Below are 86,162 nucleotides of genomic sequence, written 5' to 3'. Positions count from 1 at the left end.
GATATCCACCAACGTGTAAGAAAAGTAAAAAATTGCCAAGAGCGTAGTGACCACGTTCAGCGAGTATAGACGTTCGTCGTGCCGATCTACGTCGTACTTTTTCCGAACTGTTGTGCCATTAATTTGTTGGGAAAGCTGCTTAAAGTAAGGAAGTTGATACACGACGCTCCCCTTGGCCCGGTAGAGCTGGCATTACGCGATCTTTACAGGGGTAAGATCTTAAAACCAGTCGTTTTAGCAGGGCAGGCCATAGCGTAAGGTGAAATTTATTTAAAACCGACATGGCATCATCGGCCATTTTTGTTGAAAGGGTAGGTATACCACAACATAACGAATGTTTAGACTTCTTTAGGTATCGCCTTTGTCAGTTAGTCTCGGCTTGGCGGCTAGCGCCAAAAAAACTGCTGTAAAAGCGGTCTAGACAAAAAAAACCAAGTTAAACCACTTCGCTTTCAAAAACACTTCGTGCGTCTTCTCCCTTACGCTAGGCACATCGAAAGGATCGGCCAAAAGCCGGTCTTTTCAATCGTCAACGTGCAACGGTTTGTCGCCGGTTAATGGCTTCAACCAGGGGAGGTGCCCATGACCACACTATCGACCACGCTGGTGAAACGGCTAGAAGATCCGCGCCTGTTTCGCCAGTACGCTTATGTGAATGGCAAGTGGACGCATGGGGAAGGTGGCCGTGAAGAAGCGGTGTATGACCCAGCAACCAACGAAGCGATCGGGCATATCCCTCTGCTTGAAGCCGAGCAGATTACCGCGGCGGTGGATGCCGCTGAGGCAGCCTTTGTTCACTGGCGCGCACTGCGTGTCGATGAACGCTGCGAGCGCTTGCTGGCTTGGTACGATTTGATTCAGGCCAACCGCGAAGACCTGGCGACCATCATGACCCTGGAGCAGGGCAAACCGCTGCCCGATGCACGGGGCGAAGTAGAGTACGGAGCAAGTTTCGTGCGCTGGTTTGCGGAAGAGGGTAAGCGCACTTACGGGGAAACGATCCCCAGCCATATTCCTAATGCCTCGCTGGGCACTATTAAAGAGCCTGTTGGTATTGCCGCGATGATTACGCCGTGGAATTTTCCGCTGGCAATGATTACCCGTAAAGCGGCGGCCGCGCTGGCTGCTGGCTGCCCGGTGATTGTGAAACCGGCCAATGAAACGCCTTTTTCAGCGCTGGCGCTGGCAGAATTAGCCGAGCGGGCAGGCATACCGGACGGTATCTTTAACGTTGTCTTGGGTGAGCCTGCCGAGGTTTCTAAAATACTGTGCAGCGAGCCACGCATCCGGGCGCTATCGTTTACCGGCTCCACCCGCGTTGGCCGCCTGTTAATGGAGCAAAGTGCGGGAACCGTTAAGCGCCTTTCACTGGAGTTGGGCGGTAATGCGCCGTTTATCGTTGGGCCGGATATGGACCCCAAAGAGGCGGCTTACGCGGCGGTAGACGCCAAGTTTCAAACGGCGGGGCAGGACTGTTTGGCGGCCAACCGGATTCTGGTGCACGAATCCATTCATGACGCCTTTGTTGAACAGTTTACCGAGCGCATGGCGGCATTAACCGTCGGCAATGGTTTGCAGGGCGAGATCGATCTTGGCCCGCTGATTCACCGCCAGGCGGTAGAGAAGGCCGCCTCGATTGTCGATGACGCGATTTCTCGGGGCGCCACGCTGGTGATGGGAGACCAGAACCAAGCGCCGGGCGAAAACTTCTTTATGCCGGTGCTATTAACAGGCGTAACGCCACAAATGAAAGTCTGGCGGGAAGAGAACTTTGCCCCCGTGGCCGGGATTACCGCTTATTCGAGCGACGAAGAAGTTATTGAGCTTGCCAATGATACTGAGTATGGCTTGGCGGCCTATGTGTATACCCATGATATCCGCCGGATCTGGAAGCTGATGCGTGCGCTGGAGTACGGCATGGTCAGTGTAAACTCCGTCAAGATGACCGGCCCACCGGTACCCTTTGGCGGCGTGAAGCAGTCTGGCCTTGGCCGTGAGGGCGGCGCCACCGGTATCGACGAGTACCTCGAAACCAAGTATTACTGCTTAGGCGCGCTGGGGTCGGTTTCGGGAAGCTAGCTGCGCTGATGGTATAAAAATTTACGTTGTTACTAATTTTAAAAAAAATCTTCCTGACTGTAGGAAGGTTTATTGTACAGAGAGAACGTTATGAGCCAACATCAGGACCTGATCGAACGCGACCGCAAAGTCACTTTTCACGCCTCTACCCACCTGCGTGACTTCGCCCATGGCGATGCGCCGGGCCGTGTGATTACCGGCGGTAAAGGCATCAATATCGTGGATAAGGATGGCCGCGAATTTATCGACGGCTTTGCCGGGCTTTACTGCGTTAATATCGGTTATGGTCGCACGGAAATTGCCGAAGCCATTTACAAGCAGGCGATGGAGCTCTCTTACTACCACACCTATGTCGGCCACTCGAACGAGCCGCAGATCGCGCTTTCTGAGCGTATTCTGAAAATCGCTGGCATGAACATGTCCAAGGTCTACTACGGCATGTCGGGCAGTGACGCTAATGAAACCCAGTTGAAAATTGTGCGTTACTACAATAACGTACTTGGCCGCCCGCAGAAGAAAAAAGTTATCTCGCGTATGCGCGGCTACCACGGTTCGGGCATTGCTTCTGGTTCCTTGACCGGTCTTAAGGCGTTTCATGACCACTTTGACCTGCCGATTGATACCATTCGGCATACTGAAGCGCCGCACTACTACCTGCGTGCCGCCGAGCAGCATGGCATGACGGAGCTTGAGTTTTCCTCCTTCTGTGCCGACAAGCTGGAAGCGATGATCCTCGAAGAAGGCCCGGATACGGTGGCGGCGTTTATCGGCGAGCCGGTATTGGGCACAGGCGGTATCGTACCGCCGCCCGAAGGTTACTGGGATGCGATTCAGGCGGTATTGGCCAAGTACGATGTACTGTTGATTGCCGATGAAGTGGTATGTGGCTTTGGGCGTACCGGCTCTGATTTTGGTAGCCACCACTACAACATGAAGCCGGACCTAGTCACGATTGCCAAAGGCCTGACCAGCGCCTATCAGCCGCTTTCTGGCGTGATTGTGGGTGAAAAAGTATGGCAAGTGCTTGAGCAGGGCACGGGGGAGTTTGGCCCAATCGGTCACGGTTGGACCTACTCTGGCCACGCGCTGGGCTGTGCCGCCGGTATTGCCAACCTGGATATCATCGAGCGTGAAAACCTGGTGGGCAACGCGGCTGAAACCGGTGCGTACTTCCAGGCGCAGCTTAAGGCCACGTTTGAAGGCCATCCGCTCTTGGGGGATGTACGCGGTGTTGGCTTAATGGCCGCGCTTGAGTTCTCACCGGATGCCAAGCAGCGCCTGCACTTTGACCCTGCCCTCAAAGTAGGACCGCGAGTGGCCGCCGCCGCCATGGAAGAGAACCTGATTGCTCGCGCCATGCCCCAAGGCGACATTTTAGGTTTTGCGCCTCCGCTGACCATTAACCGCTCAGAAGTTGATGACGTGATTGGCCGTGCCAAGCGCGCCATTGACCGGGTAACCGATGAACTTACCCGCTCAGGCGATTTAAAAGCGGGCCATCAGGAAGCTGCGTTGACGATTTAATGAAAAGACGCTGATCTGGTAACGCCGCTGCTTACTTATGCAGCGGCGTTTTTGTTTTTGGGGTGGGAAGCTATGCTACTAAATACAGTGACGGTGAACGGATACGTTAGGAGTGGCTATGCAACCGGTATTGGCTTTCGATGTATATGGCACGCTGATTGATACCCAAGGCGTTACGGCGGAACTCGAACGGCGACTTAACGATGCCTCCAACGCAGAAGAATTTGCCAAGCGCTGGTGGGAAAAGCAGCTTGAGTACAGCTTTCGGCATGCCTTAATGGGCGCTTATGTGCCTTTTCCAGAATGCACGAGAGAAGCTCTGGTGTTTACCAGCCGCGCGCTGCAAGCAGGTCTTTCTGACAATGACCACGACCACCTCATGGATGTATATGCAGAGCTTCCCGCCTTCCCGGATGTGGTGGATGCGCTTGATCAGTTGCGTGACGCGGGCATTCGTTGCGTGGCGTTTTCCAATGGCACGACGGAGGCGGTAACTCAGTTACTGGTACGTGCCGGTGTAGAAAGCCACATGGATGCGGTGATCAGCGTGGATGATATCAAGCGCTTTAAGCCAGACCCGGCGGTATATAGCTATCTTCGCTCACAGCTGGAAGCGCGCCCTGAGCATACCTGGTTAATTTCAAGCAACGCCTTTGATGTGATTGGTGCAACCCATGCCGGGCTGCGAAGTGCCTGGGTGCGGCGTCATTCCGATGCGCCCTTTGATCCCTGGGGCATTGAACCTGATATGACGGTGCCTGACTTGGAGGCCTTGGCCGAGCGTATTATTTGCCAGGTTGTTAACCGATAAGAACAAGCCGCATAATGACGTACGATTCATATATCAGGACACGATCATGTCAGAGAAAATTTACTGTATTGCTGGCTTCAAACCCAAACCAGGCAAAGAGGAAACGGTGTTTAAAGCGCTTCAGTCGCTGGAGCCAAACACACACCGGGAAGATGCCTGCATTCACTACACGGTGACCCGCCAGATCGATAATCCCTTCGCTCAAGGCACCAGCTATCCGATTGTATTCCATGAAATCTGGGCGAGCCGTGAAGAGTTTGAAGCACATTGTCAGCGTAAAGAGATCCAGGACTTCTTTGCCAAGCACGTTGAATCACCGGATGGCGATATCGAAGATGCCAACGTATGCGTGTATACCGATGAACCGTGGAATTTTGATGCCCCCAAGGTATAACCCCAGCGTGTAGAATGGGTCCACGACACCGATAAACGCGGAGCAACCATGACCGAAACGAAAATGAACGTTGAAAGCTTTAACCTGGACCATACCAAGGTTAAAGCGCCTTATGTACGTCTTGCTGATATCAAACAGGGCCAGAACGGCGACCAGATTCATAAATATGATCTGCGTATCTGCCAGCCGAACAAAGAGCACATGGAGATGCCTGCGCTGCATTCTCTTGAGCACTTGATGGCTGAACTATCGCGTAATCATACCGATAAAGTGGTCGATATCAGCCCGATGGGCTGCCAAACCGGCTTTTATATCGCGATGATCAATCACGATAACTACGACGACGTGTTAACCATCATTGAGCAAACGCTGAACGACGTTCTGGTGGCCACTGAAGTGCCTGCCTGTAACGAAATGCAGTGCGGCTGGGCCGCGAGCCACAGCCTGGAAGGCGCCCAGAAGCTTGCTCGTGACCTGCTTGCCAAGCGTGGCGAATGGACGCAAGTGTTTGCATAAAACGGCCTTTTCAAACCGTTTTTAAGACCGTTCGTTTGACGCCGCTGCAGAGAAAACAAGAACGCCTTCTTCACGGAGGCGTTTTTGTTTGAGCGTTTCTTATAACCGCGTATCAGCGGCCAGTTGCTCAATAGAGCGGGCGACGTCCTGAGCGTCGTGGAGAATCTTGTTCACAATCGCATCAATTTCGCTAACCCTGGATTGCCCGGCTTTGCTTTGTTGAATGACCTGTTGCATGGCTTCGGTGGTGCGTTCGACAAGGTTACTGTTGTCTTTTAGCACTTGGGAAATTTGTGCCACGGCTTCGCTGGACCCTTTAGCCAGTTGGCGTACCTCGTTAGCCACCACGGCAAAGCCGCGCCCTTGTTCACCGGCGCGGGCGGCTTCAACCGCGGCGTTAAGAGAAAGCAGGTTGGTTTGGCTGGCTATTTTGGCAATAGAGGCCGTAATCGCATGAATACTTTGCGACTGTTTATGCAGGGCCTCTACCAGCTCTTGTGCCTGGGCCAGCGTTTGAGCGGCTTGCTCTGAGCCCTTTACCATCTCATCCAAGTGGTCGAGGCTATCTTTGGCGGTACGCTCAATTTGTGACGTGCTGGTTTGGGCGGAGCCAATTGTTCCCGTTGTCGCGTTGGCTTTGTCGACCAGTTGGGTGATGTCCGCTGCGAATTTTACGACCTCGGTCACATTGCCATCTTCATCTTTAACAGGGTTGTAGGTGGCTTCTAGCCAGATGCTTTGGCCATTTTTAGTGATGCGCTCAAAGCGGCCTTTGGTAAAGTCCCCTTGGGCCAAGCGCTCCCAAAAATCAGGATTGTTACGATAGAAGTCAGGTGGGCAAAACATACGGTGGTGTTGACCAATAATATCTTTTTGTTGATACCCCATCGCGGCTTCAAAGTTTTTATTGGCTTCGAGTATTTCCCCTTGAGGGGTAAACTCAATGACGGCCATTGAGTCATTGAGCGCCTTTAGCACGGCCTTTTGCCGTTGAGATTCTTGATGACGCTGGGTGACATCATTCGCTACTTTCAGGATTTCCGTCACATGGCCTCGAAAATTTCGTATAGGCACATACGTCGCCTCTAACCAGACTTCTTCACCGTTGGCACGTACGCGACAAAAACGACCCTGACGGCTATCCCCTGCCGCTAATGAGTGCCAAAACTGCTGATACTCGGTACTGCTGACTTCCTGCTCATCACAAAATATGCGGTGATGCTTACCCTTTATATCGTCTAGTTGATAGCCCATCGCCTCAAGAAAAGGCGGGCTGGCATCCTTAATAATGCCCTGAGGCGTAAATCGAATACACGACGTATGGCGTTTTAAGGCGAGGTAGAGAGGGGCATTAAAAAAGCTTATACGCATTTTTTTGCCTTCTATATTAGGAAGCAGCTAAAAAAGAAGTAGCCAAATAGGAAGGAGCAGGAGCGCTTTAACTATAGTTGACTTTTTGCAATATAAAACTGCGTAACGAAGATGACAAGTACCAGCTATAGAGAGGAGGAAATTGAGCCAGCAGGGAGCGCTATCCATGCCTGAAAAGGCGTACAGAGGTCTATTGACAGACATCTAGATTGCTCCTATAAACACTTATACTCACCACCTCAGGTTCTCATGTTCCTTCTCATCACGATTGCCACGCTTTCCATCGCACTGTCTTTTTTGTGTTCTATTCTTGAAGCGGCTTTACTCTCTATTACGCCCAGCTATATTGCCAGGCTAAAAGAAGAGAAACCCAAGCTGCATGCCTCGCTTAATCAGCTTAAGACCAGCATTGACCGGCCCTTGGCGGCGATACTGACGCTTAATACAATTGCGCATACCGTTGGTGCAACGGCAGTGGGCGCGCAAGCGGCAGTGGTATTCGGCGAAGCCTCCATCGCCATTGTGTCTGCTGTCATGACAATGCTGATTCTGGTGCTGTCTGAAATTATCCCCAAGACGATTGGCGCCACTTATTGGCGCGGGCTGGCACCACTTTTGCCGCGTTTACTAAAGCCGATGATAGTGGGGTTACTGCCCTTTATCTGGATGTCGGAGCAGATTACGCGTCGGCTGGGTACGTCAGAGCATGATGTTGATCTACGTGATGAGATCAAAGTGCTGGCGCGCGTAGGGCTTGAGGAAAAGGTGTTGGATGCCGACGAGTCGCGCACCATCATCAATATGCTTAACTTGCATGACATTGCCGTAAGCCAGGCTATGACGCCAAGAACGGTATGCGTGACAGTGCCCCCTAATATGGACGTCAAAACATTTGATCAGCAGTACGGGAAGACATCCTTTACGCGCTTTCCCGTTATGGATAACGGTGAAATGGCCTTTGGCTATGTGCATAAATCCGATATGTATCACGCCGATGACGCCAAGACCATGCGCGAGCTTATGCACCCCATTGGCAGTGTCGATATTGCGCACAATGTAGAGCAGGTTTTTGCTTCAATGCTCAAGGACCATCTGCACATGCGCGTTGTGTATGACGAGCATGGCACCTTTGTAGGCCTGATTACGCTTGAAGATATTATTGAAACCATCCTGGGTCAGGACATCATTGATGAGACTGACAGCGTGGCTAATTTAAGGCATCACGCCAAGCAGCGCTGGCTGACACGTGTAAAGCATAAAGACCCCAAGGCTAGCGCTTAGGCTAGCCGTGCGAAAGGGTACTTCAAAAGTGACGGGAGCTGACCTTTGAACGTCAGCCAATAGCACGGGTGAATATTCGCTTTCTTAGCACTAAATGTTCTATAGTGGATTGCTTAAAGGTGGTTTAAGGTATTAAAAGCAGTAATCACCCGCGAAGGAGGCACAATGTCATTACGTATTAATGCGGTCGTTCCCGATTTTGAAGCACAAACTAGCCAAGGGCCTATCCAGTTCCACGAGTGGATTGGTGATAGCTGGGCTATTTTATTTTCACACCCCAAGGACTTTACGCCGGTTTGCACCACGGAGTTTGGTGCTGTAGCCACGCTAAGCGCCGAGTGGAAAAAGCGCGGTACTAAAGTGATTGGTGTGTCGGTTGATGGCGTTGAGGATCACAAACGCTGGGCCGACGATATCACCCGGTATAGCGGCAGCGACGTTGATTTTCCGATCATCGCCGATGAAGGCCTTAAGGTTTCCAAACTGTTTGATATGCTGCCCGAAGATGCCTATCTGCCGGATGGCCGTACGCCAGCCGACAGCGCCACGGTACGCTCGGTGTTTATCATTGGGCCGGATAAGCAGCTAAAGCTATCCATGACCTATCCCATGACGGTAGGGCGTAATTTCGCTGAAATTCTACGTGCTCTGGATGCCCTGCAGGCAACCGTTAAACACGGTGTGGCGACTCCCGCTGATTGGACAGTTGGCCAGGATGTTATTATTCCGCCAAGCGTTTCAGATGACGATGCCAAGCAAAAATTTGGTGAGTTTGACGCGGTGCTGCCTTACCTGCGTAAAACATCACTAAAATAAGCGCGCAGTCATAGCGTTCTTACTAAAGCCCCAGGGTTATTAACGCCTTGGGGCTTTTTTAATGGCGCCTGATAACCCATGACGATGTTGCTAACACACGTTGTTTAACCGCGGTTGATACGCTGATCTGTTAGTTGAAGGTTTTGGTTAGCCGCTGAGCTTCCGCAATGGTTTGGGCGGTCTGGCCTGTATTGCGCATAACGCGGTGTAAGTGTTTAGGTCATTTCGCCCTCTTCAACACGCTGTGTGATTGTTGGTTGGCTAGCAGTGGGCAAGCAGGGCTCGTAACCAAAAGCGCCCTTGATGAAAGGGCGCAGATAGCTAACGAAACGTATTCAAGCTGAATATTTAGGCGTGGACGTACTCAACCAGCGCTTGTGCAAAGGTATCGGTGTTGCCCGTGCCACCCATATCGGGCGTGACCATGTCACGGCGGGTCTCTAACACCGAGCGAATGCCGTGGCGGATAGTTTCGCCTTTGTCTGCCATGCCCAGGTGATCAAGCAGCTGTGCTGCAGCCAACAATAGAGCGCAGGGATTGGCGAGCTTTTTACCCGCAATGTCAGGGGCTGAGCCGTGTACCGCTTCAAAAATCGCCGCTCTTTCACCAATATTAGCGCCAGGTGCCAAGCCCAGCCCGCCCACCAGGCCTGCACACAGGTCTGAGAGAATATCGCCAAACAGGTTCGTGGTAACCACTACATCAAACTGATGCGGGTTCATCACCAGCTGCATGCAGGCGTTATCGACAATCATCTCTTGAAACTCAATGTCGGGATATTCGCTTGCGATCTCACGCGCCACATCCAAAAACAGCCCAGAGCTGGTCTTGATAATATTGGCTTTATGCACTGCAGTGACCTTTTTCCGGCCACTGCTTTTGGCCAGCTCAAACGCATAACGCACAATACGCTCGGAGCCTTTACGGGTTACCTTGATCACCGAAATGCCGGTGTTACCGTCGTCGATCATCTCCTGGCCGTCAGACAAATACGCACCTTCGGTATTTTCGCGTACGGTGATCATATCGATATCTTCAAAGCGCGAACGAGTGCCAGGAAAGCTGATCGCCGGGCGTACGTTGGCATAAAGATCAAAGTGACGGCGTAGCTGTACGTTAATGGAGGAGAAGCCCTTGCCAATGGGCGTGGTCAGCGGGCCTTTCAACGCAATGCCGTGTTTCTCTATAGCATCAAGCGATGCCTGCGGGATCAACGTTCCATGATTTTCCAGCGCTGACAGGCCTGCATCTACAAACTCGTACTCAAAGCCGCACTCTAGCGCATCGAGCACGCGCAGGGTGGCATCCATAATTTCAGGCCCAATGCCATCGCCTTTAATCACCGCAATTGAATGGCTCATGTGCTACTCCTCTGGAAGATGGGAACGCGTTGGTCGAAATGTTGACCAGGTTCAATGATGGCGCCTTACGCGCTTGATACCCATGGTAAGCGATGGTGACGCCGAAGCGCATCCTGCGTTGGCTATTTACAGCCAGGCCTCAAGTGCGCCGGGGTGCAGAAGAGGTAGGTTGCTGGTAAACTCTGCGCCGGTTCTGCCGCTTAACCTTCAGTGGCAGGGTAACTTCGTAAAATATCTCGGCAAGGCATCTGCGCAGTGAAACGTTCATTGGCAACATCTGTAGTACTTACCACTGGGTTGATGACTCCACCCTAGGTATTCCCTCTTTCGAAAACGCCATGGCGCGAAAGCGCTTCCACGGCGTTACGGCATTCTATTGCCGTTATTTGGCTACTGACGCTCCTGGCGTCTTCATCCTGCAGCCTGACTCATACAATCTGGTTTTGAATGACGTGACATCTGGCCCTGTGGGGCGGAGTTAGCGCGTCTTGTTTAATCAATAACGATGGACTCCCTGAATGGCACTTTTCAGCAAGCATGAGTGGTTTTCCAATATTAAAGGCGACACTCTTTCGGGCCTGGTCGTCGCGCTGGCGCTGATTCCCGAAGCGATCGCGTTCTCGATTATCGCAGGCGTCGACCCGAAAGTAGGTCTTTATGCCTCGTTCTGTATTGCGGTGATTATCGCCTTTACCGGTGGGCGGCCGGGGATGATCTCTGCGGCCACTGGCGCCATGGCGCTATTGATGGTCACGCTGGTGCGCGAGCATGGCCTTGAGTACTTGCTGGCGGCAACACTTCTAACCGGGGTGTTTCAGATTATTGCCGGGTATTTAAAACTCGCTGAGCTAATGCGCTTTGTGTCGCGCTCGGTCGTTACTGGCTTTGTGAATGCGTTGGCCATTTTGATCTTTATGGCCCAGTTACCTGAGCTAACCAATGTCACTTGGCATGTGTATGTCATGACCCTGGCCGGTTTAGGCATTATCTATTTATTCCCTTATCTGCCGGTGATCGGTAAAACGCTACCCTCGCCACTGGTGTGCATCGTGGTGTTAACCATTGTGTATATGGTGAGCGGTATGGATATTCGCACGGTGGGTGATATGGGCGAACTTCCCGATACGCTGCCGATTTTCCTGTGGCCGAATGTCCCGCTTAACCTTGAAACCTTGATGATTATTCTGCCTTACGCCTTGATGCTGTGTGTGGTGGGTCTGCTGGAATCGATGATGACAGCGACCATTGTGGACGATCTAACTGACACCTCGAGTGATAAAAACCGCGAGTGCAAAGGCCAGGGTGTTGCCAATATTGGTGCCGGGTTGCTGGGTGGTATGGCAGGTTGTGCCATGATTGGTCAGTCGGTGATCAATATTAAATCCGGTGGCCGTACGCGGCTATCCACATTGATTGCGGGCGTTGTACTGCTGCTGTTGGTCGTGTTTCTCGCCGACTGGGTCTCACAAATCCCCATGGCCGCGCTGGTAGCTGTCATGATCATGGTGTCGATAGGCACCTTTAGCTGGGCGTCGATTCGGGATATTAAAAAGCATCCTCTCAGTACCAATATTGTTATGTTGGCGACGGTCGCTGTGACCGTAAGTACCCATAACCTGGCGATCGGGGTCTTTGTTGGCGTGCTGCTGGCGGCGCTGTTTTTTGCCAATAAAGTTGGCAATATCATGTACATCGGCTCTACTGAGATAGAGGCGGGCCGGGAGCGTGAGTATCAGGTCGTTGGGCAGGTCTTCTTCGCCTCTTCCGAGCGCTTTATGGCGGCGTTTGATTTCAAGGAGAGCCTGGACAAGGTAACGATCAATGTATCCAACGCGCACTTCTGGGATGTTACCGCTGTACAGGCACTTGATCGGGTCGTTATCAAGTTCCGCCGTGAAGGCACTGACGTCGTGTTGGTTGGGATGAGCGAAGCCAGCGCCACGGTGGTTGACCGCTACGCGATGCACAACGATCCAAAGGCGGTCGAAAAACTGATGGATGGCCACTAAGCATCTAATAAAGGAGAGCAGCATGCCGGAACATGTAGTTGCCGCAATTGATGGTTCCCGGTTTTCGCAAGGCGTTTGCGATTACGCTTCTTGGGCAAGCCTTGCGCTGGGCGCGCCGCTAACCTTTGTGCATGTGGCCGATAACCATTCAGAAGTGCCAGGCGAGCCGGATCTTTCGGGCCAGCTGTTTTTTGGCGCCCGCGAGCGCTTGCTGGAGGAGTTGATGGGCCTTGATGAGAAGCGTGCCAAGGTCAACCGCGAACAGGGCAGGTTGATGCTGGAAGCAGCCCAAGCGCGCGCCGTTGAAGAGGGCGTTAGCAACGCCGTTACTCGCCAACTGAACGGTACTTTGGTGGAAACACTGGTCGGGCTTGAAAATGAAATGCGCCTGCTGGTGATGGGTAAGCGCGGCGAGACGGCTCATCAAGCCAGCGAGCATCTTGGCTCCAACCTTGAGCGGGTGGTGCGTGAAATGCATCGCCCTATTTTGATGGTGCCCGCCACGTTCAAGCAGCCTGAAAAAGTATTGATTGCGTATGATGGCAGCAAAACGGCTCGCAAAGGTGTGGAAATGCTAGCCCGTTCGCCACTGTTTTCAGGCAGCGAGTGCCATGTACTACTGGTGGATACGGACAATGCAGAGAATCGCCTGGAGCTTGGTTGGGCGCTAGGCACCCTACGTGAAGCAGGCCACAAGGCAGAAGGCGCTATCCGCAACGGCAATGTAGATGATGTGCTGCAAACCTACGAACAAGAGCACGCCATTGACCTCTTGGTCATGGGCGCTTATGGGCACTCGCGCATCCGCCACTTGTTGGTTGGCAGCACGACGACAGCGATGCTGCGTAGCAGCCGTATCCCCGTTCTTATTTTGCGCTAAGTCTCTTTTGTGTTCCTACGGTAAGTCGCTTTGCTACGGGTTAGTAGAGCGACTTTTTAACAATGAAAAAGGGAAAAATTAAAATCTGCAAATGCTGAAATGAGCTTCTATGTTTATTTAAGAGTGTCTTGAACTATTCATCTCTTGAGTAGCGTAAGGAGCCTGACGTGAATCTACCCACGCTTGAACGAACATCACAGCCGTTTAATCCCACCTCTTCCTCTCATCGCTTTGCAGCCAGCCTAATGGCCCAGGCTGATATACAGTTCAACGGCGATCGCCCTTGGGATATGCAGCTTAAAGCGCCTGGTGTGATCGAAAATGCACTAGCGCGTGGCAATCTGGGCTTAGGTGAAAGCTATATGCAGGGGGACTGGGACTGCGATCGGTTGGACGTATTTTTTACCCGCTTGCTGCGCGCGCAATTGCATCAACGTATTAAGCCCACGCAATTGATTTATCACGCGTTGCGTACTCGGTTGTTAAACCGACAAAGCGTTAAGCGGGCTTGGGAAGTGGGCGAGAAGCACTACGATCTTGGCAATGAGTTTTATGCGGCCATGCTTGACCAGCGTATGACGTATACCTGCGGTTATTGGAAAGACGCGTGCACGCTAGATGAAGCACAAGAGGCGAAGCTGGACTTAATTTGCCGAAAGCTGCAGTTAGCACCGGGTATGCGCGTACTTGATATCGGCTGTGGGTGGGGGAGCTTTATGGCTTATGCGGCCGAGCATTATGGCGTTGAGTGTGTCGGCCTGACCATCTCCAAAGAGCAGGCGGATTTTGGTAAACGATTGATCAAAAAAGGCTTGCCGGTAGAGTTCCGTTTACAGGATTACCGCGATGAAACTGAAAGATTTGATCGTATTGTTAGTATTGGCATGTTCGAACATGTGGGCCGTAAAAACTATCGCGCCTATATGGAAGTGGTCAGTCGCTGCCTAAAGGATGAAGGCCTTTTCTTGCTTCATACGATTGGCAAAAACCTTGGTACGACGATGTCCGACCCCTGGATTGATAAATACATTTTTCCGAATGGCGAGTTGCCTACCTTAAGCCATATTACCGATGCGGCTGAAACGCTTTTTGTGGTGGAAGATATACATAACTTTGGAGCTGACTACGATAAAACGCTGATGGCCTGGTATCACAATAGCGAAGCCAATTGGCCCCAGTTTAAAGGTCAGTTTAATCCAACGTTTTATCGTATGTGGCGCTACTACCTGTTGAGTTGTGCGGGAGCCTTTAGAGCACGTGAGATTCAGCTGTGGCAACTGGTGTTCAGCAAACAGGGTGTAGCGGGAGGATACGCGCGGGTTAGCTAGTTGCCTCGCTCACGGTCAGGCAGCAATTTACCGGGTACCCAGCGTAGATAGAAGATCATTCCAAAAAGCTCTACCAGTGACTGAAAAATAATCACTACGACTGCGGGTTGCCATGCGCCAGGCAGAGCCAAGGCGATGGGCAGCATGACAAACGAGTTGCGTGTGCCAAAGCTAAAAGCCAGCGTGCGGGCACTGGCGGTTGGCAAACGGAACAGCCTGCCCAGCGCACGACCCAGCCAGCCCGCAAACACTAAAAAAACCATGAAGATCAACATGACCTGAGTCATCACATGATACAGCCCGCCCAGATGGTTGACCTGTGACGCTGCAATAATAAAGACCACAAAGGCAAGCAGTGGCACGGGCAGTATGCCCAGGTGATAGATGGCGCGCTTGGTGCGCCTATGCCGAGTAGCAGCAAATTCCGTTAGCCCGGCAAGCGCCAAGGGAAACAGGATAAGGCCCGCAAAGGCAACGATTAGTGAGGTGGAGAGTGCCAGATGAAACCACTCCGATCCCAGAAAGAGCCAGAGATAAATAGGTAGAGCGACCATCTGCACCAGTAGCAGCAGCGGAGCGGCCGCGACAGCGCGGGGCGCATCTCCCTTGCCCAAGTGAGTAAAACTGATAAACCAGTCGGTGCAGGGCACCAGCAGTACCAGCAAGACGCCGGCCAATACCGCAGGTGAGAGCGGCAGCCAAGCGACCACCAGCCCCAGAAAGGCCGGAATGGCGATAAAGTTGCCCACTAGCAGCGCCGTCATAAAGCGGCCGTCGGTAAGGCCGCGCGCCACGCTAAGCAAAGGAATCTGGCTAAAGGTGGTGTACATCAAAAGGCCTAACAGCGGCCACAGTAACTGCTCCAGCACATCGGCCAGCGCCGGTGACACAACGCCCAAGGCCAGCCCTAGGCCAATGCAGACCAGGTAAATCCAGCACTGGTGTTTTTCCATCTGCTCGCGCATTGGTTTTCCCTGAGTGATTTTTCTTGAGTATTTATTGGCGGCGAAGTGCCAAGCGCTCGCCTGCCATGGCGGCCAATAGCCATAGCGGCAGGCTCACCAGCACGTACGAAAGCCCCCACCAGCCTTGGCCATGGTTAAGGAAATGCAGCGTTTCCAGGCTAAACAGTGAAAAGGTCGTAAAGCCGCCGCAAAAACCTGCCACGAGCAGCGGGTGCCAGTAGGTCAGTTTGCTATGGGGTGCACGTAGCGCGGTGGCGGCTATCCAGCCGATCAAACCCGACCCCAGTACGTTGACGATCAGCGTGCCCCACGGGAAATAGCTACCCAAGGCCGCTTGGGAGACAAGCGATACGGCGTAGCGCAGTGCGCTGCCCAGGCCGCTACCAACCCCGACGGCAAGGTAGCATTTCCAAGTCCTCATACGCGGCACCCTGCCAGCACCCAGCCCAACGCTGCCATACCAATGCCCAGCACCAGTGTGCCGCCCATGTTGAGTGCCGCACGGCCCGATTGACCGCCTTGCCAAAGTTCAAGAGTTTGCAGGCTAAACGATGAGACCGTGGTATAGCCGCCGAGTAGGCCAGTTACGCTAAACAGCCAGAACGCCGTTGGTGTGTCAGGCAGGCCTTGGCGGCCCAATAGCCAGCCTGCGGCCAGCGCGCCGGTCGCGTTAACAACGAGCGTGCCCCAGGGAAACGCCTTGCCCAGCCAGCGCGCTAACAGGTTGGAAAGAGCAAACCTGGCCATTCCCCCGAGTGCGCCGCCCAGCGCGATAAGCAGTACGCTTGCGATGCCTGGACCCATGTTTTCTCCACTGACTAACAAAAGGGGGTCTTCGATAAGCGGCCAATTCTAACATGCGTTTTCAAGGCGCAGAAAAATGCCTTGCGTGGGTAGCCGCGCAAGGCATTAGTGTATTACTTATAGATCGTTAGGCTGGCAGGACGCTGCCCTGATGGCTTGGCGCTGCCTCCGCGTGTGTAGTGGCGACGCGGTTGATGCCCGAGATCAGGGCTTTCAAAGAAGCGCTCACCGTGTCGCTATCTTCGGCAACGGCGCAAATGCGCTGGCCATCAATGCTCAACTGTACAAAGGCAATGGCGTTGGCTTCGCTACCACCGCCCAACGAGTGCTCACTGTAGTCGATAATCGTCACGTTAACACCGGAGTGCTTCTGCCAGGCAGCGGTAAAGGCCGACATGGCACCGTTGCCGGAACCAGACAGGCGCAGGGTTTCGCTACCTTGCCACAAGGTCACTTCAAGCCCTTCGTGCTGGCCCTTGGAAAGCTGATAGTCCGCTAGCGACAGTGGCGTTTCCTGGGTGAAGTTATCGAACATCACTTGGCGGATCATCTCGCTTGAGAGTTCGCTGGCGCGCTCTTCGCTCTCTTTTTGTACATAGGGGGCCAAGGCCAGCATCATCCAGCGTGGCAGGTTGATGCCGTAGTCGCGCTCAAGCAAAAAGGCCATGCCGCCCTTGCCGGACTGGCTGTTGACTCGAATCACGGCCTGGTAGTCGCGGCCAATGTCGTGGGGATCAATCGGCAGGTAAGCCACTTGCCACGGTTCGTCGGGCTTCTGGTGCTTGAGGGATTTACGAATCGCATCCTGATGGCTACCAGAGAAGGCGGTATACACCATTTCACCTACCCAAGGGTGGCGTGGGTGCATGGTAATGCCGGTGCACTCGTGAACGACCTGAATGATTTCATCCGGGTTGGAAAGATCAAGGTTAGGATCAATCCCTTGGCTGTAGAGGTTCATGGCCAGCGTGATGATGTCCATGTTGCCGGTACGCTCGCCATTACCCAGCAGCGTGCCTTCCACACGGTCGGCACCGGCAAGCAAGGCAAGTTCGGCTGAGGCTACTGCACCGCCTCGGTCGTTGTGGGTATGCACCGAGATAATCACGCTATCGCGACGACTGATGTGCTGGCAGAAGTATTCGATCTGGTCGGCATGGTGGTGAGGGCCAGCCACTTCGACGGTCGTCGGCAGGTTGAGAATGCACTTGTTCTCAGGCGTTGGCTGCCAAACGTCCATCACCGCTTCACAAATCGCCAGCGAGAAGTCGATTTCGGTGCTGGAGAAGCTCTCCGGTGAATACTGAAAACGCCAGGCAACGTCTGGATAGCGCTCGGCATACTGTTTAACCCAGGTAGCGCCCTGAACGGCAATATCGGTAATACCGTCGCGGTCCATCTCAAACACGCGCTCGCGCTGAATGGTCGAGGTCGAGTTATACAGGTGGATAATAGCGCGCTTGGCACCCACTAAAGCTTCAAAGGTTTTTTCAATCAAATGCTCGCGACACTGCACCAGCACCGCGATAGTGACATCCTCAGGAATCTGATCTTCTTCAATTAACCAGCGCACAAAATCAAAGTCGGGTTGGCTGGCGGAAGGGAACCCCACCATGACTTCTTTAATGCCCACCTTGACGATCTGGTGCCAGAAGCGCTTTTTCTGCTCAACGGTCATCGGCTCTAGCAGCGCCTGGTTACCATCACGTAGGTCCTCACTTACCCAGATCGGCGCACGATCAAGGTCACGGTCAGGCCATTGACGGTTAAACGCAGGAACGCGCGGTGCTGGGCGATATTTACGATGATCGAAAGCAGACATGATGAGATTCCTAAGGGGTTAATGACTTGGAAAACTGGCCGCTTGTAGGTAGGCCTTTGTTCATCGGTGCAGACTCATGATGCAGAGTATGGCACACAACCGTTAACTGCTTTTGGCAGTGAGGATAGTGTAACGGGTTTATAGCGCTAGGTTGTTGCTAAAAATGAATAAAAATGGCATTAATTGGCAGTATGTTTTAATAATTTATAATTTCTTAGCAGAGGCTGCTGTTTATGTCGGTGACGCCATTGACGCTTGACCGTTTTGACCGCCAGATTTTGACGATTCTGCAGCAAGAAGGGCGGATCAGTAACCAGGAATTGGCTGATCGAATTGGCCTTTCGGCATCGCCCTGTTTACGCCGGGTGCGTGCGCTGGAAGAGCACGGCTTGATTATGCAGTATCGCGCTGAGGTAGATGCTCGCCAGTTGGGCTACCAACTGATGGTACTGCTGCATATTGCCATGGACCAGCATACCTCCGAGCGGTTTGAGAACTTTGAACGCCACATCCGAAAAATTCCCAACGTGATCGAATGTCTGATCATTACCGGGCAGGCTGCCGACTTTCAGCTAAAGATTTTAGTCCAGGATATGGATGATTATCAGCATTTACTGCTGCACGTTATTAACCGTATTGAAGGTGTCACAGGGGCGCATACCAGCTTTGTGTTACGCCGGGTTTTTGAACATCGGCCGGTACCCACACAGCGCTGAACAGGAAAGCGTGGTCAGTCACTGAGTCGCCGTTTACACTGTTTTTTTCCCATTTTTTAGGAGAGTGTTCTATGACGATCGAACGTCACGATACCAAGGCCCGCATGAGTCGCGCCGTTATCCACCAAGGGGTTGCTTATTTGTGTGGTCAGGTTGCCGGGCCTGAGGCGCGTCATGGCGATATTAAGGCGCAGACAGAAAGCATGCTGGCGCGTGTCGATGCGCTGTTAAAAGAGATCGGCTCAAGCCGTGAGCAGCTATTAAGCGCCACGATTTATCTCAAGGACGGCAGCGATGTCGTCGCCATGAATGAGGTGTGGGATGCCTGGGTACCCGAAGGCTACGCGCCAGCGCGCACCTGCGTATGTGCCCCGATGCCTGCCGACGAGTTAAAAGTAGAAATAACCGTGACCACCGCCGTATAGAACGGAAGACTTTCTAGCTGGTTGAGCTAGTCCAGCGGAAAGCGGGTGTCGCGCAGGCTGTCCTTGATTTTTTTCAAGTGCGGTAAGAAGTCTTCGCCACGCCGTAGTGTGACGCCGGTGGCCAGAGCGTCAATCAAGGTAAGCTGAATCACCCTTGACGTCATGGGCATGTAGTGGTCGGTGTCTTCAGGGGTTGCCACGTTAAGCGTGGCGCTGCACTCGTTGGCAAGCGGTGACGCGGGGGCTGTAATACCCAGCACAACAGCGCCAGATTCGCGCGCTACACGGGCGATATCTACCAGCTCACGGGTGCGTCCGGTGTAGGAAATAATCACCACCACATCGCCCGTATGGCAGGACGCCGCCACCATGCGCTGCATCAATACATCGGCGTAGGCCATGACCGGTAGATTGAACCGAAAAAACTTATGCTGGGCATCCTGAGCGACGGCACCTGATGCGCCTAACCCAAAAAAGTGAATCTGCTTTGCCTGGGTTAGGTAGTCGACCATTCGTTCAATGGCCGCCATATCAATATCACGCTGGGCTTCATCCAGCGCGGCAATGGTGGCGCCAAAAATTTTCTGCGTGTATTGGGCCGCCGTATCGCCGGGCTCAACGGCGCGGGTCACGTAGGGTGTCCCACCCGCCAGGCTTTGCGCGAGCTTGATTTTAAAGTCGGGATATCCCTTGGCGCCAAAATTGCGGCAAAACCGGTTAACGGTCGGCTCGCTGACACTGGCGGCTTGGGCCAGGCTTGCGATGCTTAAGCTGGTAGCGGCTGTCGGATCGTCCAGGATCACGTTAGCAACTTTACGCTCGGAGCGGTTTAATTCTTCTAAGCGTTCGCGTAAGCGGTCAAGCAAGTCATGCGCCATTAAGCAGGCTCCAAAGCAGTGTGGGGCGGAAGTTGTGATGTCTAATCTTTACACCAGGCAACAAACACATTGGCTGGCAGTGGTCGAGCATAATAGTCCCCTTGCGCTGCTTCGCAACCGATAGAGTGTAAATCGGCGGCGTGTTCGGCGGTTCCAATCCCTTCTGCCACAATATCACAACCCACCGCGTAGGCTAATTGGGTAATCATAACGGCAAGTTGGCGATCAACTGCGTTTTTATTAGGGGCGGCATAGCACCACTGTTATAGCCTTTATCAGCCACTAGCGCCGCGCCAGAAGGTAACTCGGCAATCAGTGCCGGAGCCTCTACTCTGCGGGTTTGCTCTTATCCTGCCAATATCTCTGCAATGAAACGCCAACAGCTCCTAATGAATAAGCTTTAACGTAAACGAAGCAGTTTCATAAGCCAGCGCCGGTAGGGCGGCTGCAAAATTCTGCTGGTAGCGTGTTTTGTTTGATAAAACACACCACGTAAATGGCTAAAGCGCTCAAAACCGTGGCGCCCATGATAAGCCCCCATGCCACTTTCACCGATACCGCCAAACGGTAAGGTGGGGACCGCGTGATGGAGCAGTGTTTCATTAAAAACAAGCGCACCGGAACGAGTCTGTTGCAGTAACCGCGTTTGAAGCGTTTTATCATTAGTAAACGTATATACCACTAGAGCGTGCGGACGTGCATTCACAAACCCAATCGCCGCCTCCATATTTTTAACACCGATAACGGGGAGCGCGCGGCCAAAAATCTCTTCGTGCATCACAGAAAGTGTTTGGGTGGGGTCGATAACCAGCGCAGGGGCATGGTTGCCGTGATCGATGACTCGGCAGCCGTGGTTACGGGCTTCTGTCAGCAGGCCCTCTACGCGTGCGCGATGGGCATCATTGATCGGGCTGGTTGCTTCTCTGCTATCAGGGCGCTGCTGGACAATAGCACGGCTTAGTGCGCTAACCAGGGACTCAAGATGGCGGCTTTCTACAAGAACGTAGTCGGGTGCCAAACACGTTTGCCCACCGTTAAGCCCCTTGCCGAATATAATGGCCGTGGCCGCTTTATCCATGTCGGCATCACCTGCCACCAGCGCGGGGGATTTACCGCCTAGCTCCAGGGTCACTGGCGTAAGGTTGGCTGCCGCAGCACTAGCCACGTGACGTCCAATGCTGGTCGAACCGGTAAACACCAGGTGATCAAAGGGAAGCTTGCTAAATGCCTGAGCGGTCGATGCATCTCCTTGAATGACGACGAGTTCATCCTGGGTAAAATATTGGCAAGCCAAGCGAGCGAGCAAGGTGCTGGTGTGAGGTGTTAGCTCACTGGGCTTTAGCATGACAACATTACCGGCGGCAAAGGCGTCAATAACGGGCAGTAGCGCAAGACTCCACGGGTAATTCCAGGGGGAAATAACCCCAACGATGCCCAATGGCTGCGGGGCTATGCGTGCTTGTGCCGGTAACAGGCGCCAAGGCACACCGACGCGCCAGGGGCGCATCCAGCGCCAGAGGTGACGGCGCGCATAACGTATGGCCTGTAGCACGGCACTAATTTCCGCCAAGTGGATTTCTGTGTCGCTACGCTGGCCAAAGTCCGTTTGAATAGCCCGCACAATCTCATGCTGATGACGCTTGGTCATTTGCGCTAAACGTGCCAATCGTGCGCGACGAACACTTAGCGTTGGAAAAGGCGTTTGATCAACAGCGTGTCGTTGGGCATTAAAGATACCTGTTAAATCGTGCTGCATAACCGCTCCTTATCTTCCGTACCTGGATGTCTTGGGGCGCAATAGTGGCTTGTAAGCGCTACGTTAATGTTCGTGTCGTAAGGCTAAGACGGTAGTTAAGACGATAGTAAGGGTAACGCTGCGTTAATGATAAAGTAAGACGGGATAACAGGGCGCCAACGCTTTGCTCTTGGGAGATATCATGTCTGCGTGCTCGTTAGAACTCTCTACTCTATCCGCCATGGAAAACATTGAGGCAAGCCAGTGGGATGCCTTGGTCGGCCACGATCAGCCTTTTCTGCGCCATGCATTTTTGTATGCGCTGGAGGCGAGTGGCTCGGTGAGTCGTGAGACAGGATGGGAGCCCTGCCATGCCTGCGTTTGGCGTGCAGGCCAATTGGTAGGCGCACTGCCCATGTACCGTAAACATCACTCTTACGGTGAGTATGTATTTGATTGGGGATGGGCGGAAGCGTTCGAGAGAGCCGGTGGCACCTATTACCCTAAAGCGCTCAGCGCTATCCCGTTTACTCCCGTCCCGGGGGTGCGCACGCTACTTGCTAGCCATCTAAATGCTGAGGCTATCCGTGCTCTGTTAGCGTCAGCCTGGCAAACGCTTTGTCACCAGGAGGCGCTCTCCAGCTGGCATTTATTGTTTGCCGATGAGCATGACGTGACGGCCTGGCAGGCGCAGTTTCCCCAATTAACGGTCCGCGAAGGGCTTCAATTCCAGTGGCAAGACGCAGGTTTTGGCGACTTTGATGGTTTCCTGGCAAGCCTGACATCCAAACGGCGAAAAATGATCAAGCGTGAACGGCGCTTGGTGGCCGAACAGGGGCTAAATGTGGTGCGCCTGGAGGGCCAGGAGATCACCCAGGAAACAATGACGCACTTCTATCGCTGTTATTCAATGACGTATCTGGAGCGCGGTCGTTCGCCCTATTTAAATCATGCCTTTTTTGAACGGTTACGCCAGACCATGCCCGAAACATTGATGCTGGTGCAGGCGCAGTTGAATGGCCAACCGGTTGCGTCGGCGCTCTATTTTCGTGGTGAGCACACGCTGTATGGCCGCTACTGGGGGAGTGAAGTGGAGGCCGATTGTCTGCATTTTGAAGCCTGCTATTACCAAGGCATTGAGTACTGTTTGCAGAATGGGCTGACGCGCTTTGACCCAGGTACCCAGGGGGAACATAAGTTAGTACGCGGTTTCGCCCCTCAACGTGTTCGTTCCCTGCACTATATGAACCATCCTGGCTTGGCGGCGGGTGTTGCCCAATTTTGCCAAGCGGAGGGCGCCCAAGTGAGCGCGTATCGTGAGGCGGCTTTTCAAGCGCTGCCTTTTAAAGTGCCTGCGGCTCGCTGATGGTTCTGCATAGTGGCATAATGCGCGCCGTTACTGCCTTGGGAGATCGGTGATGCACAAATGGGTTGTGGTAGCGTTACTTGTCGTACTGGGTTTGCTCCAGTACACGCTTTGGTTAGGTAATGGCGGCTGGCGTGACCTGCAAATAGTCGAGCAGCGCGTTACTGCACAGGAAGAGGCCAACTTGCCCATGCGCGAGCGAAACGCACGCTTAGCGGCCGAGGTCACCGATCTTAAAACCGGGCTGGACGCTATTGAAGAGCGGGCCCGAAGTGATATGGGCATGGTGCGTAGCGATGAACAGTTTTTCTGGGTGCCGGGTGTCGCCATAACGACCGAGTTGATAGGTATTAACGCAGGCCTGGTGGTCCAACCACGACTAGACCGTGAGCAATCGGCACAGTGAGTAAACGAACAGAGAATATGTCAGGTAAGCGGCTGTGAAAAAGACGCTTTGGCTGATCGTGCCTGCCGCCGGGCAAGGGCGTCGTATGGGAGCCGATAAACCCAAACAGTACCTGATGTTAGGTGAGCGCCCAATACTGGTGCACACTCTGGCGCGACTTTACGAGGCGTTTCCCAAGGCGTCGTTAGTGCTCTGCCTGGACAGCGATGATCAGTGGTTTCAGGCTGAATGGGTGCCTTTTGCGGCCTGGCAGCGCGTAACGGGCGGCATCGAACGCATGGATAGCGTACTCAATGCGCTACATGCCATACCCGCACAGGATGACGATATTGTGATGGTGCACGATGTGGCTCGCCCGTGTATTACCACGGACGACCTGCATGCCCTGTATCAGGCGGTGACTCATCACACCGGCGGGGCGCTATTAGCGATGCCGGTGGCAGATACCATGAAACGGGCCAACGCCGAACAACAAAGTACCTGTACAGAACCCCGGGAAGGGCTTTGGCATGCGCTGACACCCCAGGGGTTTCATTACGGGCTATTGCGCCAGGCACTTGAGAGTGCCCGGCATCAAAAACGCATGGTGACCGATGAGGCGTCAGCGGTCGAGGCGCTGGGTAGGCAGCCACAACTGGTTAGCGGGCGGCGCGATAATTTAAAAGTGACGCATCCGGATGACCTTGCCCTCGCCGCCGCCATTTTGTCAGCACAATCAGATACGTTTACTCAGGAGGCTTAATGCGAATTGGTCATGGCTTTGATGTTCATCGGTTCGGCCCCGGCGACCACTTAATGATTGGTGGCGTTAAACTGCCGTTTTCACAGGGCTTTGTCGCACACTCCGATGGCGATGTGCTGCTTCATGCGGTCAGCGATGCGCTGTTAGGCGCCTGCGCGCTGGGCGATATTGGCCATCACTTTCCCGATACCGACCCCGAATGGAAAGGCGCTGATAGCCGTATGCTGCTGCGCCATGTGATGAGCCTGGTTCGGGCGGAAGGTTATGAAGTTGTAAACCTGGACGCGACCCTGATGGCTCAAGCGCCCAAAATGGCGCCGCATATTGCGACAATGCGTCAAACCATTGCTGACACCTTGAGTGTTTCCTTGGGCCAGGTAAACGTTAAGGCCACCACGACGGAACGGCTAGGGTTTACCGGGCGCGGGGAAGGCATTGCTGCTGAAACGGTGGTTTTACTCGGCCAGCCTGAGGCGTTGAATGAGTAAGCTGCCTCAGTGGGCACGCTCTTTGGATGCTGCGTTTGGGCCGCCCAAGCCGGGGCATTATCGGGCCCAACCTGAGGATTTTTTGGTTGACGAGCAGCTGGACTTCACGCCCGAATCGCATGGTGAGCATCTTTGGCTGCGGATTGAAAAACGCAATCAGACCACGCTGGATGTGGTGAAAAGTGTCAGCCGATTATGCGGTGTGACCCCGCGAGATATTGGCTATTCAGGCATGAAGGACCGAATAGCCGTGACGCGCCAATGGTTAAGCATTCACTTGCCAGGGCGTGACGCGCCTGCTGACTTGATATCAGCACTGGGTGGGTTGGGCATCACGGTGCTTGAAAGCGTGCGTCACCCACGCAAACTAAAACGTGGCGTTCATCGCACTAACGCGTTTACGTTACGATTGAGTGGCGACGCGATCACGGCGGATGATTTCGTTCATCGCTGGCAGGCGCTTTGCCAGTTCGGGGCGCCCAACTATTTTGGCCCTCAGCGTTTCGGCCCTGAGGCGCGTAATTTACAGCGTGCCGAGGCACTACTCGCACGGGGGTGGCGCAAACGTGACGACCGTCAAGGAATGCTGCTCTCTACTGCGCGAAGCTTTCTATTTAATGAGCTGCTAAGCGCTCGCTTGGCGGACGGCAACTGGCATCAGCCTATCCCAGGCGATACCGTGATGCTTGACGGCACCCAAAGCGTATTCGGCGTCGACACGGTGGACGAGTCGTTGATAACGCGTGCTGCTGAGCTGGACGTGCATCCAACCGCGGCGCTTTGGGGCATTGGTGAAAACGCCGTTGATGACGCAGGGCGCTACGAGGCGCAGCTAGCCCGTCAGCATCCTGAGTTGTGTAAAGGTTTGGAAGCCAGCGGTGTGAAACGCTCCCATAGGGCACTGCGTATGCGATTAACGGCGCCCCAGCTCACTTGGGAATCTGATGCCGTGCTACTCTCGTTTGCACTACCCCGAGGCAGTTTTGCTACCGCCGTTATCGGTGAGCTCATTCATCACCCGGATATGGCGTAAGCCGCCAGATTACGCTGATCAACAAGGAGGCATCAATGCGGCGACTGCTGCTCTCTAACGACGACGGTGTTTACGCCCCAGGGCTGAAAGCGCTACATGATGCGCTGGAGGCTCATGCCAAGCTGCGTGTCGTTGCCCCGGACCGTGACCGTAGCGGGGCAAGTAACTCGCTGACATTATCGCGCCCGCTCTCATTAACCGCGCTGGAAAATGGTTTCTATAGCGTGGATGGTACGCCCGCTGACTGCGTTTACTTGGGCGTAAATGGCGTGTGGGATGAGCGGCCTGATCTGGTTATTTCAGGGATTAACCACGGTGGCAATTTAGGCGATGACGTGCTCTATTCAGGCACGGTGGCCGCGGCCATGGAAGGGCGCAACCTGGGCATGATCGCGATTGCCATGTCGCTATGCGGTGATCGTTATTTTGACACCGCGGCGAAAGTGGCATCCAGTCTGATTGGTGCCGCCGATCAACTCTCCTTGCCGCCCAGAACGCTGCTCAACGTTAACGTTCCAGATGTGCCGTGGGAAGCCATCAAAGGCGTTAAGGTAACCCGGCTTGGATATCGTGGCCCGGCTGAAAAACCGCTTGCGATCGAAGACCCACGTGGGCGGACGCGCTATTGGATTGCGCCGGTTGCTGCCAATGCGGATGACGGTGAAGATACCGATTTTGCAGCGATCGAGGCAGGTTATGTATCGATTACGCCGCTGCAAACCGACTTGACGCGCCACCCTGCGTGCCGTGACGTACAGGATTGGTTGGATGCCTTTGCCTGATATTTCGCCCATTGAGCGGCGCGGGCGGGGAATGACCTCTCAGCGTACCCGGGATCGCATGATTGATCGGTTGATCGAACAGGGAATTCGACATCCGGATGTGCTTGATGTGATGGCTGGCGAGCCCAGGCATCTGTTTGTTGACGAGGCTTTGGCGCATCGTGCCTATGAAGATACGGCGCTGCCTATCGGCTTTGGGCAGACGTTATCACAGCCGCTTACCGTGGCGCGGATGACAGAACTGGTTGTGAAAGCCGAGCCACGCCGTGTGTTGGAAGTGGGCACCGGCTCTGGGTATCAAACGCTGATTTTGTCGCGCTTAGTGAAGGAGCTTTACTCCATTGAGCGTATTTACGCCTTGCATGAGCGAGCGAGTGATCGCCTTTGGCGCCTGGGCGCAGAGGTAACGCTAACCGTTGCCGATGGCGGCGAGGGTTGGTCAACGGCAGCACCGTTCGATGTTATTTTATTGACGGCTTGTGCGCAGACACTGCCTGAAATATTGCTTGAGCAACTAAGTCGCGATGGGGTGTTGATTGCGCCGTTGGAAGCGCCTGATGGCAGCCAATGGCTTACCCAGATAAAGCGCATTGGGAATGCTTTTGAGAAGCGGCGGCTTGAGCCCGTTCGTTTTGTACCTTTATTGCAAGGAGTAGTGGATTGAAGCGTAAATCCTTGGGGATTTTTTTTAAAGGTGCCGGGATGGGGGCCGCAGATGCCATACCCGGAGTTTCGGGGGGCACGATTGCCTTTGTTACCGGCATTTATGAAGAGCTGATCAATACCATTAAGCAGTTTGGTCCTGGCGCGTTGGTGGTTTGGCAGCGTGATGGGTGGCGTGCCCTCGTTAAGCACTTGAACCTGGCCTTTTTGATTCCTTTGCTGGCCGGTGTCGGCATCAGCCTGGTCAGCGTGGCGCACTTGGCGCTATGGCTGATGGAAGAGCACCCTCTGCTGCTTGATGGCTTCTTTTTCGGGCTGGTTGCCGCCTCTGGAATGGTGGTCGCTCAAGCGGGAGACCGCTGGAAATTTTGGTATTTATTTCCGTTGTTGGCCGGTTTGCTGTTAGCCAGAATGTTACCGAGCTTGATGCCCTTGGTGCTATTGCTCGGTAATGAGGCCACGATTGTGATGGTGGCGGGGTGTATTGCGATTAGCGCCATGTTGTTGCCAGGCGTGTCGGGCAGTTTTTTGTTGCTCACGATGGGGCTCTACGGCACGATAATGGGGGCTATTCGCAGTTTCGACATCACTATTATTATGCTGTTTGGTGTGGGATGTGTGATAGGCCTTGCGCTGTTTTCGCGGCTATTATCCTGGCTGTTAAGACGTCATCATGGCTTTACGATGCAATTGCTTTTAGGGTTTATTATTGGCTCGTTGCCGGTTCTGTGGCCATGGCGCGAGCTGTTGCGTTATCAGGTTGGTCCAAGCGGGCAAATGATACCCTTGGAGTACCGTTATTTGCTGCCCAGTGATTATGCCGCGTTGACCGGCGCTTCCGCGCAGATTATCGGCGTGGTGCTGCTGATGGTCGTTGGTATATTGCTGGTCATGCTATTGAACCGTCGGGCAGGGAAGTCGACCACGTTAGATTCAACTAATACGGCTCAGCGCTGAAAAGGAGTAGGGTTTGCATGCGTAAAGTCTTCATGATGTCAGCCTTGGTGTTGGCAATTAGCGGGTGTGCCAATCAGCAGCACAATACCCCGCAAGTACGTGACTTGAGTGAAGCGAGTCGCGTGGTGGAAAACTCGCCTCAATATACCGTCAAACCAGGCGATACCCTGTATGGCATCGCTTGGCAGCATAATCTGGATTACCGCCAGCTAGCTACTATCAACAATATTGATGCGCCCTACCAAATTCACCCCGGACAGATGATTGCATTGCGTGAAGGGGCAGGGGCTGGCAATAATTCCCAGCCCGCAAATCAGGCGCAAAACACGCCGAGTGAATCGCGCGGCGTTGTCGCAACCGGGCTCAACCCGCAGGCGACAGCAGTAGCCAGTAACGACCAGGAACTTGATTGGCTACTGCCTGATGAGTCGGCGATTGAACGCGCTCAGCGTTTAAACGCTGAGCGCCCTGAACAACAAGCCGTTGAAAGTGCTCAGCAGGTAGCGTCAACTAACAGTGCGCCGCAAGAATCTCCCTCTCAACCCGAGGTGGCTGCTACCGAGCCAAGGCCTGAGCCAGAAGCGGTCCCAGCATCGGAGCCTGAGGAGCAGGTGGTTGCTCAATCCGAAACACCTGCGGCTGCTCCAGTGGAACGTTCGGACCGCTCATCGCGTACGTTCACGCCCGCAGAGACGATCAACTGGCAATGGCCGACAGATGGGCAAGTCACGGGCAACTTCGGCGAAGGTGATTCGATTACCGCCGGGATTGATATCGCCGGACAAAAGGGGCAACCTGTCAAAGCCGCAGGCCCTGGTATTGTCGTTTATGCGGGTAGTGGTGTACGTGGGTACGGTAATCTTATTCTTCTTAAACACAACGATCAGTTCCTAAGTGCCTATGCGCATAACGACAGCTTAAACGTTAGTGAAAATGACGTGGTTGAAGCAGGCGAAGTGATCGCCACCATGGGAAACAGTGATGCAGAAAGCGTTAGGCTGCACTTTGAGGTGCGCCGTGATGGTCAGCCTCAGGATCCTATGGAGTTTTTACCTGCACGCTAATCAGTGGAGTACCCGATAAGCGAGTAGCGGCAAGGTTTTGTTGAGCCAGCCCCTTACGAGCTGGCCCACATAAAAATAATAACACCAGTAACGCACACGTAAGCGTGGTTACCTTTAAATATTAAAAGGCGGGCAGGCGATACTACGGGGGTAAGGCCATGAGTATGCTGGAGAAGGACCTACAGGAGGTTGACCTGGATGCTGCCGAAGAAGCGTTGGAAAACGCTGACGATGATGTCGCAGCGGAAGAGGAAGCTTTTGAGAAAGCACTAGGACGTGAGGACCGGCAATCGACTCAAAGCCTGGATGCGACGCAAATTTACCTCAATGAAATAGGATTTTCGCCGCTCTTAACGCCAGAAGAAGAGGTCTATTATGGCCGCCTGGCGCGAAAGGGGGATCCGCTTGGTCGTTCTCGAATGATCGAGTCTAACCTGCGGTTGGTGGTTAAAATTGCCCGGCGCTATCTAAACCGTGGGCTGACGCTGCTGGATCTCATTGAAGAGGGTAATTTAGGGCTTATTCGTGCCGTTGAAAAGTTTGACCCTGAGCGTGGGTTTCGCTTTTCAACCTATGCAACATGGTGGATTCGACAGACCATTGAACGCGCGCTAATGAACCAAACGCGCACCATTCGTCTGCCGATACATGTGGTGAAAGAGCTTAATATTTATCTGCGTGCCGCGCGTGAGCTGACACAAAAACTTGACCATGAAGCGACCGCTGAAGAGATTGCTGAGCATCTCGACAAACCGGTTGATACGGTCAAGAAAATGCTTGGCCTCAATGAGCGTGTCTCCTCGGTAGACTACCCCATGGGTGGAGAGAGTGATAAACCGCTGATTGATACCTTGGCCGATGATGATGTTCAAGGCCCAGAAGGTTGCCTGGTAGATGGTGATGTGCGTGAACACGTGGATCTTTGGCTTGATGAGCTAAGTGATAAACAGCGTGAAGTGGTCGTGCGTCGTTTTGGTTTGCGCGGTCATGAGGCGGCCACCCTGGAAGAGGTCGGCGCTGAAATTGGCCTGACACGCGAGCGTGTACGACAGATTCAAGTCGAGGCATTAAAGAAGCTACGCCGTACGCTTGAAAAGCAAGGCCTGTCGCTAGAGGCGATTTTCGAAAGCTAGCCAAGACAGCGTGGCTACGTAGGCACGGCCTCAACGCACCGAGTTTATACTCGGTGCGTTGTTGTTAGAGGGGCTATTTTTGATGACTTATTATGTATAAGCGAGATACGCAATGCGCCCGCTAGCGGCCCATATCGATTTGGATGCTCTGCGTCACAACTATCAGTTGGCGTGCCGCTGCGCGCCACAAAGCCGCTCGGTGGCGGTTATCAAAGCGGATGCCTATGGTCACGGCGCTGTAGCGTGTGCTCACGCGCTGGAAAGCCACGTCCCGGCGTTTGCGGTGGCGTGTATCGAAGAAGCGATTGCGCTACGTAACAGCGGCATCAGCAAACCTATTGTGTTGTTAGAAGGTATCTTTAGCGCCGATGAGTTACCGCTGGTGGAGCGCTACGCACTGTGGACCGCCATTCATAGCGCATGGCAGGTAGACGCGCTGCTGGCATTTTCGCCAAGCCAACCCATTCCCGTTTGGTTAAAAGTCGATTCGGGTATGCATCGGCTGGGGTTTGGCCTCGCGGAGGCGGAAGCGGTCTGGCAGCGCCTGGCCAATGCACCACAGGTCACGGCGCTGCATTTAATGAGCCATTTTGCGACCGCTGATGCCAGCGACGGCCACTATTTTAATCAGCAGCTGTTGAGTTTAAAGGCCTTGGCCAAGGCGCTTGATGCGCCTTTGTGTTTAGCTAATTCACCGGCGACGCTTGCCTGGCCTGACGCCCATGGTGACTGGAACCGACCAGGCATCATGCTCTATGGCAGTGACCCATTGGAAGTGGCCACCCCAACCACGCAGCAATTACGTCCGGTCATGAGTCTGCGTTCGGAAATTATCGGTTTGCGAGAGATTAACGAAGGTGAACCCGTCGGCTACGGAGGGCGCTGGCGCGCCCCGCGCCGGTCACGTATTGCGGTGGTGGCCGCAGGTTACGGCGATGGTTATGACCGCCATGCGGTGGATGGTACGCCGGTACTGGTCAATGGGCAGCGGTGTGCTATTGCCGGCAAAGTGTCGATGGATATGTTGACCGTTGATGTGACCGATATACAAGATGCTGCCATTGGCAGCGAGGTGGTGCTCTGGGGAACGGCCAGCAATGGGGCAGTGTTAGCCGTCGATGAGGTTGCACGCTACTGCGATACGATCAGCTATACCCTGCTTACCGGGGTGTTGCCACGCGTACCCAGACGTTATCAAGAGTCTTCAGTTTAGGTGGTACGTATGTCGAAAAAAGAGTATCCAGCGTCGTTTGCTCACCCACGCTACTGGGGAACCTGGCTTGCCATCGGTGCGATGTATATCGCGGCTTGGTTACCTTGGAGTATTAAGCTTTGGGTAGGCAAGGTCATTGGGCTATTGGCATGGTGCTTTGCCAAACGGCGGCGGGACATTACGGCCACCAACCTGGCGCTTTGCTTCCCGGAAAAGAGTGCCGATGAACAACGAAAGTTGGTGAGAGATACCTTTATTGCTAACGGTATTGGCTTAGTGGAAACCGCGACTGGCTGGTGTCGGGAGGCAGAAGGATTTCGTCATCGAGTGGCGTACCATGGTCAGGAGCACTTGGCGCATGCCAAAGCCCAAGGCAAGGGGGTGTTGGTCGTCGGGATCCACTTCTCAACGCTTGATTTGGGGGGCGCGCTGCATTCGCTGTTCTTTCCGGCGGATGTCGTATATCGCCCGCATAATAACCCGCTTTTCGAGCGCTTTATGACGCGTGCTCGTTCACGTATTTTCGGCCAGGCGATAGATCGACACGATCTGCGCGGCGTGGTGCGACGTATCAAGGCAGGGCATATTGTCTGGTATTCACCCGACCAGGACTTTGGGCCGGATGTCAGTGTATTTGCCCCCTTGTTTGGTCAGCAGGCGGCCACCATTCGGCTAACGTCTAAAATCGCTCGTATGACGGGCGCGCCGGTGGTGCCGCTGATGTTTCATCGCAACCCGGATAACCGCACCTATACGATTGAGTGCCTACCTGCGTTTGAAAACTTTCCCAGTAACGATGAAGTTAACGACGCAACGCGGGTTAATCAGTTTATTGAGCGTGCCATTCGCAAGCACCCCGAGCAGTACCTGTGGCTGCATCGGCGCTTTAAAACGCGCCCTGAAGGGGATGATGAAGGTTTCTATTAGATACGGTTTTTTTAGATACAAAGAAGCCGGCGCGATGCCGGCTTCTTTGTGGCTGTTGTTAGCTACTCAGGCATTAATCCAGGTTACGTGAGTAGAAGATTTCCAGCATCTCTTTGCGCAGGCGGCTTTCGATATCGCGGGCTTCTTCAAACGTAATGTCGCGACGCGACTTGCCGAACAGGTAATTGTCGAGCTCGAAGTCTTTCAGCAGCATCTTGGTATGGAACATGTTGTCCTGATACACGTTCACGTCCATCATCTGATACGCCTGCTTGGTATCTTCCGCCAGGTAATCCTGGATCGAGGCGATCTCGTGATCGATGAACAGCTTTTTACCGTCGACGTCCCGGGTGAAGCCGCGCACACGGTAATCCATGGTGACGATATCAGAATCAAAGCTGTGAATCAGATAGTTCAGCGCTTTCAGCGGGCTGATATGCCCACACGTTGATACGTCGATATCCAGACGGAAGGTGCTGATGCCGTTGTCAGGATGCGATTCCGGGTAGCTATGTACGGTGACATGGCTCTTATCCAGATGGGCAACCACGGTTTCAGGCAGCGGACCAGGGCCTGGTTCTGTGTTTTCAGGGTTGGCTTCATCAAGCTCATGTTCAGCAATGAGAATGGTGACGCTTGCCCCGTGAGGTTCATAATCTTGACGGGCAATATTCAACACATGCGCACCGATAATATTGGTGACATCCTTCAAAATTTGCGTCAGCCGTTCGGCGTTGTACAGCTCATCGATATAGTCGATATAAGCGGTACGTTGCTCTTCGGTCTTGGCATAGCAGATGTCGTAAATATTAAAGCTCAGCGAGCTGGTCAGGTTATTGAACCCGTGGAGTCGGAGACTATCTGTCATGTCCGAACCTCCCTATGGCTGATGAAGACACCCCGACGAGCCAGCGCCGGAACCGAGAAAAACCTAATGCCATACGTGGTGCGCATGTTCTAAAAGCACTTGCAGGGCAGTCAGGGGGAATACAAGGAGGCGTATTATGCCCGGCCGGGGCAGGGGATGCATCCGGGCAGGGCATTTTTTTTCGCTGTGCTGCATCGTAGGCCGAAGGAGCGAGCGTCGTCGCTCTGCCTCAAGCCTCTACAATTTCAAAGGAGTGCGTAATTTCAACACCGCCTTTGACAAGCATAATGGACGCACTGCAGTACTTTTCGGCGGAAAGCTCTACGGCACGTGCAACTTGCTTCTCTTTTAGCGCTCGGCCTGTGACCACGAAGTGAACATGAATTTTGGTGAATACGGCAGGCACTTCATCGGCGCGCTCAGCATCCAATTCGGCAACACAGTCGGTCACATCGGCACGGGCTTTATCGAGAATATTCAGGATATCAAACGCCGTGCAACTGCCCATGCCCATCAGCAGCATTTCCATGGGACGAGGCCCGGTATTGCGGCCGCCGTGGTCGGGTGGGCCATCGATCACAACGCTGTGCCCACTGCCCGACTCGGCGATAAATTGACGGCCATCCGTCCATTTTACCCTTGCTTTCACGTGGCTCTCCTTATCTTGGCGACGACAGGTAAGTCGCGCAGCATAACATTTCTTTGCCTGGGCGCACTGTTTGAATCCCCACTCTGGGCCTTCTTATAACGGGGGATTTATTGGCTTAAAAAGTGCTCCAGGGCGGCAAGGCGTTCGGGTGTTCCTACATCAACCCAGTGTCCTGCGAAGTGTTCCCCTGACACCTGCTGTGCATTCATCGCATTTTTTAATAGTGGCGCGAGCGCAAACGCCTCGGTGGGCTGGCCAGCCAACAGCCTGGGATGAATAATGCTGACACCGGCATAGGTATAGCGCTGTGCGCCTTGATTAAGAACGCGCCCCTTATCCAGGGCAAAGTCGCCTTCAGGATGATGGTCAGGGTTATTCACCAGTATCAGGTGCGCCAGATCGCCCCTTTTTAGCTGAGTGTTGGCGGGCAGGTAGTCACACCACACATCACCATTGACCAGCAGAAAGGGTTCCTCGCCCAGCAGCGGTAGCGCCTTTTGAATGCCTCCGCCCGTTTCAAGCGGCGTGGCCTCATGGCTCCACTGAATATTGACACCGTAGGCCCGGCCATCGCCTATCGCTTGAATGATTTGCTCGGCGCGATAGCTGACATTAATAATGACGTCTTCAATACCTGCCCGCTGAAGCCGCTCCAGGTGATGAACGATCAGCGGCTTCCCCGCGACCGGGAGCAAGGGCTTGGGGCAGTGGTCGGTTAACGGGCGCATCCGCTTGCCTAAACCGGCCGCTAATATCATCGCTTTCATGGATGCTCTTCCGCCAGGCGTTGCAGAATGGCTGGGCGCAGCGTGAGCCTTACCCAGTTGGCAAAGGCGACGTGTTCGGGCAGGCCATTCAGGCTATCTTCAAGGTGATCCAGGAAGTGGGGTAAGCGTGCCAGGTAGCCCTGTTTGTGGTCACGTAGCGTTAACCGACAAAAAATCCCCAACACTTTTAACGAACGCTGAGCGGCCATGGCGTGGCACTGGGTAATAAAGTCGGCCTCTGTTAGTACACTGGACAGGCGCCCATCGCTGCGGGCCTGGCGATAGAACAGGGTGGCCAGCTCGGCGAATTGGGCCGCACTAAAGCGCCAATAGCGGCCTCGCAGCAAGGAAATAACGTCGTAGCTAATCGGCCCTGCCACGGCGTCCTGAAAGTCGATCATATATAAGCGGTCATGGTTGATCATGATGTTCATGGCATCAAAATCACGGTGAACGCTAACCGTCGGCTGTTGAAGCGCCCGGTGAATAAGGTCTGTGCGCAGTGCCTCCCAGCTGGATGGGCAAGGTAGCCTCAGCCACTTATCCATGCACCACTCAGGGAACAGGTCGAGTTCACGAGCCAATAGCGCAGCATCATAGTCGGGAAGTGCGGTTGGGCTGGCCCTGTTTTGCAGCTCGGCAATCAAGCCCAGAGCTTTTTCATGATACTGAATCGCCGCGGCACTATCGGTAAACCGGTCCTGCATGGGGGTACTGCCTAAATCGTCCAGCAGTAAAAAACCGTCGTCTAAATTCGCGGCATAAATTTTGGGAACGGGTAAGCCCGCCGCGTACCAACGGTGGCCAATGGTAACAAAAGGGGCTGAATCCTCTTGAGCAGGCGGTGCATCCATGACTATTTGGGTGTCGCCATTAGGTAGTGTTAGACGAAAATAGCCCCGAAAGCTGGCGTCGCCGCCCGCTGGTGAGAGGGTAATCAACGCCGGATTTAGGCTGTTTTGTTCTGCGGCCCATCGGGTGAGGGCATCAATCCGTAAAGAGGACATGCAAGCTCCTTGCTGGTCGGGCATCATGCGGGCTGTATAATACCTATTCTGGATGCCAAGGATAACGAACATGGGCAAGCGATTTTCGCGCATCATACCGGTTGCGCATACGCTGATGGGCAGTTTGCTCGCTAGCGCCTCGTTCTCGGTGGTGGCGCAGAATCAAGCGCTGCCCGCACAAGCGCTTGACTGGCAGGCCTGGGAAGGAGATGAAGCGTCACAACAGTTGTGCCGTGGCCGGTACGTGATGCCCAGCTACCGGTTGCCTGTAGAGCAGAACCCGGAAACGCTGTCAGTTGAAACCCAGGACGTAGATTACGCCGCCGATGGCGAGGCATTGCTGCGAGGCGATGTGGTATTGCGACGTGGTAATTCGGAATTAGAAGCCGAACGCATTTATTTACCCGCAAACCGTGAGCAGGTGGATGCTGAGGGTAATCTCGCTTTGCGTGATGGCCAAGCGTTGGTGCGTGGCGACAGCGCCACCTTAATGCTCAATGAAGATCGCGCGAGTGTGCGTAACAGCCACTATGTGCTGTATGAAGAGCGTTTGCGTGGCCAGGCAAGTCAGCTTGAGCAAACAGGCGAGTCTCAGTATCGCTTGCGAGATGCCACCTTTACGACCTGTGAACCCGGCGCCAATACCTGGGAGCTGGTGAGCAGTGATATACGCCTAAATCAGGAGTCGGGGTTTGGTACCGCGACGCATGCCCGCTTAAAAGTAAAAGACGTGCCTGTTTTTTACTGGCCGTGGTTGCGCTTCCCTATCGACGATAAGCGTCACACGGGGCTGTTGTCCCCGGCTATCGGGTTTTCGTCAGATGGATTTAACTACGCACAGCCGTTTTACTGGAATATCGCCCCTAATCACGACGCCACCATTACGCCGCGTTGGATGAGTGACCGTGGGTTGCTGCTCAACGGTGAATACCGCTACCTGTTTTCGGAAAGCGAGGGAACCGTTGAGGGGGGGTACTTAAGTAGGGACGACGGAGGTAACAGTGGTAGTGACCGCTTTGCTGGCGAAACCCGTTGGTATGTCGATGCGCGCCATGCGGGCCGAGTCAACAGCCGCAGCAATTATCGGTTGCGCTATGGCGCTTCCAGTGACGGCCGCTATTTCGACGACTTCGGTGATGAGTTTGGGGGGAGCGACCGCGTAAGCCTGGAGCGGCTTGCCCAGATAGATTATCAGGGTGACCAGTGGTATCTCGATGCCAGGGCGCAAGGCTTTCAGCGCCTTGAAGACCCGCTTAGCGACTCTGATAAGCCGTTCTACCGCTTGCCCAGCCTGACCGCGAATTCCAATTGGCAGCTAGGCAGTGGCTTCTTCAGCGAATGGCGCTCCAACGCGACCTATTTTTGGCGTGACGTGGATGAGCGGCTGGTGCCGGAACGCGAGGCGGCAACCGGCACGCGTCTACACTTAACGCCGGCCGTCGGCTGGCGCGAAGAAAAGCCCTGGGGATATATCGAACCACGGGCTGAGCTTTGGTATACCGCCTACGAGTTGGACTACGGTGACCGTGAAACGGAGCGCAATACCTCACCAAGTCGAACTGTGCCGGTGACGTCGGTGGATGGCGGCCTGGTATTTGAGCGTGAACTGGAGCTTGGAAATCGCGGCTACCGGCAAACGCTGGAGCCGCGGTTTAACTATGCCTATGTACCCCGCAAGAACCAGACCCAGCTACCCGATTTCGATAGTCGTGAGCGGGCTTTCTCGTGGGACCAACTGTGGTCGCCCCATCGCTTCTCCGGCGGGGATCGGGTCGGCGATCTTAACCGTGTGTCAGTGGGTGTGCAGACGCGCTTTATCGAAGATGACAGTGGCCGTGATCGTCTAACATTCGGTATCGGGCAAAGTCTCTATTTTTCGGACCGCCGTATTGATAGTGACGGAGACCCGGATACCCTGCCAGCGCGGCCAGAAGAAGACCCTTACGTTAACCCGCAGCGTTACTATCAGGCCACGCGTGATCGTTCGCCTCTGGTAACCCGGCTGGACTGGCAGATCAATGATCGCTGGAGTACCGGCTACGAATGGCTTTACGATGATCACCGTGAAAAGACGGAACGCACTCGCTTTGACCTGCGTTATCGGCACCCTGAAGGCCATGTAGTGAACCTGGGTTACCGTTGGGAGATCGAAGGCTTCGACCCTGATACGTTACCAGGCGATGATGGCTTTCGTGATTACAACCGCGAAGAGTGGGACGTGTCATTTGCCTGGAAAACCAGCCCAAGGGTGGATCTGATAGGCCGGTATCTTCACGACCAAACCAATGATCGTGCGCTTGAAAAACTGGCAGGGGTACAATGGAACGACTGCTGCTACGGCGTGCAGCTTGTTTGGCGCGAGTGGGTGGATGATAACGACACTGCGCGTGTTGCAGATGACTTCAACGATCGCGGGCTATTTTTACGCTTTGTATTCCGTGGCTTGGGCGGCGTTGGCCAAGAGGCTGACAGCTATTTTGAACGGACCATTCCTGGTTACCGTCCTACTCCCTTGTAACGACGTTCTTGAATGGCGACTGAAAGAGACTTTTTATGAAAACCAGAAATATGCTGCTAGCTCATGCAAAAACGATGTCGGCCGCGAGCGTTATCGCGCTGTGCATGGGCGCAGGCACGCTTGCCGCTCCACTGGTAACGCAAGCGCAGAATTTTGAGTCCACCCAGCGCCAGCCGATCGATAGCATCGTTGCCGTGGTTAACGATGGCGTTATTATGCGAAGTGAACTCGACGATCGTGTTGCTCAGATAGAGCAGCAAGCGCAAGCTCAGGGGGGCTCGCTTCCGCCAGGCTCTGCGCTTCAGGCGCAAGTGCTTGAACGGATGATACTGGATGAAATCCAGTTACAGCTGGCAAATCGCAACAATCTAAGCATCGATGATACCGAGCTGAACCGTCAGCTGCGTACGATTGCTGAATCCAACAACATGACGTTGGATCAGTTCGCAAACGCGGTAGAAGCCGATGGCATGACGCTTGCTGAGGTGCGTGAAGACATTCGCCGTGAAATGTTGATGCGCCAAGTGCAGCAGCGCCAGGTTGGTCAGCGCGTATCGGTCAGCGACCGTGATGTTCAGCGCGTGCTTGATCAACAGGGCAATCAAAATAGCGATCAGGCGTTTGTCGAAGAGATCCGCGCACGTCACGTACTGGTTGAGCTAACTCCAACGCGCAGTGAAGAGCAGGCGCGTGCCCGGGCCCAGGAGGTGCGTCAGCGTTTACAGCAAGGCGCTGACTTTGCCTCCGTAGCACGTGAGTTTAGTGACGACAGCGGCAGTGCGCTTAACGGTGGCGAGCTGGGTTGGGTGCGTCCTGGCCAAACCGTACCGGCGTTTGAGGAAGCATTGCAGACGCTGAACGTTAACCAAATCTCCGAGCCAGTGCGCTCACAGTTCGGCTACCACGTAATTGAAGTTGAAGAGCGTCGTCGTCAGAACGTGACCAATGAGAGCCGCCAGGAGCAAGTGCGTCAGGCCATTTTCCAGCGCCGCGCCAATGAAGAGCTGCAAGTCTGGCAGCAGGAAATTCGCGCGGAAGCCTTTGTGGATGTTCGCCTTTAAATGAGCCAAATCGCTGACCTTCCGCTGCTGATTACCACGGGAGAGCCTGCGGGTATTGGGCCTGAGCTAGTGCTTATGCTGGCCGCACAGGGCCACCTGCCGGCGCAGGCCGTCGCCATTGGTGATGCCGATATGTTGCGCCAGCGGGCCGCTGCGCTAGAGCTTGATGTGGCACTGGTGGAAACAAGCCCAGGCCAGGAAGTAGCCGCTTGCGCGGGGCAGTTACCCGTTTGGCCCGTAGCGTTGAATGAGCCCGCAACGCCTGGCGTGCTTAACCCGGCCAATGCAGGGTATGTGCTTGCCACGCTTGAGCTGGCCGTGGCGGCCTGTCAGGCAGGCCAGGCGGCCGCCATTGTCACCGCACCGCTGCATAAAGGCGTCATCATTGAAGGCGGCTACCCAGGGTTCACAGGGCATACAGAGTGGTTGCGTGATGCCTGCGGTGTTGATGAGGTCGTGATGATGCTGGCAACCGATGCCGCGTTACACGCCAACGCACCGGACTGGCAAGGCAGTGGTGATCTTCGCGTTGCATTGGTCACCACACACTTGCCGCTGCGCCAGGTTGCCGATGCGATTACCGTCGCGCGGGTAACCCGGATTAGCCGCTTGCTGGCCGATGATCTGGTGCATCAGTTTGGTATTGCCTCGCCGCGTATTGCCGTGTGCGGGCTAAATCCTCACGCGGGCGAAGATGGCCATTTGGGCCATGAAGAGCAAGAGACGATTATCCCCGCGCTTGAATCCCTGCGTGCGCAAGGGCTGGATATTCAAGGCCCTTTTCCTGCCGATACGCTGTTTACGCCTCGCCACTTGGCGGGTGTTGATGCCGTGCTGGCGATGTACCATGACCAGGGCTTGGCCGTGCTTAAGTATGCTGGCTTTGGTCAAGCTGCTAATATCACGCTGGGCTTGCCGCTAGTGCGTACGTCGGTAGACCACGGCACCGCGCTTGACCTCGCGGGTAAAGGCGTGGCTGACCCTGGTAGCTTGCGCGTTGCGCTATCGCTTGCTCGGCGTCTTGCCGAACAGCGCGCCCAAATGGCCCGCCAGGCGTAACGCCTCCACGATTGAAAAATACCTCCAAGGAATTCTGTTAGATGTCTCAAGTGCCCCAGCAGCACCGTGCTCGCAAACGCTTCGGTCAAAACTTTCTACGTGACCTGGGTATCATCTCGCGTATTGTGCGCTCTATTGGGCCGCGGGAAGGCGACCGTCTTGTTGAAATTGGGCCGGGCCAAGGCGCGCTGACCGCGCCACTGCTTGAGGCGGCAGGGAAGCTTGAGGTGATTGAGCTGGACCGCGATTTGATTCCTGGCCTACGCGTGCAGTTCTTCAACTACCCCGACTTTATTATCCATGAAGGCGATGCGCTGAAGTTTGACTTCGCGGCGCTGAAAGGCGATGGCCCCGCCCTGCGCGTCGTCGGCAATCTGCCCTATAACATCTCAACACCTCTGATCGTGCATCTGCTCACGGCCGGTAATGCGATTGCCGACATGCACTTCATGCTCCAAAAAGAGGTCGTTGAGCGGCTGGCTGCCCAGCCAGGCGGTACGGATTGGGGGCGGCTTTCTGTGATGGCGCAGTACTACTGCCACGTCGACCAGCTGTTTATCGTACCGCCCGAGGCCTTTGTACCCCGGCCTAACGTCGACTCTGCCATTGTGCGCCTCACACCGCACGCAAGTTTGCCGCACGTAGCCGACGACCCGGCACTCCTGTTTGAGCTGGTAAAGCTAGCCTTTGGCCAACGCCGTAAAACCTTACGTAATAACTTGAAAGGACGCGTCAGTCCTGAAACGTTAGAAGCGCTGGGTATTGACCCCACGCGCCGCCCGCAAACGCTAACGGTTGCTGAGTATGTAACCATTGCTAACCGTGTGGCTGCTGATGAAAGGCTAGGTAGTGATGGGAGTGAAAACGGGTGAGTGGTTTAGCCATCGACGTCAGTGTAACGCCTGAATATTGTGCCGAAGAATCCAGCGACGTGGAATCACGCTACGTATTTAGCTATACCGTGACGGTGCATAATCAAAGCCCGCATAGCGTACAGCTGATGGCACGTTACTGGAAAATCACCCAGGGCAACGGCGATAGTCAGGAAGTGCGTGGCAAGGGCGTGGTCGGGCAGCAGCCATTGATCGGCCCCGGTCAGCGCTTTCGCTATACCAGCCGGGCGATTTTGCAAACACCGGTGGGCGTGATGGAAGGTGCCTATACGTTGTTGAACACCTATACCCAGCGTGCCTTTGAAGTGCCCGTAGCGCCTTTTCGCTTGGCTGTGCCGCGTCAGCTGCACTAAAACAGTCTCGTCCCTAGTGAGCCCTCCTCTAGGCAGAGGTTAAACGCTGCTCCAGGTGATCGCATAAGCGAAGAGCGAGTTGCACCAGAGTGAGCGTGGGGTTGGCGTGTCCGCTGCTTGGGAATACACTGGAGCCCGCCACGTACATGTTGTCCTGGCCAAACAGGCGGCAATCGCTGTTAACGATGCCGTCTTTCGGGGCATGACTCATGCGTGTGCCTCCCATGTGGTGGCGGCCAGCTAGCTCGCCATCGGTCGGTAGCGTAACGGGTAAGGCTGCAAGCCAATCGGCCAATTGTACGCGGCCAACATCTTCCTCAAGCAGGTACTCCCCCAATAGCAGCAAGCTCTCGCGAATAGTGTGCCGATCAAGCGGCGACTGTTGCCAAACTAGCCTACTGCGGGGAATGCCTAATGCATCAGGTTCTTCAGTTAGCTCAATGCGATTTTCAAAGCGAGGTTCCTGCTCCCAGGAGGCTCGTAACATCACCCCATGCAGGGTGCGTCCTTGCGTTTGCCACTTACTGATCAGCTCGCCGAGTGAAGGCGCCTGCAGGCCAAGTTCATCAATCAATGCTTGGGTTGCTTCGGGGCTCATACGATGCAAGCGTAATCCACAGTTCAGTATTTCTCGCGCGGTGATTGACTGCTCATTAGGCGAGAGGAAAACGTTGTACTCCTTATCCAGCCCTAAGGCTTCTGGCTTAAACAGAAGTGCCTGCCCAACCGTTGCATGGGGATGCTCCATCCAGTAACGCCCCAGGGTCTTCGCATGTGGAATCAGTTGGCCATTGGTTTGTTGGTTGCACCATAGCAGCAAACGCGCGTTATCAATCCCTCCGCAGGCGAGGACAAAGTAGCGGGCGTGTATTGTGTGTGTCTCGCCTTTGTCGTTGGCAAATGTAGCACTGGTGATACGGCCATTTTCGGTTTCAAGTGCCACCAGGTTGGCAGTCAGGCAACAGATCAGGTGGGGTGATGCTTCAAGCATCTCGGCATACTTATGTTGCACGCGTACCGGCGTTCCCAGTGAAAAATGAATCCGGTTAAGGTCTGAGGAGGCGACAGGCTCATCCGCAGGAATCGGATCCAGGTCTAGCAGCTCGGTGGCTGTGCCAAGGTAAGGCGTTAGCGCTTCCTGGCCAATAGGCCATACGGTCTCGGGGGCGGCCGTTTTGGCCATAAAGTCATACGCATCAAGTGGGCGAGAAACGCCGCCCCAATGATTGGTGGAGCCGCCTAAATAGCGTAGCCGGCTCGTCTCGAGCGGAATATACGTATCGCCAACCACTTCGCCGCGGTAACTATCCTGAGAGCGTTCGCTAAATACTTCATCGCCGCCTTCGCAGAGTAAAACCTGGTGGCCTTGCCGGGCTAGCGTCACGGCAATTGACATGCCTGCAGCGCCGCTGCCAATAATACACACATCCAGCGTATCATCCTGCTCGTTGAGCTCCTCAAAAGGCAGGTACATTAGCAATCACTCGTTCGCAGTAGCCAACCGTTAACCAATACGCTCTCCAGAGAGAAGCGTATTGGTAACGTGGGTGAAACGTTCGTTGCGTTGGCCACAGGGAGCAAGGCGGTAACGGGGACGAGAACAAGGCCCATGCCCGTAAACGTTGCGATTTTTAATAGCCAGCGCCGTGTATAGGTGGGCGTCATATTGGTTGTGTTGTCCTTGGCTGTGGCAAGTGCTTTACTTTGCAGGATGTTATTGACGGTTGTAATTAACGATAACTATTAAAAAGTATGGTCGCGTTGTTAAAAGCAAAAGCACTCCCAACGGGTATGCTTGATTTATATTGGTCCATATTTTCCCAATTCACCAGAGCAATTTAGCGGCTACAGTGCTGTGAACATGCAGCACGTTTTTTTATTTCGACGCTCTTTATTTTTCATATAAGGCCCGCGCATGAGTACCTACGCGATTGGCGATTTGCATGGCTGCTACGCCGAGTTTATGACGCTACTTGAAGCCCTGAACTTTAATCCCTCGCACGACACTTTGTGGCTGGTGGGCGATGTGATCAACCGTGGGCCAGGCTCCCTTGAGTGTTTACGCGAAGCGCACGCACTGGGCGGCTCGGTACGCTGTGTGCTGGGCAACCACGACTTTCATCTGTTGGTGGTCGCGCGTGGCGGCGGCAGGCAAAAAAAGCACGACACCCTCAACGATATTCTTAATGCGCCAGATCGCGAGCAACTGCTGGATTGGCTGCAGTGCCAGCCGCTTGCAGTGCAGCAAGGCAATACCCTAATGACGCATGCCGGTTTGCTGCCTCAGTGGCGCATAGAGCAGGCTGTCGCTTATAGCCGTGAGGTCGAGCAAGCGCTTACCAGCGAGCAGTCAGGGCATTTCTTGACCGAGCTTTTTGGTAATCAGCCTGATCGTTGGCGAGAGGACCTGGAGGGAATGGACCGGCTGCGCTTTATTGTTAACGCTATGGCACGTATGCGCTTTATTGACAGCCAAGGGCGGCTGGAGTTTGCTGCTAAAGAGGGCCTTGCTAGCACCCCGCCTGGCTTTGCGCCGTGGTTTCAGTATGCCCGTGACGACGACCCTCACCTCCTGTTTGGGCACTGGGCCGCGCTAGAAGGAAAGACTCGGGGCGCCAGGGTTCGGGTAGACGCGTTGGATACGGGCTGCGTGTGGGGTGGGACGTTAACCGCGCTTAATATAGATACCGGTGAGCGAATGAGCGTACCCAGCCAGCAACGAGGAGGGCGGTAGTGATGGCGCATTCAAATGATCCGTGCATTGCCGGGCTGGACGTATACCGAGTGGGCGGCGCTGTTCGCGATGCGCTGCTGGGCTGGCCAGTGTATGACAACGACTGGGTGGTGGTGGGCGCTACCCCAGAGGCTATGCGCCAGCGCGGCTTTAAGCCGGTGGGGCGAGATTTTCCCGTGTTTTTGCACCCTGATACAGCGGAGGAGTATGCGCTGGCGCGTACGGAGCGAAAAACTGGGCACGGATATTCCGGGTTTGAAGTGCATGCCAGCCCCGAAGTAACGCTGGAAGAGGACCTGCTGCGCCGCGACCTGACCGTGAATGCCATTGCGCAACGGGTCGATGGGCCGCTGATTGATCCCTTTGATGGCCAGAAGGATATCGAACAACGCGTGCTGCGGCATATTTCTTCTGCGTTTGGTGAAGACCCGCTGCGGGTGCTGCGTACGGCACGTTTTTTAGCCCGCTATGCGTCGCTGGGGTTCTCTATCGCCTCTGAAACCCTGGCACTGATGACCGAGGTTAGCCGCAGTGGTGAGCTTGAGCATTTAGCCGCTGAACGGGTATGGGTCGAAACCGAAAAAGCCTTGGGTGAACCCAGCCCCGAAGCTTACTTCACGACGTTGGCGCAGTGTGAAGCGCTGGCAATATGGTGGCCGTTCTCAGCAGAAAAACTGCAGAGCGGCTTGGCCGCACTGCAATACGTGCCTGACGATAGCCCAACGCCGCTGGCACATTGGCGCTATGCATTACTGGTGAGCGTGCTGGACGATGCGGGTCGCGAGGCATTGGCGTCAACGCTACGTTTACCCAATGCCGTAGCGCTGTTGGCGCGCTATGTCGCGTTGACCCTATCGTTGCTGAAAGAGCCTTTAGAGGCGATAGCTGTGCTGCATTGGCTAGAACGCCTGGATGGTTTTCGTAAGCCTGACCAGGTCGCCACACAGCTCACGTTAGTCGGTGTGATTGAAAGTGCCGGTGTTATTGAAAAAGAGTATGCCCAGCCGCTACAGGTTGCTTGGCAGGCGGCACGCAGCGTTAGCCCGCAGGGGCTCATCGCTCAAGGATTCAAGGGGGCTGAATTAGGCCAGGCGCTACGTGAACAGCGCCAGCAAGCGGTCAGTGATGCGTTAAGCGAATGATTAGCCAAGCAGAAGAGGTTTAGCGAGCCTGGGACGTACAGAGCGCAGGCTCCGCGTGCGATATCCAGGCGCTACCCCAGGTAAAATCTACCGCCCAAAGCCGCTGATTCCCCAGCGAAAAATTATTCCAAAGTGTGGCGTAAGGCGTGTTGCAAGCCGGGTGCCGTTCGTTAGGTAGCAGCTCCGCCAAGGGCTGTAACACGAATGCGCTTTCGGTCATCTCGGCGCGGGGCAGTGCAACACCTTCAACGACGCCCTGCAGGTTACCCACTGTTAGCAGGTCGATATCCAGCGCTTTAGGGTTGTATTTGTCCAAGCCCTGCTTACGGCCATGAATAATTTCCAAAGCCTTGGCCCATGCCTGTAATTCACTCGGCGACCAGTTACTTTCGAAGGCCACGACCAGGTTATAAAAATTACGGGTATCGCTAAAACCAACCGGCTCGCTTTCAAAAACGCGCGAGACATTTAAAGGCCCGAAGGTATCGAAAAGTGCATCGAGACACAGGCGGATATGACGCACAGGATCAATATTGCTGCCTAAACTGACGGTAACCAGGCTCATGAGATTATGTCCTTGTGGCCTCCGGTAGCTCGCCACGTGTAATTTCAAGGCCTACGCTCGCCGCTTGCGGCACCGCGCCGGGTTTACGCACCCGCAAGCGTAACCAGGTAATGGAAAACTCGCTGCGCAGGCAGTCAGCCAAGCGTTCCGCGAAGGTCTCCACCAGCGCGAATTGATGCGTGTCAGCGAATCGTTGGATACGCTGGCAGATAGCCGCATAGTCTAGCGTTAAGCTTAAATCGTCAGTAGCGGCAGCCGGGCGAATATCGGTCGCCAGGGTTAAGTCCAGGCTAAGCGACTGTTGGATGGTGCGTTCCCAATCGTAAACACCAATCACGGTGTCTACCTTGAGTGCTTCGATCAAAATGCGGTCCACAAGCTCTTCCTCGGCGACAACAAGCGGGCGATTGTACGTTAGGATGAAACGAAACGACAGTAGGATGGAAAAGGCGCCATGGCGTGGTTAGTGTTCGGCTATTTAAGCGGCAGTTGGCTGGCAGCGATTAGTGTTTGCCGGATAGCGGGAGTGGGCGATCCTCGTCGCTGTGGCTCCGGTAATCCCGGTTTTTCTAACGTGTTACGCCTTTATGGGCCGCGCCTAGCGGGTGCCACGCTTTTGCTGGATGCGTTAAAAGGCGTACCCATAGTGCTTGCCAGTAAATTAATGGCGTTACCGGTCAGTTGGCAGGGGCTGATTGGGCTGGCGGTATTACTGGGGCATAGCTACCCGGTATGGTATGGCTTTCGTGGCGGAAAGGCCGTCGCCAGCGCGTTGGGCGTGCTGCTGGTGTTGACCCCGGGTGTTGCGCTGGTGAGCGTGGGGGTGTGGACCTTGCTGGCGTGGCGCTTAAAAACCGCGGCAATGGCTTCCTTGTTAAGCGCGCTGGTGGCGCCGCTTGCCTGTATCTGGCTGGCGCCTGCTTATGTGGGCGTAGTGGGCGGCTTGAGCCTACTGGTGCTGCTGCGTCATGGGCTTAATATTCGCAGATTAAGACGCGGCGATGAGCCGCGCCTGGGGCGTCGCTAATTATTCGGCGTTGGGAGGCGTCAACTGATCAAGCGGCCAGCGCGGCGTAGCCTGCATAACGCCATCCTTGTCCTGTTCTCCAGCGGCCAGGCGCTGCGCGCCCACGTACGCGATCATGGCGCCGTTATCCGTGCAGAACCGGCCGCGAGGATAGTAGGCCTTTGCCTGACGTTTTTGACACTCAAGGGCCAGACGCTCACGCAGCCGGTGATTGGCACTCACCCCGCCAGCCACTACCAGCCGTTTTAACCCCGTTTGGTCCAGCGCCCGGCGGCATTTGATGACCAGTGTATCGACCACGGCTTCTTCAAAGGCGCGGGCCACATCAGCGCGCGCCTGCTCGTCAAGTTCGCCAGCCGCTTCCAACTGACGTATAGCCGTTAAGGTATGCGTTTTTAACCCTGAGAAACTGAAGTTAAGCCCCGGCCGGTCAGTCATCGGACGTGGAAAACGAAACCGTTTGGGGTCGCCCTCTTCGGCAAGCTTGGCCACCAATGGGCCGCCGGGATAAGCAAGGCCGAGCATTTTGGCGGCTTTATCAAACGCTTCACCGGCCGCATCATCAACAGATTCACCCAATAGCTGATAGCTTCCAAGTCCTTGGACTTCCACCAACTGGGTATGGCCGCCAGATACCAGTAGGGCCACAAAAGGAAACGCTGGCGCATCGTCTTCCAGCATGGGAGCGAGTAGATGACCTTCCATGTGGTGCACGCCCAATACCGGAATGCCTAGTGCACGGGCCATACCGTGGGCCGTACTGGCACCCACCATGAGCGCGCCTACCAACCCCGGGCCTGCGGTATAGGCAATACCCTCTAAATCGTCTCTTGTTAGCTTGGCATCACTTAACACCTGCTCAATCAAAGGGAGCAGCTTGCGCGTGTGGTCCCGTGAGGCAAGCTCGGGTACCACGCCGCCATATTCGGCGTGCATGGCAATTTGGCTATACAGCGCATCGGCCAGCAGGCCATCGCCCCCTGAGCGGGAGGTGTCATAAAGAGCAACGCCGGTTTCGTCGCAGGAAGTTTCGATGCCAAGCACACGCATAGGAAGTCTCTACAGAGGGCTAACAGATTGCATAAGGCAAAATTTTAACATGTCTAACGCCCATAAAGGTGGCATTGATTACACAATGTCAGGGGTGCAGTTTGCAATCATTGCCAACCACGACTAAACTATCGTGCGCTGTAAAAAATGGGTCGTACGCTATGTTCTTCGCAATAATGCGATGATGGTGTACGTACTTTCGAACTCAAGACTCCTTAAGGTAGGTGAGTGCTTAATGCCTTCTGTAAAAGTACGTGATAACGAGCCGTTTGACGTCGCCCTGCGTCGCTTCAAGCGTTCTTGCGAAAAAGCTGGTGTTCTTTCTGAAGTACGCCGTCGCGAGCACTATGAGAAGCCGACTGCTGAGCGTAAACGCAAAGCGGCAGCTGCCGTAAAACGCCACGCCAAGAAAGTTCAGCGTGAGCAAAAGCGTTTCGAACGGCTCTATTGATCCGTACCCGAGAGAGCCAGAGCGGTTAGCTGGTTGTCTCAAGAGGGATGCCAAGCGGCCGCCACTAGGTGGCCGTTTGTTTTTTCAGTTTTCTACGCTGTTTAAGGTGATTGGGCAGTCCGCCAGATGACGTTAAGCAAGCGTTTAGCGCACATGCGCGAGGGTGCCGTTGTAAATGGCAGGCCAGATTCCCCAGCGTTTTATTGACGATTTGCTTAGCCGCGTTGACGTGGTGGAAGTGGTTGGTGAGCGTGTGCAGCTTAAAAAGGCTGGCCGGAACTACTCGGGTCTTTGCCCTTTTCATCAGGAAAAAACGCCTTCGTTTACGGTAAGTGCTGATAAACAGTTTTATCACTGCTTTGGCTGTGGCGTGCATGGGAATGCACTACGCTTCTTGATGGAATACGACAAATTGCCGTTTCCTGAAGCGGTGGAGCAGTTGGCCGGGCGGCTGGGTCTTGACGTGCCGCGCGAAGGCGCTGACGACCCGCGTGCACATCAGCGAGAAAAAAAGCGCAAAGAGGGCGTTAACCTGCTTGAGCTTGCGGCAAGCTTTTATCGCGAGCGTCTTAAAATGCGCGAAGGGCAAAGCGCCCAGCAATATCTGGAAAACCGGGGGCTTTCTGCTGAGGTGATCAGTGCCTACGGCATAGGCTACGCGCCTGGCGGTTGGGAAGCGCTCAAGCAGCACCTTGGTGAGCGGGAGATATCAGAACCTGTCCAGATTGAGTATGGCCTGTTGATTCATCGTGAAGATACGGGGCGTACTTACGATCGTTTTCGGGATCGGGTGATGTTTCCGATCCGCGATCTACGAGGGCGGACGATTGCATTTGGTGGGCGAGTGATGGGCGACGAGCAGCCCAAATACCTCAATTCACCAGAAACCCCAGTGTTTCATAAAGGGCGCGAGCTTTATGGGCTTTATGAGGCGCGCCAGGCATCCAGCAAGCTTGAACAGCTGGTGATGGTAGAAGGCTATATGGACGTTGTGGCGCTTGCGCAGTACGGCATCCATAACGCGGTGGCTACGCTGGGAACCGCGACGACCGAAGATCACCTAAGCCGTCTGTTTCGTTTGGTCAGCCGAGTGGTGTTCTGCTTTGATGGCGACCGCGCTGGCCGCCAAGCCGCCAGTCGAGCACTGGAAACCGCGCTGCCGTTGATGATTGACGGCCGTGAGGCGCGTTTTCTATTTCTGGCAGAAGGTGATGACCCGGATACGCTGGTGCGTCGTGAAGGCGCCGAAGCGTTTAAGGATCGTGTTACCTGTGCAATGCCGCTGTCGGAGTTTTTGTTTGAGCAGGCGGCTCAGGGCCGTGATTTAAACACGGTGGAGGGGCGCGAGCGATTTGCAAGCCAGGTGCTTGAAGCGTTGAACAAAGTACCTGATGGCATGCTCAAATCGTTACTGCTTGAAGCGCTTGCCAAGCGCAGTGGCTTGGCGCAACAGCAGTTGCAGGCGCTGTTGGATAAGCGCACAGCGGCACCCAAGGGGCAAGCGTATTGGGAGGCGGCTGAACCTGTTGTCGAAGATAGCGCGGAGCAGACGAGTACTGTAAAGGCGGGCTCTACTGGAGCTACGTCACGTGCACGTAACCGGGTGCTTACGCCCGTTGGGCGCATCGTGCAGCTTCTGCTGCACGAGCCGAGCGTAGTGTCAGCCTTGCCGGATAATCTGGAGTGGCTGCCTGATGATGCGGATACGCCGCTCTGTCGCGATTTGATCGTGCTCTTGCAGGCCGGACGCTATCGTAGTCCGCAGGTCGTGCTGGCGCATTTTCAGGGTACGCCACAGGGCGCGGTGCTGGCAGAGTTTGCCGCGCGGGAGTTATTGATCCCCAAGGCAGCACGAGAAGCAGAGTTAAGGGGGTTGGTTGAGCACTTGCAGCAGAAGCAACGTAAACGCTCGCCCCAGGAAGAGTACGAAGCGTTGTTGGCTCAGGAACGCGCTGGGCAGAAATTGGATAAACAGCAGCGTCAGCGTTTGGCCGGCTTGGTAGTCGAGTTGGCCCAGCGGTTTTGACCGGTGTTCGGAGAGAGGGGGGTTGAATTTTTCCCTCACCAACACCAGATATAGGGTCAGTCACCAAGTGCTGGCCTAACCGAACAACCTAACACACCTGAATGACCGCGCAAATACGTTTCGCTGGAAAAAATACAGCTATTTACGCTATACTGTTCGGCTTGTTGAGTTTAATCGATTCAGCGCTCCAGGTGTTTCATTCTTCTTCGTCGAGATAGGGTTTCTATGGCTGGAAATGCGCAGCAGCAGTCACGTCTGAAGGAGTTGATCGCGCGCGGCAAAGAGCAGGGTTACCTGACGTATGCCGAGGTCAACGACCATCTACCCGAGGATATCGCCGACCCGGATCAAGTGGAAGACATCATTGGCATGATCAACGACATGGGTATCCGTGTCGCTGAAGAAGCGCCTGATGAAGACACTTTGATGATGTCGGATCACTCCACGGACGAGTCCGCTGCGGAAGAGGCCGTTGCGGCACTCGCTGCCGTGGAAAGCGACGTGGGTCGCACCACAGACCCAGTCCGCATGTACATGCGTGAAATGGGCACAGTAGAACTCTTGACTCGTGAAGGCGAAATCGAAATTGCCAAGCGGATCGAAGAGGGTACACGTGAAGTCATGTCGGCACTGGCCTACTTGCCAGGGGCTGTCGCCTCCATTCTGGATGCTTACGACGCTACTCAGGATGAAGAAGCGCCTGGCCGTCTGTCGGATCTTTTCTCAGGGTTTATCGACCCCGATGAAGGTATCCCCGGCGTTGCCGAAGCGGATGTGCCTGAACCTGAGGTAGCCACCGACTTAAGCGACGACGAAGACGGCGACAGCGATGGCGAGGAGGATGACGAAGATTCCAACGCCAGCGAAGGCGGTCCGGACCCTGAAGAGGCGCGGGCGCGTTTTGAGCAAATTCGCGAGCAAAATGCGTTAGCCGGAGCGGCGCTTACCAAGCACGGTCGCGGCAGCGTCGAGCTGAAAGCCGAGCAGGCTCGTCTTGCCGAATTGTTCTCGCCGATCAAACTGGTGCCAAAACACTTTGAACGCCTGGTAGGCCAGGTACGTATTAGTGTTGAGCAAGTGCGTGCCCAGGAAAAAGCGGTCATGCAGCTTTGTGTTAAAAAAGCCAAGGTGCCGCGCAAGACGTTTATCAAATCGTTCCCAGGTAGCGAATCTAACCCCAAGTGGTTGGATGCGTTCCAGGAAGCGCAGCCCAAATACGCTGACCGTCTTGAGCCGTTACGTTCTGATATCGCCCGTTCGCAGCGCAAAATTGCTTTCGAAGAAGACATGGTGCAGCTCACCGTGGCGGATTTGAAAGAGGTGAACCGCAAGCTGTCGATTGGTGAGGCAAAAGCACGCCGCGCCAAGAAAGAGATGGTTGAGGCCAACCTGCGTCTGGTTATCTCGATTGCCAAGAAGTACACCAACCGTGGTCTGCAATTCCTTGATTTGATTCAGGAAGGCAACATCGGTTTGATGAAGGCAGTGGATAAGTTCGAATACCGTCGGGGTTATAAGTTCTCTACTTATGCGACCTGGTGGATTCGTCAGGCGATTACCCGCTCAATTGCCGACCAGGCACGGACGATCCGTATTCCGGTTCACATGATTGAGACGATCAACAAGCTTAACCGCGTGTCGCGCCAGATGCTGCAGGAAATGGGCCGCGAACCGACCCCGGAAGAGCTCGGCGAACGTCTTGAAATGCCGGAAGACAAAGTACGTAAGGTGCTCAAAATTGCCAAAGAGCCGATCTCCATGGAGACGCCGATTGGTGATGATGATGACTCGCACTTGGGCGACTTTATCGAGGACGGCACCATGCTGCTGCCTATCGATATGGCCACCGGCGAAGGCTTGATTGAAGCGACGCGTAACGTACTGGGCGGCCTCACCGCACGTGAAGCCAAGGTACTGCGCATGCGGTTCGGTATTGATATGAATACTGACCACACGCTTGAAGAAGTGGGCAAGCAGTTTGACGTAACCCGTGAACGGATTCGTCAGATTGAGGCCAAGGCGCTGCGCAAGCTTCGCCACCCTAGCCGTTCTGAGCCGCTACGTTCGTTCCTGGACGAGTAAGTCAGTCCAGGTTAGTGCTTAGGCGCTAGTGTCTAGCGTAAAAAAAGCCCGCCGTTTTTTAAACGGCGGGCTTTTTGCTATCTAGTGTCAAGTACTCCACGAATCCTGATGCCGTTGAGCCTTTGTTATAGCGTGTAGTGAGTTGCAGAGCCAGGACCAACAGGCAGACCCAGCAAAAACACCCACACAAAGAACAGTAAGCTCCAGCCGATCAGCATGAATAGCGTATAGGGCAACATTAAGGCGACCAGTGTGCCAATGCCCATATCGTTGCGGTAACGGGTCGCAACCGCCAGTATCAGCCCAAAATAGCTCATCATCGGAGTGATCAGGTTGGTGACAGAATCACCGATCCGGTAGGCCGCCTGAATCACCTCTGGCGCGTAGCCCATCAGCATCAGCATGGGAACGAAAATCGGAGCGGTCACCGCCCACTGAGCCGATGCGCTGCCCAGCGACAGGTTGACGAACGCACACAGTAAAATAAACAGCGCAAACAGGCCCGGGCCACGTAACCCAAGAGACTCCAGCAGATCAGCGCCCGCCACGGCCGTCACGGTACCAAAATTGCTCCAGTTAAACAGCGCCACAAACTGAGCGGCAAAGAAGACCAGCACAATATACAGCCCAAGGCTGCTCATGCTTTTGGCCATGGCATTTACCACATCACGGTCATTGTGCATCGTGCCTGCCAGGCGCCCATAGATGAAGCCCAGTAGCGAGAAGGAGACCGCTACAATGACCACAATGCCGCTCAGGAAGGGCGAGCCGCTGATTAGCCCTGTTTCTGGATTACGCAAGATGCCATTTTCAGGTACCACGGTCATGGCAATTAAGCCAATAAGCACCAGCGTGGCTAACCCCGTACCTTTTAGCGCCCGCTTCTCCTCAGCGGAAAGCCCTTGCATGGACTGCTGGCCAATGTCGCTATCGGCATCAGCGGCATCGTATTTGCCAAGCTTCGGTTCCACGATACGTTCGGTAACCAGGCCGCCGATCAAGGTCACAAAGAAGGTGCTGACAAACATGAAGAACCAGTTTGCTTCAGCGCCTACTACATAAGCCGGGTCCAGTAGGCGAGCGGCCTCTTGAGTAATACCAGAAAGTAACGGGTCGACGGTTCCAATGAGCAGGTTGGCGCTGTAGCCGCCGGAAACACCACAGAAAGCTGCAGCGAGACCCGCCAAAGGGTGGCGCCCAAGCGAATGGAAGATCATGGCGGCCAGAGGAATAAGTACAACGTAGCCAAGTTCGGACGCCATGTTGGACATAATGCCCGCAAACACAATGGCGTAGGTAACGATGCGGGGTGAGCGGTTAAGCACCAACGCTCTCATACTGGCAGAAAGTAGCCCTGAGTGTTCGGCTACGCCAACGCCCAGCATGGCAACCAGCACAGTGCCTAAAGGCGCAAAGCCTGTGAAGTTTGTCACCATCTCGGTGACCAGCCGGCGTAAGCCTTCGGCATTAAGGAGGGAATTAACCGCAATCCATTCGCCCTCGTTAGCGGGGCGTGGGTCGGCAACTGACACGCCTAAGGCACCGGCAATACCGCTGGCTATCACCACAAGGACACATAAAATGGCAAATAGCGTGACCGGATGAGGGAGCAAGTTGCCAAGCCACTCAACGCTATCGAGAAAGCGGGTAAACGCGCCACGCTTTAGGTTTTTTTCATGGTTTTTAGGGGGTGTCATAAGTTTTATGTCGTTAGAGTGGAGGTTTGTAGCAAAAAAAAGCCCATTGGGGCTAAAAGATGACACTACTTTGAAGTGTATAAGGGCGCAAACGGCTTTACGTATAGCGGGATTTAAAAAATGAAATGCCGTAAGCGCAGGAGGGGCTATGGCAAGCGAAAGGCCGGCTCTGGCGTTAAAGTGATGGCGTGTTCGGCAGTACTCGCGACATATTGGCCACCAGATAATCGACCAATTGACGAATCTTGGGGGATAAGTGGCGGTGGCGGGGGTAAACCGCCCAGACAGCCGTATCATGATGCTGAAAGGGCTCCAGTACGGCGATGAGTTCGCCACTTGCAAGGTGAGGTGCTACGTAATAGTCAGGCAGTTGGGCAAGGCCCAGGCCCTTAAGCGCGGCATCCAGCAGGGCGGGACCGGAGTTACCCGTCCAGCAGCTTTCTACGCGTACTTCGCGGCGTTGGCCGTTGCTATCAAACAGCCAATTAGGCCGTGAACCGACCAAACAACGATGTTGGCCAAGTTCCGCCAACGTGTGAGGAGGCGGTGTCTGGCGAAAGTAATCCTGAGAGCCGACAACATATTCACGACGGTCGCACAGGCGCCTGGCGATCAGGGTTGAATCCTTTAATACGCCCATGCGAATGGCGATATCAAAGCCTTCCTCAATGAGTTCAACGGGCCGGTTGGTAAAATGCATGTACACTTCAAGATCAGGATGTAGGCATTGAAATTCATTCACCAGTGGTGCGATATAACGCTCGCCAAAGGTAGTGGCTGAGGTCAGCTTAAGCAGGCCCCGAGGCTTGGCCTGCAGTTCGCTCAGCGCCTGCTCAGCATCTTTCAATCCATCAAACAGATGCTGGCAATGCTCCATATACAGAGCGCCTGCATCCGTTAAGCGTATTTGACGCGTTGTACGGTAGAGAAGCTGAATGCCGAGCTGGTTTTCGAGTTGGCTCACCAAGCGGCTAATATGCGAGGTTGATACTTTTAGATGGTTTGCGGCCGCAGAAAATGTGCCCAGTCTGACTACTTCAATAAAGGCTTCGACACGATCCCAGCGCTGCATGGAGATTCATCCGTTGTAGGTGATTGTTGCTCAGTGGCAATAATATTATGAGTATATCCCGCTTTTTCTAGTACCTCTAACTACCTTACACTGTCGCTATTGGAGCAAGACGTTATCTGTTCAGGCGACTTACTGCGCCACTGTCTTAAGGAGTGACACTATGAAATCACGTGCTGCCGTTGCGTTAGAGGCGGGTAAACCGCTTGAGCTGGTTGAAATTGATGTGGAAGGTCCAAAAGCGGGCGAAGTGTTGGTAAAAATGGCGGCTACTAGCGTTTGTCATACCGATGCTTATACGTTGTCGGGCGCTGACCCGGAAGGACTCTTCCCTTCAGTGCTGGGTCATGAAGGCGCCGGTGTCGTTCAGGAAGTAGGTGAAGGGGTGACCAGCCTCAAGCCAGGCGACCATGTTATTCCGCTATATACCGCTGAGTGCGGCAAGTGCAAATTCTGTCTGTCAGGTAAAACCAACCTGTGCGGCAGCGTGCGTGCCACCCAAGGGAAAGGCGTAATGCCCGACGGCACCTCGCGCTTCTCGCTGGATGGCAAGATGCTGCACCACTACATGGGAACGTCCACGTTCAGCGAATACACCGTACTTCCTGAAGTCTCGTTAGCAGCGGTTTCCAAAGAAGCCCCGATGGATAAAATCTGCTTGCTGGGCTGTGGCGTGACTACCGGTATTGGCGCGGTACTCAACACTGCAAAAGTAGAGCCAGGCGCTACCGTCGCAGTCTTTGGTTTGGGGGCGATTGGTCTGGCGGTAATCCAGGGCGCGGTCATGGCGAAAGCGGGTCGAATTATCGCCATTGACGTTAATGCGGATAAGTTTGAGCTGGCCAAGCAGTTTGGCGCGACTGACTTTGTAAACCCCAAGGATTACAGCGACTCCATTCAGCAGGTTATTGTTGATTTGACCGATGGTGGCGTGGACTATTCGTTTGAGTGTATCGGTAACGTCAATGTGATGCGCTCAGCGCTTGAGTGCTGCCACAAAGGCTGGGGCGAATCGATCGTGATTGGCGTCGCCGGTGCGGGGGAAGAGATTTCCACACGTCCGTTCCAACTGGTGACCGGGCGCGTTTGGAAAGGCTCCGCGTTTGGTGGTGTGAAAGGCCGCAGTGAACTGCCAGGCTACGTTGAGCGTTACATGAACGGTGAAATTAATATTGATGATTTTATTACTCACGATATGCCGTTTGAGAAAATCAACGAAGCGTTTGAACTGCTGCATGCGGGCAAGAGCATCCGCACCGTTCTGCATTACTAGGTCGTTATTAACAGGTCTGTATTGTTAATTTACTGATAAAGCGCGGCAGGCAGCACTGCCGCGCTTCTCTTTTCGCAAGGAGCCTGCCCCATGAGCATGAGTGAAACCCTGGAACTGGTGTCTGCCAATCGCAGTTTTGGTGGCTGGCACAAACGCTACCGCCATTACTCTCGGGCGCTGGATTGCGATATGGAATTTGCGGTGTACTTACCGCCACAAGCCGAAAGCGAGCGTGTACCGCTTTTATGGTGGTTATCCGGGCTTACCTGCAACGATGAAAACTTCATGCAGAAAGCGGGCGCCCAGCGGATAGCGGCAGAGCTGGGGATTGCTATCGTTTGTCCGGATACCAGCCCGCGTGGCACAGACTTACCGGGCGAGCACGATAGTTATGACCTTGGCTCGGGGGCAGGTTTTTATGTCAACGCTACCCAAGCGCCGTGGAAGCCACACTATCGAATGTACGACTATATCGTTGAAGAGTTGCCTTCCGTTGTACGCCAGCACTTCCCGGTAAACGGGCGTGAGTCGATTAGCGGCCACTCGATGGGCGGCCACGGGGCATTAATTTTAGCGTTGCGTCATCCAGGGCGTTTTAGCTCGGTGTCAGCATTCTCGCCGATTGTGAACCCGATGAACTGCCCTTGGGGTCAAAAGGCGTTTACCAGCTATTTGGGTGAGGACCAGTCCACCTGGCGTCAGTACGATGCTTGTGAATTGGTCGCTAATGGCGCCTCGCGTCAACGGCTGTTTATTGACCAGGGCGAGGCGGACCAGTTTTTAGAAGAGCAGCTCAAGCCCGAGCGGCTTGAAGCCGTATGTGACGCGCATGATCATCCGCTGACACTGCGTCGTCAGCCAGGTTACGACCATAGTTACTTCTTTATTGCCTCGTTCATTGAGGAGCATCTACGTTATCATGCGGAACATCTTATGAAATCTTAAGGATAACGATGCTTAAACGTACGCTGAGCCGCTTTCTTCGTCAGCTATGGCGTCTTGTGTGGCGCGGCGTGCTGGTTTTTGTGCTCCTTTCTGTGGCGCTGGTCATTCTGTTTCGTTTTGTGCCCTTGCCAGGCTCCATGATCATGGTGGAGCGCAAAATACAGAGCTGGGTAAACAGCGAACCTATTCGCATTCAGCATCAGTGGCGAAGCTGGGACAATTTATCCAGCAATGCCAAGTTGGCGGTGATTGCTGCTGAAGATCAGCGCTTCCCTCTGCATCGAGGCTTTGACTTTGTTGAGTTGCGACGCGCCTGGGAAGCCAGTCGTGATGGCGGCCGTTTGCGCGGCGCCAGCACGCTGAGTCAGCAAACAGCCAAAAATGTTTTTTTGTGGAGTGGGCGCAGCTGGACGCGCAAAGCGTTAGAGGCCTGGTTCACACTGTTGATTGAAATTTTCTGGAGCAAACAGCGTATTCTTGAGGTGTATCTGAATATCGCTGAATGGGATAGCGGCGTGTTTGGCCTGGAAGCCGCAGCGCAACACTATTTTGGCGCCTCCGGTGGAGCGATGACGGAGCGCCAAGCAAGCCTGCTCGCGGCCATCCTCCCCAGCCCACGCACCCGCAGCGCCTCTCGACCTGACGCCCAAGTGGAAAGGCGTAGCCAATGGGTACGCCAGCAGATGCATAACCTGGGCGGAGTAGGGTACCTGGAACGGCTATAGAAGGCTGGATTAAAGAGCTAAAGCCAGCTTCTTCCCTTGATGCGCTTCTATTTATAAAAAAGTGCACGAATATTATTCAAAATGATAGCGGTATTTTTTGTATAAGTGATTGAATATAAACTGTTTTTATATATTTTTATGTGTGTTGTTATTATCGTAACTTCATTTTGTTACGTTCTCTTACTTAAAAAATTGAACCTGTGCTGAATCCTTGCGTCACATTTACCACATTCATATCGCGTCAATGAGGTTTCTTACTATGCAACGTATAACTGCTCTATTCTCTGCTGCCCTGCTCGCCACTGGCTTAATGGCATCTACTGCCAACGCCCAGCAAGCGCAGGACCCGGCTCAGGATCCCATGGCTACTCAGCAAGCAGCACCCGCCCAGGATTTTTCTGACCAGCAGCTACAGCAGTTCGCCGATGCTTCTCAAGAAATCGCCGTGATCTCGCAAGAGTACACACAGCGTCTGCAGGAAGCAGGAGATGAGTCAGCCCAACAGGAAGTTCGCGCCGAAGCTAACGATCGTATGATCGAAGTAGTTGAAGACAGTGGCTTGGATGTCGATACCTTCAATGCTATCGGTCAGTCTATCCAGCAAGATCCGGAAATGATGCAGCGTGTTCAAGAGATGGCAAGCCAGTCCTAAGCCATCACTAGCTGATACACCAGCAAAGCCCGACACCTTGGTGTCGGGCTTTTTTTGCGTCCAGGGTTTACGGTAGTGATGAACCGAGCCAAACTCGGCTTATCTATTAGACACGTCTTGGGAGATCACATGGACGTAGAACTACTTGAAATACGCCAGTTTATGGGCCAGTTTCCTCCTTTTGATGGTCTCTCGGATGAGCTGCTTGATGCGATTGCCGAGCGCGTTGAGGTCAGCTATTTCAAAACGGGCAGCGATATCCTGGAGTTAAATGACACCGTTAGTGAGCTGTGCTTTATAAGAAGTGGCGCTGTTGAGGTGTATCGCCGCCAGGGCGAGCTTTATAACCGGTTGGGCGAAGGGGATATTTTTGGCCACTTTAGCTTATTGCGAAATCACAAAGTACGCTTTCCGGCTCAGGCGATTGAAGACACACTGATCTATTTTATTCCCAACGATGTCTTTCAGCGCTTATGTGAAGAGGATGATGACTTTGCTGACTTTGTAGAGCTTGAACGGCCCCGGCTTGAAACGGTTGCCGAGCAACAAAAAAAGTCGAACGATATGATGGTCACGCGTATTCGCAAACTGGTGACCCGCTATCCCGTCATGGTGGCATCCACCACCAGCCTTCAACAGGTTGCCCAGCAAATTAACGACGCCCAGGCATCAGCGGCCATTGTGCTCACCCAATGTACCGGCAGCCCGCGCTACAGTTTTCAAGACAGCGAGGGCGCCAAATGGAAAATGGTGGGTATTTTTACCGATAGTGACTTTAGAACCCGGGTCGTGGCAGAGGGGCTTTCACCGCAAACCGCGATTGGCGATGTCGCGTCCTCTCATTTGATTACCATACAGTCGGATGCGTCGATATATGAGGCCATGCTGACCATGCTGCGCAACAATGTTCATCACTTGCCGGTGCTGTATCGGCAGCGGCCTGTTGGCGTGGTGCACCTTTCCGATATTATTCGCTATGAAACGCATAGCGGACTCTACCTGGTCAGCAATGTTTTCAATCAGTCCAGCACACAAGGGCTTGCCAAACTGGCACCCGATGTTCGAGCGTCCTTTGTCCGAATGGTTCAGGAGGGCGCTAACTCGCAAATGGTGGGCAGCGCGCTTTCAACGGTGGGGCGTAGCTTCTTCCGGCGCTTGCTGGAACTGGCCGAAGCTGAGCTGGGGCCACCGCCGGTGCCTTACTGTTTTATGGTTAATGGCTCAATGGCACGCAATGAACAAAGCATTGTGACTGACCAGGATAATGCGCTCATTTTGTCTGATGACTTTATCCCTGAAGAGCATGACGCCTATTTTTATGCGCTGGCCAAGTTTGTTAGCGATGGGCTGGATGCCTGTGGTTACACCTACTGCAAAGGCGATATCATGGCCACCAATCAAGAGTGGCGTCAGCCGCTGGGCGTTTGGAAAAGCTATTTTGAAGATTGGATTTCCAATCCGACGCCTAAAAAGCTGCTGCAGAGTTCGATCTTCTTTGACCTTGATAGCATCTATGGCGAAGAACATTTTGTTGAAACGCTACAGGATCTAATTGCTCGTAGAGCCGCTGAGTCGCCGTTGTTTTTAGCGGCAATGGCGCGTAACGCGTTGAACCGTACGCCGCCGCTTGGCTTCTTCCGTACCTTTGTCATGGAAAAGGATGGCAAGCATAACAATTCAATTAACCTGAAACGCCGTGGCACAGCACCGATGGTTGACCTAATCCGTATCCATGCGCTGGCGTGTGGTTCCAAAGCGCAAAATACGTTTCAGCGACTAAAAGATATAAGCGATACCCAGCTTTTAGCTCCAGGTGTTAGCGATAAGCTGAGCTATGCGTTTGAGTTTTTATGTATGACGCGGTTGCGCCACCAGATGATCGATATTCAGGAAGACCGAGAGCCAGATAACAATATTGAGCCTGAAAATGTAGAGGACAGCGAGCGGCATACGCTGAAAGATGCTTTCCATGTGCTTAGCAATGCTCAGAAATTTTTAAAGTTCCGTTACCCGGTGCCCGCTCAACGGCAGAGGCACTAACATGCTAGGCATTCGCCCGCGTCACCGCATCACCCAGCCCGACTGGATTGACTATATGGCGCAGCGTGAGCGCCAGGCGAAAGACCCTGCTATCCAGCGGTTTTTTGCCACATCACTGCCTTCTGGTGATACCCCCATTGCTGACGTGCCGATGGTTGCACTGGATTTGGAAACCACCGGTTTGGATGAGCGGCGCCATGCTATTGTCAGTATGGGCGTCGTGCCGTTTACACTGGATCGTATCAAGCTCGCGGAGCGCCGTTATTGGGTCGTCAAGCCCACCAGAACGCTGTCTGAATCATCGATAGCTTTCCACCATATTACCCATTCCGAGGTGGCAGATGCCCCGGATTTGGACATGGTGCTGGATGAGCTGTTGGACACGCTTGCGGGCCATTTGGTCGTGGTTCACTTTCGCAATATTGAGCGGCCCTTCCTGGATACGGCGATTAAAGCACGGCGTGGCGAGGGGGTGATGTTCCCGATGATCGATACGATGTCGCTTGAGGCGAGGATACATCGACAAACGTTATGGGCACGTTTTCGCCGCTGGTTGGGACGCCCCCCGGTTTCAATACGTTTAAACGCTAGCCGTGCCCGCTATGGTTTGCCTGCCTACCAGGGGCATCATGCGCTGGTCGATGCATTGGCAACGGCAGAGCTTCTCCAGGCACAAATCGCCACCCATTATCAGCCAGATACGCCTTTAAAAAATATTTGGTGTTAGCACGGTACTAATAAAAAACGGGCAGCCCTTGGGCTGCCCGTTTTGGTCATGCGTACCGATTAATTACACTGCTTTTGGTTCGCTCATCAAACCTTTGACGATCGCGTAGCACGCCACCAGTAGGATGATGGTAAACGGGAACCCGGTGGAAACGGCCATGGTTTGTAGCGCCGTAAGGCCGCCGCCCAGCAGCAGCGCAATGGCAATGGCGCCTTCAATGATCGCCCAGAACACGCGTTGCGGTGTGGGGGCATCCACTTTGCCGCCCGCAGTGATGGAGTCAATCACAAGCGAGCCTGAGTCGGAGGAGGTGACAAAGAAGATGATGACCAGCAAAATCGCCACGAAAGAGGTGATTTGTGCCAGTGGCAATTGCTCCAGCATCAGGAACAGCTGAAGGTCGACGCCCGCATCGCGCACGGTGCTAATACCCTGGCTTACATATTGATCAATGGCGGTGCCGCCAAAGGTCGTCATCCAAAGTACCGATACTACTGAGGGGATAATAAGTACGGAAATCAAAAACTCTCGAACCGTACGGCCGCGTGATACGCGGGCGATAAACATGCCGACGTAAGGAGACCAGGAGATCCACCATGCCCAGTAGAAGGCCGTCCAGCCTTGGCTGAAGTTAGCATCTTCACGGCCGAACGGGTTTGAAAGCGCGGTGAAGTGAGTCGCATAGCTCCACAGGTTTTCAAAGAAGCCCGTCGCGATGAACAGAGTCGGGCCTACCGCAATCACAAAGAACAGTAGCAACGCCGCCATGGCGATGTTGATCTTGGAGAGCAGTTGCACGCCCTTATCAACACCAGCAACAATGGATGCAATCGCCACCAGGGTAATGCCGACGATCAATAGAATCATCGTGACATCGCTTTCAGGCGCGCCAAACAAATACGAAAGCCCCGCTGCCGCCTGGCTGGCACCTAGGCCTAGTGACGTAGCCAAACCAAACAGCGATGCAAACACCGCCAGAATATCGATCACATGGCCTGGCCAGCCCCAAACGCGCTCACCCAAAATGGGGTAAAACACCGAGCGCATTGAAAGCGGCAAGCCTTTATTGAACGAGAACAGGGCCAGCGAAAGTGCCACGATGGCGTAAATCGCCCAAGGGTGCAGGCCCCAGTGGTAAATGGTGGCTGCCATGGCAAGCGATGTGGCTGCTGCAGCGTTGCCTTCGGCGCCGCCAAGCGGTGCCCAATTACTGCCATCAAAGGCGGTGCCGAAGTGGGTAAGTGGCTCATTTACGCCAAAGAACATCAAGCCAATGCCCATGCCAGCGGCAAACAGCATAGAGAACCAGCCCATATAGGTGTAATCCGGTTTGGCGTCGACGCCACCAAGGCGGATTTTACCCAACGGGGAGAAAATCAAACCAACACATAAAATAACGAATATGTTGGCAGCCGTGATAAAAAACCAGGACAGGTTGCCGGTTAGGAAGTTGAAAATGGAATCGTATACCGGCGCAATGGTGTCTTGCAGCGCCAGCGTCAAGACCACGAATAGCAGTACAATAATCGCTGAAATGCTAAACACCTTGCCGTGCAGGTCAAGGTCAAAGCCCATTTTATTGGTCGTAATGTTGTCCTGACCAACAACGTAGTCGGTATCGATCAGGTTTGCCGCCCCATCGGGAGCGGGTATGCCTTCAGGGGATTTTGGCTCCTCAGGGGAGCTATTGGGCTCTTGTTTATCCACGAGTACCTCTCCGTTTTAATTAGAAAACACGCGTAGTGTCGTTTTGCTTAACTATATATTAACAAGCATTGTATTGCTGTTTTATTGGAACTGTTTTGTAAGTGCAAACAAAGGTGCCGACCCCAGTATCAACTGACGTCGGCACAGTGGTGGATAGCGATTAGCTATTTAGCCATTGCTCAACCACATCCTGGTTTTCTTCGACCCATTTCTTGGCGTTCTCGTAGGGGTCGCTTCCGTCTTCCTGATTCATCAGCATTACTTCACCCATTTGCTCTGGGGTCCATTCGAATGCATTGAGAATCGCGTAGGCTTCTGGCATTTCATCGGCAAAACCGTTACGTACAACGGTATGAATTTGCTCAGCGCCTCCAAACACGTTTTCTGGATCTTCCAGGTATTTAAGGTCCCAGCGTGCAAACATCCAGTGGGGCGTCCAGCTGGTGATCACGATATCTTCTTCATTATTAATGGCGTTACTAAGCGCTGCCACCATCGTGGCGTCGCTGCCACTGCGCAGGCGAAGATCAAGGTCATAGGTATCGACAACTTGCTCTGTCAAGCCCATCAGGCCTGCACCAGGGTCTATACCGATGATCTCACTGTTAAAGAGGTCTGCGTTGCTATTAAGGTCGGCAATCGAGTCAACGTCTGTGTAAGACGGTACGACGAGCCCCAGTTTGGTGCCGTTCAGGTTGGGGCCCAGGTCTTCGACGTGGTCACCAATGCGCTCCATATACTCAGCGTGCGTTGTTGGCAGCCATGCGGCAACAATCGCATCGGCGTCACCGGTTGAAAGCGCCTGGAACATGGCCGCTGCGGAAAGCGAAGTCATGTCTACTTCGTAGCCAGCCTGCTCCAACACCGCAGCAACGACGTTAGTAGAGGCTACTTCTGACGACCATTCAACATACGCAAGATTGATGGTGCCTTGATCCTGCGCCTGAGCGGCACTGCCTACGACTAACCCAGTACCTGCAATCAATGCGGCAGAGGCCAGACGGATACGACGATTTAGCATACGTGTTTTCATTCACTTGCTCCCTTTTGTATTGTTTGCCTTAACATAACATCATGTTAGGCAATTCAGCATGGTAGTGAAAATAAAGCTCATCAAGTCAAAGGGGCTAACACCCCATCAAGTTACTTCTCATTTTCTCGTTGTCGTTGGGTATTTCAGTCAGCTTACCTTGAGGTCTTGCGTAACGACTGCGTTAAACGGTCAAGCAGCATGGCCAGAATAACAACGGCAATACCGGCTTCAAAGCCGTCGCCTGGGCGCAGGCGCTGTATTGCACGCCATACTTCGCTGCCTAGCCCATCGGCACCTATCATCGCGGCAATAACCACCATGGAAAGCGCTAGCATGATCGTTTGGTTAATGCCCGCCATCACAGTAGGTAACGAGAGCGGTAGCTGCACTTTAAATAGTTTTTGGCTTCGAGTAGCGCCGTAAGCATCCGCAGCTTCTATTAACTCTGTAGGTACCTGACGAATGCCGAGCGTCGTAAAGCGAATGGCGGGCGGCATGGAAAAGATAACCGTGGCAAAAATGGCGGACACAGAACCAATGCCGAAAAAGGGAATGGCCGGTATCAGATAGACGAACGCAGGCATGGTCTGCATAAAATCCAGCAGCGGCATGAACAAGCGATAAAGGCGTTCCGATAATGCTGCGGTAATGCCGATAGGCAGTGCAATGACAACGGCAACGACGGTTGCGATCACCACCAGCGTTAACGTCTCGATCATGGGTCCCCAAAGGCCCATGTTCCAGATTAATGCCAAGCCAAGGACCGCCCCCAGTGCCAAGCGCGGGCCCGCAAGCCTCCAGCAAAGCAGGGCAATAATGGCCAGCAGTGCCCACTCCGGTAGCCACATCAGCCCATCATTCAGGCTGTTAATCCCGGTTTGGGTAAAGCGTGAAATGCCGCGAGTAACCACAGAGTATTCGCTGGTTAGCCAAGTGAGGCCACCTTCGATCCAACTGCCTAGCGGGATACGGGGAATGTCCATTACGGTTCTCCTGCTCGTGCCAATTCATCCAGTACCGCGCCTTTCACCACAACGCCCAGTAGGCGTTGCTGTTCATCTACCACGGCAATAGGAAAGCTCTTTTCACTAAACATGGCGAACAGGTTCTGCAACGGCTCGTCGGGGGACACTTTGCGGAAGTCCTGAGTCAGGTAGTCGGCGATTTTTTCGGCGCCTTCCTTGATCGCCGTACTCGCGGACTCGGCTTCCAGTAGCCCGAGCAGACGGCGGTCACGGTCAGTTACGTAGATAGAGTCAATTGCGTGGTCCCGCATGCGGTGAAGTGCCGTGCGGGGGCCATCACTATCACGCGCGGTGCTACGCAGTGGGCGCATAGCGCTCTCGGCCGTTAGCACACGCGAGCGGTCGACCCCTTCGATAAACCGACGCACATAATCGTCCGCAGGTTGGGTCAGAATTTCTTCAGGAGTGCCAATTTGGACGACTTCGCCATCTTTAAGCAGCACGATTCGATCACCGATATTCAGCGCTTCATCCAAATCGTGGGTAATGAAGACCGTGGTCTTTTGCATTTTGGCTTGGAGCTGCAAAAGTTCCAGTTGCATGTCCTTACGAATCAAGGGGTCAAGCGCTGAAAATGCTTCATCCATTAACAGTACGCTGGCATCGTTAGCCAGTGCGCGGGCCAGGCCAACGCGCTGCTGCATTCCCCCTGAAAGCTGGTGGGGATACGCGTTCTCCCAGCCTTCCAGACCCACCTGTTTAAGGGCGGTATGGGCGATTTTATGACGCTCGGCTTTATCAATGCCGCGTATTTCCAAGCCAAACTCTGCGTTTTTTTGCACCGTGCGATGCGGAAACAGCGCAAAATTTTGGAAGACCATCGAGAAATGGCGGCGTCGGCACTCCAGTAACGCCTTTTCACTCAGGGTGGGGATGTTTTCATCATCAATGATGATCTCACCTTCCGTTGTGTCAATCAGGCGATTAAGACAGCGGATCAATGTCGATTTGCCTGAGCCCGAAAGGCCCATGATGACGAGGAGTTCACCTTCATAAACATCGAAGGATATGTTGGAAAGGCCGAGTGTCTGGCCTGTTTGCTCAAGGATTTCTGGACGTTTAAGACCCTGGTCGCGTAGCTCTAATGCTTTTCGAGGTTGTTTACCAAAGACCTTACTTAAGCCTCGGACTCTAATTTTAACAGGACGTTGCTCATCCATAGGCGATGCCTTTTATGTGTATGAGGCGCTTTGTATGGTTGCTCTTTCTGATTTGCCGCCATTTACATAAAAGCAGCACCACCTTCTGTATAAAGCAGCCACACAAAGCATTCATAATGAAAAAACAGTATATGGTTGTATATTTATTAAAAAATATTATACATAAATGAGTGGGTTGTGTCACAACGCCTCTTTAAGCGCGGTCAAGAAATGCCACATGTGTCATTTTGCGCCCACGCGTGGTTGATTGTTAATAGTGATTTTTTTATTTTAAGGTATTGATTTTAATTATTATTTTTAATAATTCATTGAGTTGGCTTGATGTGTGCTTGGCTTAGGATAGTGATTCAGGATGTTTTTTGCAGGTTTCAAGGAGATGAATTTTATGAATAAGCACGCGGATGTAAAAGCGAAGCGCCCACGTCTACTTTCTTTGTGCATGATCGCAACTGCTGCCAGTGTCCTCTTGCTTGCTGGCTGTGGTGACAATGAAGAAGAATTGCCGCCTGCCCAACAGCCTGAAACCATGGAGCAAAGTGCAGCACCTGACGTTGAGCAGGATGCCACTATGACCCAAGAGCCTTCCTCAACGGATCAAGCCGCAGATCCCGCTGATCCAGCAGGCACGGGTTCAGCAGATAACGATGAAGCAATTGTCCCGCAAGAGTCAATACAGCCTGAAGATGAGGCGCGTACCCAAGATGTTGAAGAAGAGCCCGGTTTTGGTGAAGGTACAGATCCCATGCCAGGAGCCGCCGATGAAGAAAATGATGATGAGTTAACTAACGGCTAATACCTACGTACTGTTCCCTACGATGATAAGCCGCTTCAGCTGTTCGTTCCCTGCGGCTGCTCCACACGGTTTATCATCTTTACCCTCGCACCTGCGAGGGTTTTTTTTGCGCTGAAGTATGATGCTACTAAGGGTTGCTACCCGTGTGCCCGCGCTACCGCAGCCAGACGCTTGCATCGTAGACGCGCCTGGCTATGTTGATAAAGACAAGGTTGATAAAGGCAAGGTTGGTACTCATACCACTGTGATAAGCAAAGGAGAGCGGCATGGTGATACTCGATAAAACACGCATCAAGGCACTGTTGTTGGCCTTTATCTGCGCATCAAGCACGGTTTTTCTGGTGGGATGTGGAGAAGACAGTCCCCCCAATGAGAATGCTCAGCCGGAGCCTGAAGAACCGCTGAATCAGGGGCCGATGGCCAATGATGATGCTACCGGCGTACCGCCAACAGAAGACGGTACTTAAGTTTTTCACGTAAAGGCCAGACCAGCGATGGGGGTTGGCCTTTTCATACAGAGTCCTGTTGGTCTAGTCCGATTGAACTAGTCCTGTTGATCTACTCTTCGCTATCTTCAAGACGGCGATAGAGTGTGCGTCGAGCGATACCCAAAAGCTCCGCTGTTCGGCGTTTGTTGCCTCCTGTCGCTTCGAGCACTTTTCGAATATAGCGCTTTTCCACTTCCTCCAGGCTAGGCCATCGAGTGGGCGAGGGCGTCGGTAACTGTGCCCCTGGCAGTACTTCTCCGCTTAACGTCGGCGTGATCTCGGCACCAGCTTCCGGATGAGAATTCTCGCGCAAGCGTTCGGGTAAATCCTGGTGCTGCAAAAGACCCTCTTCACTGAGCGTTACCGCTCGCATAATGGCGTTTTCCAATTCGCGGACGTTACCGGGGTAGGTGTAATTCAGCAGGCTGTTGAGTGCCTCGGGCTCAATTTGCTCAATCTGCTTGTTTTGCGCTTCCGCATGTTTATCAATCAACGCAAAAATCAGATGTTCAATATCGCTGCCCCGTTCACGCAGGGGAGGAATGCGCAGTGAAAAGGTTTCCAGACGATAAAACAAGTCGCTACGAAAACTCTCCTGCTCAATCTCTTTATCCAGGTTGCGGTGGGTCGCCGCGATGATGCGCACATCCACAGCTTCTTCGCGCTCGCCGCCGACCGGGCGCACGGTTTTTTCCTGAAGCGCCCGGAGCAGCTTGGCCTGGAGGTTGATCGGCATTTCGCCTATTTCATCTAAAAACAGACTGCCACCTTGAGCGGTATGAAAAAGCCCTTTGCGCGCTTCATTGGCCCCGGTAAAGGCGCCTTTCACATGGCCGAAAAACTCACTTTCCATCAGCTCAGCAGGTATGCTGGCGCAGTTGACGGGGATAAAAGGGGCCTCATGGCGAGGGCTTTCCTGATGAATGGCGCGCGCCAAAAGCTCCTTGCCGGTACCGCTTTCCCCCAAAATAAGAATGGGTGCATTACTTTTAGCCAATCGCGATGCGTCATGAAACAGCGACTGCATAACATTACTTTTGCCCACAATGCCATGAAAGTGGCTGAGCTCTGTATCGTGTGAAAGCGATAGACGCTGGCGCTCCAGCACCCGAAAGACCGCCTCACGGATAGCATCAAGGTCAAGTGGCTTGGTCAGGAAGTCGTTGGCGCCAAGCTTGAGCGCTTCAACGGCCTGATCGATAGTGCCAAAAGCGGTAATAACGATGATCCCCAATTCGCTGCCACTTTGACGAATTTGCTGCAGCAGCTGAATGCCCGTCATCCCCGGCAGGCGTACATCGGTAATCATCATGGCCACAGGGGTATGGCTTAGTAGGGCAATGGCCTCTTCAGCGCTGGGCACGCCAAGCGTTTGATAGCCCGCATCGTTCAACTCTTCTTCTAAAAGCTCTCGGATAGCGGGGTCATCTTCCACTACCAGCAAAGGTAAAGGATGTTCCTGATGGGTCACAAATGTTGTCCTCAAGCGGATGCGGTTTCACTAAGTGGAAGTGTGATTTCAAATCCAGCGCCACCAAGAGCGCTGTCAAACACACCAATCGTACCGCCGTGGTCATTAATAATACGGTGCACCATGGAGAGCCCCAAGCCACTGCCTTGACCCACCGGTTTGGTAGTGAAAAATGGGTCAAAAACGTGCTGATGGTTGCTAGCAGGGATGCCAGGGCCATCGTCTTCTACATAGAGCGTTAATTCATGATCATGCGTACGTACGCGTACGCGGATATGGCTTACGTTAGGAGCTTGCGCTGCATTACGCAGTAGATTGGTAAGCACCTGAACGATTTGCTGTTCGTTTGCCAGTAAATGAGGCGTGGGCGAGGGAAGATGGATATCCAACCGGATATTTCGCGGTTCAAGCTCCTCTTCTACTAAATCGCTGGCATTTTGAATTAACCGATCAAGCGCCAGTTCGCCTTTTTCGACATTATGCTGTCGGCCTAATTCCATTAATTGACGAACTATTTCGACAATTCGCTCAACTTCGCCGCGAATGCGGACAAGTTTGGCCCGTTCCTCATCGCCAATGACGTTTCGGCGAGCTAGCCGCTGGGCCTGGCCGTTAATAACCGTAAGGGGGGCGCCAATTTCGTGGGCGACGCCGGCTGCAAGAACACCCAGCTCTGCCAGTTTTTTGGATTTACGCAGGCGCTTTTCAAGCTCAATTTCACGCTGTTGACGCTCTTCAATATCGTGATCTTTTTCAGCCATGGCGTCGAGCATGCCATTTAAACCTGAGGCAAGCCGACTATACTCAGCCGGGCCGTCTATCGTCGCACGCTGGCTACGATCACCGTCTTCCACCAGCAGCATAACGTGCAATAAACGATTAAGCGGACGTTCAATATAGCGCCTAAACCCCCACCAAATGCTAAAGACGATGCCAGCTGCGCCAATGACAAACACCAGAACCGCCACAATACTTATAAACCCGGTGTAATTTTCGATGCCGGTATTTAAGCGGTTAACCTGAAGTGCACCATGAACGGTGCCATCCTGGGTGCGTAGTGGGATGATGGCCGAGTAATAGGTCCAGCCATCATACTGGCGATAATTACTGTAAAGGTCATCCTGCTCAATTACCTGGCGGATCTCTTCGGGAGAGAAAAGGTCTTTGCCTAAGCCCAGCCCGTAAACTTCGCGCCCCTGAAGGTCAAAGACGTAAGCGCCATAAATTCGATGGAACGAAAACGCCGATTGCAGTGCTTCTTCTAGCGGTGTTGGGCTGTCTCGGGAGACCGCACCACTCAGTGAGGTGCTAAGCGCCCGAGTAATGATCTCGACTTCCGTTTGCAGTTTGGAGCGAACATTGTCTTCCAGCGATTTTATGGCCACTAAGCTGAACACCACCAATACAACAAACAGCGGTACGATGACGGTGATGATAATTAAATTACGAAGTCGCATGCTGCTTCCATGGTGGCATTAAGCGTTTCATCAGTGAAAAGCATTATCAGTAGAAACGGCGGTTGATGAATAGAGTTATGAACATGGGGCCATCAAAGAATCGCCGGATTAAGGGGATTCTGCAGGCAGTAGCCGATAAAGGCTGCCTTGGCGCTCATCGGTTAGCAAGTAAATGGCGCCGTCTGGGCCTTGGCGCACATCACGAATACGGCCAATATGACCATCAAGAATACGCTCACTTTCAGTAACTTCATCGCCATTAAGCGTGAGGCGTAGCAGCTGTTCACTGCTTAAACCACCTGCGAGCAGGTTGCCCTCCCAAGCGTTGAACGTGCTTCCTCTGACTTCGGCTAAGCCGGATGGTGCAAAACGTCCTTCAAAGTCATAATTCGGGTCTTCCATGCTTGGCAGCGACTTTTCGCCTATGGGTTGCTGGGTAGCGTAATCGTTGCCGAGCGTAACCTCAGGCCAGCCGTAGTTAGCACCTGCCTTGATGTGATTCAGCTCATCTCCCGTGAGCGGGCCATGTTCCGATACCCACGGCTCACCGTTTTTCAATACGGTCATACCTTGAATATTACGATTACCCAGCGAGTAGATCTCATCTCGGGTGTTGGCATCATTCACAAACGGGTTGTTTTCCGGCACGCCGCCTGTTTCGGTCAAGCGCAGCGTAGAGCCTGCGTGGTCATCGCGCGCCTGCGCTCTGGAAGGCTCCGAACCCCGGTCGCCAACGCTCATAAGCAGCGTACCATCGTTTAACCAGGCCAGGCGTGAGCCGTAATGGCGACCGGGAGCCGAGGCGCGATCCTGCTCAAACAGATGCTCTACATCGCCTAATTGGTCATCTTGCCAGTAAACACGCGAAAGCGCTGTACGGCTGTTGTTAGCGTCGGGTTTGCTCCAGGTAACGTAAATCCAGTCGTGTTCGCCGCTGCCGTCTGCAAAATCCGGGTGTAGTACCACGTCAAGTAGGCCACCCTGGCCATGATGATTGACCGTTGGCATGCCCTCCTGCGCCTGATATTCACCGCTGCGCGAATCCACCAGATTTAGTTGCCCGTTGCGCTCGCTTACCAGGAGGCGGCCATCTGGAAGAAATGCCACCGCCCAAGGGTGTTCAAACCCCGAGGCTACCCGCTCAATGGCGACGGCTAGATGCTCGGTTTCGATAGATTCATGGACAACCTCAGCATGCGCCGTACCCGCTGCACTCGTTAGCAGCAGTCCGCCCAAAACGGTTGATAGCCATGAAGTAACCGGCTTGGCGTTTTGTTCCACGTGCATAGCGCATTCTCCTGTAGTGATGAGCCCAAGGGGAACCTCAGCGGGGCGAACCTTGTAATAAGGCCATCATCAGTCTAGCAGGGACTTTTCCTATTGGGCTCATTCCCCACCAAGAGAAGGCATTAGGAGTGCTAACAGTATCGGTAGGTAGATCAGTGCTAACAGGGTCGAGCAAAATACCAGGCTGGCCACGTAGGCTGGCTCACGCCGGGCACGCTGGGCAAATAAATAGTTAAACACCGCCACGGGCATACACATTTGTAAAACGAGAATGCCTTGCGCCAGCGGCGGAAGCCCTACCCAGCCTGCGATGAACCAGGCCGCCACCGCCGCCAACGGTATGCGCACGAGGCTAAACCCTAACCCGGAACGCAGGCTTTTTACCTGAATGCTCGCCAAGGAAACACCCAGGGTGATCAGCATCAGCGGCACGGTAAAGCCCGACATAAGGCCTACGGTGTTGCCAAGCCAAGGCGGTAGTGAGGTATCGGTTAGCAGCAGCACCATGGAAATTAAAATGGCATATACCGTCGGGGTCTTAACGAGCGTTTTTAGCGGGTTGCCTTGGCTATTGAGAACAGAGCCCAGAGTGAACTGGAACAGCGAGACCGTTACCATCACCGTGATGCCATAAGCAAAACCAGCGCTACCAAATGCATAAAGAACCACTGGTAGCCCCATGTTGCCGGTATTGGGGTACATCATGGGAGACAGCAGAACGCGCCAGTCACGGCCCAGCAGCTTGGCAACAGCAAAGGTCGCTAGCCCCATGGTGATGATCACCAGCGCAGTCGCCAGCATGGTGCGACCAAAGGTGTCGGCATCTATGTCGGCACCCGCAAGCGAGGCCAACACCAGCGCGGGCGTGCCGATGTTGAAAACCAGTCGAGTAACAAAATCGACAGGATAAGGGTGTCCTAGCCGAATCCACAAAAAACCTAACCCCGCACCGGCAAGTACGGGGGCCATAACAGCAAACAGTTCGGCAAGCATTAACGGTCCTTGGCAATCGTGGGTTGCCTATTGTCGTTAATGAGCCTGCTAATAGGCAAGGCGAATACGCAAAATTCGTTAAGCGTTTACGGCTGAACGTTGCCACTGCACGGGAACGTGCTGGCGCAAAAAATCAAGCAACGCGTTGGTTCGCCGAGGTTGGTGGCCGTAAGCGTAAAGTAAATTAATGGGCAGCGGCGTAGGCTCCCAGCCCACTAGGCAAGGGACCAGCTCGCCAGGGTGATGTTCTTCACGCCGTTTAACTAACCAGTGGGGCAGTAGACCTATCCCTTGATGACCCGCAATGGCGTCGATATGCAGCGCGGTCAAATCGACGCGCAGGCGCGAGCGTGGCGGGTCGAAAAGATAATCACCGTACCTGGCGTGATGGAGCGTTAGTCCGTTGGATGCCGTGTTGAGCAAGTCGATCCAGGCGTACTGGGGTAACTCATCAGGATGGGTTGGTGACCCGTTTTCGGCCAGATAGCGTGGGCTGGCATATAACCCGCGGGTTAAATGGCCCAGACACTCCTGGTTAAGCCCGCATTCATTGGTAAAGCCCAGCCATACATGCACGCTATTGCTATGCATTTTGGTGGGCGGTGTTTCGCGGGTTCGAAGCTCTAGCTCTACTTTTGGGTAACTGTTTAAAAAGGCATTGACCACAGGGGCCATCCAGCTTCGCGCCAAGGCCCCATGGATTTCCAGCGTGACTTTGCCACTAATTTCTTCGCGCAGCTCGGCCAAGGCTTCCTGGCTGTGGCTTGCCATCGAGAGCAATTCAGTACAGTACGTATGAAAGAGCAGGCCAGCCTCGGTAGGAATTAAACGATTGGCCTGGCGGCGTAGTAGAGGCTGATTAAGCCGTGCTTCCAACTGACTGATACGACGACTCAGTGTTGATTTTGCTAACCCCAGCTTTTGCGCACTGTGTGTCACGCTACCGGTCGCCATTACATCCGCGAAAGCAGCCAGTTCGTCAAAGTCATACATGGTCGCGCCACAGGTCAATTAAGAAGCGTCTATTGTGCCACTTAATAATGTGAATGCAAATAATATACATTACAGTTCTGGCGATCAGCTAAACGTTATAATTCACGTTAAACAAAACAAAAAACCCCGCGTTAAACGGGGTAAAAGGATCGAGAATGTATTGCCAGTTAAGCTGTTCTTAGAAGTCGAACGTTAGACCCAAGTTATACTGACGACCATCCAGCACGACTCCATACTCATCGTTCGTCACTTCTTTATTGGCAATATTGTAGATACCCGCTTTAACCTGCGCGCGGTCCGTTAGGCTATAAACCAACCCAGCATCGACAAAACCATACCCTGGTGTGCCATCATCCATACTGGTGCGCGACAGATAATCGCTAGTGGAGCCGCGATAATTACCTTGTGTCCACAGGTTCAACTCAGGCGTGGCTTGCCAATCAACCACGAGGTTGAACATATGTTCGGGGACCTTGTTCAACGGTTGGCCTGCAAACTCACCTGATTTCTGCTCGGAGTCGGTAAAGGTGTAGCTGGAGCGTAAGCGAACATCTTGAGTAACGTCATAATCTAACGAGAACTCGACACCCTGTATTTCTGCTTTATCAATATTCCGGTAGGTGCTGATGAATACATACTCGTTCCCGGCGTAGGGGCATTCCCATGTGGAGGGGTCATTGCGATCAGCACCCGCCGTGTTGCAGTAGCGGTCTTCGGCGATCTTGTCATCAAACTGGGTGTGGAACAGCATCATGCTTGAAGTAAGGCGGCTATCATTGCTGGTAAACACAAACCCGGCTTCATAGTTGGTGCTGGTTTCAGGATCGAGATTTTCATTACCGATGATCAGCGCACGGGCATGGGGCGCTGGAGAGCCACTGCCGCCAGTGCCTCGTCCAAAACCTTCAGTGGCAGCAGCAAGGCCTGGCTGGGAGTAACCGGTAGAGACGCCGCCCTTGAGCGTCCACTCAGGCGTCAGGTGGTAGTTGGCATAAACACGCGGAGACAGGTGGCCGCCGAATAGCTCATCGTCGTCGTAACGCATGCCGGTTGTGACGCTGAAAGCATCCGTAAGACTCCACTCCATCTCGATGAACAGCGCAGCAATCCAGCGATCAACACTGCGCATGGCGTTAGGGCTGTTGCCGATGAGTCCATTGGTGTCATCGACAAGGTCTTCTACCCGGTACTGACCGCCGAAGGTCAGCATGTGATCGCCCCAGAAGTAGGTCGATTGGCTATTAAACGTCGTTACTTTCTCGCGCTTCTCGTCGGGCGTGGTGTTTACTCGTTCTGAGATGTCATGCTGTAGGTAAGTATCTGTCATAAAGGCGCCGTACGTGCCTTTATGACCCAGCGTGAATACATCCTTATCGTATCGATAGGTGCTGGTGCTGGCAGGGTTTCCTCGGCTATCAATTTCTGGAATGCTTCGGCCAGGCGTATGAGTGAATTCTTTGGTGGAAGCGGTATAGCCCGCGCTAAATTCGTTCAGCTCGTCGGGGGTCAAAGTGAGCTCGGCGCCAATCTGGCGTGTATCGCTGTCAGGCGTGCTTTCAGCGTTGTCGCTACCGCCTTCGTAGTCACTCTCTTCTGTACCGTGCCAGCTGCCATGCACACGTAAGCCAAGCAACCCTTCGATCAGCGCGCCACCGGTATAGAAACTGACCTGCTGTGAGTCGTTATTAATATCGTTGAGGGAGTGGGTGTACTCAGTGGTCACCTGCCCCGACCACTCATCCGGCACGCGCTTGGTAATGATGTTGATAACGCCGCCCATTGCCTGCGATCCGTAAAGCGAGGACATGGGGCCGCGGATAACCTCGATACGCTCAATCATCGAAATGGGCGGAAGACCGATCTGTTTGCCTTCATCCTGGCCATTGGTATTGACGGCGCGCCCGGCAGAAACAGGGCGGCCATCAATCAGATACAGCGTGTAGCTATTGTCCATCCCGCGGATACTGATGTCCTGCGCTTCCCCGCCACCGGTCACATAGACACCGGGAATGTTCATTACCGCATCCGTAATATCGCTATAGGACTGACGGTTCAACTCTTCACCGCTGATGACCGAAATACTAGCGGGTGCATCCGCAATCGACTGCTCGAAGCCCGAGGCAGTTACCACCATCGTATCAAGCGAAGTGTTATCCTGGGCGGTAGCAGCGGCAGCGATAGCCATTGAAGACAGACTGACAGCCTTGGCCAAGGCGCGACGTGAAAAGTAAGTCATGTTTTTCCCTTGAGATAATAGTGCGCTCTGCTTTTATGAATATATTGGCATATGATACTGGTTCTCATATGAGATTTGTATTCTATTGTTAAAGGTTCCATAAATCGATAAAAAAACCATGAACATGTCGTTGTGATGTACGCAACCGTATACGTTTGTAATTTTTATGTGTGTGGAATGTAACAGGCGCTTTTGTGTCGATTAACCCGGTAGAAAAACCAGGTAGAAAAAGAAGAGTGGAGGCAAAAAAAGAAAAGTCTTTGAATGCGAAATAAAAGAAAAGGGGAGCCTGGTGCAATAAAGCCTGGAGATTGCCAAGGTAGGGTGTTGCCATAAATGGAACACGTTATTCTGTGAAACAGTACTGCATTTGTTTTTGAGAATCGTTACTATTAAAGAAATCAATTAACAGTAGGGATTCACTATGCTGCGTTCGTTACTGCGTCTTGGCTTGTCCGGTGTGCTATTGAGTAGCTTGATTACCAATGCGCAAGCCCGAGAGCTGGAGACTGCTTTTGGAGAAATTGAAGTACCTGATGCGCCAGAGCGTGTTGTAACGCTATATGAAGGCGCGTTAGACGCATCGTTGGCCGCCGGTGTCACCCCGATAGGCGCCATTGCTTCGCGTGGCAGCAAGGATGTCGCGGCTTACATTGGTGAGCACACCGATGTAAGCACGCTGGAAATGGTCGGTGTTACCCGTGAACTCAATATCGAAGCGGTACTTCGTTTACAGCCTGACCTGATTCTTGCAGCACCACAGCTTTCTGAAGAGCAGTACCAGTTGCTGTCACGTATTGCCCCCACGGTCGTCCCTAAAACAAGCGGTTTTTCTCGAGACAGCTGGAAAGCAGAAACGCAGCTGTTTGGTCAGGCGCTGGGTAAAGAAGCAGAAATTGATGAAGCGCTTGAAAAGGTGGAGCAGCGTGCCGCAGAGCTTAACGAACGTTTGAGTGATGCCAATGTCGGTGGCACCGCTTACCTGGTGCGGTGGATGCCTGCTGGCCCCATGGTCATGTCCTCTGAGCTGTTTTCAACCGGCGTACTTGCTTCGACAGGGCTGATAGTGGAAGACGAAGGCCTGGTCAGTGAGGGAAGTGCCCATAGCGATGTATTAAGCCTTGAAAACCTCTCACTGATTGACAGCGACTGGCTATTTCTTGCCACGCTAAATGAAGATGGCCAGCAAGCGTTGGAGGCTGCCGAACAGAGTAATGCCTTCACCCGTTTGAATGTTGTGCAACAAGAACACGTTGTGCCTGTGAATGGCCAAGTATGGAGCAGCGCCTCAGGGCCGCTGGCCGCCCAGGCCATTCTGAACGATATCGAACAAGCGCTCTTGCCTTAAGCGTCCTTACTATCAAGGTACGCCTGTGAAGGAACGAACATGTCAGTAAGTTCGCTAACGCAGCGCTTTGAACAACGAACGCTGCTGTTAAGCCTGCTCACCGCCCTAGTGGCGGTGAGCGTCGTTAGTTTGTTGGTGGGGGCTGGCAGCGTTTCGCCATTACAAGCGCTCTCTATGCTGTTGGGTAGCGAAGACAGCGACGCGCATTTTGTGGTATGGGAACTGCGTGCACCACGCACCTTGATTGGCATTGTGGTGGGTATGGCGCTGGGTGTTTCGGGTGCGCTCTTGCAAGCCGTTGCGCGTAACCCGCTAGCGGAACCGGGGTTGCTGGGCGTCAGTGCGGGGGCGGCATTTGCTGTTGCGCTGGCGCTAGTGCTGGGTTCAAGTGCGGCCACCCTGCGTATTTCCGTTGCGCAGTTGGGTGCATTGATAGGCTGCCTCTGCGTATTGGGCGTAGCGCGTTGGCGCGGCGTGGGTAATGACCCAGTGCGCCTGGTGCTGGCCGGTGCTGCTTTCTCGGCGTTGCTGGGGGCGATGACCGCGCTACTGCTGCTGTTTGACCAGCGCTCTGCTGACGAAGTGCGCTTCTGGGTGATTGGCAGTTTGGCCGGCCGTCGTCTGGAAGATCTAATAGCCGTATTGCCTTCTATCGCCTTTTGCACGCTTTTGGTTGTGTTGATTGCGCGCCCTTTATCCGCATTAGCACTCGGGGAGCGGATGGCATCGGGGCTGGGGCATCATCCTCAGCTGATTCGTGCATTGGTCGTACTTTGCGTAGCGCTTTTGGTCGGGGCCGCAACGGCCATTGCCGGGCCTATTATTTTTGTCGGGCTGGTAGTGCCTTTTGTTGCTCGCGCGTTTGCCGGGCCAGATATCCGACGCACTCTATGGTTTTGTTTACCGATTGGCCCGTTAATCGTCGTCTCGGCCGATGTTATTTCCCGCTTGGTGGTCGCTCCCTCTGAACTACCGCTGGGTGTTCTTACGGCATTGTGCGGAGCGCCTGTGCTTATTGCTGTTGTACGCGCCCGCCGTTTACCCATGTTGTGAGTTTGTTATGACGCCTCGCTGGTTAAAAGCTGAATTCAAAAAACAGGGCGCCACGGCTGTGGTCGCGAGAACACCCGATATGGGCATGGCGCGTTATGAAGAAGAGCCGGTAGAGCCGCCGACGGGCTACTGGCGCTGGGGCGAGCACCGAGGCGATGGCTACAGTATTCTGCTTGAGCAGCGAGCCGTTTGGGTTAACAGTGGATTAGTGGTTGTACTGCTGCTCGCCTGCATTGCCTACCTTAGCCTTGGCACCATCACGCTGGACCCGCGTGATGTAGTGCAAGCGCTGGCTGGGCAGGGCGATATGATGACCGGTTTTATGGTGCAGGAGTTACGCTTGCCGCGGCTTGTGGCCGCCTGTTTGACCGGAGGCGCCTTTGCGCTGGCGGGTATTTTGATGCAAACGCTGGCACGTAACCGCTTGGCCACGCCCGGTATTATTGGTATTGATAACGGTGCCACCGCCTTTGCGGTGGCCTCCGTTGTGGGGATGAGCGTATCACTGGCGCCTTCCGCGATGGCCTTGACCGGCGCCGCCACGGCTGCCGTTATTACCTTTGGGCTTGCAGCTGGCAGCGGCACGCAAGGGTACCGGTTTATCGTTGCGGGTGTTGGGGTAGGAGCCATCTTTGGGGCCATCACGCAACTGATGTTGGCGCGCGTGGCTATCGATACAGCCAATGCTGCTTACCCCTGGACTGTCGGTTCCCTCAATGCCCGTTCCGGCGGCTCAGTCCAGCTACTGGGAGTTGGCTTAGCGCTGGGCTTTGTTGCCGCACTAGTGCTGGCACGCTCACTCACAGTGTTACGGTTTTCCGACGCTACGGCCAGCGGTTTGGGCATCAACACCACCGTACGCCGTATCCAAATATTACTGCTATCGGTTGCTTTAACGGCCCTGGCCGTTGCGGTGGCGGGCCCCGTAGGCATGGTGGGGCTAATCGGCCCTGAGATTGCCCGTGCACTTTCCACTCCGCGTCATGTGCCGGTAGTCGCGGCTACGCTGGCAGGTGCGCTCGTGATGGTGTTAGCGGACCTTGCGGGACGAACGCTACTATCGCCAATCGAACTGCCGGTTGGTATTGTCACCGCCATCATCGGCGGCCCCTGGCTTTTATGGATTTTGATGCGCCCGCAACGGAGTCACGCATGAACGATTTTCGAACCCCGCCCACACTAGCCACTCACGCATTAAGCATGGGTTATGGCACGCGGCGGGTGATCGATGGCCTGGACGTGACACTGCCCAGTGCCAAAGTGACGGCCATTGTAGGGCCTAACGGATGTGGTAAATCGACATTACTTGCGGGCCTGGCGCGTTTGCATAAGCCCGATGAAGGTAGCGTGTTGCTTAACGGTGAAGATATTCAACGCTTACCGTCTCGCCAACTCGCCACTCAGTTGGCGCTGCTGCCCCAGGAAGCTATCGCCCCAGAAGGGCTAACGGTAACGGAACTGATTCGCTTTGGGCGTCAGCCGCATCAGGGCTGGTTGCGGCAATGGTCGGCCGAAGACCAGCGGGTGGTACAACACGCGCTTTTAGCGGCAGGGCTTGAGGATTTAGCGGATCGCCCCATTGATGCGCTTTCGGGTGGGCAACGCCAGCGTGCCTGGATCGCTATGACCATCGCTCAGCAAACGCCGCTTTTACTGCTGGATGAGCCGACTTCCGCGCTTGATTTAGGCCACCAGATCGAGGTGTTTGAACTGGTGCGCCACTTGGCTGGGCATGGGCGCACCGTGGTGATGGTACTGCATGATTTAGCCAGCGCTTGCCGCTACGCGGACCACTTGATCGCCATGTGTGATGGAAAAATTGTTGATCAGGGCGCGCCTGCGAATGTGGTCACGCCAGAGCTGGTGCGCAAGCTGTATCAGGTCGACTGCACGTTACTTTCCGACCCGGCGACCGGTAGCCCGTTACTGGCTAATGTGCGCCGGGCGACCGAGCCCGCTTAAAAAGATTATTCGCTAAAGGCTTAGCGGTTAATCAGCAAGGCATTCAGGGTAATGGGCACGTTATCGTCAATCTGTTGATAGCCAAGCATGGATAGCAGAGTACGGACCGTGGTGTTCGCCATTAACGTCTTGCCATCCAGCGTCATTGGCTCTGCGTGAGTCACCCTCACTTGATTCAAGCCTTCGCGGGTAAAGCGCAAGGGCACCGACTCCTCCCGGTTCACCATTTCGTTTTGTACACTAAAGGTAATGGTCTCGACCAGCGACTCATTGATATCCAGTGCATCCAGCCGTTCCGGCGGCATCTGCCCAACCAGTGTGACCAGCGGAGTATTCGACAGCAGCGCGACCCACGGCGGTAGATCATTAAAGCGCGAAAGCAGATCGGTCTGGCTCAACTTGAGGGGCAGGCGCAGCGTGCCATCGGGCGAGATATCACCTTCTAAATTACGCACCTGATGATGATGCGTTTGAGGTGTCGCCCCGTTGAGCTGAGTAATCGCCGCCTCTACACGCGACTCACCAGGATCAAGCTGCCAATCGGCCTGAACCTGCACCGTTAGCAGCAACGGGAAAAGAGCAATCAAAGCTTTCAAGGCGCGTCTCCGCATAAAGAACTCCATCTCAAGACCCGTAATCCCGTAAAAAGTGCCATTCCCGCACGAAGATACGTGCGTAGGGGTAGCCTCGCCCCGCCACATTCGCTATTATATGCACGCTTTTGGGCCTATAGCTCAGTTGGTCAGAGCAGGGGACTCATAATCCCTTGGTCGTAGGTTCAAGTCCTACTGGGCCCACCATTTTTCAATGACTTATCCTCGCGCTTCCCCTTCCTTTCTGTACTTTTCCTCAAAGTGGCAACCAAGTGTCAACCGAAGACTTTCGGGCCGTATGTGATTGCTTCCCTTAAATGATCCGGTGCTAGATGTGCGTAACGCATGGTCATTTGTATACTTTGATGTCCTAATATCTTTTGAAGTATTAGTAAGTTACCGCCGTTTATCACGAAGTGGCTTGCGAACGTGTGCCGTAAAACATGCGTGCGCTGCCCTTTAGGCAATTGGATATCTGACGCTTTAAGAGCGTTGGTGAAGGCTTGGCAGGGGACATTGATCAGGCCTTTGTGGTGGTGGGAGCGGGAGGCGCATCACTACCAGGGGCTTCCAGCGGTGTTTTATCGCCGCCTTCTAGCTGGGTAATACCGTGCTGAATTAGGCGCTCGCCCAGGGCTGAGGGGGTTAGGCCGTGGGTGCCTGCCTGGATCAAATACCGGCTATGAATTTCCTGATCGAGAAAGACCCGGATGGGCTGTTTTTTTACTCATGTGTATAACTCCGGAAGGACTAAAGGCCGTTGTGGATAAGGGGCGGCGCGTTAGTCGTGGGGTTGTGGGTCGTTGCGCGGGGAAAACCACTACCGAGGAACGGGGGGAGGCATTGGTAGCAGTGGGACCGCAGGGAGTGGCCGGGGCGAGGCCATAGTGCTTGGTGAGGTAGTTCAGGGCGTGCTGGTAGTGCTTAAAGACGATGCCGTACGTAGTGCCTTCATGGACGTTAGAAACACGGGTAATAGTGGTGTCGTTCAGGTCGAGCGCTGGCAGGTGGTCAGCAGGTACGGCGATAAAGCAGAAGCCGCCTGTCGGTACGATGTGTTGATGTAGCAATAACACTGTCTGGCGTCGCTTTATCGTCGAGCATAAGGCGCTGAGTGCAGATGGTCAGGCCTTCGATGCCCAGCAGCGTGCAGGGCGCTTCAAGGGTGGCAACGGGGGCTAGGGCGGCCATTAGGTCCAGTCCTCCGATTGCAGGCACTCAGCAGTGAAGAGCGCGACATTAACGAGACGACGACGGCCCACTTTTATAATGGGGAGGTTTCCCTGGTTAAGCTGGCCCCGGATGGTGTCGGGGGTGAGGCCAGTGAGTTCAGAGAAACGCTCTATTGTCATAACGGGCACCTGAGGTGCGGGGACGTGGGGCGTGTTGCTCGTTTCCATGCTGTACCTGCTCGCTGTGGCATGTTGTGGTATCTTCAAATCAGCAATTTAATTAATGCTTTAATATTGCTGAGCGGGTGTACCAGTTAATTGGTATCCTACGAACTTAGTATACGAAGAAGTTGGTATATGCCCAGTGATCTAGCCCAAAAAATGCGAGAAATACGCGAGGTCGAAACGTCTGGCCGCGCTGAATTTGCGCAACTTATTGGTTTCAATAAAAAAAACTGTTGAAAGCATAGAGCAGGCTGGAAGAGCGCCAAAAGGGGAAATGCTGCAAGCTATTTGTAAGCAGTGGCCCAAATACACACTTTGGTTAATGACGGATCAAGTAGATGAAGTGTGCGGACAAGTAAGCCCCGATATAGAGAGGGCACGCCGCGGGTTGAAGCAAACAGGGACGGGTACCGACTAGCACAAAAGGTTGTGGATAGTTGGTAGTCAGGGGGAAGGTATTGTGGGTAATCTTGTACATGAACGTAAATATGAAAGTGCAGTACAACTCTATGAGTTAATAAGCAAAGATTTTAGAAACTACCCACGCTTTGTTTTTAGGGGACAAGGGTGTTCAAGTTACGAACTTGAGCCAGGAATAGTTCGTAACAATGATTATCTATACAGTTTTTATATGGAGGGTAGCTTGTTAGGAGGAGGGATTGATTTTCGAAGATATGAATACGATTTACTTAGGTTTTTTATAAAAGGATGTGATAAATCAGGAATATTAATTCCTAATGATGGCCATGATTTAAGAGCATCTTTTAATTTAATTGATGATAAAGTAAAAGTTCCTTTTGGCGTGAGTTATCATAATGAGGAAAACGACCTGAGTGTACCAAGTGAATGGCCTGATTATAATAGTTATTCCATAATGATCATGGCTCAACATCATGGACTACCTACAAGGCTTTTAGATTGGACTGGCTCTTTTTATACTGCCATGTATTTTGCATCGGTTGGGGGAATGAAGAGATTGATGCGTTTGAAAGATGAGGATGTAAGCGGTAAAGAAATATCTATATGGATTTTAAATGGTTTGAGTTTGAATTTAAAAAGTGAAATAAGTGGTTATGCATTAATGAAGCCACCAACGTCTTTAAGCGTAAACATAACTCCACAAGAAGGTTTCTTTACTACTTATTACGGAAATTCTGATAGGAAAGAAAGCTATATTTTAAATAACCAAGAACTTATTAGTGAACTTTTGTCAAAGAACACTCTAGATATTAAAGAGTCCATAAGCATGTATGAGATTTGTAAAAAAAATGGATGCACAGGGGCTTTTCTTTTTCCTGGATTAGATGGTGCAGCAAAAGAAGCCGAAGAATATTTCATGTTAAGGTATTTGAAAAAAAGATTTAAGATGTAGCCTATTAAAAATACTCCTGCCAAAATAATTAGAAAACTTTTTCATTCCAAATCTTTATCGAATGCCGACCGCTCCGTAAGCGATTGGAACCATCCCAGTAGAGAAAACGGCACAGATTGCCCCATAGGTACGTGTGTACGTGCTCGAAGGTTTGCCAAGAATATTCTTTCGCTCATACTAAGTGGTTATGCAAAAGTTATTGAGTAATTGGTGCCATAACCATTGCATACGTTTTTGACCGCTTCACAAAGCTTATCGAACGAACGGTAGGCTGTTAACGGTAGCCATCGGTATTTGATTTCGCGCCAAAGGGTTTCGATCAGGTTCAGCTCCGGCGAATAAGGCGACAAATAGACCAGGTGAATACGATGTGCCATCCAGTCAATAAGTTTGCGCTGGAATGCCCTGGAACGGTGCATTCTGGCATTATCCAGTATCACGACGGCGAATGCGTCAGGGTCTTTATGTGCCGCAAACTGATCAAAGGCTTCTATAACGATCTCAGTGGTCACTGAGTCGGTGGTCATGTGGTGAAAGAACTCACCTTTTCTGGTGAGAAAGCCCAGTACATTCAGCCGTTTGCTGTGTGGATAGGCAATGACTTCCCAGGGCTTGGCTATCGGGCTCCATGCATAAGGAAGTGACGATGATTGCGAGAAACCGGCTTCATCAAAGAAATAGAGATCGCACTCACCACCATCTTCCCACTTCTTCAACACATTGATCATCTCTTGCGTATGGCGGAAATCTGTTTCGTCACGCTGTGCCCTCAATGAGCGGCGTACCCGCTTACAGCTATAGCCTTTTTTTTAACGCGCGCCGCAACGTGTCCTGGCTGACGACGTTACCTGTCTGCTCCTGAAACCTGGCATGGAGGACAGGCAATTGATGGGGATACTCTTCAACCAGTTGTTCTAACACAGCCAGATCGCTCTCACTGAGGAGGTGCGGGCGTCCTTGGCGAGGCTTGTCTTGAAGACCTTCAATACCGTCTGCTTCCCATTGGGATAACCAGGTCGATACCGTATCGCGCCTAACCCCGATAATATCGCGAATCTGGTTAATCGTATGGCCCTTGTGGTTGAGCAGAACTGCGTGAGCCCGACGACGTAGTGCTCTCTTTTCGCCGTATTGGTAGGCTTCATTTAAGATACGTTGCTGGCCAGGTGTTAAAGAAACGAAACGTAAGCGCCGAGACATGGTTCTGAGTTTTACTCTGATGGACCTTTGTTTATTATGCGCGATAATTTATGCAGAAGCACTTAGGAAGAACTATCCCCTCTTGCAGTCGCAATGGCCTTTGCATTCTCGAGTTTGGTGATTGATTAATAGCTCTTAGCGCTAATGCATAAGAACTGCTTTGCAGGTTGATAAATACGCAGAACTAATAAGCGGGTAGCCGATGTAGGGAGCGTTATAATCGAAAACGTACCGTTGTCAGACATAGGAACGGCACCTTGAAAGCATGGTGTATCCTGGTAAGTGGTATGGCCATCAACTACGCACTTGTAAATATCGGCATTGGCCGTGAACGTAGGTAGCATCAGAAGAATAGGCAAAACAGTTTTTTCATAATCCATATTTCTAATTAAAAGTAGGGATTGGGGTATTGTCAAAAATTTATGAACAACGTGAAAGGTGTCCACACTAAGGTGATGTAATGAGTCGTTATGATGTGCCTAGTAGCTGTAACTATCTGATTCTAAATTTTTCATACGCGTTTGAGACGTTAAAGAAGGTTCTTGTAATCAGTAAGCCTGTAGCGTCAACATAGGGTCAACCAAAATATGTAGTAACTTGCTGTGTTAAGCTTTAATGCTAAATAAAATCAGTGCTTTATGACGTGGCGGGCCAGTGTATGAGGGTTTGGGACGCTATCATAATCCCTTGGTCGTAGGTTCAAGTCCTACTGGGCCCACCATTT

Annotated in this window: 82 protein-coding genes, 1 tRNA gene and 2 pseudogenes; 50 read left to right on the top strand and 35 right to left on the bottom strand. The window is 53.6% G+C overall.

Annotation, left to right across the window (positions count from 1 at the left end):
* The first annotated feature begins 582 nt into the window (after nucleotides 1-582).
* The 5 genes from ACT3T7_RS14995 to ACT3T7_RS14975 all read left to right on the top strand — a co-directional run bounded on the left by ACT3T7_RS14995 (nucleotide 583) and on the right by ACT3T7_RS14975 (nucleotide 5,324).
* Nucleotides 583-2,079: an NAD-dependent succinate-semialdehyde dehydrogenase gene (locus ACT3T7_RS14995; RefSeq protein ID WP_172117475.1), complete on the top strand. Its 1,497-nt coding sequence runs from the start codon at nucleotides 583-585 to the stop codon at nucleotides 2,077-2,079.
* 90 nt (nucleotides 2,080-2,169) lie between these two features.
* Nucleotides 2,170-3,603, top strand: a complete 1,434-nt coding sequence (locus tag ACT3T7_RS14990; RefSeq protein WP_444631456.1) for an aspartate aminotransferase family protein — start codon at nucleotides 2,170-2,172, stop codon at nucleotides 3,601-3,603.
* 118 nt (nucleotides 3,604-3,721) lie between these two features.
* Nucleotides 3,722-4,414 (top strand): haloacid dehalogenase type II, encoded by a 693-nt coding sequence (locus ACT3T7_RS14985; protein ID WP_444631455.1) that lies wholly within the window; start codon nucleotides 3,722-3,724, stop codon nucleotides 4,412-4,414.
* Nucleotides 4,415-4,460: 46 nt separating this feature from the next.
* Entirely contained in the window at nucleotides 4,461-4,808 is a 348-nt protein-coding gene (locus ACT3T7_RS14980) for a putative quinol monooxygenase (RefSeq protein WP_444631454.1), read from the top strand.
* A gap of 48 nt (nucleotides 4,809-4,856) precedes the next feature.
* Nucleotides 4,857-5,324 (top strand): S-ribosylhomocysteine lyase, encoded by a 468-nt coding sequence (locus ACT3T7_RS14975; protein ID WP_444631453.1) that lies wholly within the window; start codon nucleotides 4,857-4,859, stop codon nucleotides 5,322-5,324.
* A gap of 99 nt (nucleotides 5,325-5,423) precedes the next feature.
* Here ACT3T7_RS14975 and ACT3T7_RS14970 read toward each other — a convergent pair whose 3' ends face one another.
* Nucleotides 5,424-6,695 (bottom strand): methyl-accepting chemotaxis protein, encoded by a 1,272-nt coding sequence (locus tag ACT3T7_RS14970; RefSeq protein WP_444631452.1) that lies wholly within the window; start codon nucleotides 6,693-6,695, stop codon nucleotides 5,424-5,426.
* Nucleotides 6,696-6,944: 249 nt separating this feature from the next.
* Here ACT3T7_RS14970 and ACT3T7_RS14965 point away from each other — a divergent pair, with 249 nt between their 5' ends.
* Both ACT3T7_RS14965 and ACT3T7_RS14960 read left to right on the top strand, forming a co-directional pair.
* The gene (locus ACT3T7_RS14965) at nucleotides 6,945-7,976 is read left to right on the top strand and encodes a CNNM domain-containing protein (protein ID WP_172117479.1); all 1,032 of its coding nucleotides are present in this window, start codon (nucleotides 6,945-6,947) and stop codon (nucleotides 7,974-7,976) included.
* A 165-nt stretch (nucleotides 7,977-8,141) separates the two neighbouring features.
* The gene (locus ACT3T7_RS14960) at nucleotides 8,142-8,792 is read left to right on the top strand and encodes a peroxiredoxin (RefSeq protein WP_087111990.1); all 651 of its coding nucleotides are present in this window, start codon (nucleotides 8,142-8,144) and stop codon (nucleotides 8,790-8,792) included.
* Nucleotides 8,793-9,140: 348 nt separating this feature from the next.
* Here the strand turns inward: ACT3T7_RS14960 and ACT3T7_RS14955 are convergent, their stop codons facing one another.
* Nucleotides 9,141-10,154 (bottom strand): isocitrate dehydrogenase, encoded by a 1,014-nt coding sequence (locus ACT3T7_RS14955; RefSeq protein ID WP_444631451.1) that lies wholly within the window; start codon nucleotides 10,152-10,154, stop codon nucleotides 9,141-9,143.
* Nucleotides 10,155-10,672: 518 nt separating this feature from the next.
* Here ACT3T7_RS14955 and ACT3T7_RS14950 point away from each other — a divergent pair.
* The 3 genes from ACT3T7_RS14950 to cfa all read left to right on the top strand — a co-directional run bounded on the left by ACT3T7_RS14950 (nucleotide 10,673) and on the right by cfa (nucleotide 14,371).
* Nucleotides 10,673-12,163 (top strand): SulP family inorganic anion transporter, encoded by a 1,491-nt coding sequence (locus ACT3T7_RS14950; RefSeq protein ID WP_444631450.1) that lies wholly within the window; start codon nucleotides 10,673-10,675, stop codon nucleotides 12,161-12,163.
* A gap of 22 nt (nucleotides 12,164-12,185) precedes the next feature.
* Nucleotides 12,186-13,043 carry a universal stress protein gene (locus ACT3T7_RS14945; protein WP_172117482.1) on the top strand — a complete coding sequence of 286 codons (858 nt, stop codon included), beginning with the start codon at nucleotides 12,186-12,188 and terminating at the stop codon, nucleotides 13,041-13,043.
* Nucleotides 13,044-13,210: 167 nt separating this feature from the next.
* The gene (gene cfa / locus ACT3T7_RS14940) at nucleotides 13,211-14,371 is read left to right on the top strand and encodes a cyclopropane fatty acyl phospholipid synthase (protein ID WP_172117483.1); all 1,161 of its coding nucleotides are present in this window, start codon (nucleotides 13,211-13,213) and stop codon (nucleotides 14,369-14,371) included.
* On the opposite strand, the gene ACT3T7_RS14935 is transcribed toward cfa, so the two are convergent.
* From ACT3T7_RS14935 to ACT3T7_RS14920, 4 genes are all read right to left on the bottom strand, one after another.
* A complete protein-coding gene (locus ACT3T7_RS14935) occupies nucleotides 14,368-15,336 on the bottom strand; it encodes an arsenic resistance protein (RefSeq protein ID WP_444631449.1) in 969 nt (322 codons plus the stop codon). The genes cfa and ACT3T7_RS14935 overlap by 4 nt on opposite strands.
* Before the next feature lie 31 nt (nucleotides 15,337-15,367).
* A complete protein-coding gene (crcB, locus tag ACT3T7_RS14930; protein WP_193054453.1) occupies nucleotides 15,368-15,757 on the bottom strand; it encodes a fluoride efflux transporter CrcB in 390 nt (129 codons plus the stop codon).
* Nucleotides 15,754-16,140 carry a fluoride efflux transporter CrcB gene (gene crcB / locus ACT3T7_RS14925; protein ID WP_193054454.1) on the bottom strand — a complete coding sequence of 129 codons (387 nt, stop codon included), beginning with the start codon at nucleotides 16,138-16,140 and terminating at the stop codon, nucleotides 15,754-15,756. The genes crcB (ACT3T7_RS14930) and crcB (ACT3T7_RS14925) overlap by 4 nt, the downstream gene beginning before the upstream one ends.
* Nucleotides 16,141-16,267: 127 nt before the next feature.
* On the bottom strand, nucleotides 16,268-17,962 hold the full coding sequence (locus ACT3T7_RS14920) for a 2-isopropylmalate synthase (RefSeq protein ID WP_193054455.1): 1,695 nt from the start codon (nucleotides 17,960-17,962) through the stop codon (nucleotides 16,268-16,270).
* A 233-nt stretch (nucleotides 17,963-18,195) separates the two neighbouring features.
* Between ACT3T7_RS14920 and ACT3T7_RS14915 the strand changes: the two genes are divergently transcribed.
* Both ACT3T7_RS14915 and ACT3T7_RS14910 read left to right on the top strand, forming a co-directional pair.
* The gene (locus ACT3T7_RS14915; protein ID WP_172117488.1) at nucleotides 18,196-18,678 is read left to right on the top strand and encodes an Lrp/AsnC family transcriptional regulator; all 483 of its coding nucleotides are present in this window, start codon (nucleotides 18,196-18,198) and stop codon (nucleotides 18,676-18,678) included.
* Nucleotides 18,679-18,749: 71 nt separating this feature from the next.
* Nucleotides 18,750-19,103, top strand: coding sequence for a RidA family protein (locus ACT3T7_RS14910; RefSeq protein ID WP_193054457.1), 354 nt, complete (start codon nucleotides 18,750-18,752; stop codon nucleotides 19,101-19,103).
* Between the two features lie 26 nt (nucleotides 19,104-19,129).
* Here the strand turns inward: ACT3T7_RS14910 and ACT3T7_RS14905 are convergent, their stop codons facing one another.
* The 3 genes and pseudogenes from ACT3T7_RS14905 to ACT3T7_RS14895 all read right to left on the bottom strand — a co-directional run bounded on the left by ACT3T7_RS14905 (nucleotide 19,130) and on the right by ACT3T7_RS14895 (nucleotide 21,737).
* Complete coding sequence (locus ACT3T7_RS14905) at nucleotides 19,130-19,981, bottom strand: MurR/RpiR family transcriptional regulator (protein ID WP_193054458.1); 852 nt, start codon at nucleotides 19,979-19,981, stop codon at nucleotides 19,130-19,132.
* A 41-nt stretch (nucleotides 19,982-20,022) separates the two neighbouring features.
* A pseudogene (locus ACT3T7_RS14900) lies at nucleotides 20,023-20,205 on the bottom strand (EAL domain-containing protein); the annotation flags it as partial.
* A 176-nt stretch (nucleotides 20,206-20,381) separates the two neighbouring features.
* Nucleotides 20,382-21,737, bottom strand: a complete 1,356-nt coding sequence (locus ACT3T7_RS14895) for an aldehyde dehydrogenase family protein (protein ID WP_444631448.1) — start codon at nucleotides 21,735-21,737, stop codon at nucleotides 20,382-20,384.
* Between the two features lie 181 nt (nucleotides 21,738-21,918).
* Between ACT3T7_RS14895 and ACT3T7_RS14890 the strand changes: the two genes are divergently transcribed.
* From ACT3T7_RS14890 to lpxL, 12 genes are all read left to right on the top strand, one after another.
* Entirely contained in the window at nucleotides 21,919-23,082 is a 1,164-nt protein-coding gene (locus ACT3T7_RS14890; protein ID WP_172117492.1) for a GNAT family N-acetyltransferase, read from the top strand.
* A 52-nt stretch (nucleotides 23,083-23,134) separates the two neighbouring features.
* Entirely contained in the window at nucleotides 23,135-23,488 is a 354-nt protein-coding gene (gene ftsB / locus ACT3T7_RS14885) for a cell division protein FtsB (protein WP_193054461.1), read from the top strand.
* Nucleotides 23,489-23,522: 34 nt separating this feature from the next.
* Nucleotides 23,523-24,230, top strand: a complete 708-nt coding sequence (gene ispD / locus ACT3T7_RS14880) for a 2-C-methyl-D-erythritol 4-phosphate cytidylyltransferase (RefSeq protein ID WP_172117494.1) — start codon at nucleotides 23,523-23,525, stop codon at nucleotides 24,228-24,230.
* On the top strand, nucleotides 24,230-24,718 hold the full coding sequence (gene ispF / locus ACT3T7_RS14875; protein ID WP_444631447.1) for a 2-C-methyl-D-erythritol 2,4-cyclodiphosphate synthase: 489 nt from the start codon (nucleotides 24,230-24,232) through the stop codon (nucleotides 24,716-24,718). The genes ispD and ispF overlap by 1 nt, the downstream gene beginning before the upstream one ends.
* Entirely contained in the window at nucleotides 24,711-25,751 is a 1,041-nt protein-coding gene (truD, locus tag ACT3T7_RS14870; RefSeq protein WP_444631446.1) for a tRNA pseudouridine(13) synthase TruD, read from the top strand. Before ispF ends, truD begins: the two co-directional genes overlap by 8 nt.
* 35 nt (nucleotides 25,752-25,786) lie before the next feature.
* Nucleotides 25,787-26,533, top strand: coding sequence for a 5'/3'-nucleotidase SurE (gene surE / locus ACT3T7_RS14865; RefSeq protein ID WP_087112027.1), 747 nt, complete (start codon nucleotides 25,787-25,789; stop codon nucleotides 26,531-26,533).
* Nucleotides 26,520-27,197: a protein-L-isoaspartate(D-aspartate) O-methyltransferase gene (locus ACT3T7_RS14860; protein ID WP_087112029.1), complete on the top strand. Its 678-nt coding sequence runs from the start codon at nucleotides 26,520-26,522 to the stop codon at nucleotides 27,195-27,197. Before surE ends, ACT3T7_RS14860 begins: the two co-directional genes overlap by 14 nt.
* Nucleotides 27,194-28,153 (top strand): DUF368 domain-containing protein, encoded by a 960-nt coding sequence (locus ACT3T7_RS14855; protein WP_444631445.1) that lies wholly within the window; start codon nucleotides 27,194-27,196, stop codon nucleotides 28,151-28,153. Before ACT3T7_RS14860 ends, ACT3T7_RS14855 begins: the two co-directional genes overlap by 4 nt.
* A gap of 17 nt (nucleotides 28,154-28,170) precedes the next feature.
* Entirely contained in the window at nucleotides 28,171-29,217 is a 1,047-nt protein-coding gene (locus ACT3T7_RS14850; RefSeq protein WP_172117500.1) for a peptidoglycan DD-metalloendopeptidase family protein, read from the top strand.
* Nucleotides 29,218-29,375: 158 nt separating this feature from the next.
* On the top strand, nucleotides 29,376-30,350 hold the full coding sequence (rpoS, locus tag ACT3T7_RS14845; protein WP_087112035.1) for an RNA polymerase sigma factor RpoS: 975 nt from the start codon (nucleotides 29,376-29,378) through the stop codon (nucleotides 30,348-30,350).
* A gap of 112 nt (nucleotides 30,351-30,462) precedes the next feature.
* Nucleotides 30,463-31,563: an alanine racemase gene (gene alr, locus ACT3T7_RS14840; RefSeq protein ID WP_444631444.1), complete on the top strand. Its 1,101-nt coding sequence runs from the start codon at nucleotides 30,463-30,465 to the stop codon at nucleotides 31,561-31,563.
* 9 nt (nucleotides 31,564-31,572) lie between these two features.
* Nucleotides 31,573-32,490, top strand: coding sequence for an LpxL/LpxP family Kdo(2)-lipid IV(A) lauroyl/palmitoleoyl acyltransferase (lpxL, locus tag ACT3T7_RS14835; RefSeq protein WP_444631443.1), 918 nt, complete (start codon nucleotides 31,573-31,575; stop codon nucleotides 32,488-32,490).
* A 73-nt stretch (nucleotides 32,491-32,563) separates the two neighbouring features.
* Here lpxL and speD read toward each other — a convergent pair whose 3' ends face one another.
* From speD to ACT3T7_RS14815, 4 genes are all read right to left on the bottom strand, one after another.
* Complete coding sequence (gene speD, locus ACT3T7_RS14830; RefSeq protein WP_172117503.1) at nucleotides 32,564-33,358, bottom strand: adenosylmethionine decarboxylase; 795 nt, start codon at nucleotides 33,356-33,358, stop codon at nucleotides 32,564-32,566.
* A 229-nt stretch (nucleotides 33,359-33,587) separates the two neighbouring features.
* On the bottom strand, nucleotides 33,588-34,007 hold the full coding sequence (locus ACT3T7_RS14825; RefSeq protein WP_087112043.1) for an OsmC family protein: 420 nt from the start codon (nucleotides 34,005-34,007) through the stop codon (nucleotides 33,588-33,590).
* Between the two features lie 107 nt (nucleotides 34,008-34,114).
* Entirely contained in the window at nucleotides 34,115-34,774 is a 660-nt protein-coding gene (murU, locus tag ACT3T7_RS14820) for an N-acetylmuramate alpha-1-phosphate uridylyltransferase MurU (RefSeq protein ID WP_444631442.1), read from the bottom strand.
* Complete coding sequence (locus tag ACT3T7_RS14815) at nucleotides 34,771-35,781, bottom strand: aminoglycoside phosphotransferase family protein (RefSeq protein WP_441679253.1); 1,011 nt, start codon at nucleotides 35,779-35,781, stop codon at nucleotides 34,771-34,773. The genes murU and ACT3T7_RS14815 overlap by 4 nt, the downstream gene beginning before the upstream one ends.
* A 70-nt stretch (nucleotides 35,782-35,851) precedes the next feature.
* Between ACT3T7_RS14815 and ACT3T7_RS14810 the strand changes: the two genes are divergently transcribed.
* The 5 genes from ACT3T7_RS14810 to apaG are packed head-to-tail and all read left to right on the top strand — an operon-like array spanning nucleotide 35,852 to nucleotide 41,665.
* Nucleotides 35,852-38,299, top strand: a complete 2,448-nt coding sequence (locus ACT3T7_RS14810) for an LPS-assembly protein LptD (RefSeq protein ID WP_441679252.1) — start codon at nucleotides 35,852-35,854, stop codon at nucleotides 38,297-38,299.
* 35 nt (nucleotides 38,300-38,334) lie between these two features.
* On the top strand, nucleotides 38,335-39,360 hold the full coding sequence (locus ACT3T7_RS14805) for a peptidylprolyl isomerase (protein WP_441679251.1): 1,026 nt from the start codon (nucleotides 38,335-38,337) through the stop codon (nucleotides 39,358-39,360).
* Nucleotides 39,361-40,419, top strand: coding sequence for a 4-hydroxythreonine-4-phosphate dehydrogenase PdxA (gene pdxA / locus ACT3T7_RS14800; RefSeq protein WP_444631441.1), 1,059 nt, complete (start codon nucleotides 39,361-39,363; stop codon nucleotides 40,417-40,419). It abuts the gene before it with no gap.
* A gap of 41 nt (nucleotides 40,420-40,460) precedes the next feature.
* Nucleotides 40,461-41,291 carry a 16S rRNA (adenine(1518)-N(6)/adenine(1519)-N(6))-dimethyltransferase RsmA gene (gene rsmA / locus ACT3T7_RS14795; RefSeq protein WP_444631440.1) on the top strand — a complete coding sequence of 277 codons (831 nt, stop codon included), beginning with the start codon at nucleotides 40,461-40,463 and terminating at the stop codon, nucleotides 41,289-41,291.
* Nucleotides 41,288-41,665, top strand: coding sequence for a Co2+/Mg2+ efflux protein ApaG (gene apaG, locus ACT3T7_RS14790; RefSeq protein ID WP_172117510.1), 378 nt, complete (start codon nucleotides 41,288-41,290; stop codon nucleotides 41,663-41,665). The genes rsmA and apaG overlap by 4 nt, the downstream gene beginning before the upstream one ends.
* A 28-nt stretch (nucleotides 41,666-41,693) precedes the next feature.
* Here apaG and ACT3T7_RS14785 read toward each other — a convergent pair whose 3' ends face one another.
* Nucleotides 41,694-43,139: an FAD-dependent oxidoreductase gene (locus ACT3T7_RS14785; RefSeq protein ID WP_444631439.1), complete on the bottom strand. Its 1,446-nt coding sequence runs from the start codon at nucleotides 43,137-43,139 to the stop codon at nucleotides 41,694-41,696.
* A gap of 441 nt (nucleotides 43,140-43,580) precedes the next feature.
* On the opposite strand from ACT3T7_RS14785, the gene ACT3T7_RS14780 reads away from it, so the two are divergent.
* Nucleotides 43,581-44,399: a symmetrical bis(5'-nucleosyl)-tetraphosphatase gene (locus ACT3T7_RS14780; RefSeq protein ID WP_193054473.1), complete on the top strand. Its 819-nt coding sequence runs from the start codon at nucleotides 43,581-43,583 to the stop codon at nucleotides 44,397-44,399.
* Nucleotides 44,400-44,401: 2 nt separating this feature from the next.
* Nucleotides 44,402-45,541 carry a polynucleotide adenylyltransferase gene (locus ACT3T7_RS14775; RefSeq protein ID WP_444631438.1) on the top strand — a complete coding sequence of 380 codons (1,140 nt, stop codon included), beginning with the start codon at nucleotides 44,402-44,404 and terminating at the stop codon, nucleotides 45,539-45,541.
* A 19-nt stretch (nucleotides 45,542-45,560) separates the two neighbouring features.
* Here ACT3T7_RS14775 and folK read toward each other — a convergent pair whose 3' ends face one another.
* Nucleotides 45,561-46,106 carry a 2-amino-4-hydroxy-6-hydroxymethyldihydropteridine diphosphokinase gene (gene folK / locus ACT3T7_RS14770; RefSeq protein ID WP_444631437.1) on the bottom strand — a complete coding sequence of 182 codons (546 nt, stop codon included), beginning with the start codon at nucleotides 46,104-46,106 and terminating at the stop codon, nucleotides 45,561-45,563.
* Nucleotides 46,107-46,110: 4 nt separating this feature from the next.
* Nucleotides 46,111-46,482, bottom strand: coding sequence for a dihydroneopterin aldolase (gene folB / locus ACT3T7_RS14765; protein WP_192527421.1), 372 nt, complete (start codon nucleotides 46,480-46,482; stop codon nucleotides 46,111-46,113).
* Between the two features lie 78 nt (nucleotides 46,483-46,560).
* Here folB and plsY point away from each other — a divergent pair, with 78 nt between their 5' ends.
* Nucleotides 46,561-47,133: a glycerol-3-phosphate 1-O-acyltransferase PlsY gene (gene plsY / locus ACT3T7_RS14760; RefSeq protein WP_172117515.1), complete on the top strand. Its 573-nt coding sequence runs from the start codon at nucleotides 46,561-46,563 to the stop codon at nucleotides 47,131-47,133.
* On the opposite strand, the gene tsaD is transcribed toward plsY, so the two are convergent.
* Complete coding sequence (gene tsaD, locus ACT3T7_RS14755; protein ID WP_444631436.1) at nucleotides 47,134-48,183, bottom strand: tRNA (adenosine(37)-N6)-threonylcarbamoyltransferase complex transferase subunit TsaD; 1,050 nt, start codon at nucleotides 48,181-48,183, stop codon at nucleotides 47,134-47,136. It lies immediately after the preceding gene.
* 235 nt (nucleotides 48,184-48,418) lie between these two features.
* On the opposite strand from tsaD, the gene rpsU reads away from it, so the two are divergent.
* From rpsU to rpoD, 3 genes are all read left to right on the top strand, one after another.
* A complete protein-coding gene (gene rpsU, locus ACT3T7_RS14750; protein WP_008956349.1) occupies nucleotides 48,419-48,634 on the top strand; it encodes a 30S ribosomal protein S21 in 216 nt (71 codons plus the stop codon).
* 175 nt (nucleotides 48,635-48,809) lie between these two features.
* Nucleotides 48,810-50,660: a DNA primase gene (gene dnaG, locus ACT3T7_RS14745; RefSeq protein WP_444631435.1), complete on the top strand. Its 1,851-nt coding sequence runs from the start codon at nucleotides 48,810-48,812 to the stop codon at nucleotides 50,658-50,660.
* A 225-nt stretch (nucleotides 50,661-50,885) separates the two neighbouring features.
* The gene (rpoD, locus tag ACT3T7_RS14740) at nucleotides 50,886-52,742 is read left to right on the top strand and encodes an RNA polymerase sigma factor RpoD (protein ID WP_444631434.1); all 1,857 of its coding nucleotides are present in this window, start codon (nucleotides 50,886-50,888) and stop codon (nucleotides 52,740-52,742) included.
* 125 nt (nucleotides 52,743-52,867) lie between these two features.
* Here rpoD and ACT3T7_RS14735 read toward each other — a convergent pair whose 3' ends face one another.
* On the bottom strand, nucleotides 52,868-54,439 hold the full coding sequence (locus tag ACT3T7_RS14735; protein WP_444631433.1) for an AbgT family transporter: 1,572 nt from the start codon (nucleotides 54,437-54,439) through the stop codon (nucleotides 52,868-52,870).
* 175 nt (nucleotides 54,440-54,614) lie between these two features.
* Nucleotides 54,615-55,511, bottom strand: coding sequence for a LysR family transcriptional regulator (locus ACT3T7_RS14730; RefSeq protein ID WP_444631432.1), 897 nt, complete (start codon nucleotides 55,509-55,511; stop codon nucleotides 54,615-54,617).
* Nucleotides 55,512-55,671: 160 nt separating this feature from the next.
* Between ACT3T7_RS14730 and ACT3T7_RS14725 the strand changes: the two genes are divergently transcribed.
* The 6 genes from ACT3T7_RS14725 (at nucleotide 55,672) to ACT3T7_RS14700 (ending at nucleotide 61,870) form a co-directional block, all read left to right on the top strand.
* Nucleotides 55,672-56,781 (top strand): S-(hydroxymethyl)glutathione dehydrogenase/class III alcohol dehydrogenase, encoded by a 1,110-nt coding sequence (locus ACT3T7_RS14725; RefSeq protein WP_193054474.1) that lies wholly within the window; start codon nucleotides 55,672-55,674, stop codon nucleotides 56,779-56,781.
* Nucleotides 56,782-56,871: 90 nt separating this feature from the next.
* Nucleotides 56,872-57,726: an S-formylglutathione hydrolase gene (fghA, locus tag ACT3T7_RS14720; RefSeq protein WP_172117522.1), complete on the top strand. Its 855-nt coding sequence runs from the start codon at nucleotides 56,872-56,874 to the stop codon at nucleotides 57,724-57,726.
* Between the two features lie 8 nt (nucleotides 57,727-57,734).
* Nucleotides 57,735-58,451: a monofunctional biosynthetic peptidoglycan transglycosylase gene (mtgA, locus tag ACT3T7_RS14715; RefSeq protein ID WP_172117523.1), complete on the top strand. Its 717-nt coding sequence runs from the start codon at nucleotides 57,735-57,737 to the stop codon at nucleotides 58,449-58,451.
* A 259-nt stretch (nucleotides 58,452-58,710) separates the two neighbouring features.
* Nucleotides 58,711-59,103 carry a DUF4168 domain-containing protein gene (locus ACT3T7_RS14710; protein WP_087105327.1) on the top strand — a complete coding sequence of 131 codons (393 nt, stop codon included), beginning with the start codon at nucleotides 58,711-58,713 and terminating at the stop codon, nucleotides 59,101-59,103.
* 129 nt (nucleotides 59,104-59,232) lie between these two features.
* Complete coding sequence (locus ACT3T7_RS14705; protein ID WP_444631431.1) at nucleotides 59,233-61,143, top strand: putative nucleotidyltransferase substrate binding domain-containing protein; 1,911 nt, start codon at nucleotides 59,233-59,235, stop codon at nucleotides 61,141-61,143.
* 1 nt (nucleotide 61,144) lies between these two features.
* Nucleotides 61,145-61,870 (top strand): 3'-5' exonuclease, encoded by a 726-nt coding sequence (locus ACT3T7_RS14700; protein ID WP_444631430.1) that lies wholly within the window; start codon nucleotides 61,145-61,147, stop codon nucleotides 61,868-61,870.
* Between the two features lie 63 nt (nucleotides 61,871-61,933).
* On the opposite strand, the gene ACT3T7_RS14695 is transcribed toward ACT3T7_RS14700, so the two are convergent.
* From ACT3T7_RS14695 to ACT3T7_RS14680, 4 genes are all read right to left on the bottom strand, one after another.
* Nucleotides 61,934-63,577 carry a BCCT family transporter gene (locus ACT3T7_RS14695; protein WP_192527427.1) on the bottom strand — a complete coding sequence of 548 codons (1,644 nt, stop codon included), beginning with the start codon at nucleotides 63,575-63,577 and terminating at the stop codon, nucleotides 61,934-61,936.
* Between the two features lie 160 nt (nucleotides 63,578-63,737).
* Nucleotides 63,738-64,610 carry a glycine betaine ABC transporter substrate-binding protein gene (locus tag ACT3T7_RS14690; RefSeq protein WP_444631429.1) on the bottom strand — a complete coding sequence of 291 codons (873 nt, stop codon included), beginning with the start codon at nucleotides 64,608-64,610 and terminating at the stop codon, nucleotides 63,738-63,740.
* Between the two features lie 152 nt (nucleotides 64,611-64,762).
* On the bottom strand, nucleotides 64,763-65,593 hold the full coding sequence (locus ACT3T7_RS14685; protein WP_172117529.1) for an ABC transporter permease: 831 nt from the start codon (nucleotides 65,591-65,593) through the stop codon (nucleotides 64,763-64,765).
* Complete coding sequence (locus tag ACT3T7_RS14680; RefSeq protein ID WP_172117530.1) at nucleotides 65,593-66,795, bottom strand: quaternary amine ABC transporter ATP-binding protein; 1,203 nt, start codon at nucleotides 66,793-66,795, stop codon at nucleotides 65,593-65,595. Before ACT3T7_RS14680 ends, ACT3T7_RS14685 begins: the two co-directional genes overlap by 1 nt.
* A 385-nt stretch (nucleotides 66,796-67,180) precedes the next feature.
* On the opposite strand from ACT3T7_RS14680, the gene ACT3T7_RS14675 reads away from it, so the two are divergent.
* A complete protein-coding gene (locus tag ACT3T7_RS14675; RefSeq protein WP_172117531.1) occupies nucleotides 67,181-67,588 on the top strand; it encodes a hypothetical protein in 408 nt (135 codons plus the stop codon).
* A 266-nt stretch (nucleotides 67,589-67,854) separates the two neighbouring features.
* A complete protein-coding gene (locus ACT3T7_RS14670) occupies nucleotides 67,855-68,055 on the top strand; it encodes a hypothetical protein (RefSeq protein ID WP_172117532.1) in 201 nt (66 codons plus the stop codon).
* A gap of 91 nt (nucleotides 68,056-68,146) precedes the next feature.
* Here ACT3T7_RS14670 and ACT3T7_RS14665 read toward each other — a convergent pair whose 3' ends face one another.
* The 6 genes from ACT3T7_RS14665 to ACT3T7_RS14640 all read right to left on the bottom strand — a co-directional run bounded on the left by ACT3T7_RS14665 (nucleotide 68,147) and on the right by ACT3T7_RS14640 (nucleotide 76,513).
* Nucleotides 68,147-69,547, bottom strand: coding sequence for a sigma-54-dependent transcriptional regulator (locus ACT3T7_RS14665; RefSeq protein ID WP_172117533.1), 1,401 nt, complete (start codon nucleotides 69,545-69,547; stop codon nucleotides 68,147-68,149).
* Between the two features lie 11 nt (nucleotides 69,548-69,558).
* Nucleotides 69,559-71,004, bottom strand: a complete 1,446-nt coding sequence (locus ACT3T7_RS14660; RefSeq protein WP_172117534.1) for a sensor histidine kinase — start codon at nucleotides 71,002-71,004, stop codon at nucleotides 69,559-69,561.
* Between the two features lie 108 nt (nucleotides 71,005-71,112).
* On the bottom strand, nucleotides 71,113-72,291 hold the full coding sequence (locus ACT3T7_RS14655) for a PQQ-dependent sugar dehydrogenase (protein WP_172117535.1): 1,179 nt from the start codon (nucleotides 72,289-72,291) through the stop codon (nucleotides 71,113-71,115).
* A 99-nt stretch (nucleotides 72,292-72,390) separates the two neighbouring features.
* The gene (locus ACT3T7_RS14650; RefSeq protein ID WP_172117536.1) at nucleotides 72,391-73,284 is read right to left on the bottom strand and encodes an AEC family transporter; all 894 of its coding nucleotides are present in this window, start codon (nucleotides 73,282-73,284) and stop codon (nucleotides 72,391-72,393) included.
* A gap of 78 nt (nucleotides 73,285-73,362) precedes the next feature.
* On the bottom strand, nucleotides 73,363-74,277 hold the full coding sequence (locus ACT3T7_RS14645) for a LysR family transcriptional regulator (RefSeq protein WP_444631428.1): 915 nt from the start codon (nucleotides 74,275-74,277) through the stop codon (nucleotides 73,363-73,365).
* Between the two features lie 178 nt (nucleotides 74,278-74,455).
* The gene (locus ACT3T7_RS14640) at nucleotides 74,456-76,513 is read right to left on the bottom strand and encodes a TonB-dependent receptor domain-containing protein (protein WP_193054480.1); all 2,058 of its coding nucleotides are present in this window, start codon (nucleotides 76,511-76,513) and stop codon (nucleotides 74,456-74,458) included.
* A gap of 424 nt (nucleotides 76,514-76,937) precedes the next feature.
* Here ACT3T7_RS14640 and ACT3T7_RS14635 point away from each other — a divergent pair, with 424 nt between their 5' ends.
* The 4 genes from ACT3T7_RS14635 to ACT3T7_RS14620 are packed head-to-tail and all read left to right on the top strand — an operon-like array spanning nucleotide 76,938 to nucleotide 80,876.
* Entirely contained in the window at nucleotides 76,938-77,861 is a 924-nt protein-coding gene (locus ACT3T7_RS14635) for an ABC transporter substrate-binding protein (protein WP_193054481.1), read from the top strand.
* Nucleotides 77,862-77,900: 39 nt separating this feature from the next.
* Nucleotides 77,901-78,914 carry a FecCD family ABC transporter permease gene (locus ACT3T7_RS14630; RefSeq protein ID WP_193054482.1) on the top strand — a complete coding sequence of 338 codons (1,014 nt, stop codon included), beginning with the start codon at nucleotides 77,901-77,903 and terminating at the stop codon, nucleotides 78,912-78,914.
* Nucleotides 78,915-78,921: 7 nt separating this feature from the next.
* Nucleotides 78,922-80,070, top strand: coding sequence for a FecCD family ABC transporter permease (locus ACT3T7_RS14625; RefSeq protein ID WP_444631427.1), 1,149 nt, complete (start codon nucleotides 78,922-78,924; stop codon nucleotides 80,068-80,070).
* Entirely contained in the window at nucleotides 80,067-80,876 is an 810-nt protein-coding gene (locus tag ACT3T7_RS14620; RefSeq protein ID WP_444631426.1) for an ABC transporter ATP-binding protein, read from the top strand. The genes ACT3T7_RS14625 and ACT3T7_RS14620 overlap by 4 nt, the downstream gene beginning before the upstream one ends.
* Before the next feature lie 20 nt (nucleotides 80,877-80,896).
* On the opposite strand, the gene ACT3T7_RS14615 is transcribed toward ACT3T7_RS14620, so the two are convergent.
* Entirely contained in the window at nucleotides 80,897-81,487 is a 591-nt protein-coding gene (locus tag ACT3T7_RS14615) for a hypothetical protein (RefSeq protein ID WP_444631425.1), read from the bottom strand.
* A 112-nt stretch (nucleotides 81,488-81,599) separates the two neighbouring features.
* On the opposite strand from ACT3T7_RS14615, the gene ACT3T7_RS14610 reads away from it, so the two are divergent.
* Nucleotides 81,600-81,676, top strand: a tRNA-Ile gene (locus ACT3T7_RS14610).
* A 68-nt stretch (nucleotides 81,677-81,744) separates the two neighbouring features.
* Here the strand turns inward: ACT3T7_RS14610 and ACT3T7_RS14605 are convergent.
* A pseudogene (locus tag ACT3T7_RS14605) lies at nucleotides 81,745-81,972 on the bottom strand (tyrosine-type recombinase/integrase); the annotation flags it as partial.
* Nucleotides 81,973-81,989: 17 nt separating this feature from the next.
* Complete coding sequence (locus ACT3T7_RS14600) at nucleotides 81,990-82,142, bottom strand: hypothetical protein (protein ID WP_193054485.1); 153 nt, start codon at nucleotides 82,140-82,142, stop codon at nucleotides 81,990-81,992.
* 214 nt (nucleotides 82,143-82,356) lie between these two features.
* Between ACT3T7_RS14600 and ACT3T7_RS14595 the strand changes: the two genes are divergently transcribed.
* Nucleotides 82,357-82,536, top strand: a complete 180-nt coding sequence (locus tag ACT3T7_RS14595; RefSeq protein ID WP_193057017.1) for a hypothetical protein — start codon at nucleotides 82,357-82,359, stop codon at nucleotides 82,534-82,536.
* Between the two features lie 123 nt (nucleotides 82,537-82,659).
* Here the strand turns inward: ACT3T7_RS14595 and ACT3T7_RS14590 are convergent, their stop codons facing one another.
* A complete protein-coding gene (locus tag ACT3T7_RS14590; protein WP_026285835.1) occupies nucleotides 82,660-82,869 on the bottom strand; it encodes a hypothetical protein in 210 nt (69 codons plus the stop codon).
* A gap of 457 nt (nucleotides 82,870-83,326) precedes the next feature.
* On the opposite strand from ACT3T7_RS14590, the gene ACT3T7_RS14585 reads away from it, so the two are divergent.
* Nucleotides 83,327-84,238 (top strand): FRG domain-containing protein, encoded by a 912-nt coding sequence (locus ACT3T7_RS14585; RefSeq protein WP_444631424.1) that lies wholly within the window; start codon nucleotides 83,327-83,329, stop codon nucleotides 84,236-84,238.
* A 185-nt stretch (nucleotides 84,239-84,423) separates the two neighbouring features.
* On the opposite strand, the gene ACT3T7_RS14580 is transcribed toward ACT3T7_RS14585, so the two are convergent.
* Nucleotides 84,424-85,438 (bottom strand): IS630 family transposase gene (locus ACT3T7_RS14580; RefSeq protein ID WP_444631423.1). Its coding sequence is split into 2 segments (ribosomal slippage): nucleotides 84,424-85,039 and nucleotides 85,038-85,438, totalling 1,017 coding nucleotides; the frame shifts between segments, so codons are not numbered across the junction.
* A gap of 125 nt (nucleotides 85,439-85,563) precedes the next feature.
* Complete coding sequence (locus tag ACT3T7_RS14575) at nucleotides 85,564-85,782, bottom strand: DUF4124 domain-containing protein (RefSeq protein WP_441679530.1); 219 nt, start codon at nucleotides 85,780-85,782, stop codon at nucleotides 85,564-85,566.
* Nucleotides 85,783-86,162 lie beyond the last annotated feature (380 nt).

Origin of the sequence: Halomonas sp. 111 (genome assembly GCF_052379685.1) — a bacterium.
GTDB classification, from domain to species: Bacteria; Pseudomonadota; Gammaproteobacteria; order Pseudomonadales; family Halomonadaceae; genus Vreelandella; species Vreelandella citrativorans.
The sequence above is the reverse complement of the archived record's forward strand: the minus strand, read 5'-3'. Positions and strand labels throughout refer to the sequence as shown.

Coding starts and splice junctions, on each gene's coding strand:
- ACT3T7_RS14995 (WP_172117475.1), top strand. CDS start 583: ATGACCACACTATCGACCACGCTGGTGAAACGGCTAGAAGATCCGCGC.
- ACT3T7_RS14990 (WP_444631456.1), top strand. CDS start 2,170: ATGAGCCAACATCAGGACCTGATCGAACGCGACCGCAAAGTCACTTTT.
- ACT3T7_RS14985 (WP_444631455.1), top strand. CDS start 3,722: ATGCAACCGGTATTGGCTTTCGATGTATATGGCACGCTGATTGATACC.
- ACT3T7_RS14980 (WP_444631454.1), top strand. CDS start 4,461: ATGTCAGAGAAAATTTACTGTATTGCTGGCTTCAAACCCAAACCAGGC.
- ACT3T7_RS14975 (WP_444631453.1), top strand. CDS start 4,857: ATGACCGAAACGAAAATGAACGTTGAAAGCTTTAACCTGGACCATACC.
- ACT3T7_RS14970 (WP_444631452.1), bottom strand. CDS start 6,695: ATGCGTATAAGCTTTTTTAATGCCCCTCTCTACCTCGCCTTAAAACGC.
- ACT3T7_RS14965 (WP_172117479.1), top strand. CDS start 6,945: ATGTTCCTTCTCATCACGATTGCCACGCTTTCCATCGCACTGTCTTTT.
- ACT3T7_RS14960 (WP_087111990.1), top strand. CDS start 8,142: ATGTCATTACGTATTAATGCGGTCGTTCCCGATTTTGAAGCACAAACT.
- ACT3T7_RS14955 (WP_444631451.1), bottom strand. CDS start 10,154: ATGAGCCATTCAATTGCGGTGATTAAAGGCGATGGCATTGGGCCTGAA.
- ACT3T7_RS14950 (WP_444631450.1), top strand. CDS start 10,673: ATGGCACTTTTCAGCAAGCATGAGTGGTTTTCCAATATTAAAGGCGAC.
- ACT3T7_RS14945 (WP_172117482.1), top strand. CDS start 12,186: ATGCCGGAACATGTAGTTGCCGCAATTGATGGTTCCCGGTTTTCGCAA.
- ACT3T7_RS14935 (WP_444631449.1), bottom strand. CDS start 15,336: ATGCGCGAGCAGATGGAAAAACACCAGTGCTGGATTTACCTGGTCTGC.
- crcB (WP_193054453.1), bottom strand. CDS start 15,757: ATGAGGACTTGGAAATGCTACCTTGCCGTCGGGGTTGGTAGCGGCCTG.
- crcB (WP_193054454.1), bottom strand. CDS start 16,140: ATGGGTCCAGGCATCGCAAGCGTACTGCTTATCGCGCTGGGCGGCGCA.
- ACT3T7_RS14920 (WP_193054455.1), bottom strand. CDS start 17,962: ATGTCTGCTTTCGATCATCGTAAATATCGCCCAGCACCGCGCGTTCCT.
- ACT3T7_RS14915 (WP_172117488.1), top strand. CDS start 18,196: ATGTCGGTGACGCCATTGACGCTTGACCGTTTTGACCGCCAGATTTTG.
- ACT3T7_RS14910 (WP_193054457.1), top strand. CDS start 18,750: ATGACGATCGAACGTCACGATACCAAGGCCCGCATGAGTCGCGCCGTT.
- ACT3T7_RS14905 (WP_193054458.1), bottom strand. CDS start 19,981: ATGGCGCATGACTTGCTTGACCGCTTACGCGAACGCTTAGAAGAATTA.
- ACT3T7_RS14895 (WP_444631448.1), bottom strand. CDS start 21,737: ATGCAGCACGATTTAACAGGTATCTTTAATGCCCAACGACACGCTGTT.
- ACT3T7_RS14890 (WP_172117492.1), top strand. CDS start 21,919: ATGTCTGCGTGCTCGTTAGAACTCTCTACTCTATCCGCCATGGAAAAC.
- ftsB (WP_193054461.1), top strand. CDS start 23,135: ATGCACAAATGGGTTGTGGTAGCGTTACTTGTCGTACTGGGTTTGCTC.
- ispF (WP_444631447.1), top strand. CDS start 24,230: ATGCGAATTGGTCATGGCTTTGATGTTCATCGGTTCGGCCCCGGCGAC.
- truD (WP_444631446.1), top strand. CDS start 24,711: ATGAGTAAGCTGCCTCAGTGGGCACGCTCTTTGGATGCTGCGTTTGGG.
- surE (WP_087112027.1), top strand. CDS start 25,787: ATGCGGCGACTGCTGCTCTCTAACGACGACGGTGTTTACGCCCCAGGG.
- ACT3T7_RS14860 (WP_087112029.1), top strand. CDS start 26,520: ATGCCTTTGCCTGATATTTCGCCCATTGAGCGGCGCGGGCGGGGAATG.
- ACT3T7_RS14850 (WP_172117500.1), top strand. CDS start 28,171: ATGCGTAAAGTCTTCATGATGTCAGCCTTGGTGTTGGCAATTAGCGGG.
- rpoS (WP_087112035.1), top strand. CDS start 29,376: ATGAGTATGCTGGAGAAGGACCTACAGGAGGTTGACCTGGATGCTGCC.
- alr (WP_444631444.1), top strand. CDS start 30,463: ATGCGCCCGCTAGCGGCCCATATCGATTTGGATGCTCTGCGTCACAAC.
- lpxL (WP_444631443.1), top strand. CDS start 31,573: ATGTCGAAAAAAGAGTATCCAGCGTCGTTTGCTCACCCACGCTACTGG.
- speD (WP_172117503.1), bottom strand. CDS start 33,358: ATGACAGATAGTCTCCGACTCCACGGGTTCAATAACCTGACCAGCTCG.
- murU (WP_444631442.1), bottom strand. CDS start 34,774: ATGAAAGCGATGATATTAGCGGCCGGTTTAGGCAAGCGGATGCGCCCG.
- ACT3T7_RS14815 (WP_441679253.1), bottom strand. CDS start 35,781: ATGTCCTCTTTACGGATTGATGCCCTCACCCGATGGGCCGCAGAACAA.
- ACT3T7_RS14810 (WP_441679252.1), top strand. CDS start 35,852: ATGGGCAAGCGATTTTCGCGCATCATACCGGTTGCGCATACGCTGATG.
- ACT3T7_RS14805 (WP_441679251.1), top strand. CDS start 38,335: ATGAAAACCAGAAATATGCTGCTAGCTCATGCAAAAACGATGTCGGCC.
- pdxA (WP_444631441.1), top strand. CDS start 39,361: ATGAGCCAAATCGCTGACCTTCCGCTGCTGATTACCACGGGAGAGCCT.
- rsmA (WP_444631440.1), top strand. CDS start 40,461: ATGTCTCAAGTGCCCCAGCAGCACCGTGCTCGCAAACGCTTCGGTCAA.
- ACT3T7_RS14785 (WP_444631439.1), bottom strand. CDS start 43,139: ATGTACCTGCCTTTTGAGGAGCTCAACGAGCAGGATGATACGCTGGAT.
- ACT3T7_RS14780 (WP_193054473.1), top strand. CDS start 43,581: ATGAGTACCTACGCGATTGGCGATTTGCATGGCTGCTACGCCGAGTTT.
- ACT3T7_RS14775 (WP_444631438.1), top strand. CDS start 44,402: ATGGCGCATTCAAATGATCCGTGCATTGCCGGGCTGGACGTATACCGA.
- folK (WP_444631437.1), bottom strand. CDS start 46,106: ATGAGCCTGGTTACCGTCAGTTTAGGCAGCAATATTGATCCTGTGCGT.
- plsY (WP_172117515.1), top strand. CDS start 46,561: ATGGCGTGGTTAGTGTTCGGCTATTTAAGCGGCAGTTGGCTGGCAGCG.
- tsaD (WP_444631436.1), bottom strand. CDS start 48,183: ATGCGTGTGCTTGGCATCGAAACTTCCTGCGACGAAACCGGCGTTGCT.
- rpsU (WP_008956349.1), top strand. CDS start 48,419: ATGCCTTCTGTAAAAGTACGTGATAACGAGCCGTTTGACGTCGCCCTG.
- dnaG (WP_444631435.1), top strand. CDS start 48,810: ATGGCAGGCCAGATTCCCCAGCGTTTTATTGACGATTTGCTTAGCCGC.
- rpoD (WP_444631434.1), top strand. CDS start 50,886: ATGGCTGGAAATGCGCAGCAGCAGTCACGTCTGAAGGAGTTGATCGCG.
- ACT3T7_RS14735 (WP_444631433.1), bottom strand. CDS start 54,439: ATGACACCCCCTAAAAACCATGAAAAAAACCTAAAGCGTGGCGCGTTT.
- ACT3T7_RS14730 (WP_444631432.1), bottom strand. CDS start 55,511: ATGCAGCGCTGGGATCGTGTCGAAGCCTTTATTGAAGTAGTCAGACTG.
- ACT3T7_RS14725 (WP_193054474.1), top strand. CDS start 55,672: ATGAAATCACGTGCTGCCGTTGCGTTAGAGGCGGGTAAACCGCTTGAG.
- fghA (WP_172117522.1), top strand. CDS start 56,872: ATGAGCATGAGTGAAACCCTGGAACTGGTGTCTGCCAATCGCAGTTTT.
- mtgA (WP_172117523.1), top strand. CDS start 57,735: ATGCTTAAACGTACGCTGAGCCGCTTTCTTCGTCAGCTATGGCGTCTT.
- ACT3T7_RS14710 (WP_087105327.1), top strand. CDS start 58,711: ATGCAACGTATAACTGCTCTATTCTCTGCTGCCCTGCTCGCCACTGGC.
- ACT3T7_RS14705 (WP_444631431.1), top strand. CDS start 59,233: ATGGACGTAGAACTACTTGAAATACGCCAGTTTATGGGCCAGTTTCCT.
- ACT3T7_RS14700 (WP_444631430.1), top strand. CDS start 61,145: ATGCTAGGCATTCGCCCGCGTCACCGCATCACCCAGCCCGACTGGATT.
- ACT3T7_RS14690 (WP_444631429.1), bottom strand. CDS start 64,610: ATGAAAACACGTATGCTAAATCGTCGTATCCGTCTGGCCTCTGCCGCA.
- ACT3T7_RS14685 (WP_172117529.1), bottom strand. CDS start 65,593: ATGGACATTCCCCGTATCCCGCTAGGCAGTTGGATCGAAGGTGGCCTC.
- ACT3T7_RS14680 (WP_172117530.1), bottom strand. CDS start 66,795: ATGGATGAGCAACGTCCTGTTAAAATTAGAGTCCGAGGCTTAAGTAAG.
- ACT3T7_RS14675 (WP_172117531.1), top strand. CDS start 67,181: ATGAATAAGCACGCGGATGTAAAAGCGAAGCGCCCACGTCTACTTTCT.
- ACT3T7_RS14670 (WP_172117532.1), top strand. CDS start 67,855: ATGGTGATACTCGATAAAACACGCATCAAGGCACTGTTGTTGGCCTTT.
- ACT3T7_RS14660 (WP_172117534.1), bottom strand. CDS start 71,004: ATGCGACTTCGTAATTTAATTATCATCACCGTCATCGTACCGCTGTTT.
- ACT3T7_RS14655 (WP_172117535.1), bottom strand. CDS start 72,291: ATGCACGTGGAACAAAACGCCAAGCCGGTTACTTCATGGCTATCAACC.
- ACT3T7_RS14650 (WP_172117536.1), bottom strand. CDS start 73,284: ATGCTTGCCGAACTGTTTGCTGTTATGGCCCCCGTACTTGCCGGTGCG.
- ACT3T7_RS14645 (WP_444631428.1), bottom strand. CDS start 74,277: ATGTATGACTTTGACGAACTGGCTGCTTTCGCGGATGTAATGGCGACC.
- ACT3T7_RS14640 (WP_193054480.1), bottom strand. CDS start 76,513: ATGACTTACTTTTCACGTCGCGCCTTGGCCAAGGCTGTCAGTCTGTCT.
- ACT3T7_RS14635 (WP_193054481.1), top strand. CDS start 76,938: ATGCTGCGTTCGTTACTGCGTCTTGGCTTGTCCGGTGTGCTATTGAGT.
- ACT3T7_RS14630 (WP_193054482.1), top strand. CDS start 77,901: ATGTCAGTAAGTTCGCTAACGCAGCGCTTTGAACAACGAACGCTGCTG.
- ACT3T7_RS14625 (WP_444631427.1), top strand. CDS start 78,922: ATGACGCCTCGCTGGTTAAAAGCTGAATTCAAAAAACAGGGCGCCACG.
- ACT3T7_RS14620 (WP_444631426.1), top strand. CDS start 80,067: ATGAACGATTTTCGAACCCCGCCCACACTAGCCACTCACGCATTAAGC.
- ACT3T7_RS14615 (WP_444631425.1), bottom strand. CDS start 81,487: ATGCGGAGACGCGCCTTGAAAGCTTTGATTGCTCTTTTCCCGTTGCTG.
- ACT3T7_RS14590 (WP_026285835.1), bottom strand. CDS start 82,869: ATGGAAACGAGCAACACGCCCCACGTCCCCGCACCTCAGGTGCCCGTT.
- ACT3T7_RS14575 (WP_441679530.1), bottom strand. CDS start 85,782: ATGCTACCTACGTTCACGGCCAATGCCGATATTTACAAGTGCGTAGTT.